Genomic DNA, 115343 nt, shown 5'->3' with positions numbered 1-115343 from the left:
GGACTCCGCGCCGAGCCGCACCGGCAACGTGCCCAGAGCCGCGTCCGCCTCCAACGCGAGCACCGGATCACGCCGGTAGTGGTTGAAGATCCGGCTCAGCAAGGCCGTCACCGTGGACTTCCCCACGCCACCGCGTATGGACGTTACGGCGATCACCCGTCCGGTGGTCACCGGCTGCTGCACCTCCTGCGCCAGCCGGGTGCCCTCCGTGACCTCCCGAGCCACGGAGGTCCCCAGCATGCGCACGGAGCGGCGGGCCCGCCGTGCCATTGAGTCCCCGTGCAGCGGACGCCCCACCGCGCCCGCCAGCCGGGGGTCTACCGTCGGCGCGGACTCCGGCGTCCGTAGAGGCAGTTGCGGATCCCGGGGTTCCCGGCTGTCGGCTGGCCGTGATCCGGGCGCCGGAACCGGGGCATCGGTCCGGGTGGAGTCTGGCCCCGCATGCTCCGGAGGTTCGGACGAAGACGAGAGCGATGCCGAGGCGGGCGGCACCGCCGCGGAACCCCTCTGCACGTTCTCCTCGGCTCGGCTCTGGCCCAGCTCCCGCAACACGTCCTGCTGCCAGTCTCCCTGAGACATGCCGCCACCCCTACGCGAACGTGTCCAACAGGCGCCCGTAGACCCCGAACACCCCGATCAACAGCGGCAGCAACGCACACACCCCGGCCGACTCGGCCAGATCCCCCGCGCGCCGCAGGCGCACTCGAAGATGCTCGGCGGGCTGCACCGCCAAAGCCCCGAGCGAGATGGCCGCGAGCGCGACGAGCACCGCCAGCGGCCCGTAGGCCGAGGAACGCTCCAGCCACACCGAGATCAGTCGCAAGACCGTGACCACACTGGCCAGCAGCACGCCCACGACCTCGACGGTCAACGGGAAAGCCCGGGCGCGCAGCGACACCACCACGGCCACGACCACGGCCAGCAGGACCGTCCACACCGTGGGCGAACGCAGTGCGAGGAACCCGGCCGCGCCTGCCGAGACGGATACCACGAGCGTGGCGAGCGCCAGCCCGCGATGCGTGGCCGTCAACGCCGTAGCCACTTCGTGGCGGCTCACCGACGTTCCACCCGAGCGCCGGTCGTCCAGCGCGGACAAGCCAGACGCCATCATCGCCAGCCGCGGCACCACACTCAGCACCACAACCGACACGACCGCCAGAACAGCTCCTACGCGAGCCTGCTCCACAGCCGTCGCACCACCGCCCTGCAGCGCCAAGGCGACTTCCCAGCCGAGGGCCATGACCGCGACCGCCCCGGCTCCCATCAACCCACCACGCCCCAGCGGCGAAAACCACCCCAGAAGCAACAGCGCGACTGCCACCGCACCCGCCGTCCCGGCGAGCCGCGCCGCACCCGACCACGCCTGCGCGTCAGCCAGCGTCCACGCGCCCAGGACACCGAGCGCGCCCGCCGCGACGATCAACGCCGTGGCCACCCCACGATGCGCCGCACGCCCAGCCAGCGCGCCTGCCGAAGCCAGCACCAGCGCCGCAAGCAGCAAGACGGACATGACGGAGGACGACGTGAACTCGCCACGAGCAACCAGCCCGGCGGTCAGCACCCACACGAGCAGGGCGACCCCCGCCGACACGCGACGTGCAGCCGGGCGCCAGCGCCACGCGCGCAGGCCAAGGTCCTCCGCCACCTCATCGCTGACGTCATGCACCACCGGCGCCGACGGCGCGTCCTCGACACGCACCAGCCGCAACACCGCACCATCCGGCACCCCGGCCGACAGCAGCGTGCTGTCCTGAGCCAACGCCGAGCCGCTGGCGGTCACGAGATGGCGGGACGAGGGCCGCGCCGCAACCTGATCGTCCAGCAGCCGCAGAATTTCCGGCAGCAGCCGACCGATCGGTTCCTGAGAAGGAAGGACGAGATCGATGCGTCGCCGCTCACCGACGAGAGTGACCCGACTCAGTTCCGTACCGCTTGCCGTCCCCGCTGCTACCACGCGTTCGAACCTATCATCGGGCTGAACTCCCCATGGATGGCGCGGTCGACGGCGCCGAAGGCCCATACGGGCTCTGCCCAGCGACCCGGTGCGAAATGAACGACCAGCCCACGCATCCGGCACACAACACCCCGGCAATCACCGTCCCGGCAACGACCTTCCCCAGCCGCTCATCTACCGACCGCCGCTGCCGCTGCGTTCCCAGCAACAAGGCGTCCCGCAACCGCCGACGCCGCACCGACACCGATTCCAGCAATTGACTGTCATAGTCCTGCGCTGCCATGGTCGTTCACTACCTCTTGCAGAGTGTGCGTGCGTCACGTCGGAAATTCGCCCAGCCAGTCGCGCTGGAGCAGATGCTTGGGCAGGTAGTCCGATTCGACCTCAATGGGAAATCCGGCGTCGTAGGCAAGACAGGTGATGGCGAGCGGACCGAGGGCCAGATATCCGGCCGGACTCTCCTCCCTCTCCTCGTTGGCGGTCCAGTACGACTTGTGCAGCTCCAGGGCCTCCTGAAGCGCGTCGTTGAACGCGGTGTGGTCCTTGCGCAGGAAACAGCGGAAGAGGTTAATGGGCTGGTAGAGAATCTTGTTGAGCTGCTCTCGTGTGGCGATCCGCGCCACGCTCGGGTCAGAGTTCTCGATCGCGGCTACCAGCTTATCGACCAAACCCGGCCGCTCCAGCCAGTAGGTCTGCAGGCTGTCCACCCAGTGGTAGATGTACTCGTCGTACTCCGCTCCCGAAGCACGCAACAAGTCGAGGGACAACTCACAGAGCTGGGTCATGCGCTTCTGGTCACGACAGACGATGGCGAACCACAATGCCGTCAGCCAATTGCCAGCGTCGGCGTACGGTTGTGGCCCGGTGGCGGGCAGGGTCCGCATCTCATGGTTGATGCGGCACTGCACGGTGCCCTCAGGAGCGCTCGCTGAGGCGAAGACGCCAGAACCCACCTGCATCGCCGAAACCACGGCTTCCCAGGTCTCGATTTCAGACGCGCTGGGATCCACGGCCAGACGCGCCTGGACATGGAGTACGGCCTTGTCGAGCGCGCCTCCGAACCAACGCGACGATCGCTCCAGCCTCAAGATGGTTTTGGCCAGCCCCTCGCCGAGGTCCTGCGCATAGCCCTCATCATCGGGACCTGGGTTGCCATGCCGAGGCACCGTCGTAGCCACTACGTTCTCCAGTCAGCTTATGTCGAACTTCCGCATGTGGTAACCAGCATACTTGCCGCCACTAACTTTCCCCTTGACAAGGATATAGTCCAGTTTGCCTTGATCGAGGGCATCTTCGAGCTCGTCGGCCAGCCTGAGCTCATTACGGTTCTTCTTTCCGCGTTCACGCATCTCGCGGAGAATGTCATCGAAATATTCCCTGGTGCCCTGCGCTACACGCTTTCCACTCGGCAGATTGCGGGCGCCTAGCTCTGTCCTCACGTTACTCTTCGCTTCTATCACCACGTAACCGCCATCATGGCGCCGCCATACTTGGTCAAACTGGTCGTTGCCATTTGCGGGCCCGTCGAGCACCTCCCTTTGGGCATTGGGGTAGCGCTCCGGGATTACATGATGCTGGGCTATCGCCTCACCGTACTTTTCAGCGGCATCCGACATAGCCTTGTGCAGCGGCCTGTGTGCGGCCTGTGCCGCAGCGAGTGCCTTGCGGTTGGAGAGGGAGTCCTGTGCTGCCAGTGCTTCCTTTGCCTTCTGGAGAGTTTCCTCGGCTGTCTTGTCCGCGCTAATCGCCGAATGTCGCTTCGCAGCCGCTTTGTCGAGGTCCTTCAGGGCCTCAGAGCCTGACAAGGAATCCGCATTCCCCGTCCTGTCGGCTCCGTCAATGTAACGCTCGGGAAGAGGCGGTGGAGCATCGGAAGCGGCGATCCAGCTCTTCGTCCGCGCGTCCCATACCAGCTGCGGGGGCGTGAATCCGCTTTCGTCTACTCTGGAGAGCCTGATACGGTTGCCGTTATTCTTGTAGTACTTCTCGAAATATCCAGGCTCGTTGTTGGCGCGGTCGACTTGCCGACGTAGTATCTTTTCTTGTTCGGTCAAGGCTTTGCCCCGGTCGGCGCCGCCGTTGTGGTCGCCCCGTCCCTCGCCGTGGGCGTCCGAGCCGCCCGGGTGATGTGGGCCAGAGCCGTCGTTCAGGCCGGCATGCGACGACCTCGGAGCATCAAGGCCATCAACTCCGCCTGTGATCCCCCTTCGAGCTGGGATGCCGCCTGATCCATTGCCCCTCGAGGACGGTGGGGCATCGTGCGTGGGGCTGGCGAAGTCTCCGCGGCCGACATGGGATCCGGGTGTCCGCGAGTTCGCACCGATCTCCGCGAGTTCGCGCTGTTTGGGTGCGACCTCGTGTTGGGCAGCCCGCTGGTCTGCCCGTGGCTCCTGGCGCGGCGTGTCATGGACAGGATTGCCGTCGGCATCGAGGCGGATGAACGCGCCGTCCTCGATGCGGACCCTGGAGCCGTCCGACAGCTCAATGTGGCTGTGGAGGCGGTTCGAGGCGGCGACGTTATCGAGGGCCCGGGTGTTGGCCGTGAGCTCAGAGAGCTTGGGCAGAGAACTGGCGGCCTTGCCCCCTACCTTGAAGGTTGCGGAGAGCGGGTCGAGGTACTCGCCGATCTTGGCCGCCCCTTGGGCTGCCGCGCCTGCCTTGCCTCCCTTGATGACGCGGGCGGCCGGGACCGCGCCGAGGGTGAGGCCGTTGAAAACCACCGTCGCCGAGGCACGGGCGGGGTTCTCGCTCCACATGTCCCAGGCGACCAGGGACTTGCCGAAGTCCTTGGCGGCCTGCTTCTGCCGGGCCTCGTCGGGGCTGTCCTGATCCTCCCCGAACGCCCAGTCCATGAACGCGTCGTAGGGCTTGATGGTGTACTGACCGATGCCGCCGACGACGTCTCCGAGATGCCCCCATGCCTTGCCGGCCGCGTCGCCACCGTCGAGTCCGGTGAGGGTTTTGAGGCCCTTGAGTCCGCCCCAGATGTTGTCGACTACCAGGCCGTCCCAGACGAAGCTCTTGAAATGGTGGCCGAAGTCCAGTGCGTCGTAGGTTTGGCTGACCGGACTGCCCCAGGGAAGTTCCTTGGCCTGTTCGAGGCTGTCGAGGTCGTAGCCGTACATCACCTTCTTGCGGTTCTGCGTGTGGCTGCCGTCGTCCGCCAGGAATTTCGGACCGCCCACGAGTCCGGAGATGGTGGTGGAAGCCTTGCGCTCGGCCTCCTGGAAGGCGGCTACGGCAGCGTTCACGCCGTCCCACAGTTGCTGATGACGGTCGACCTTGCCTTCGTCCTCGGTCCAGTCGTCATCGCCCTCGACACTGTCGATGAACGCGAAAGCATCCGCCTTGAGCTGCTTCAGCCGCTTGACGAGCGGGCGGATCTCATAGGCGAACGTGTCCAGCGCGTCAGCCACCTTCTCCAGGTCGCCGGCGAAGGCGTCGGCTTTCACGGCCGCCGGCCATGTGGAGGCGAACAGCTGGCCCGCCTCCGGCGCTGTGTAGAAGCCCTCCAGCATCTGGAAGCGGGAATGCGCGTGCATGCCGCCGTCGCGGATGCTGATCGCGTCACCGCGCAGCCCGGAGACGTCCTTGTCCAGCTGCTCCAGATCGCCGGTGAACTCCGGAATGCTCGCCGGATCGATCATCTTCACTTGTGGCCGCCACCCCGTGTGTCGTCGCCCGGCAAGTCGATCTTCGGTGCCGCGAGGGCCTTGTGCTGCGCGTCGGCAGCCATGTGGTGATTCCCGGCGACGTAGTACGCGGTGGCCTCGCGAGCCCCGTTCGCCGACTGGGCCGCCCGTGCCCCGATGAACAGCGCCTCACGCGTGGTCTTCTCGACGAACAGCGCCAGAGCCGCCCCGACCGGGCCGGTCGTGGCCGCCCCGCACATGGGCTCGCTGATGGTGCCGGCCGAGGTGGCCGCGCTCTCCATGTTCTTCCCGTACGACCTGACGCCTGCGTCGATGTCGTCTATCGCGTCACCCACCAGCGAGGTCACGAACTCGACCCCGGACGGGGTGATGTCCCACTTGGACATTGCCCAATCCCCCCAGTTACCGCCCCATCACCTGCTCACCACGTCTTCAAGGCGCGGATCAACCGATGTTGTCCACGGCGGATTTGGCCTTGGCCAGTGTCGACTGAGCGGTGCCGTCGTTCTTCTCCAGTGTCGATCGCACCAGGCGGATGATCTCCCGCACCTCGGCCGCCGCACGGTTCCAGCGGACCTCCTTGCCGTGGTACTCGTCCGAGACGCCATCAGCGGTGAAGTCGGCCATCGCGGCCTTCACCGCGCGGTCCCGGTCGGCGAGGACCCGCTCAAGTTGGCCGATAATCCCCTGCAGGCTGCCCTGCACCTCCACCGAGGCGCCCACGTCGTAAGAGTTACGGTCCTGGCTCTGCCCCATCGGGAATCCCCCTATCGCCCGGAGAACCGGGCGGCCTCAAAATTGGCACCAGCGATGTGCTGATGGGCGTTGGCCTCCTGCTCCTGATCACCGGTGGCGAACGCGGTATCCATGCCCGACTGCCCGCCCAGGATGGACTGCAGAGAACCGTTCAGCGCGGCCGAGATCTCATCAGCGCGGAGCTTGAACGAGTCGAACGCCACCTTGCCGGCGCCGTTGAATTTCCCCTCCAGTGGCTCCGCGGCGGCGATCAGCAGCCGGATCAGCGCCCCCAGGTCGTCACTGGACCCCGTCGTGCTCTTCCCGAGAGTCGACAGAGTCGTGCTTCCCATGTCGAACTTCATGCATCTTCCCCCGGATGCCTCGCGTGCCGTTTGATAACCGTTTATCGCGATCTGCGCTCGTCGCAGTGATGTCTCCTGCGCCTCGAACATCCTCTCGTGCAACGCGTTTCGCCCGCAACGCGGTTGGGCGTGGCACGATTCGATCCGGCCCCCTTCGCCTGAGTCGGATCGGGACGCGTAGCAGGGCTCTGGGCCAGCACGTACCCGTCCATCCCGTCTCGCGTCATTCCACGGCACAAGATGCTGTACGTGCGGCACGGTCTGCGCAGGATCCAGCGCATGGCGAAGCTCCGACAACAGCAGTTCGCGGCGCTCAGCAGTCCCGGTGACAGTGAGTCAGTTGTCGCGATCCCTCAGGGGACGGCCTCGGAGCGAGGTGAGGACGAGGCGGCCGTAGCGCGTGGTGAGAAGTGCGGCGGTGGCGGCGAGGGCGCCGGTGGCGGCGGCGAGGAGGTGCCAGGGGTTCTGGTCGCCGAGGACTTGGAGTGCGCCCAGGGCGGTGCCCAGGGGCAGACCGAGGATGGTGAGGATGCCAAGGGCGCCGCTGATCTGCTGGTTTTCCTGGGTCTGGATGAGCCGGTTGTGGTCGGCGGCCTCGGCGAGGATTTCGGTGAAGCGGTCAGAGAGACGGTATTGGTGCTGGTAGGCCATGAGGAGGTTATTGGCGGTGCCGTGGGTGGTGAGGTGCTGGCGCCAGTAGGTACTGCGGAAATGGGCGATCCGACGTTCGAGACCGGCGAGGCGGTTGGCTTCGCCGGGGCCGGTGAAGACCTGGGCGAGGTCTTCGGTGAGGTGGTCGATGTGGGTGCGCTGGATCATGCCGAACAGGAGGGCGTCGAGGTAGATGCTGCGCATGTGGAGTTCGGCGTAGCCGTAGAACGGGTCGGCAGGCCCGTGGTCGCGGCGGTGGCCGATGAATGCCGCGCCCTGGCGCAGGACGAGCGCGCTCCAGTCGGCTGAGATGCGCAGGGCACCGGCGGTGAGTTGGGGGACGGTGGCGGGGTCGGGTGGGTAGTCGTCGGTGTTGGTGCGGGAGGCGAGTGCCCAGAGCCATTGCTGGGCCGCGGGCCAGCGGCGGTGGTCCCGGCCGCGGTTAAGACGAGGCAGGGGCCGTCGGCCGGGGGTGAGCAGGGTGACAGTGTAGGGAAGGGCATCGGTCTCGACGGTGGCGTAGCCCTCGAGGAATGTGTTCGGCCTTGTGTGGGCGTGGTCCTGCAAAAGGGCGGTGAGTACGGGACCGGTGATCTGGAAGGGTGGGGTGGTGCCGGGGCGGTGGGCGAGGGAGCGGAGGGTGTCGAGGAGTTCCGGGCCGGTGATGGTCAGGTGGAGTACCGCCAGGGCACGGTCGGGGTCGTCGTCGGTGGGGGTGCGCAGGAGTTCTACGCCGTCGATGGTGGCGGAGCCGTGGGCGTGACGGACCTGCCGGTGCCAGCGGGTGGGGCGGTCAGGGGTGCCGTAGAGGACGCTGGCGGCGGCTGGAGTGAAGTAGGTGCGGCGGGTGTCGGTGGTGGTGGTCCGGGCGCCATGGGTGAAGGGCAAGGGGCCTTCGGGCCAGGGTGGGTCGGCGGGTAGGCGTGCGGGCAGGACGACGGCGATGATCTGGCGTGCGCCGGTGGGGACGGTGCGCGTGCGCCTCACTCGTAGAACGCCTCCGGGGAGGGCTGGTTGAGCCGGATGACGAATTCGGCTCGCCAGGTGTCATGGGCGGCGATGTGGAAGCGGACGCGTTCGCCGGTGTGCAGGGTGCGGAAGCCTTCGGTGACGATGTGGGTGTAGTCGAAGGTGTAGTGGCGGCCGTCTTCGTCGTCCTGGACGATGTAGCTGCTGGCGCGGCCGTGGATGCCGCCGCCGTGGGGGCGGCGGTCGACGACGCGTCCGAATCGTGGAGCCCCGGCGGAGGCGGGCGTCTGTTGGCGGTCTGCCGTCATGACCGTGGGTCCTCCTTCGCGTCGTCGGTGGTGGGAGGCAGCTCGGTGACGCAGCGAAATCCGACGGCGTTGCTGGCTCGGGAGCGGCGGAACAGGCCCTTGGCGCTGGCCTGGACGGCGCGTAGGGGGTTGTCGAACGCGCCGCCGCAGATGACGGCCTCGTCCGGATCGCCCACGCTGGTGGAGGTCCACTCCCAGACGTTGCCGACCATGTCGGCGATTCCGTAAGGCGAACGGTTGGCGGGACGGGCGTCGACCGGGGTGACCCAGGCGTGGCCCAGGCCGCCGCGGTCGAATTCTTCTTTGCATGCCTGGTAGGTGACCAGGGGGCGGCCGGCCCAGGTGTCCGCACAGTTCACCGCGTCGAGGTCGGGGGTATCGCCCCAGAGGAAGAGGCGGCCGTCGGTTCCACGGGCGGCGGCTTCCCATTCCAGGGAGGTGGGCAGGCGCTTGCCTTCGAAAGCGGCGAAGGCGTACGCGGCCCACCAGCTGACGCAGATAGCCGGGTGGTCGTCAAAGCGGGGGTCGTCGTAGTAGTCCGGGACGCGCAGCCGCTCGGTCCAGGGCGCGTGGGTGGTGCCGGGCGGCTGGTCGGGGTGGTCCCACGGTGAGGTTCCGTCGGGGCGCAGGGCCTGGAGGAAGGGGCGGTAGCGGGCGACGGTGACCGGGTAGCGGTCGAATCGGATCGGGTGGTGGACGCGGCGCAGCAGCAGCCGTTCGGCTGGGCCGACGAGGTACACCCCGGGGTGGAGCACGCAGTCCTCGGCTGGTGCGGGGTGTGCGTTGGCGGTGGGGTGTGCGGCGAGGAAGGCGCGGACTTGTTCCGTCAGGTAGGGGGCTCCGGGCAGCTCGGCCGCCTGTTCGCGGCCGTCCGGGGTGCTGAGGTAACGGGCGGCGAGCAGCTCCTGGTAGGCGGAGTGGATGAAGGCCAGTGCCTGGGGGCCGGCGGGGCGGAACAGCGGGATCAGGTGGAAATCCTCGGGAGTGATCCGGCCGCCGTCGAAGGCTTGCGGTCCGAGCGCATTGTGCAGCTCGAGGAGGGGGAAGACGGTGCGGTCTTCCAGGAAGGCCCGGCCGCACGTATCAACGAGGGCCGGGGCGAGGTGGGCCAGTCCGGCGTCGGCGAGGGCGTGGTCGATGTGGGTGCCGATCAGCTCGGCGACCGTTGGGGTCCCCGCGATATCCAGGGCGTTCTGGAGGCGTCGTGCCAGCGGCGTGGACAGGACGGCGGCGCCGGTGTCCGAGGCGGGCTCGCGGTCGGCCGGTGTGTCCGTCAGTCGCAGCATGCTGAAGCGGGGGACGCGCTGCGGATCCACGCCGTTGGCGTACATCTGCTCGACCAGTTGCTCGGATATCGCGCTGGAGCAGTCGAGCAGGCGCCGGATCTGCGGGGAATCGGCCAGGAAGGAGACCCGGGAGCTGAGCACGACGCAGGACTCGGCCGATAGCACCGAGGCCAGGTCCGCGAACAAACGCAGGAACCCCTCGGGGCTGGGCTCGTCCACGGCTTCGTCGACGGCGTCCAGAACACACAGGGCCGAACCGGAGCGGATCAGGTACAGGAACAGGTCGAAGGCACGGGCGCGTTCGCCCGGCACGCAGGGTGCCAGCATGCGGGCCACGTATTCGGCGAAGGCCTCGTCCTTGGGCTTCAGGCTGAGGTCGAAGTAGAAACGGAAACGGCGGGCCGTAGCAGGGGTGTCGTTGACCAGAGCGCGCAGCAGGGTGCTTTTGCCGCTTCCCGGCTTGCCGGTGATCAGAACGTTGGCCGACTCCTGCATGAGCCGGGTCAGGAGTTGTTCGGCGTCTTCCGTCTCGGTGATACGGGATTCGCCGGTGTGTGGGTCGGTGGTGAGCAGGGCACCGGGCAAGGGCTGACGCTCGCGCGGCATCTCCGGCGCGGCCGTGGCGCAGGAGGCCAAGTGGGTCTGAAGGTCGACGACGGTGTCGATGAAGCCTTCGTAGCCCACGATCCGGTAATCGTGCCCCAGCAGAGGGTGGAGCTGCTCCACCGCGTCGTCGAGGATGACGAACCGGGTGAGCTTGGGCAGCCGGGTCTTCAGCAGTTCCCCGCCGGTGGTCTCCAGCACGTTGCGCAGCTCGGCGGCATCCTTGGACAGCAGAAGTTCCACGTATTCCAGACGTACGCCGGATTCGCGGCAGAACAGCTGGTAGACCGTCTCGGTGGAGAGAACGAAGCGCTTGGAGACCCGGTAGCCCAGCGTCAGGTAGAGGCCCGCGAGGAACTCCACCCGGCGCGCGACTTCAGGTTGCATCCGCGGGTCGTTCCCGGTCAGGGCGGGACTGGCAGTGCTGGTGAACCAGGCGAGCACATCGACCAGGCGGCGCACGGCGAGTAGGCCGTCTTCTTCGGCGATCTCGTAGCCGTCGTGGGTCGAGCGGTTGCGCAGGCGCTGGATGTCGGTCAGCGCATCGAGGACTGTGGTGCTGCGGATGTGCGGGCGGCAGCCCTTGATCAGCTCGCTGAGCATGCGGCCGGACGGGTCGCCGGCCACCTCATGGTGGCGCCATAGCTGCTTGAGCAGCTTCTCGGTGATCTTGCCGACCAGGGCGATGGCGTTCTCCGGATAGCCGTCGTCCAGCGACCGTAAGGGACGCTCCAGATCGATCCCGAGGTGCTCCGCGACCCGGGCGTGATCGTCCAGCTCGTGCCGTAACCGGCGCAACCGCTCGTCCACCGGAGCGCTCACCGCGCACCTCCGCCGGACTCAGTGGCGTCAGTGGAGTCGTCGCGGACACCGAGGACGAACGCGAATCGATCGGGGAAGACGAATTCCGGTCCCGGGTAGCGGGCCCGGATCTCCTCGATCCCGGCGTCGAGCTCCTCATCACTGAAGGTCGACAGCACGGACATGTACCGGGACCTGACCATCGACAAGTAGCGCTCCCTGTCCAGGCGCAGCTCATGCTCCACGAAGGTCAGCTCGGCCCGGAGCCCGGCATCGGCAAGGTGCCGGGCGATGACAGCCGGGTCGGGCTGGAGCTCTTCGTACCGCTTGAGGGCCTCGGCGAACAACGGGTAGTCGATCGTGGTCGGCAACATCGCCACCAGCAGCCGACCGCCAGGCGCCAGCAGCCGGGCCAGGCCCGTGAGTGTGGTGGCAGGGTCGGTGACGTGGTGCACCGATTCCTTCAGCCACATCGCGTCCAGCTGTTCATAGGGAAGGGGCACCGTCTGGTCCGCGATCTCCTCGGCCGAGGCGCGGAGCGGTGACAGAGCGGGGGACGAGGGAAGCTGATCGAGCATCGCCGCCGAAGGGTCCACGCACAGCACCGGGTGGTGTGGGCGTAGGGCCTCCGCTATACCGCTGGCGAACAGGCCCGTGCCGCACCCGATGTCGGCCATACGGTCGTTCGCCGACAGCCGCAGAGTCGAGGCGATCTGTCCGGACATCCACTGCACGAAGTCCGGACTATAGGCCCAGTTGTCGTCATACGTGCTGGCGAGATTCTGGTAGTGCTCCCCCATGTCACGCCGCACCGACGCCTCCCAACCCTGATGAATCGCCCTGCCCCGACTTGCCAGACTACCCAAATGAGCACTCTCAGCAACGGGGCATGCGCCGGGCGATGATGCCGTTCCAACAGCCGGTCAGCGAGATCGAGGGCTGTGCGAATGTGCACCGCCCAGCCGGAAGCCGTTCTCTCACGGTCGAAGGCGTCGAACAGAGCTTCTTCGACCAGACCGGCTGGGCCAATCTCACCAGCCACGTCGGTCTGCCCAGCTTGGTCATGCCTTTTGCGCGCAGCGCCGAGGGCTTCCCGATCGGTGTGCAGCTCGTAGGCCCGGCCTATGCGGACCGGAGCTTGCTCGCGCTGGCCGAGCGCCTGGCACCCTGCTCAGAGGGACGGCCGAGGGCGTCATCGCACCATGGACCGGATGGCCTCTACGTCGCCGCTGTAGGTGACGGCGCCTTCTTCGTCAGCAGGCGACCGCCCTGCGGCGCCACGCGTCGGACTGCTCCGCCGTACTGGTCGAAGAGGCGCTCGGCTCGCGCCAGATCCTCCGGGGTGTCTACCGCTACACCGTCGTCCAGGACAGGGACCATCTGCACGGCGTGGCCGTGCTCGACGAAGCGCAGCATCTCCACACCCTCGGCGCGCTCCAGGGGCCCCTGCTGGAGTTGTAGGAAGTGTTGGAGAGCCGAGCTGGTGAAGCCGTACAGACCCAGTTGGCGTAGGTACTTCGGGCTGTCGCCTTTGGGATAGGGGATGGGCTGGCGCGAGAACATCAGAGCCTTGCTTTGGGCCGAGACAACGACCTTGACGACGTTGTGGTCGAGGACGGCGCCCGGGTCGTGCAGCTCGGCATATGCGTTCACGGCGAGCGTGCCCGGCGGCTTGTACTCCAGGGCCTCGGAGATGTCGTCGATGGCGGTCGGCGAGATGAACGGCTCGTCGCCCTGGACATTGATGTACGCCTCGGCCGGCAGGCGCTCGGCGACCTCCGCGACGCGATCGGTGCCGGTGAGGTGCTCTGCGGTACGGATGCACTCGATGCCCAGTTGGCGGCACGCCGCTTCGATGCGTTCGTCGTCGGTCGCCACGACAGCTCCGTCGAGACGTTTGGCCTCCAGGCAGCGCTGGTGGACATGCCAGAGCAGCGGCTTGTCGCCGAGGACGGCCAGTGGTTTGCCGGGGAAGCGCGAAGCACTCCAGCGGCAGGGTATGACGGCGATGTGCCGGCGCGGTTTGGCGCCGGTCGGCTGGGCTGTGGTGGCGGCCACGGCGTCCTCCTGGTGGTCGGGTCGGAGTGGGCACTTCAGGTGAGCAGGGCGAGCTTGGCGCGGACGGTGGGTGAAGGGGCACTCGCGAACGGCCGCCATTCGTAGCCGTCGACCTCCTTTTCTTGGAGCGTCACCGCGTGCTCTGCGCCGAGGTGGAAGGCCCAGCGGAAGTCCACGTGGTGGTGGGTCGGCTCGTCCTTCGAGGGGTTCGCGTCGATGGTGTGCACGTCGATGTCGAGGGGAACGTCCTCGTAGCCGGAGAGGGGGCCGACGGCGCTGGGCGGGATGCCGGCCTCCTCGTGCAGTTCGCGCAGGGCGGCGTCGCGCAGGTGCCGGTCAGCCGGTTCGTTGTGCCCGCCGGGCGCCAGCAGTTTCCCGGACGCCTTGTGCACGATGTGCAGCACGCGCCGGTCGCCGTCGATGAGGATGGCGCTGCAGGTCACGTGGGCGGGGTACGTCTTGCGGCTCGTGGGGGCGTCCGTGCCGGCGAGCGCGGCGAACAGCAGGGTGAGGGAATCGCGTTCCTCCGGGTGGCGGGCGAGGTACGCCTCGGTGACAGAGCGGACGTGGTCGACGGAGGGAGGCACCGGGGTCACCTTTCGAAGTGGCGGAGCCAGGTTCTGGCGATGGTGTTGCGGTCGGCCGCCGTCATCTCGTGCAGTCCGGGCTGGAAGCGGGTGTGGCTGAGTGCGGCGGTGGCGGCGAGTATCTCGGCCTGGACGAGGTGGATGTACGCGCCGACGGCGGCGCCGTGTACGAAGTTGACGGCACCCCCGTCGGCGAGAACGTAGAAGTAGTGGCCGGTGACCTCGTATCGCGTCAACTGGGTGCTGACGGGGCTGCGCTCGTAGAGGTCGTGGAGGCTGCCGAGTTCGAGTTCGTCCTCGGAGGAGGTCACCGAGCCGAGGTACGCGCCGTTGCGCAACGCTGCGAAGTCTCCGTGCCGAAGGGCGAGATTGCCGGTGGCGCACAGGACGAGTTCCGCGTCGCGTACGGCGTCGGCGGTGGAGGTGCTGGTGCGGAAGCCGAGGGAGTGCGCCTGGACTCGCTTGATCGGATCGCTGTCGTACACGGTGACGCGCAGGTCCTGGGCGCGAAGGGTCTGGGCGATGGCGCGGCCGACCTTGCCGAAGCCGATGACGCAGGCGTTGCGGCTGGTCAGGATGTCCCCACGGGCGCGGACGAGGGCGTCGGTGGAGAAGACGATCGACCGGCCGACGAGGTGGTCTTCGCAGTCCTTGAGCGGGGAGCGGGCCACGGACACGACCGGGCACGGCAGGGAGTCGAGGGCCGCGTACCGCTGGTGACCGTTCTCGGTGTCCTCGACGACGCCGAGGACGCGGCCGGAGAACTTGCTCACGAGGGTGTCGAGGCTCGCCGCGAAGTACCCACCGATGTCCACCAGGACGACGTCCCGGCCGCCGGCCGTGTCCTCCAGGTAGTCCAGGGCCTGCGTCTCGTCGGTGAACCGCTCCCGGGTCAGGTCGTGGACCGGGAGGGTGCGACGGACCGCGTCGAGGGTCGGCTGGTGGATCGACCGGGGCTTGGGCAATACGGCGCCGACCGTGGACACCGCTGCCATAGCGCGCAGGAATGCCGGTCTTTCCGGGAGCAGGTGCGTGATGACCAGCGTCGTGATCGTCTCGCCGGCGGGGAACTGCGCGGTGATCTGCCGGAAGAAGGCGTCCAGCCGCGCTCGCTCGGGACTTTCCATTACCACTCCTCTCGGGCTCCGAGCCGCAGGGCTATGCGGCCCGGCTGTAATCCGGAACCTGGGAGGCCAGCGCCTGCATGTGGGCGCGCAGCCCGCGGTGGAGGTCGACTCGCGGCTGCCAGCCGAGGACTTCTCGGGCGCGGCTGGGGTCGGCGCGGGTGAGGAGGACGTCACCGTTGCGCGCGTGGTCCTGATGGAGCTGGATGTCGCGGCCGGTGAGGCTGGTGGCGATGTTGATCACGTCCAGCAGCGATGCGTTCGATCCGCCGCCGACGTTGATGGCACCCTGGGCGGTCGGCACGACGGCGGCGGCGATGGTGGCGGCGACCACGTCGTCGATGTAGGTGAAGTCGCGTCGCTGGTGGCCTTCTCCGTACAGACGCAGCGGCTGTCCGGTCAGGGCGGCCAGCAGGGCGCGGTGGGTGAACATGTCGGCGCGCTGCCGGGGGCCGTAGACGGTGAAGTACCGCAGGGCGACGACGCTGGGGCCGATGGGGCGCTCGGCGTAGGCGAGGCAGAGCTGTTCCTCGGCCAGTTTGGTCACGGCGTAAGGGGAGGCGGGTTTCGGACGGTCGGCCTCGAGGCTCGCTCCGCCGTCGGTCGGACCGTAGACGCTGGAGGAGGAGGCGACGACCAGTCGGGGGAGACCGATGCGGGTGCAGGCTTCCAGGACTCGGTGGGTGGCCAGCACGTTGGACGCGAGGTAGTCGCCGAACTGCGGTCCCCAGGAGGGCCGTACGCCGGGGATTCCGGCGAGGTGGAAGACCGCGTCCGCGTCGATCAGGAGAGGGTCGATCGCGCAGTGGAGGAGGTCGGCCGTGACGTGGTGGTATCCCGGGAGCCCACGCAGCGCGGCGAGGTTGGCGGCGGCCGTGGGGTCGGTGGACGTGTCTCGGCGGTCCACGCCGATCACGGTGGTACCGGCCTGGACGAGGGCGTGTGCGAGGTGGGAGCCGATGAATCCGGCGGAGCCGGTCACCACGACCCGACGGGGGGCAGCGGTGATCGGGGGCTGCTCGTGCTGCGGCACGGGGATCTCCAGAGAGGTGTCGTCGAAGAGGAAGGTCAGGTGAGCCGGGACAGGACGGTTCTGCCGTGCTCGCTGAGGGTGGGGTCGTTCTCCTGATGGCCCTTGACCAGGGCCGTGGCCGCCTCGATGGCGCCGAAGGACTCCAGGAGGCGACGCTCGGTGTCGTTCAGCGGACGCCCGTAGCCGTCGAAGAAAGCCGTACGGAGGTGGGGTGCGGCTTGCCAGCGTCGGAATTCGAGCCGTGCGAAGTCGCGGACACGGGCGTCGTGTCGCATGTGCTCGAAGTCGCAGACACCGAAGGTGTCGCCTATCAGCCAGTTGTGCGGCTGGTAGTCGAGATGGCAGACCGCGCTGTCCATGCGGCTGTTTCCCAGGATGGCCGCGTGGTGCTTCAGCAGGTTCTCCTCGGCCGTGTCGATCAGGTCGGCGTGGACGGCCCGGTCGATCCAGCTCTGGAGGCGCTCGGCGAGCGCTGCACCGACGGCGCCGCCCTGGGGCATGGCGGTGGCCCGGTGGAGCTTGCCGAGGACGTGGCCGGCCTCGTGATGGGCCAGTTCCTCCTCGGGTGATCCCGGGGCCGCGGTGTCCGCCCGATCGCCTGTGAGCGCGGTCAGCAGCAGGGTGCGGGTGGCGTCGTCACGGCCGACCAGCTTCGGCGCGTGGCCGGTCAGGTGGGTGCCCCATGCCCCGTAGGCGCGGAGTTCCCCGACGTACCGGTCGCGCTCTGCGTGCTGCTTGGCAACGAAGTGACCCCCGTCGCTGGCCACCACACGCACGACCCGGGGCGGAAGCACGGGGTCGGGTGCGATCTCGACTGCGCCGAGGAAGTGGTGCGCCAGTCGGATCCGGGGGTCGTCCGATGTCGCGATCACGGAGTCGGCTCCGGCGTGAGGAGACTGAGGTGCTCGGTGTCGTTGTGCCGGTCGAGCATCCAGCGCGTCTGGCCCAGGCGGTTGCGGTGGTGCTGCCAGCGGGTGATGGAAGCGTGGTTGTGGGTGAAGCCCGCCGGCGAGCCGATCGGGATGCCGAGGAGCAGAGTGTGTGCGGTGATAACCGTCTCCCCGTGGGCCGCGAACACGATGCGCTTCCCCTGGTTCTCCCCGATGAGCTGACTCAGGTTCCTGCTGGCACGCTCCAGGAACCCGTTCCAGGTGTCGGAGCCAGCGGCCCAGGGAGTGTCGGGATGCGCGTGCGGTCCGCCGTTGGCGGCCGTCTTCACCGCATCCCAGGGTTTGCCGTCGGCATCGCCGTGGACGGGGCCGTCGAGACGGTCGTCGTGGTGCAGTGGGATCTGGAGCGTCTGGGCGATGATCTCGCCGGTCTGGACGAGACGGATCCGCGGGCCCGCAAAGACCACGTCGAAGGGCTTCATCAGGTGTTCGGTAGCCAGGCGGCGTGCGGCCTGTTCAGCCTGCGCGTACCCGAGGTTGGTCAGGCCGGTGCAGGTGCGCGGGCCCCCGACAATGCCGTCGGCGTTGCACTGGGCCTGGCCGTGCCGTACGAAGACGAGTTCAGTGGTGATCATGAGGCTCCTCGGAGATGGGAGCGGACCGGCCAGCTGTAGCGGTAATCGTTGCGCCCGACGTAGGGCGCGTTCAGGACGGCGTGCAGGGCCAGGAAGTCGCCGAGTCGTTGGCGGTCTGTGGTGCCGAGCCGGGCGTTGTGCCTTCCGGCCGCCGCGTTGTACGCGAGCAGGGCAGCGCTGACGGCTTGGTCCGTGAGCGGTCCGTACGTCAGGTGGAGCGTCGCGATGAGCTTGGCGAGGTCGTATCCCATCGGGGCGAGGGACAAGTCGTCGGTGTCGACGGTGACGATGTCCTGCGTGCTGGTGATGATGAAGTTCCGCGGGTTGCTGTCCTTGTAGAAAGCGAACGGCCCCTGGGCGGTCTCTTCCAGCAGGCCGAGCATCGCGTACAAGGCCACCTTGTTCGGCAGATAGCCCTGCTCGTGGCGACGCCAGAGCGCGATCTCCCGGAGGTCGAGGTAGCCGCCAAACGCCGTGCCGTCCTGGAAGCGGTGCGGGGTGCCCAGCGACGCGGACCGCAGGTCGCTGGCCCAGGCGGCACCGTGGGCGTGGCCCAGCAGTTCCGCCATGCGCGGGAGATCCGCGGGACGTACGGAGCGGCCCTCGATCCGTTCGAACGTCAGGCTGTCGGGTCCGATGGCGTGGAGTGCCGGCTGCCGCAGCGGCTTTGCGTGCTCGTTGATCCACCGGTAGTGGCGCACAGCCCTCGCCGCGCGCTCCGGTGTCGGGTAGTGCTTGGTGAACGGCGTGAGGCTCATGCCGGCCGCCCTTCGTTCGGCTGGGCGACGACGAAGGTGATGCGGGACCGGGTGGTGAGCGGCCGGTCGGGAAGGAATTCGTGCAGGGTCGCGGCCAAGGCCCCGGGGTTGCCGTACAGACCGGGCGCGAGGTCGTACTTGGGGTTGGTGGCCAGGTACTGCGCTGTGTGATCGTGGCCGTCGAAGGTGAAGGCGTGCTCCTCGTCCAGGACGGCGATCACGTCGAGCGAGGAGGCGGCCAGGTCGGCGAGGTTGCCACTGTGGGCTGCGGTGTAGAGGCTCTCGTGCTGGTCGGCCCGCAGGTCGAGGCCGGCGGAGGCGACCAGCTGGTCCATCTCCCGGTAGCTGTCGAGGCCCTTGGTGACGAGCACGGCCAGGCCCCCGGGAGCGAGGACCCTGGCGATCTGCGCGATGACGTCCCTGGGATGCGGCGAGTGGTAGAGGCAGAACGCGGCGACGGCGACGTCGCACGACCCGGCGGGCAGCGGGAGGTCGTGGAAGTCGCCCTCGACGAAGTCCACCGGGATGTCGTGCAGCTCCTTGGCGCGCTCGCGGGCCTGGGCGAGCAGAGAGGGGGCGGCGTCCAGGCCGACGACACGCTGCGGCCGGAGCTGCCCGGCGATGACCAGGCTGCTCGTGCCGCGACCGCAGCCGATGTCGAGCACCACGCCGAGCCGGTCCGGCCGCGCGTGGTGGGTCTGCACCAGACTGACGATCGTCTCGGGCACGGGGTGGCCGGAGATCTTCGCCCGCATCAGGGCACTGGTCCGCACCGCCAGCCGCGAGGCACGCCCGTACAGCTCCTGCTGCCGGACGGGGTCCAGGAACGGGTTGGGCTCGTTCACGCCGCACCCCCTGCCCGGGGGCGCGGGCCGTTCAGGACTGCTCGGCGGCCACCTTCTGCAGCCAGCGGCGCGTCTGGCGCCGATTGGCCAGCAGCACCACATCGGCGCCGGAGCCGAACTCCTCGATCTTCGCCAACACGCGGGGCCGCATCTTGCGCCGGTACGTGGCGACGTACTTGATCACGCCCCAGTGGATGCGGTTGTGCACCCCGTTGCCCTTGTGCCCGGCCCCGTGCCGGATCTGCCGGGAGAAGATCCCGTACAGCGCCGATACCGTCGACACGTCCATCAGGACCACCGTGTCGCAGGCTTCGAGCCGCACCTGCAGCGTCGAGTTGTAGTTGCCGTCGATCACCCACCGCGGCTGCGCGACCAGCTCGCGCTGCACGTCGGTGAACTTGTCCATGGGCAGCGCGTTCCACTCGTCGTCGTAGAACGCGGCGTCCAGATGCGTCACCGGGGCGTCGAGGATCGTGCCCAGTTCGCGGGCCACGTGGGATTTGCCGCTGCCTCCGCAGCCGACGATGGCGACCTTCTTCATGGTGCTCCAGCGTAGAGAGGTTCGGGTGTCCGGCGGCCCCATCCTCGGGGACACGATCGGATGGTCCAGGTGTTTTGGTGAGTCGGGCGGTCTGCATCAGGCAGCTCCCCGCTCGGTCGCGGTGGTCCCGACGAGTCCGTGCAGGACGGATTCCAGGGTGTTGACCTGCTTGTTCAGGCCGAACAGGCGCAGGCGGTCCACGCACGCGGCGATCAGGTCGGCGTGCGGTTGGGTGCCGGCGATCTCGCGGAGGTAGGAGAGGCGTTCGAGCACGTCTTGGTCGGAGCGCACGACCAGCTCCTGCGGGACGAACCGGTCGGCGAAGTGGATGTCTGCCGGGGCCAGCGGCAGGCACCCGGCGAGCACGGCCTCGAAGATGCGCTGGGTCATCTGTCCGACGGCGGCGTACCGCTCGGGCAGCATGAGCACTGTGGCCAGGGACCGGCCGTAGACGCCGGCGGCGGCCTCGAATGGGATCCGGCCCACGAAGCGGACGTGCGGCCAGCGGTCGGTCTTCGTCCATTTTCCGGCGACCAGGTGATCGACGCGGGCGGCAGCCGGGGCGAAGAAGCGTGCGAAGGGCTCGTCGCGGTCGTACTGGTTGCCCACGTAGCCGAGCACGAGGTCCCGCCGCTGTGCCGCGAGGGCCACGGGGTCCGCCTGGGCGATGAGGTGCTCGGCTACGGGGAAGAGTAGGGAGCGTGCGCCGTGGGTCGGGGCGAGCGCGGCCTCGCAGACGAGGGTGTGGGCCGAACGTCGCCACACGCTCTCGGCCCGCAGTGTGCGGTCCTTGTCCCAGATCACGGTAGGCGTACGGTGCCGCACCGTGTAGTGGTTGATGAGCTGGGCCTGACGGTGGAGGTCGCATGTGTGCCCCTCGGTCCCACAGACCGTGGTGTTGCGGCCGGGGATCGCCCAGCGCCATTCCAGGAACAGGACGTCGATCCCGGGGGTGCCGTCGTCGAAGGTGTACGCGTTGCCGAGGTCGTCGCCGGCTTCGAGGCGGTCGCGGTCGGCCTGGAGGAAGACGATGTTGTGCCCGCGGGCGCTGAGGGCGTCGATGAAGGGGCGGCGGTGGCTGCGGCCCCCGTCCGGGGTGTCGGTGACCCCGTTGCCGAGGAAGCCCCAGAAGCTGTATCCGATCTTCACTTGGTGATCCACCGCCCTTCGAGGAGCAGGGCGTCGAGTCCGGAGTTGGCCAGGCAATCCAGTGCCATCTCGGGTGTCCCGCAGATCGGCCTCCCCTTGACGTTGAGGGAAGTGTTGATCAGCACGGGCACGCCGGTCCGACGGCCGAAGGCGGTCAGGACCGCGTGCATGAACGGGTTCTGCGACCTGGTGACGGTCTGCAGGCGGGAGGTGCCATTGGCGTGCACGATGGCTGGCACACGTTCGCGCGTCTTGTCCGTCACCCCGGAGGCCATGGACATGTACGGTGCCTGCTGGCCGAGGGTGAAGAACTCGTCGGCGCGCTCGGCTGGGACCATGGGGGCGAAGGGCCGGAACGGTTCGCGGAACTTCACGGTGGCGTTCAGGCGCTCGACGACGCCGGGCTCCAGCGGGGAGGCGAGGATCGAGCGATTGCCCAGGGCGCGCGGCCCGGCTTCGACGGCACCCTGGAACAGTCCGGCGATCGTGCCGTGGGCCAGCTGGTCGGCGAGGAACTCGGCGGTCTCGATGCCCAGGGTATTTTGGCGGAGGCCGGGCCAGGGGGTGAGGTCGAGGGGCTGGTCCTCGTAGGAGGGGCCGAGGTAGCACGTGCGGGCGACGCCGGCGACCGGGCGAGGGTTGCGCCGATCGGCGTGCACGGCGAGGGCGGCGCCGATCGCGGTACCGGCGTCACCTGGTGCCGGCGGTACGAATACCTCGTCGAAGATGCCGGACTCGATGATCTTCCCGATGCTCACGCAGTTCGTGGCGACACCGCCTCCCACGCACAGGCGTCGGGAGCCGCTGAGCACACGGGCGCGGCGGGCGAGGTGCACCATCACCTGCTCGGTCCGCTCCTGGAGGGCAGCCGCCAGGTCTCGGTGGAGGTCCGTGAGCGGTTCGCTCGGGTGCCGCTCGGGGCAGGTCTCGGTGACGAACCGCCGCGATGTCCTCTGGTATCCCGATCTGAGGGTGCGTGTGGGGAAGTAGCCGGGGTCGATGTGGAAGCCCGTTGCCGTGGTACGGACGGCCCTCGCGAACAGGTGGCGGAAGCGGGCGGGGTCGCCGAGGGCGGCCAGCGCCATGACGGTGCCTTCCTCGTCGCCCCGGCGCCAGCCCAGGTGCTCGGTGACAGCGCCGTACACGTACCCCAGGGAGGCCGGGTCGTTGATCGCTTCCAGCGTCTGGGACCGGGGGTGACGGGTGCCGTGGCCCCGAGCGATGGTGGTGGTCTGCCGCTCGCCGAGGCTGTCGACCACGAGCACGGCGGCTTCGTCCCAGCCCGAGGCGGCGAAGGCGGTGAGCTGATGGGCGCGGTGGTGCAGGACCGGGGTGACGTGGGCAGAGGGGAACTGGCTGCCGAGGACACGCAGCCGCTGCCGGGTACGCACGGCCACCTTGGCAAACCCGTGAGCACGCGCCAGACTCCGGTCGCGCGTCGCCGGCGAGAGCGCCAGGCCCAGGGCGGCGGGCGACTCGGCGAGGTAGCGGGAGGGCTGGAAGTTGTAGGCGACGGCGTCCACATCGTCGGCGCTCAGCTTGGCCTGGCCGAGCAGCCACCCGATGGCGCGGGCCGGGTAAAGCTTGGTGTGCTTCTGCTCGGAGAGGCGCTCCTCCTCGACGAAGCCGACGAGTTCACCGTCCACGAGAAGGGCGGCCGACGAGTCGTGGGTGTACGAGCACAGGCCGAGGACGACGGAAGGTGTGCGCTTCATGGCGGCGGTCACCTTGCCCCGGCCGTCGCGGCGCGCTTGGTCGAGCGCCGCTTCAGCTCTCCGTACCAGGCGGTGAGGGCCTGGCCGAGGGGCCCGTCGATCCTGTCGGCCGCCCGCCCCGCCTGCTCGCGCTTGCCGTCCTTCCACAGCCGGTAACTGCGCAGCGTCTCGGCCATCGCATCCCAGCCGGGGTGGCCGGTCACGTCGCCGGCCTCGACCTGGTCGAGCAGACCGGCGAAGCCTGTCCAGGGCGTTCGCAGGTCAGGCATGTGCGGGCTCGCCGCCAGCGAGGTCAGTAGCTCGGCCTGCTCGACGTGTTCGTCGTAGATGTGCAGCGAGCCGACGTGCAGGTGGAACTCGCCCAGCTCCGCGTCGAGCCACCCGGCGACCAGCTCGTGCAGCACGGTGTAGAAGAACACGTCGTACGGCATGCCGATCCACACGTCCTGGCCGCGCATCATGGTCGCCATGTGCAGGCGGCCAGCGCGAAGATGGAACCGGAAACCGAGGGTGCAGGGCACGTCCTTGTGCCCGGCGGCGTCCTGGGCCGGGTCGTAGAGCTGGATCAGGGCTCGCCGGGAGTCGGGGTCCTCCCTGAGGATCTCCACGACGCGGGCCAGTTGGTCCACCTTGCCGGCCCAGTTCCGCATCCTGGGTCCGTACGCACCGAGGAGGACGCCGTCGTCGGCGTACTGCCGCAGCCGTTCGTTGTAGTCGAAGATCCACGAGGCGTCGGATCCGGACAGGTGCCAAACTGTCTCGGCGACCGCGAAGGCCGGGTTCACGATTCGGGCCGGCGGTGCGTAGAGCAGACGGGCGCGCGGCTGGGCGAGCAGCAGGTGGACGTCACGGACTTCGCGGGTAGCCATGCCCCGTGGGCTGGCCTTCTCGCCGGATTTGGCCAGCGTGACAGCGCCGGAGAACAGCTCGGCCATGCTGTCGGCGGTGAGGATTGTCATCGGACGGATACTCCTTCGTCCTGGGGCGACGCAGAGGCGCCCGCATCTTGGTGGATGGAATTGCACGACCCTTTGGCGGATGCGGCGCGGTCGGTGATGAGGCGAGCGATCCGAGCCGCGCTGTCGCCACGCCACCGGCACACCGCGTCCAGGGCCGTCTGCGGGATGGGCGTACGCGGTTCACGCAGCGCGGAAAGCGCTTCGGCGACGCCACCGGCGTCAAGGCAGCGGGTCGCGAGACCGTGACCGGCCAGGTCCAGCGTGCGTTCACCCGGCGGGCCGATTTCGAGGACCGGGACCCCCAGCAGCGCGGCTTCGATCCCGCACGTCGAGTACGCGCTCGCCAGGGCGTCAGCGCCGGCGAGGCAGCCTCGCGCACCGACCCGGGGATCGGCCACGGCAACGAGCGGCCCGCCATCCCGCTTCAAAAGAGAGGTGAAGGCATCGGCACCCTGCGCCGGGTGTGGAGCTATGACGAGACCCCAGCCGCCGTCCGCCTCACCAAGGCCATCCAGGAGAAAGTCCGCATGGGACTTGAGGTGATCCGGGCTGAACGGCTGGCAGGCCCACACCGCGATCCGGGCGGGCACGCTGCGGCCACCCAGAGCCAGCAGCTTCTCCAGGTACCGTCGCTGTGCCTCGCGGCCCAGACCGGCGAGTACATCGAAGCGGGGCTGTCCGAGTACGTGCACCTCAGCATCGGGGTGGCGCACCCACGCTCGTCCCAGAGCGAGGTCTCGTTCGCCCATGACGATGATGTCGCGGCTGTGCAGGGCCGGCCAGGCTGCCGATTCCGCCGTCCACGCCCCGTGCTGGACGTGCACCGAATTCGCGCCGTGTCGTTCGGCGACGTGCGCGGCCAGCACGCCGAGGGGGCTGGTGTCGTTACTCAGGAGGACGGTGTGCGGCCGGGCTGTCGACAGCATGTCGTCGAGCCAGCTCTCCGCCCGCACCAGGGTCCGCCACGACGGCTGTGTGCAGCCACCGCTGGTTTCGAGCAGAACTGACAAGAGCCGCACCAGCCGCGCGAGTTGAACATCGTGGCCTTCCACGTGGACTACGTGCTCGTCGTCAGACAGGCGTAGGCCCTCGGCGGTGCCGGAGAGGGTGAAGAGGTCACTCGGCGCCGAGCGCAGTTCGATGCCTGTGACCGATGCCGCGGAGCACCGCTCTGTGGCATCGGTGGCGAGATCGAGCAGAAGACTCGGCTGTCCGTCGCGCGCCAGTTCGGCGAGAACCGGCATCAGCGTGGCAGCGTGCCGGGAGGTCCAGGACAGCGCCAAGACGTCCTGCCTTCGCACGTCCGCGGGGAGTGGGCTCGGCTCCGTATTCGCCGCCCCTACCCGGGCGCGGTTGCGTAGCTGGGCGGAGTGGGTCGGGTTGTGCGGTGCCGCGGCCCCGAGCAGGTACGCGATGCCGGACCAGGTCACGGTGTAGGCCAGGTACTCCCGCGAGCTGCTCGAACGCAGTCCCACGAGTCCCTCGTACGGGGCCAGAGCGAGGGGCCCCGGCGCCGAAGCGAACGGCTCCCAGGCGTTCAGCGCCAGGAGCTTGCGCACGATCTCGGCAACGAAGCGCCGCACGGGAACATGCTGGACGTGGAGCCACCCGGCTCCGCCAGGAGTGGAGGCGAGCGAGGCGCCATAGCGATCCAGGGAAGCCATGACGTCCTCGACGCAAGCGCGCAGCACCTGCCGGTCGACGGCCGTGGCTTCCAGTTCCGCAGTGTGGATGTGGTCGGTTCTTGCGTGCGCCAGCGCGCCGCTACCGACGAGAGCCCACGTTGGCTTCCTGGCGAAGGCGGAGCGGACCAGGCCCAGACCACCAGTCGTGGGGACACTCACACCATGCTCCCCTCGACGAGCCGCTCGGCGGGGCGGAGAAGGCGCAGCAGTTCCTTGGGCGAAGCGGCAGTCTCGGGTGCGGGTGAGGCGGGCTGCCCGTATCCCCATCCAGCGTGGATGTAGGCGACCCCGGCGCGGGCGGCCGATTCCTGGTCTACCGCCATGTCACCCACGTACACGGCTGCGGCGGGATCGACTCCGAGGTCGACCAGGGCGAGGAGGAGCGGGTCTGGGGCCGGCTTCGTCCGGCCCGCCCCCGCGGGGGTACGGATGGTCGCGAAGGGACATCCGAGGCGCGCGAGGAGCGGTGCCGCGCGATCGACGTGCTTCGACGTCACCACACCCAGCCGCCAGTCGGCGGCCACGAAGGCGTGGAGCATCTCGACGATGCCAGTGAATTCCTGCGCGAGGTGTGCGGCGCCGACGGATTCCGTTTCGTACGTCCGGCGGACTGCCTCGGCGTCGGTCACACCCAGTCGCTGCATGATGTCGCCGAATTCGCGCCCCAGGTGGCGCTCGTAGTCGTGAAACGGAAGGGTGATGCGGTGAAGCTCTTGGACCTTCCGCCACGCCTTCCGCATCACCGGACGGGTGTCGAGCAGGACGCCGTCGAGGTCGAGAAGAAGTGCGCACGACGTGCTGTCGCTGGCTGTGATGCTGGGTGTGGGCGGAGCCGGGGGTGATTCCGGAGCGGGAACGGTCATGATCGTCCTTCTCGTCAGGGGTGGCAGTCGCGCCTCAGAGGGCCGAACCCGGTTCGAGTTCGCACTCGGGGTACTGATCCGGGCCGCCGACCTCCTCGAACGCGGCATTGAACAGCGCCACGTGCATGCGGTCGCGCCGGCCTCGGGGCTGCAGAGCACGTCCGTGGCGGGACAGGGCCCACGCCTAGCGGGCCGTAGGCCCCTTCATGAAGTTCTTCGCGTTCTGCCGCAGCACGGCCGGTGTGAACACCCGGCGGGTGCGCTGCTGACGGCGGTGGCCCCGCCGTCATTCCTCTCAGGTCGGGGCGACGATGCTGCCCAGTGCGTGGTCATGTGCCCATCGCACCGCGGCCTCGCCATCCGTAACAGGGGAAACCTGAGGGGGGAAATCTTTGTCAAGGGGGAAATCAGAGGGGAGTTGGAGAGAGAGGATTGGCTTTCCCCCACCGATAGAGGTCAGACTCATGGCAGCAGATCCGTTCGCCGAGCTACTCCGTCAGCTGCGCCGTAACGCGGACCGATCGCAGGACGAGCAGGCGGATGCGATCAACGCGGCGTCCGGCCGGGCGACGGTGACCCGCCGGGAGGTAAGTCGGTATGAGAATGGTGAAAACGTCCCTACGAACCACACACGATGGCGAACCGGGTGCGGTGCTTGGCCCAGGCAGGGCCTGCCGGCGGCTCACCCACTGCGGCGGCGACCGGCTGAGGAAGACCGGAAGGGAACCCAGCGGGCTGTGGGGATATCCGCCACGCACGGACGGCGCGGACTACGATCGTCCCGATCCCATTGAGCGCGGGAGTGGTCGGCCGCGTCATCAAACCTTCGCCCCCGTCAATTCCTCCCCGGCGAAGGTGAAGCACCACGGACTGCGGTAGTTCTGCCACCACTGTGGACGCAGCCCTGTAGGAGCGAAGAGCTCTTCCAGGCATTGGCGCACGGTCAGGTGCCACTCGATCGTCTCCGACCCGGGCGTGCGGTACATGTCCATGAACGCGTTGTGGGCCTGGTAGGTCTGGAACCGGGGGAAGGTGGTGGTGACCGGCACGAAGTCCTTGAGGTGCCTGATGGCGTCCTCGATCGGGTCCAGGCCGACGATGTAGGTGAAGTCTGTGGTGATACCCCGCTGCTTCGCGCGGCCCAGAGCGTCGGTCATCTCGGCCGGAGTGAGCTTGGCCTTGGACTCCTTGAGGATCTGCCGTCGTTCGGTGAAGCACTCGGCGGTCAGCGTGAGGTGGAACGGTCCCAGGTCGGCGGCAGAGTCCATGCCTTTCTCGCTGGTCAGAACGGAGGACAGGAAGTGCAGGGTGCCGGTGCATCCGTTCATGCCCATCGCCGTACGGACCTCGGCCAGGTGGTCGAGCGCGAGGTGCTCATGGAGAAAGCAGCCCGTGCACACCGTGACTGTCTGTACTGACGACAGATCCTCCATGTCGGAGTTCGCGGCCAGCGCACCGAGGTAGCCGGACAGGTCCAAGGCCTTGATCTTCGGGTCGGACGCGCCTTCGAGAGTGTTGGGGCAGAACACGCAGCCGGTGCACTGGCTACGGGCATTGGAATTGAGGGTGAGCATCTTCGTGCCGTTACGCCAGTAACCCAGCACCGCGTCGTCGTCCTCGATGCTGTCGACTTCGCCGACCTTCTCGCCGTTCAGACGCAGTTCGTGCTCATCCAGTTCGAACGGTGACTCCTGGCGGCCGAGCGAGAGGATCAGGAACAGCGGGGAATCGGGACGGGAGTCCAACCGCAGTCGAAAGCGCATGCGGGGCTTGGTCAGCGGGGAACGGGCGCCGGACGCGTTCAGCGCGATCAGCAGTACGTCTTCGGCGTTGATGTTCCACTCGCGGGCCACCCGATCAAGGTGGCGGACAGATTCGAGCATGGGCTGTCCCTTTCACGTGGGGAGAGATGGTGTTCGGCAGCGTCGCTGTGGGCGCTTTCTGACGCGGGTGCCGTGCGGTGGATCAGGTGGCAACGGGAGCCAGGGGAAGGTGAATGACGATCCGTTTGCCGCCTGTGCCGGTGTCCGAGAGGACCTCGGCTCGGCCATGGACCTCCCTCACCAGAGCGTTGACCATGAACAGACCGCGACCGCCGACGCTGTGGGGAGCTAGCAGGGGCTTCGGCTTGAGTGGATGGGCGTCCGCGACGCTCAGTACCATCGCCGCATCATCCACGGCCAGGGTGACCGTGGCAGTCGGCGAGAGCACAGCCGCATGCCTCACCACATTCGTCACCAGCTCGCTGATGATCAGACAGGCGGTGTCCACGACCCTTTTGGATATGCCCCACTCAGCAAGAACCTTGGCGGTCTCGTGGCGGGCCGGCCGTACGTGCTCGGCCGTGGAGATCACCTGGAACTCGTGGTGCATCACAGTGCTGGACATCGTGGGGCTCACCCTCTCTCCGGGCGGCAGCCACCCGGACCGTCACCGAAGGTAAGGGTTCGAGCACAAAGAGGTGTTCACGACGGTGAACTCACGACTTCCGAGCCATGGATCAGGGGGTTCACCGCTACGAAACGTCCGCCAGGAAGCGGGAAGCACGCACGCCCGCGTGCCCGGTGGCGTACGAGACCTGTACAGACGTCGAGTACGGGGCAATGTTCTCGCTGGCTCTGACGTCGTCATTCGGCCCCGCCCGGACGGCTAGAGCTGGCCCCGATTCGTGAAGATCCGTGACGGCTTCAAGTGGCTCCTCCTGGTGACCGCCGCCTGGTCAAGGCCAGGCCCGAATGGGGCCGTTTCAAGCCGTCACTTCAACTTATGGGGCCGGCTGGGACGTTTTGGTGGGGCCGCTGAACAACGTCGAAGCCAGGTGAGGTGATCGAGCCTGGTGCTGACGGCGGCCGCGCGTGGGTCGCCGATGTCCGTCAGGACGCAAGGCCCGCCGCAGACAGGACTGCGCCGCGGTGGGCCGCAAGCCTCAAGCGTTAGGCGTACGTAGGCGCAGCGCTGCCACAAGGCCCAGCGTGCCCGATCGTGGTACGCACCGCCGACCACCGGCACAATTCAAGATTCGCCCCAGGTTCTCCCACACCCGTTCCAGCACGCTGCCACCACAGCAACCGGACCCACACGAAAGCAGGCACACATGCGCAAGACACGCACCGCCCTCACCGTCCTCGCCCTCTCGGCCGCTGCGCTGACAGGCACGACCACCGGCGCCGCCGCCACCGACAGCTTCTCAACCAGCCGTGCGGCCGCGGCTCCGTGCGCCGTGCCCGACGCGTTCTGCGCCACCAGCGGCAGCGGCGACCAGCTCGTCCTGCACTGTGGCGAGTCCGCATTGGTGCCTTGGAGCGGCGTCGGATACTGGGACAACCGCCTTCCCGGAGGCGGCATAGTCAAGATGTTCGACTACTACGGCTCCGTGAACCATGTCGCGCCCGCTGACTCCGGTCCCACCGAGATCAATTGGAGTCTCGTCTGGGGGCTGCGCGCCTACTGCTGACACCTGCTCGACGCGCGGCGCGTGCGAGAGCACTGCGAAGTCAGCAGGAGCTGCGTCAGAACCCTGCGGCATGGGCCGGAGGCGGCGCCGAAGCCTTCGAAACGCAGGGCGCCGCCTCACGGCGCGAGCCCGGTGGCTTCGACGTTGTCCAGCGGCCCCACCAAAACGTCCCAGCCGGCCCCATAAGTTCAAGTGACGGCTTGAAACGGCCCCATTCGGGCCTGGCCTTGACCAGGCGGCGGTCACCAGGAGGAGCCACTTGAAGCCGTCACGGATCTTCACGAATCGGGGCCAGCTCTAGCCGTCCGGGCGGGGCCGAATGACGACGTCAGAGCCAGTTCTCGCCCACGTCCGGCCTATACACTCAGGCGCGGGCGCATGCATACAGTCTCGGCAGAGGATGCTGCTAGTGGCTCAGTTACATTGATCGGTCCGGAAATTGATCGGCTGCTGAGCCGGGCTCACTCGGGGTGCTGGTCGTCCTGCGAGTCATGCAAGGAGGGGGCGTAGGAGATCCCGACGATCAGGCCGTCCGTCGTGAGAAGTCTGGTCACCGTCTGGCCCCACGGTTCGGTGCGGGCCTGGTGCACCAGGTCGAAGCCCGCGCGCTGTAGTTCGGCACCGGCGGCTGTGACGGCCTCCGTGTTCGCCACCTCGAACTCAATCGACGCCTGCGGGACCGCCCGGTCGGCGGGCCACTGGGCAGTGCCGAAGCATGCCTCGGCTGCCTGCGAGAGCGGCCACAGGCCGAAATGCTTGCTGCCGGGGACGCGCCCGCTGGAGTAGTAACCGTTGCCTTCCCCCTCCAGGGGGAGGCCAAGAGCCTCGATGAACAGCTTGCGGCTCAGGGGCGGGTCGGCGACGACCACCGCCACGCTCGTGATGAAGAGAACGTCCATGCCGGTGGTGGCACTCCCTGCTGCGACTGGACTGCGGGGCCGGGGATTCGGCCTCGTCAGCACCGCTTTCAGCGACCGGATCCCGCTCAACCTATCCGCCCGCTCCCCAAAGGGCCGAGACACCCGCGCCATCACCAGCGTTGAGTCACCCGATCGGGCCGACTCACATTCGCACTGCCGATCACGTCTGCGCCGTCATGCCACCGGTCCCCGGGCGGCCAACCGGGCGCGTTCTGGCGGCACCGCGAATAAGCGCACCCGCCGCCGCGGCATTTCCCGGGTCACTTGATCGAGCAGGCCACTAGTCAGAGCGACAGGCCGATACGGTGCGCCAGACCTCGCAGGTCCCGGGCGGCGCCGGTGGGCAACTGCCGATCAGCGAGATATTCGACGGTGTTTCGCACGGGCGCGTTGGCGTGGATGCGTTGCGGGGCGATCTGTTCGGCGGTCAGCAGGGCGGCGACCGCCTCGGCTTCCCGGCCCCGCAAATGTGTCAACGACCGGCCCAGATCGGCATGGAACGCGGCCTGCCGCCCAGGAGCCTCCGCAAGGGTCTCGGGACGCACCCCGTCCTTCGCTTGTACGGCCTCGCCGTGCAGGCCAAGGTCGGTGTTGAGGCTGACGTGGTGGATTCCGACGTTGGTGGGGCCGAAGTTCAGGTGCCAGGCCCGTGTCTCCCCCGTACGGTCGGCGAGGTCGGCAGCTTCGGTGAGATGGTCGCGGACCTCTTCCGCACGGGTCTTTCCAGACCTCTTTCTGTCCTGAGTCAGGCAGGTGGCGGAGATCAAGTGGAGCTCGCCGAGCAGTGCATAGGCGTCCGGAGTCGTCAGGTGGGCTTGGAGCGTGTTGGCGGCGGCGGTGGCCTGGGCCAGGGCTTCGGCGGGGCTGCCCACCGCCATGAGCACATGGGTGTGGAAGAAGGCGGACAGCGCGGAGTAGACCGGGTCATCCAATTCGGCGATCGCCTCAGCGGCGCGGGTGACGGCGATGAACGCCAAGTCGGTGTAGCCGAGGTTCTTCAGGAGCAAGGTGCAGCCCGGATGGTAGGCATCCGCCAGCAGTCTCAGTAGCTCATGCCGTGCGACGACGCCATCGGCTGTCTCGGCAGCCGCGTGCAGGTCGGCCAACAGCGCCGGTAGATTGGCGGCAAGGGTGCCATATTCCGCCGCGTGATAGAGGCGATTGGCCCGCTCGACGCGCTCGGCCAGCACCGCCACCGGAACCTCTGGTGGGCGGCGGTCCGGCGGGGCGGCCATGGTCACGCCCATCAGCGCCAGCCGCAAAGCGGGGATCGCCTCGTGAGCCTCACTGGAGCGCGGGTCCGCCGGGGCGAAGGGCTGGCCGGTCAGTTCGGACGGGGCGATCTGCAGCGCCTCGGCGAAAGCGGTGATGAGACTGGAGCGGTCCAGCAGCCGTCGGCCGTTCTCCACCATCGACAGGTAGCCGACAGACACCCCAGCCAGGCCCGCTAAGGTGCGCAGGCTCATCCCGCGCTGGCGGCGGGCCGAGCGCAGTCGGTCACCGATCCTCCGGGCCTGCTCTTCGTCCATAGCCCCCGCCTCAGCTTCCGTGCGTCAGCCCTAGCGTAGGGCGAACTCCCGCCATCAGGGAACTTTCCGCCGAGTCGGGCGGTATCACCGCAGTCCGGCTCGCTCGGCCAGGTCCCGTATGGCTTCGGCCTGGGTGGTGGTGCGGTTGGTGAGTGCGACGATCAGGTCCCGTGCGAAGGGGGCGAGCCGCAGCCGCAGCGGTGACTCCGCGTCGGCTTCGACGAGATGGATTGCTGCCTGATCGCTGCGGCCCTGACGAGCTTCGGCCGCCGCGGCTGTTATCAGCAGGCTGGAGCGGTGGGCGCCGCCGAGCCCGGCCTGATCTGCCGCACGGGCATGATCGGCGGCCTCGGCGGAATCGCCGAACTCGACGGCGACGGTGGCGCGGGCCGCGAACACCAATGCCGACTCCTGTGTGTCGGCGGCCCGCGCAGTCGCTGTGGCGAGGAACTCCTCCGCTTCCAAGCGGCGTCCGGCCATTGCCTGAGCAACGGCGCCCAAAGCGGACAGCTCCCATCCGGTGTCGGCGTCCCCAGCCCGTGCGGCGCGAGTCAGCGCATGCTCCGGCAAGCCAAGGTCGATCAGCAGCCGCACCTCCTCGACCAGCACCGGTAGCGTTTCGCGGGTGTCAGGGCGAGCTCTTTGCAGCAACACCCAAGCCAGGTCCTTGTAGCCCAGGCGCCGCAACAGCCCGGAGCCCAGCAGATGCGCCTGCACGCGCAGCCGGTTCGCCGCCTCCCGCTCTGATACAGAAGAGGCGATGAGGACCGCGCGGTCCGTCGATTCGATGAGCTCCGGCAGCACGAGCGCGAGTCGGCACTCATCGCCAGCGGCATCCGCCTGTGCGGCGGCGCGGGATCGTTCCGCCAGGTCCTCCAGCACCGTCCTGGGCGCCGTGTCCGGGTAGTGGCGGTGCAGGCGGTGCCGTAGGTGGAAGGCGGTCGCTCGAACCGCCGCGTGGTCCTCTCCACGCGGCGTGTAGGGCTGGCCCGTGAGATCCGCGATGTCCAGTCGCAAGGCGGCAGCGAGGGCGGCCAGCCGACCGCGCCGGTCCATCCATTCCCGGCCCGCCTCCAGCTCGGTGACGTAATCGAGCTCCAGGCCCGTGCGGGAGGCAAGCTCATCCGGGGTGAGTCCTCGGTGACGGCGCCAAGTGGCCAAGCGGGCTCCGATGGGGCCGCCGCCGGTCGGCTCGTCCAGCTCACGCATCACCAGTTCGCTCTCATGCCCACTCACCCAGGCTTGCCCTCTGCCAGGACAAAGGCCCGCTCAACTCATCCATGGGAAGATCAGTTTCCCCATGGCAGGTCGCGTATGCGTGTCACGCGACACATTAGTCACACCGCTGAAGGCAACGCCCACCGGCATGGCAGTAGCCGTTCGAGGCCAGGCGTTCCGCATCTTTGGCCCAGCGGTGCGCGAAGTCACGACCTGGACTTGCTTTGGCATAGGTACCCGGGAAGTCCTACGACTCACGGATGCCCGGGGCGTGCTTGATAACCATTTGTGGGTCGCCCTGCCATGTACGCGAGAAGTGCCTCAGTAAAAATAAATTACCCCCGTAGTCGGCGAGCGAAGGCGTCGATCTCTGCGCCAGAGAAAGGTTTTGATGTCGTAAGTCAGCGACATGCAAAGTTCACCCCACGGGGTTATTCCGCTCTAGGACTGGTCCGCGGTGTCGTAGTTGCGCTCCATTCGCGAACCAATCGGAGGAATCCGCATGGCCGCAATCCTTTTCGTCGCCACACCATTCCTGTCGAGCGATACGAGCGCCATACAACCTGCGTCCAAAAACGCCACCCACAGACCGTCGCTGCGGGCACCCCGAAACACGCAAGGGATGCGGTCATGACGCAGATGAAAGACGGCGGTCAGGCTCTGATTTGGCGCTGGACCGATAGAACCCGCCATGTCGCTTCACAAATCCGCGTTGCGCTGCGGTGCGCACTTCATGAGCTAGGAATCCCCGATGAGACGGTCGGGGACGCAGTGATGGCGGCATGGGAGCTCACGGCCAACGCTCTGGAACACGCGCACGGTCCATACGAGATGCGCCTCCTTCGCAAGGGCTCCTCGTTCGTCTTCGAGATCGAAGACAGCGATCCGCTTCTACCGGCGATGCCCTCATCGCGTAACAGCGGAGTGAGAGCCGATACGGAGCTACCGGAACGAGGGCGGGGTTTGCAGATCGTGGAGGCGTTTGCTCGTGGACGATGGGGATTCCGCCTGTCGGAGAGCGAGACGAAGGTCGCCTGGATGGCAATCTCTAGCGCATCTGAGGATTAAAGCCCCTCGCCAGCGAAAGAGGGCCCCTCACAATCTGATCCAACGACAGGCGCGGTCGCACGCGTTCATGAGAAGAACTTGGTCGTGGAGACCAAAGCTCTGCGTGCGCCCGCGCCCACGTATTACCTGAGCGTGAACCACAAACCGTAAGTGCGTCCGCAATATCACCTCAGGCGTCAATGCGATTGTCTTAGTTGCGCAGCGGCGGGGTCCAGTGTCCGCCGGGATTGATGTCGCGTCGGTACGGGAATCTGCGAAGCCTGGAGCAATCGGCCTGCTAGTCTCTGCTTCGCTGTTGAATGGAAGGTGGGGGGTTGTGCGGAATCTTGAACATATGACAAGGCGCTGGATTCTTCCCGTAGCCATCGCGGTTGCCAACCTATGTGCGATCGGTTGTTCGGGAACGGACTCGGATGGCGCACCATCAGCCAAGCATGAGCCCTCAGTCTCGACCTCGAACAGTTCCTTGCACATCGCTCATGGGCCCGAGGGTGATGCCCGAGCGGCCTACCGTGCGATGTGGCGGGACCTGGCCGCCGCATCGACCACATCCGACGCAGGCTCCCCACTGTTGGATGACCACGCGACAGGCGGAGCCCTGGAGCTGATGAAGTACGGCTTGAAGAAGGCCAAGGCAGAGAAAGTCGTCGTCAAGGGAACGTTGCACGTTGATCCTGAGGTCGTCACGGCTGCCGCTCAGCAGGTGAAACTGCGAGACTGTGTGGATGGCACCGATTGGCTTCAGTACAGGCTTGACGGAAAGCTGAAGAACGATGTTCCGGGCAGCCACTTCAGGGCTGACGCTACGGTGCTGCGTAAGGGATCTGTGTGGAAGGTCTCGTATCTCTACATGCATGACGCCGGAACATGTTGACCGCGCGACGCGTTGGCGTTTGGACCATCGCCTCACTGCTTGGCGTCTTGGACGTCATGGTGACGGGGCCGTTCGCGCAAGCTGATGACGGACGAGGCATCTTTGGCGGGGTGAGTTGCGCGGCCGGCGGGTGCAAAGTGCGTGCCGAAAGTCGTGGCAGACGTACGGTTGGCGTGAGCAGGGAGGGCATGGCCCATTCCCGAAGCAGTCCCTTGCAGCATAGGCGGAGTACTTCCTCCAAGTCGCCGACGGTAACGTCGGACGGGTGGGAGTACGGACTCGGTGATGGCTTGGGGATCTTGCCACGCTTTGACGGTGGAAAGCCGAAAAGACTCAAGCGCAAGCATCACCAGAAAGTGCCGGTAGCGGTTGTCGCTCGACGAGCTGTGGAAAGTTTGCAACTGCCGAAGCCTGCGATCCGGACGAGTCCGGATGAGGATTTCGTGCAAGTGGTGGGCGTGCCCACGTGGATGTGGGTGGAGCACGGTACGTGGGGGCCGGTGACGGAGACCGCTGTGGTGCCAGGTCTGAGGGTGACGGCGACGGCTCGGCCGCGTCAGGCGACGTGGTCGATGGGTGAGGGTGGCAGTGTCACGTGCACCGGACCTGGGACGGAGTACTCGGGGAAGTTCCGGCCGGATCGGCCGTCGCCTGATTGTGGTTATACCTACCGAAGATCGTCTTCAGACGAGCCGAGCCGGGCGTTCAAGGTATCGGTCCGGGTGTTGTGGGATGTCGAGTGGCATGGCGGCGGACAGACGGGGCGGGTGCCAGGGCTGGTGATAGCCACCGAGAGGCCACTTGCGGTCGATGAGGTACAGGCTGTCGTCGTGCGCTGATGCCACGGCGGTACATGGGGTCTGTCGGGATGCATGCCGATGCCAATCAGTTCGTCTTCTTTCTCTTCCGGAGTGATTTGTGGGTGCCTCTATGTCACCTTCGCGCCCCCGAGGCGCGGGTAGTGGTCTGCCGGGTGCGCGCCGGTCTGATCCGCAGCAGCGGCCGGTTGCGGCGACCGGCGGGGTGCGGCGCAGACCGGGATGGGTGTGGGCAGGCGTGGGGACGGTGGTTGTCTCTGCGGTTGGTTTCGTGATGGTCGCTTCAGCGGTTGGGGGGCGGGGGAAGGTGTTGGTGCTGGCGCGGGATGTGCCGGTTGGGCACGTTCTCGCCGCGGATGATCTGCGTCAGGCGGAGGTGGCATCCGGGACTGGCGTGGTGTTGGCGGCGGACCGGGCGAGGGTGCTGGGGCAGCGGGCCAAAGTGCCTCTGGTGGCCGGGTCGTTGTTGGCACCGGGACAGTTCGGAGGCGCCCGGGACTTTCCGCCACGAGGGCAGTCGGAGGTGGCCTTCGCCATCGAGGTGGGCAATGCGTCGCCCGAGGTGGTGCGAGGTGACCGAGTGGCGGTGCTGGAGGGCCCGGGCGGGTCTGCCACCGGGGGCGGTGAGGAGAAGGAGGAGGTCGCTCCTGTCGTGGGGACGGTGACCGCCGCGAAGACGGCTGACTCTCCAGGTGGTCCGCGAGTGGTGACGGTCCTGGTGGAGACGGGGGCGGTACGGCGGGCCGCTGGGTTGGAGCACCCGCGTGTGGTGGTGCTCCCCGCCGAGGGGCGGGAGGCGCCGTGAGGCGCCTGATCACGGTGGGGTCGGTCAAGGGCGCGCCGGGGGTGACGACGACCGTTCTGGCGCTGGCGGCTGTGTGGCCGGACCGGGCGGATCACGGGGTGCGGCCGGTGGTGGTCGAGGCTGACGTTTCGGGCGGGGATCTCGCGGTCCGGTTCGGGTGTCCGCACACGCCGGGGCTGTTGGACGTGGCCACCTCCGCCCGCCAGGAGCAGCCGGGTTCGCTCCTGGCCGCGGCTACGGACCTGCCGTTCGGGGTCCGTGTGGTGGCTTCACCGGCGGGTGGCGGGGCGTGTGGGGAGGCGGTGCGTTTGGTGGCCGGCCCGGGGCAGCGTGTGCTGCGAGGAGATGAGAGCGACCGGGGAACAGTTCTGCTGGATATGGGCCGCATCGGCGACGACGCCTCGGGTGTGGTGGGGGCAGCTGAGGCAGTGGTGTTGGTGTCCCGGGGAGGGGCGGACGCGTTGGCGCATGCATACGCTCACTTTTCGGAAGCCGGGCCGCGCGTGGAGCGGTACGTGCTGGCTGTGGTGGGTCCGTGCCCGTACGCGGCAGGGGAGATCACCGCGACGCTCGGTGTGGGCCGCGTGATCTTCCTGCCCTGGGACCCCAAGGCGGCTGACGTTCTGGCCGGGCGCGCTCGTTCGGCGCTGCGGGCCAGGGGGTGGAGGGCATCGCCGTTGATGGCGGCTGCGGGGGCTGCCGCACGGCAGCTGAGCGGCACCGACGAGGTGGTGACGAAGGGGCTGAGTGGTGATCTCGCGGGGCTGGGCGCCGTGCCACCCCCCGGCGGGCACCTCCGTCGAGCGGCGGGCCTGGCGCCGAAGGAGTCCGCATCATGAACAACACACTGGTCCGGCAGAGCCGCGGCGAGGAGCACGAGCTGGCCGCAGAGGTACGCCAGCGCGTAGTAGCCCGCCTGGCCCACTACGCCGATGAGCGAGAAGCCGCGGGGCTGCCGCCGGAGACCGAGACCCAGCGCCGCGCGACGGTGGGGCGCTTGGTGGACGAGGAGCTCGCGTCACTGGCCCGCGTCGCCCTCGCCCGGGGCAGTGGTGCAATGGGCCACGCGGCGGAGCAACGTATCGCCCAGGCTGTGATGGATGCGCTGTTCGGCAGCGGCACGCTGGAGCGGCTGCTGGCAGATGAGACGATCGAGAACATCTGTGTCAACGGGTGTGATGCGGTGTGGATCCGCCGTGCGGACGGCACCTGGCAGTCAGGTTCCCCGGTGGCCGCTTCGGACACCGAACTGATCGAACTGGTACGCACTCTGGCCGCGAGCGTGGACGGCGAGGAACGCCGCTTCGACCGCGGCGTACCCCGGCTGAACCTCCAGCTCCCCGACGGGTCTCGGCTGTTCGCGGTGATGGCAGTGACCGGCCGCGTTTCGCTGTCAGTACGCCGCCATCGGTTCCCTGCCGCGTCCATGGACGACCTGGTGCGCCTTGGGGCGTGCGATGAGGCCATGGCCGGTTTTCTCTCGGCGCTTGTGCGGGCTCGGAGGAATATCATCATCGGCGGCGGCACCAACGTCGGGAAGACCACCGTGCTCAGGGCCTTCGCCTCGCAGATCCCGCCGACCGAGCGGCTGATCACCATCGAGGACACTTTCGAGCTCGGCCTCAACACCGATACGGCCGCTCATCCCAACGTTGTGGCCATGCAGGCCCGGGAACCCAACGTTGAGGGCCAAGGCGCCATCGACCAGGCGGAACTGGTGCGGTGGGGACTGCGGATGTCACCGGACCGTGTGATCGTCGGCGAGATTCGCGGCAACGAGGTCATCCCGATGTGCAACGCCATGAGCCAGGGCAACGACGGCTCGCTGTCCACCATCCACGCCTCGACCTCCCGAGGGGTGTTCACCAAGCTCGCCGCGTACGCCGCCCAGGCTCCCGAGAGGCTGTCGCTGGAGGCCACCAACCTGTTGGTGGCCTCCGCCGTCCACTTCGTCGTGCATCTGGGATGGGACGCGACGGGGAAACGCGTGATCGGTTCCGTGCGCGAGGTCGTCGACGCCGACGGGGCGCAACTGGTCTCGAACGAAATCTACCGACCCGGCCCCGACGGCCGCGCTGTCCGGGCGACACCTTTGCGGGCTGAGACGCTCCAGGACCTGATCGATGCCGGACTGGACACTGAAGCGGCGGGCTTCACCTGGTGGGGAGCCGAACAATGACTCCAACGAGGCTGGGCGACACAGCAGGTGCCATCGCCGCCGTTCTCGGCGTCGCCTTCGGTACCGGTCTCCTCCTGATCATCTGTGGTGTGCTTCGTCGGCCTGCCTCCGAAGGATCGGGGGCAGGGTGGGGGCGGCGTTTGGCCCGTCGACTTCCCGCGGGGTGGAACCAGCGCCGCCTTACCGCCGCCGTGGTGGCGGGGGTGATGGCTGGAGCCCTGACGAGATGGCCCGTGGCAGCGGTACTGACCACCGCGGCGCTTCTGACCCTCCCCGGTCTGCTCGGCCCCGATCGGGCAGCGGTTGCGCGGACGGAGCGGCTGGAAGCACTCGCGCTGTGGACGGAGATGCTGCGCGACACCCTCTCCGCGGCGGCAGGGCTGGAGCAGGCTGTCCTGGCCACAGCCGACATCGCGCCCACCGCTCTGCGGCGAGAGCTGAGCGCCTTGGCCGTATCGGTCCGCTCCGGCCAGCCGTTGCCCGCTGCCTTGCGGACCTTCGCTGACGACGCGGACGACCCGCTCGCCGATGTCGTGGTCGCCGCCCTGGTGATGGCCGCCGAACGGCAGGCCAGCCAGCTCGCCGCCCTGCTGGGCGAGCTGGCCGACTCGGTGCGCGAACAGGTGGCCATGCGCCAGCGCATCGACGCGGGCCGCGCCAGCATCCGCACCGGCGTCCGCGTCACGGTTGCCGTCACCCTCGGCATGGCTGTTGGGTTGACCGTCTTCGCCCGACCCTATCTGGACCCCTTCAACACCCTGACGGGCCAGCTGGTCCTGGCCATCGTCGGTGCCCTGTTCGCGGCCTCCTTCACCTGGCTATCCGCCATCGGCCGTGTACACGAACCCGTTCGCCTCATCGGCCACCACCCCGCCGAAGCCACGAACGACACGGGGAGAACACGATGATCACCGTCGTGCTGGGGAGTGTGTTCGGCGCCGGACTGGTCGCACTCGCCTACGGCCTGCGCCCACCGCGGCCCGCGCTTGCGGACGTGATGGCCGCTCTCGACGCGACATCCCCGAAGCGGGCCGATGCGATCGCGCCGGACGGGGAAACGGAGTGGGCAACACATCTCGGTCGTAGGGCCGTACCGCTGGTGCGGGCGCTGGGCTTCCCCACCGCTTCTCTACGCGCCGATCTTGCCACCTGCGGGCGGGATGTGGACAAGCACCTGGCGGGCAAGGCGACCTGCGCCGCCGCTGGTCTGGCCACACCGTGGATCGCGGTCGCCCTGGCCCGCGTCGGCACCGGTGCCGACGCGGGCTGGTGGATGCCGCTGGCCGGATCACTCGTGTTCGCGGGAGTGCTGTTCTTCCTCCCGGACATCACGGTGCGCAAGGCGGCAGCCGAACGCCGCCGCCAGATGAGGCACACTCTCACCCTGATCCTGGACCTGACGGTGATCTCCCTGGCCGGCGGAGCCGGCGTGCAGCAGGCCCTGACCGACGCCGTCCAGGCACCCCACGGCTGGGCCGCATCCAAACTGCGTCATGCCCTGCACGTCGCCCAGCTCACCCGGACCAGCCCCTGGCAGCACCTGGGCGACCTCGGACAACACCTACAGGTCAGTGATCTGACGGAACTCGCCGCCACACTCAGTCTGGCCGGCACCGAGGGCGCCAAGGTCCGTGCTTCCCTGGCCGCGAAAGCGCGCGCCATGCGACGACGCCGACTCTCAGAAGCCGACGGTGCGGCCCAGGCGGCCACCGAGCAGATGTCCCTGCCCGTCGTGCTTCTCTTCGCCGCGTTTCTGCTCCTCATCGGCTATCCCGCCCTCGTGCACGTCCTCGCGGTGAGCTGACGAGCATGCCCTCAATCACCCCGCTGTACGCCTTCGGACGTTTTGGAGAACGATCTTGATGCTCCACCCACGCCTGCAAGCAATTGCCGCCACACTGCGCAACCACACCGCCCTGGTTCGCCGCCATGCCCGCGGTGACGCGGGCTACACCACCGAAACCATCGTGGTCACCGCGCTGCTGACCGTCCTCGCCCTCACCGTGGTCGGCATCATCGTCGCCAAGGTCCTCGCCAAGGCCCACTCCATCGACCTGGGATAAGCCGGTGAACCATCTGTTGCGCGTACCGCGCGGATTCCGGGGCGACCGCGGCGCCGTGACCACCCAGCTGGTGGTCGTCGTTCCGGCGTTGCTGATGCTCGCGTTGCTGATCGTCCAGTTCGCGCTGGCCTGGCACGCCAGGCACATCGCCCAGTACGCGGCCGAACGCGCCCTGGCCGCCGCACGGGTACAGCACGGCAGCGCGGCAGATGGCCACGCGCGAGGCGTCCGCAGCCTGACCCAGCTCGGCAGCCGTGTCCTCACCGCCCCGTCGGTAACGGTCCGCCGTACCGCCACGCAAGCTGTGGTGCGTGTGCAGGGGAGGGTGATGCCGGTTCTGCCGGGCTTGCATCTGACGGCCAGCGGCACGGCCTCGGGTGCGGTCGAGCGCATCACCACCCCCGCAGGAGGGCACGCGTGAACGAGGGAACGAGCGCTGCCCCGTCCTCGGCGGATCGCGGTTCGGCTGCCGTGGAACTCGTCCTGGTCACCCCGCTGCTCCTGCTCGTTCTTATGACGGTCGTCGCTTTGGGGCGTCTGGCCGACGCCCGACTCGTCGTGGCGGACACCGCTCACCAGGCCGCCCGGGCAGCCTCCCTCGCCCGCACCGAGTCCGACGCCCGCACCGGCGCCCGGCGCACCGCGCAGACCGCGCTCCATCACGCGGGGGCCGGATGCGAGCACCCCACGGTCGCGCTCATCACCAGCGGACTCCAGCCGGGGGGCATCGTCACCGCGAAGGTCACCTGTACTGTCGCACTTCACCACCTCACCCACACCGGCATGCCGGGCCGGGTGAGGGTGAGCGGCACCGCCTCCTCCCCGGTGGACGTGCACCGGAGCGCACCGTGAAACCCTCAGCGTCCTCGAGAGTTGTCCGCGAGACGGTGGCGACGAATAGAGACCGGGGTCAGGTCACCGCGTTTGTGATCGGCGTGGTGGCGGCGCTGTGGCTGTTCGCCGGGATCGTCGTTGACGGTGGGTTGGCTCTGGCCAGCAAGGCCCGCGCGCTGGACGTGGCGCAGGAGGCGGCCCGGACCGGTGCCCAGCAACTCGATGTCGGCCGACTCCGCAGCGCGGATGACATCCGGCTTTCGAATGGCAAGGCCACCCGGGCCGCCACTTCGTACGTCGCCGCCACCGGCGACACCGGCAGGGCCTCGGTTCACGGCGATGAAGTCACCGTGTGGGTCACCCACCACCAGCGCGCCCAGATCCTGCGGGTGATCGGCGTACGCACGCTGACCGTCACGGCCCGTGCCACCGTGCGTGCCGAACACGCCAATCGGTAGCGCACTTGTGAAGCTGAAGAGGGGCGAATCCGCGTATGGCCTACCGATCCTCGTGGCGGGCGCGGCTGCGCGCCGCCGTCACGGCCACCGGCACCAGCGCCGTCATCCTCGCCCTCCTGGGCGGCATGCCGTACATCCTCTGGCAGGCGGCCGAAGTGCCGTGGCCGGACCGTATCGGCTCGTGGCGGAGCCTGGGCGACCGGCTGACGCAGCCCGTCACCGATCTCGTGATGGTCGACCTGCTGGCGATGGTGGGCTGGGTGTGCTGGGCCGCCTTCGCTTACTCCATCCTGAAGGAAACCGCCTGGTACGCGGCTCACCTGCCGAGGCTGCTGCGCGACCAAACGGCCCATGCGACGCATGTGGACACTCTGCCTCTGCGACGCGCGTTCGCCGCAGTGTGCGTGGGCACACTCGTACTCGCCCTGATCAGCCTCTGGCAGCCCTCCGCCGCGCATGCTCACCAACACACCCCGGCTGGGGGCTTGCGTGCCGATGTCGCCTCGACGGCTCCTGCCCATCCGGGCCCGGCGAAGGACGGACGCCCGCGAACGCGAGTAGTAGGCAGCGCCCAGCCCCGCTGTGTGGAGTACACCGTGGTGGAAGGCGACACCCTGTGGGACATCGCTGAAACCCACCTCGGGGATCCGCTGAAGTGGCCGCGGATCTACGCCTTGAACAAGACCCGCGTCCAGGCCGACGGTACGCGACTGACCGACCCCGATGTGATCACGCCCGGCTGGCAACTCGCCATCCCCATCACCGCTTCTGCCTCACCACCACGTCCTCCCACCCAGCCCATGCCCCCGCAAGTCAAGCCTTCCGCCCCGAGTAAGCCTGTCACCCCCACCACGGGGCCGACGCCGGACCTGGGTATGGAGCATGACACCGACGGCCGAGCCACCAGCGAGCACACCACGAGCCACGCGCGGCCAGGACCGGCCGCGGTGAGCATCGGCGCGGCGGGAGCCATCGGCATCACCACTGCGGTCGGCCTCCTTGCCGCCCTGCGCTTCTTCCGCTTCTACCAGAGCAGATCCCGTCGTCTCGGTCTCGATGCGGAGGCTCCGCCGTTGAGCCCCGTGGTCGAGCAAGCGGTTCTGGCCGCCCGCGAGGCCGCCTTGCCCCGAACCCCCGCTGCCGATCCGGACAGCTTGATCACACGCCGCACCCCGCCTCGTCCGGCCCAGCCTCCCTCCACGGTGACTATCGGCACCGCCGGTCACGTTGAAGTCCCACTGGACGCCCTCGCGGAAGCCGGAGGATGCGCGTGGAATGGGCCCGGTGCTGAGGCAGCCGCCCGCGCGCTGGTGGTCGGCATCCTCACCGCGGCCGAACGCCAACGTCCTGGCACACCACGCGTTACAGGGCTCCTTGCCCACGACCTCGCCGACCGGCTCCTGCCAGGTCTCCCGCCCGACTTCAGTGCCCTGACCACGGCCGAGGACCTGGACCACGCCATCCGCCGTGGAGAAGAGCACTTCCTCGCGCACGCCCGCCACCAGCACGATGCGCAAGAAGCCGGAGGCGAACCGCCCCTGGCGACCCCCGAGGGCAAGGACGAGAAGCCCAGCCCAGGCACCTTGGTCTTCCTCGCCGAGCCGGATGCCGCGCACACTGGCCGCCTCACCGCACTGGCCGCCCGGGCCACGCATGGCAACCTCGTCGTCCTCACCCTGAGCGATCTGCCCGGCGCTGCCTCCTGGCATGTCGCGGCAGACGGCACCGTCAGCCGGGATAAGGAGAGCGGTGATCGGAGCAGTGGCCTGCGGTTGTTCCACCTCACCCCGCAGGCCGGCCGCGACGTCCTGGACGTCCTCCTCACCGCGCACGATGAGCGACCGTGCCCGCGCATGGTCCCCGGCGCCCGAGCCCCCGCACACCTGCCGCAAGACGCGGACAGCGAGGATGCCGAGCAGGAGCCGGAAGACGATCCACCGGCTGTCCGGTCGGAGCCCGTAGGGCCCGTAAAACCACGAGAGCCAGGACCAGCCAAGCCAGTCCGCCTGAACGTTCTGGGACCGGTGACGCTCTACGCTCACCCGAACCCCGAGCCCGTCGGGCTGGGGCTGCGCGATGAAGTACGAGAATTGCTCGCCCTCCTCGCTGCCCATCCCGCCGGGCTGATCGCCGACGACATCGCGCGTCACCTCCGCCTCAGCGAGGATTCCGACCAGTCTGCGAAGGAACTCAAGAACCTTCGCCGGGCCGTCAGGCGCGCGCTCCGCTCAGCCACCGGGCACAGCAAAGCGGAATTCATCCAGCTTCATGGAGAATTGCATAAACTCCATCTTGGCTTGATCGAAACCGACCTCGCTGCCTTCACCCAAACCCTCCAGCGCGCCGCGACCGCCACCGACGAAGCCGGGCGCCTGTCCGCCCTACGGCTCGCGGCGGACCTGTATCACGGCCCCTTTGCCCACGGCGGCGACTACCCCTGGTGTGACAGCATTCGCGAATCACTGGCGAGCAAGGCCGCCGACGCTGTCGCCCACATCGCCCACCACGCCGAGCACACCGGCACCCGGCAGGACGCCGATTCCGCACTCGCCCTGCTGGAGAAGGCCATCAGCCTCAGCCCCACCCATGAACTGCTCTACCAGCACGCCATCCGTCTGCACCAAGCCGCCGGACGCCACGACACCGCCCGCCACACCTTCACCCTCCTCACACGCCACCTCAACGAACTCGGCCTCGAACCAGGCCCCGCCACCCGCTCCCTGCTCACAGCACGCAGCCGCTTCGTCCACTCGGCATAGTCCAACTCTTCCCTGGATGCCCCGCGAATCCCGAGGCATCCATGCAGCAGCGGATGGACCAGCGAAGTGCCCGCATGGCTCGCTGGCGTTTCCCCCGTCGTTTCCGTAGTCGTTCCGGGGGCCGTTTCCGGGGCCGCCCTTGGATGCGACGCCCCCGCACACCGCATCACCGCAGTACAGGCCGTATACGAGCCGGGCGCCGGCGAGGGCGACTGTATATCGGTGCAGAAACACATCCCGATCTACCTGAACCCGGCGGCCCCGGCCACCGCAACTCACCCTGCAACGGCTGCCCGCTCACCTGTCCGCAAGGCGTGCCCCGTCCTCAGCCACCTTCCATTTCCTTCACCCCACACGCTCCTCGCCGGCCGGCACGTTGCAGTCGGCCGACGCCTCGAGGTGAGGCGCGGCCACCCAGGCGTAGCCGAGGGTGGCCGCGCCGGGTGGCCGCGCCGGGTGGCCGCGCCGGGTGGCCGCGCCGGGTGGCCGCGCCGGGTGGCCGCGCCGGGTGGCCGCGCCGGGTGGCCGCGCCGGGTGGCCGGCGTGGCCGCGCCGGGTGGCCGCGCCGGGTGGCCGCGCCGGGTGGCCGCGCCGGGTGGCCGCGCCGGGTGGCCGCGCCGGGTGGCCGCGCCGGGTGGCCGCGCCGGGTGGCCGCGCCGGGTGGCCGCGCCGGGTGGCCGGCGGGGCGCGGGTGGCCGCGCCGGGTGGCCGCGCCGGGTGGCCGCGCCGGGTGGCCGCGCCGGGTGGCCGCGCCGGGTGGCCGCGCCGGGTGGCCGCGCCGGGTGGCCGCGCCGGGTGGCCGCGCCGGGTGGCCGCGCCGGGTGGCCGCGCCGGGTGGCCGCGCCGGGTGGCCGCGCCGGGTGGCCTGGGGAAGCGTCGTCCACCCCGCCGTGCACGACGCAAAGCGTCGTGCCCCCGCGAATTGCCATAAATTCCTGTCGTGAATTCGCGAGAATTCCAGCAATTTCAAGCCCGAATTCTCGTCGAAACGAGCCGCGAGTCGAGCTATATTGGTCGTGTTCCCGGGAATTCCGGGAAAGAAATCCAGGCCAACAGGGTCCGCCTGAATACGGATTGCAGGTGGAGTATGCCCGAAAGGCTCCGGGGCTGCGAAAAGGAATGACCGCGATGACCAGTGCCGCTCAGTTGTCTCCGACGCCCAACTCGGCCACACCGACCCCTCCGGCAGGTCCGTCGGCCTCCACGGCCCCGGTGAATGGGAAGGCCCGTCCGGGCGAGTTGCGGGCCCGTATCGCGAAGGCCCTGGTCGGAGGCGCGCCGGGGGCGCAGTTCAGTGTCACGGAGCTGGTCAACGTGCTGGGGCATTCCGGCGGTGCGATCGGTAACGCGTGTGAAACCCTCGTGCGCCGAGGGGAGGCGGTGCGAGTCGGTTTCAACCCCCGTATGTACCGGGCAACAGCGACCACCGCCGCAGCCGCCGCACACGCCACGGCACCCGGGCCACCCGGCCCGGCCCATACGCCACCGGCCCCGCCATCCACGGCTCGGCCGACGCCCGCCGTTGGCCCGCCGGGTGGGCGGCCCGGGCCGGTGACCCGCCCGAACGGGCAGCAGTATCACCCCCGGGCGCTGGCCAACCTCCCCGATGTCGAAGCGTTGCGGCGGCTGCGCGAGGCGGGTGTGCCGGTGTTGCTCTACGGTCCTCCGGGGACGGGCAAGACCTCGCTGATCGAGGCCGCCTTTCCGGACCTGATCACGGTTGCCGGGGACGGTGACACGACAGTCGGTGACCTGATCGGGGAGTACACCCAGGATCAGCACGGTGGTTATGAGTTCATCTATGGGCCGTTGGTGACGGCTATGCAGGAGGGGCGGGCCCTTCTGCTGGACGATGCGACCCTGATCTCCCCGAAGGTGCTGGCAGCGCTGTATCCGGCGATGGACGGGCGGCGCCAGATTCAGGTCAAGGCGCACAAGGGTGAGACGATCACCGCCGCCGAGGGCTTCTATGTCATCGCGGGCCACAACCCCGGGGTTCACGGAGCGGTGCTGACTGAGGCCCTGGCCAGCCGGTTCTCGGTACAGGTCCAGGTGGGGTCGGACTACGACCTGGCGACCGCCTTGAAGATCAACAGGACGGCGGTGCGGATCGCGAGGAACCTCGCCACCTGCCAGCAGGCCGGTGAGGTCGGCTGGGCGCCACAGCTACGTGAGCTGATCGCGTTTCAGAAGATCGCTGATGTCCTGGGTGCCGAGGCGGCGTTCGCCAATCTGGTCGGCATCGCCCCGCTCGAAGACCGCGACACCGTCGCGGAAGTCGTCACCAAAGCCCTGGGTAAGCCGGTGAGCGCCCTGTCCCTGGGCCGCCAGCTCTGACCCGCGTCTCCGGCCCACAGGTCACCGCCCCATGCACCCCCGACGCCCGCAGAAAGGGACCGATCCGTCATGCCCGCGCAGACCACGGCCCACGTACAGCACCAGCCGCCCGCACTGTCTGAGGCCGAATGGGCCCAGGCGAGGTGGGAGGACGACGGCGGCCCGCTGTTCGAACCCCGCCCGGCCGCGCAGGCCGGGCAATGGGGCCGGATCGCCGCAGCCCTGACCGGACGGCTCCCCGAACTCGCGGACCGCAAGGACGTGATCGTCACTTGCCAGCACGGCACCCGCTCCGGCGCCCCGGGCGCCTTCTACCCCGCCACGGCCGAGCTGGAGATCGATGCCGCCCTCTTCGCCCCGCTGCCACCGGCCACCATCAGCCCCGAACGGCGCGGTGATGAGGAACGCTACCCGGTCGACTGGGGAGTCCTTGTCCACGAGGCCGCGCACGCCGCGCACAGTATCTGGACCACCCCGCCCAACCTGCGCGGGACTGCGCTGGACAGGGCGGCCCTGCTGTTGGAGGAGTCCCGCGTCGAACACGCTCATCTCACCCGCCGCCCCGCCGACCGCACGTTCCTGCGATCGGCCGTCAACACCCTCATCCTCGCCGATATCACCGGCCAGACCCCCAGCAACCGCTGGCAGGCCGCCCGGGCCGCCGGTCTGATCCTCGCCCGCAGGGATGCCGGAATCCTCGACCCGGACGAAACCGAACCCCTCGAACAGGCCGTGACCAGCATCCTCGGTCCCGACCTGCTGGACACCCTCACCCAGATCTGGACGGCGGCCCACGCCACCGCCGACGACGACGCGCCCGGCATGCTGGATCACGCGCATGCCTGGTGCCAAGCCCTCGGCACACCAGCCACCGCACCCGAACCCACCGGCGGCGGACCACTGGGTGAACTCGCCGAAGCTATCGGGAAGGTGACGGTACGGGTGCAGGCGAACGAGGCCGCGCAGGCTGCCGCACAGGCGCGGGTCGCCGCCGCCCGGGCCGCCCGGGCCGAGGCGAAAGCCGCGCAGTCCGCCCACGAACGGCAAGCGGCCAAAACGGCGGAACGGGTCTTCGCGCCGGGAGCGCGACCGTTCACACCCGGCAAACCCCGTAAGGGCAACACCGTGTCACCGGTGACCGGCACCCGGCTGCCGACCGCAGGTGAGAAGGCCGCCGCTGGACAGCTCGCCAGTGCCCTGCGGGCCGCCGCCTACCGCGAACGCACCACCACTATCGCCGCCTCGGCCGCCCCGCCCGGTCGCCTCAACATGCGCCAAGCACTCGCCCGGGAAGCCCAGAAGGCGGCCGGAGCCACCCCCACGGCCACACCCTGGACCCGGACCCTGCGCCGCCCCAACCCCACACCGCCACTGCGCGTGGGGATCGCGGTCGACGTGTCCGGATCCATGAACGCCGCAGCAGACCCGATCGCCTCGGCCGCCTGGATCCTGGCCAAAGCCACCGCACTGACCGACCCCGACTCACGCACCGCGACCGTGGCCTACGACCGGGCCCTGACCGCCATCACCGCGCCCGGCCGCGCCCCCACCAGGGTCACCCGCTTCGAGGCCAGGGGGCTCGGACACCGCCTCGCCGAGGCCATCGACGCCCTCTGCGCCGGGCTCGCCCTCACCCAGCCCGGAACGGGCCGCCTGCTGGTCATCGCCTCCGACGGCTACTACCACCCCGACGAAGCGGCCCGCGCCGCCCAACGCATCACCACCCTGAAGAACGCCGGATGCGCGGTGCTATGGCTCGCCTTCGCGCCCGACCCGTGCCCGCTGCCGGGCGCCACGCCGCTGGAACTTACCCACCCCGCCCAGGCCATCACCGCGATCGCCAAAGCCGCGACCACCGCCCTCACCACCACCCGATAACCGCCCCCACCGCACCACCCGCGCACCGGACCCCACACGCCCCCGGCCCACCCGGGCCGGGGCGCCGACCCCACCCGGACCCTCGCGCCCGTTGCCTGACCGGTCGAACCCGGCACCCGCCAGACGCACACCCGACGACACTATGCGTCACCCAGCCATGGAATACCCCTCCGATACGGTCGCGAATTCGCGATAATTCCAGCAATTCGCAGCCGCCAGCAATGCCGACCGATCCCCAATATCGAGCTACATTGGCCGCATTCCCGGCAATAACCGGAATCGGAAATCTGCAGAGAATTAACTCGAAGAAGCCGCTACGGGAGACATGTGCCCATGAGGCTGGGCGGTAGGAGGTGCGGCCGAATGCGGATTCAGAGGCCGTATCAAAGGAAGCCGCAAGCTAGGCGTCACCTGACGTGCCCAGCAGCCCTGGCACAGGTCCCAGCCGAAGGCCTGCTGCTCCGCCCCGACGACCGGATGACAACACGCCGCCCCCGATTTCCCTATTCCATTCACAAGGAGCGACAGCTCATGTCACATCACCAGCACGCCACATACCGCGACGCATTCACAAGTCGACGCCACCAGCGATCGGCACAGAACAGTGCCATTCCGGTGACCGGAGCGGCGGGACCCCGAATACCTCACAGCCCGAAACGACGCCGACACCACGGATCCCCCACCCGATACGCGAGGAGTTCATCATGCAGGACCGAAATCGCCCCAGCACACCGCACTATCTGATCTCGCCCCGTTACCTCGCAGGGCCCGACCCCGCCGCCGTGACCACAGCTGACGACGTGCTCCTGGCAGCCGGATGGAAGGCCACCCACGAGCCGTGCCACACCGACTACCGCGACCCCAGCGGCCAGCGCCACGCACGCCACCTCCACAGCCGTTCCGAGCACCCCGGGAAGCCTTTGATGGCCTGGGAGTTCACGGCCAGTGCCTACTCCGCCGCACGTGTGACCTGGACAGCGTGGTTCTCCCACGACACCCCACCCGAAATCACCGCCGCATTCGCCGCCGCCGTGGCCGACGATACCCCCGGGCCCACCCCCGAAGACGGGCCGCACTACCTCCTGCCGCCGCAATCCCCCCACAAGGCCACCGAGGCACTCGCCACAGCCGGATGGATCCGCGACATCGGCCGCCAAGACAACTCCTGGTACGCCCCCAACGAGCAGGCCGTCGTCATCACCGCCACCGTCCCCAGCACCACCGGGAAGGGCGGAGCGAACTGGCTGTGCGCCGCCCGCCGCGCCGCCGACGCCATGGTGCTGTGGGTCGCCCTAGCCTCCCCGGCCACCCCAACCCACCTGATGGCCGCCCTATGCCGCGCCCTCACCGACCCCGCCCCGGTCCCGCGCCACGCCCTCCCCGATCCCGAGATCGGCGCACTGACCATCACCCGGTACCCCTGAACACCACCCTGCTCAAGCCCTGTTCCCCATACGCACGAGGAGCGATCGGTGCCCAGACCACCACCAAAAGGCCTGCGCCAGGGAACGCACCCGCATCCGCCCAGCCTGACCGCCATCCACCTGAGCCGCCTCCCGGCAACTCACCAAGCCGCCACCGACAGCACCGGCCACAAGGAGAACACCGCCCATGGCCTCCATCGCCGAACAAGCCCAGGCAGCCTCCGCCTTCATCCAGCAGACCGCCGCCGCCAGCGAATACGGACCCCACCGCGGCCTCGACCACGCCCGCACCGCCGTACGCCTCGCCAGCACCCTCGGCCTCAGCCTCCAGCACATCACCATCACCCCGGACAGCAAGCGCCGCACCACACCCGGCGAACCCCTCCTGGCCATCGCCACCTGCCCGACCACCCGTACCCAATACACCTTCCTCGCCCGCTACCCCCTCTACGAGGACGACGCCTTCGAACTCCTCGGCCCTTGTCCCGTGTGCGCCGCGCCCGTACCGCTGGCCGCCGTCCGCCACCTCGCCGACCTCGGCACCCACCTGGCCACCGGACCAGCCCCACTCAGCAACGGCCCAACCCCCGCCACCTACCCCGACAACTTCGACACCGACGAAGGACACGCCCCGACCTGCCGCTACGGCGCGGCGTAAGCCCTCAAGCGAAAGGGCACCCCCATGGACAGCCCCCTCAGCAGCCCACGGCCTCATACAAGCCCATCCACCTACACCGTTCCTGGCGAGACCGCCCTGCGCACCGCCCTGGGCAATGACGGCTACGCAACGCTACGCCGCCACCGCCGCCTCACCGACACCGCGCTGGGGCCCCTGGCCGAACTGCTCTGGACCACCGCACAAGAAGCCGACCGCCTCCACACCGAACTGCGCTACTACGCCAGGAACACCCGCGACCACCTACGCCACGTCCCAGCCCACGCGAACCAGACCGACGCCGTCCCGCTCGGCTTCCTGCAACACACCAGCCGCGCCATCGACGTGAACGCCACGCGCTACGTACAACAGATGAACCAGCTCAACCTGGTCATCGAGGCCTACAAACTCGCCCTCCTCGTCGCATAATCGGCATCTGCCCAGCACTCTCCGCCTCCGGCAGGGCACCGCTGTACCCCGAGCCGCCACGGCCCACGAACACTCCGCCGGGCACCCGCGCCCAGACGCGACTGCTGGGGCCATCTGTGCCAATCCGCAGCTCGCATCCCCGTACCACCGCCATGTGCTGCCGCGCGCACGCGCCGGACAGCACCAGATACCAGGTGAAAGGAACCGCCCTCATGGCGACGCCCGACCTCCACCACCACCGCGCCCTGGTCCACAAGATCCTCACCCAGAGCCAACGTCTCCTCATGCGCGACGCCGTCAGCGCACGATCCGCGCTCTCGAGCGTGCTGAACACCGCGACCGAACACGTCTGCAACAAGCACGCCACCCGCGTCTCTCCCCACCACGCCGCATGGCTCGAAGCAGAAGCCGCCTCCCACCTGATCAACGCCGCCGGATGGCAGCTCACCGGACTGACCGACCCCACCCTCCCGCACTACCTGACCCGCCTCGACCAACGCCCCCACCCGGCACGGCTGCGCCTGCTGGACACCGCAGCCCACCGCGCCAACCCCGACCGCCCCACCACACCGCCCACCGTCTCCCTGCCCCAGCAGCGCACCGACGCCCCCACCGCAAGCCGCAGACGGGTAAACCCCTGCCCGTGCACGTGCAACAGCGGCGGCTCCTGCGGCGGCTGCGGACACGCCGGATGCGGTGGCCGGTAACGCGATCACATGAGGAACTCTGTCAGCGGCTTGCACGACGGCCGCTGACAGGGCCTCTTCCATGCATGCCATTGGGAGAGTCAACGAGTCGGGCCTTGCCGTGGATGATCTCGACGAACTGTTCCAGGATTTCTGCGGCGCGCCCAGCGGTCTCGGGGTCTTCCACGGCAGATGCGGCGTGGGCGGCGGCCCGGCTGACCGAGGCGTTTGGAGCCCGTTGCCGGGTTGCAAGCCGTTAGCCTGTCGGTATGTCAGAGCGTGTCATGCCCGGTCGCACGGACGGCCTGATCACCCTGGGTGCCGCGGACGCTCTGTGGGTCGATTTGACGGCCGACAGTGCTGTGCCGACGGCTTCTGGGGCATTTACCTGCTCTCCTGCCCATGCCCGGGTGGGGTACGTCCTGCTCGGCGGCCATGTGGTGGCGACGGTGAGGGCGAGCGGCGGTCAGTGGAGTGTTCCGGAGGCTGAGGTGCGCCGTGCGGCCGTGAAACTGAACGCGGTGGGGATGGATCGGCAGGACCTGGTCCGCATCGGTCCGTTTCGTGGGGCGCCGAGGCAGGAGTGCGACGAGGATACGCAGCTGCGTTGGCGTCGGCGCATCACGAGGGGACTGCAGGAGCCGGGCGGTCCCGAGCGGGCAGCACGAGGTGAAGTCGGTCGGCCGTCCCATCTGGCGGGGATCGACTGGCGGCAGATACTCGTGGAGCGGACCCGCGTCGGGACGCAGCGGACGTGGTGGCTGCCGCGCGCCGTGGTCAGGCTGCTGGACGCGGCCGAGCACGCCGAAGCGCAGTGGGTGCAAGCCGCGCGGACCCGCCAGGCAAGCGCAGCCGCCATCGAGCCGCCCTCCCACCCCCGGCAGGCACGGGACACCGACGGTCGGCAGACGGCGAGCCCCGAGGGCCCCACCGCCTCACTGCGTCTGTACAACGGAGAGCTGGAAGGCCAGTTGTACTCGGTGCTCAGCAGGAAGCCCGGTACCTCCCGCAGGGTGGCCGGGTGGGGGTGCGCTGTCTGCCGCACCGCGCCCGCCGCAGTCCTCGACCACTGCCACGAACACGGCTACGTCCGCGCCCCTGTCTGCCAGTCCTGCAACACACAGGAACGCCCCGACCATCTGTACAGCAACGACATCCGCGTGGCGAACCGCTACACACGCCTCTTCCACACCGACACCGACGACTGGCTCCGCCACTGGCACCGCTGCCCCGGCTGCCGCGCACGCACCACCCTGCCCCTGCCGCACCTCGCCGCATGGACCGCCCACATAGCCTGCCGATCGCTGCGCCCGACCCACCCCGCCTCCCGCGGGCGCGAGCCCTGCGGTGTCCTGCGCGTGTCCTGGACGGGCAGTCAGAACGAGCCCCGTTCCTGCCTGCTCACTGTCGCAGTCGATTTCTGCCCCTCCGGCGAGCACTGTGTCCTGGCGCGAGTCCCCTACCGCGAAGCCGCCGAGCGGTTTCGTCTCTGGTTGGCCGAGACGGCTCCTGCAGTGGCCGCCGCGGCCGGTCCTGACCGTTTGGACGGACTCCCTGCCCAGGTCCGGCCAGTCGTCGCGGACACCAGCGGCGAGGGCCTGGCACTGTTCTGAGCGGGCACCAGGAGACCTGACACCCCAACGTCACCTCGCAGTTGTCGGCTCGGCACGGTCACCCCGCGCCCCGGCAAAATTGCGCAGCAGAGTGAGTAACGGCAGGCGATGCGCCCCAGGAACTGGCCTGTTCGATGCGTCAGAACGCACTCGTGGCAGTCGGGCCCGCGCAGCCTCACATCCGGGATCTCAGCACGTCGACCTCACAGCCCGAGGCGGTCGGGTCGGTGCTCCTCGTGTCCGAGTGTCAAGGTGGCGAGGTCGATCAGGGCATCACCCCGGCCCGCCTCGGATCAGTCGATGATGCCAGTGATCTCGTTGCCGTCGACGAACAGGTGAGGGATCTGCAGGTCGCCGTGCGTGAACGCCGGAGTCCACGGCCGGAGCGCGGCCTTGGCGACCTGGCGGTTGCGGGTGACCAGGTCGGCGGGCAAGGCGCCGTTCGTCACGAGCCGCTCGCACTCGCCGTCGAGATCCGCTACCAACTCGTCGAGGCCCCGGCCGGGCGAGGGCGGCAACGGCGCGTCGTGCAACTTCCGGATGGCGGCACCCGCCGCGGCCCACGCCGCCGACGACGTGGTCGAGCGCCGACCCCGGGACCGCGGCGATCGCGAGCACGGGCTGCTTGCGCCACATGACCTCCGAGGTCGGGCCCGGCGCCAGGGCCATCGCCTCGACGTCGGTGCGCGCCTGATCGGCGTCCACCTTCAGGAACATGTCACGGGCGCGCAGGGTCGCGCGCTCGGAATGGGAGACGACGACCTTGACCTCATCCATGGCGGCCAGTATCCCGGGATGACCGTCGACGTCGCCGGGTTTATCGCGGCGCGTTCCGCACTGGTTCCTGATGACTCCAAGCTGAGCGGCCGGGGACCGTCCCAACTGAGGGGCGGTACCCGGCCGCTGGTCCGTTTGTGCCGGTCTATGCCTGGCCGCTCCTGGTTGCTGCCGTGGTGATGCGGTAGGTGCGTGGGCGTTCGGTGACCTGTTCGGTGATGCCCTGCTTGGTCAGGGTGACCAGGGCGTTGGCGATGGCGCCGGAACTTTTCTCGATGATCCGGCTGATGCGTGTGGCGGTGAATGCTTCGTCGGGGTGGGCGGTGAGGTGGCCGATGACCATCTGGCGCAGGGCGCCAGGGGCGAGGCGGGTCCGGTGGCCGCTCTGGTTGACGGTCGGCTGGGTTTCTTCCGTCTTTGTGTCCTCCGAGGCCGCCTCGCTTGTCGGATGCTCCGACGCGGGCGTCGGCGCCGGCGCATCGTCGTTTTCTACTCCCTGTGAGGGTTCGCTCGCAGAACCCCGCTCCCCGTCTTCGTCAGCGTCGTCGTGTTCTGATGCGTCGTCCTCGGATGCGTGGGACTCTGCAGTGGGCGCGGGGTGGTCGTGGTGCTCGGTGGGTTGCTCGTGGCTGTCGTTGTCAGCGGTCGGCGGCTCGTCCGTCGTGTCCGGTGAGGTGCTGGTGTCAGGGTCGGGTGTGGGTGTGGGTGTGGGTGTGGGTGTGGGGTACCAGTAGTTGACGGGGCGGCCGCTGCCGTCGGGGGCGGCGCTCTCTCGGTGGGCGAGGCCGGTCTGTTCGAGGTGGCGGAGGGCCTTGGTCGTGGTGGACCGGCCGGTACCGGCGGTCTGGGCGAGGGTGGTGCTGGTGGTGCCGGGCTGGTTGTTCAGTGCGGCCCATACGGCGGCGGTGGCGCCGGATAGCTGAGCGGGGTCGGGTTGGTTGGTTGTGGTGTTGTCGGTGTTGGTGGTGGTTGGCATGGTGGGGTCTCCCGCGTGGGTGGTGGGTGGTTGTGGAGAGAGCCCCGGCCGGGGTGCTCGCGGCGCGTGGCCTACGCGGTGGTCCGCGGCGACGACTATGAACGCTCTGCGGTGGCCGACTAGTCAAGCCGCTCCCGTCCCCCGGGCGGGTGCCTCTTGGAGCGGCCCGCCGGGTGCGGGGTGAGGTGCGGGTGCTCCCGGGGTGCGCTCGGCGTCGAGTCGGGTGCGGAGCTCTCGGGCGCGGTGTTGGCCCAGGTGCAGGTGGCGGCGGAGCTGGCGGATGCTGATCGGCTGACCGGTGTGCTGGCGGGCCGCCAGATCCAGTGCGAGAGCCCGCGCGTACACATCAGCGTCTGCGCGGCTGTGTCCATCGGGCTGGTCCACGGGTCCATCGGGGGTGGGTTCGTGGCTGTCGTGGCGTGTGGTGGCCACTGTCGGGCGCCCGTCGTCCTCATCGGTGCGCTCGGACGGTGGTGGAGCGGGGGGTGCGGGTGCTCCCGGCGTGTTCCTGGGGTGCTCCTCATGGTGGTCGTCGTGGGGTGCGGTGGTGGGGTGCGGGTGTGTCTGGGAGGTGCAGCGGCGGTAGGCGGCGACGGTTTCGGTCAGGCCGATGAGGAGCAGGGGTGGCACTGCGTGGAGGAGCACTCCGGCGGGGTCGGCGTGGCGGGGCCAGCCGATGTGGTCGTCGGGCCAGAGGGAGGTCCAGGTGTTCATGACGGTGGCGGCCAGGCCGGTGGACCAGCGCAGGGTGGTGGACCAGCGTGGTGGGGGGATGTTCCAGGCGGCGAGTCGTGCGTCGGCGTAGAGGACGCTGGTGAGGGTGAGGGCGACCATCGGGTCGAGGAGGACGGCGATCGGCCAGGGGATGTGGTGATCGACTGCGAAGAGGGTGACGTTGACGGCGGTGAAGATGAGGGCGAGGGCGGCGACGCCGGCCAGGATGCGGACGAGCGTGCGCATCAAGGTGTCGATCTCGGCGGGGGTGGGGTGCGTGCTCACTGCGTACCGCGCGGGCTCGGACGGGTTGCTCCCTGGTAGGTGCGGCCGGTCAGCTGGACGCGGGTTTCTCTGACCACGGCGCCGGGGTGGGGTGCGTCGATCATGTGATGGTGGCCGCTGTAGATACCGACGTGCGTGACAGCCCGCGGACTGGTGCCGAAGAACAGCAGGTCGCCTGGTAGGAGGCGTGCTCCGGCGGGGAGACGGGGGCCGGCGTCGTACTGGGCCTGTGCCACGCGCGGGAGGCTGATGTCGATGGTGGCGTAGGCGGCTTTGGTGAGGCCGGAGCAGTCGAAGCCGCCTTCGGCGGGGCCGTCGCCGCCCCAGACGTAGGGGGTGCCGAGCTGGCGGCGGGCGAAGGCCACCACCTCCCGGCCGGCAGCGGAGGTCGTGGGGAGGACGGCGGCGTAGCGGCGTGCGATGCGTAGAACGTTTGCGACGTAGGTGTGGGAGGGGTTGTAGGCGTAGATCGCCCGCTCGATGTTCTTGTTGTGTCGGGCGCCGTGTGTGCACAGCAGGCGGGCTGCGGCGAACACTGCGTCGACCGGGTCCCACGGTGTCGGGGGTCTGCGTCCACCTGCCGGTACTGGATGTGCGTAGAGCTTGAAGGTGGACGGCAGGAATTGCATGGGGCCCACGGCTCCTGCGGAGGATCGCATGGTGGGGTGGCGTCCGTGGTCGGTCTCGGCCTTGCCGATGGCGGCGAGGATCGTCCAGGACAGGCCCGGGCACTCGGGGGCGGCGCGCTGGTACAGCGCCAGCATGCTCGCAGGGATGTCCTGCAGGGCGTTCCTGCCCGGGGCGGTGGTGGTGCCGCTGGTGCCGGGGATGAGGGAGCTGAGGAGTGCGGCGATCGCGATGGCGCCGAGGAGGGGAAGGGCGATGAGGGCGCAGCCGATCCCGGTGGTGGTTTTGGTGAGCAGGCTCATCGGCCGTCCGGCGTTGTGGGTGGCCGGGGTGGGATGGGGAGGGTGAGGGTGGTGTCGGCGTCGGTGGGGTCGATGCTGGCCGGGGTGAGGTGGGGCCAGTGGGTGGTGAGGCCGGTGAGGGTGGTGCGGCGGGCTGTGGGGTGGAGGGGTGTCCACCAGGGGCCCCAGGGGGTGTGGGTGGTGAAGTCCGCGGAGGAGGTCGCGACGTGCAGGCCGAGGTCGCGGGCGGGTTGGGTGAGGCGGTGGCGGAGGGCGCGGTCGCGGGAGGCGGTGCGGGTGTGGATGAGGAGGGCGGGGCGGGTGTTGGTGGAGGTGGTGAAGGCGGCGTAGCCGGCGAGTTTGGCTTCGACGCGGGGCAGGGGCTGGGAGCCGGTGTCGTATTCGAGGAAGAACGGCAGCAGGACCGGGGTGTCCGCGTCGGTTGTGATGGGGTCGGGGTGGTGCCAGTGGGCGTAGGCGTCGGGGCGGATCATGTCGTCCCAGCGTCTGGCGCAGGAGCGTTCGGACAGCCACAGCGTCAGGCGGCCGTGGGTGGCGTTGGGGGTGGGGGCGGCGAGGTGGGTGAGGAGTTCGTTGACGCCGATGTCGTGGCCGAGGGATGGGGAATAGGCGATGCGGCCGGTGGTGGTGGGGCGCCAGCCGAGGGCCGCGGGTTCGCATCCGGCGTAGGCGGCGATCACGCTGACGCCGGTGGGGCCGAGGGTGTAGTGCTCGGGGGCGGAGCCGTGCTGGGTCAGGGGGCGGAAGGAGTCCAGGACGGCGTGGTGGTGGAGGACGCGCAGGCGCCGTTGGGCGGAGCGTTGGCTGGTGAAGGCGATGCGGGCGATCTGTGTGGTGGTCAGGACGCGGTGTTCGTGGACCATGGCGGTGATCCACAGGTCGCGGGCGGTGAGGCTGCGGGTGAGGGCGGCGGGGTCCGTGCGGTGCCGTGCTGGTGTGGGGCGGGGCCGGGTGAGTGCGGCGCGCGCGGTGTAACGCGAGCCGGGGCCGGAGGCGGGGCGAGGCAGAGCGGGCATGACGGATCACCACCAAGGCATCGGTCGGAAAAGGCCAGGTGAGCGGAAAGGGGACGCGTGGGGGGGCGGATTCGGTGGTCAGGGGCGGGTGGTCCGGGTGTGGGCGCGGGCCGCTGCGACGGTGCGGAGATCGGATGCGCGGCCGGGGGCGGGGGGTGGGAGGGGCCGGGTGGTGAGGGTGAAGGCCGGGGATTCGGCGCCGGCGGTGAGCAGGTGTGCGGCGGCTTGGTAGGGGCCGAGGTGAGCGAGGTCGTGTGCGGCGAGGGTGGGGAGGGTGTGGCGTTCCAGGGCGGTGGCGTCTTCCGGGGATGCGTTGAAGAAGATCTTGTTGCGGGCGTTGGCGGAGATGCCCTCGCGCAGGTCGCGTGGGAGTTGGGCGAGGTGCTGGTGGGCCAGTGCCATGGACAGCCGGTAGCCGCGGGCTTCGGCGAGCATGTCCTCCAGCGGGTAGGGCAGGGTAAGGAAGTTGTGCGCCTCGTCCACGTACAGGGACGCGTCGATGCGCTGGCGTTCGGGGGTGCGGGCGCGCGCGGAGGCCGCTTGCCAGGTGCCGGCGACGATAAAGGAGCCCAGCAGCCGCGCGGTCTCCTCACCGAGCGCGCCCTTGGGGAGGCGTGCGAGGAGGATGCCGCCGTCGAGGACCTGGGCGAGGTCGAAGGTGGAGGGGCCGGCGGAGATGGCGCGGCGGGCGAAGTCACGCAGCAGGAAGGCGCGCAGCTTGTTCATCACCGGGCCGACCACGGCCGCGCGGGAGGGCTCGGACATGGACTCGTACCAGGCCCAGAACCCGCGGAGGACGGGGTCTTTGATGGTGGGGATCAGGCGCAGGCGGTAGGCAGGCTCGCCCAGGAGCCGGGGAACGTCGGCAAGGGTGACGAGCTGGCCGCTGTGGGCCCGGTGTTTGAGCAGGGTCAGGCAGGCGGCACGCATGACGTCGTCGGTCCTCGGGCCCCAGAAGGCGGTGAAAATGCGGCGGAAGATGCCGGTGAGGTTGTCGACGACCACGTCGATGTCGGCCCCGTCCAGCACGTTCAGGCACGGTGGGGCGTGAGAGTCGTCCGGGTCGATGAGGACCAGGCGGTCGGCGCAGGTGTCGGGCAAGCGGTGCAGGAGGTCGATGACAAGATCACCCTTGGGATCGATGACGATCGCGCCCCGATGATTGCGGACATCGTCGAGAACGAGGTGAGCGACCAAGGTGGACTTGCCGGAACCAGTGGCGCCCATCAGATGAATGTGGTGGCGGGCGTCCGCGACCGCGAGACCCACCGGGCGACGGGCGCCCGTGTCGGAGCGGCCCAGCGGCTTGACCCCGGCACCAGGGGTGGGCTCCGGGACCGTGGGTGGTGGGAGGACCGAACGTGCCCCCGCACGCCGCACCCCCGGGGCGTCCGCGTCGAGGGGCAGATGGGCCAGGGCCGCCAGTTCCGGAACCGACAGCAGCGCCGCACGCTGCGGGAAGACCCGCCCCTCCAGCCATCGTTCGGGGCGGGCGAGCCGGGTGCGGGCGAGCCAGTTGAGTTCCGCGTACAGGCCGAACGCGGAGGCCAGCGCGTGCGCACGCCCCCGCACCACATCCCGCGCACGCTCCTCCTCACGTGTGCAGGTGGCGGCGTACGTGATGGCTGCCTGCCATTGGGGGCCGGTGAGTTTGGCGGCGGACTGACGGACCGCGGCACCGTGCTCGACATCCTGGCGCCGGGCCAGTACCGGCTGCGGCCGGTGCAGCAGGAGCGCGCCGAGCGCGGGCAGCCGAGGGGCCGAGCCTCCCGCCTTCAACCGCCGCGCGGAGCGGCGGGCCCGCCGCACAGCGGCGCCGGTTGCCGGGCGGACGAGGATCTGCACAAGCGCGGTCTCACCCTCGCTCATACCGGTCGCTGCCTGCAACAGCGCCCGGAGCGGGTCAGCCGCGTGCTCGGTGCGCAGCGGCAGCACCTGTGGCCGGGCCGGACGCAGCCGCCCCGCCGTCACCACATGGCCAGGCGGGATGAGCTCCGGTGGTTCCTGGACGCGGGTGTGGGCTCCGGGCCAGGCCGCCTCCACCGCCCGCCGCACCAGCCCCAGCGGCACTGTCCCCGGCACCCACAACCGGATCCCCAGTCCCGTCGGCGACCACGCGTACTCGAACCCCAGATGCGGCTGGCCATCGGCCAGGCGTCGCCACCACGGCCGCAGCAAACCCGCCAGCTGCGCCCACAACACGTCACCCCCCTTGGCGGGGATCTGGGGCGGAGCGAGGATTTCGACGCAGCGTGCCTCGTCGGCGAAGCGCCGCTGGCGACGCCGCCGCATCCGGCCGCAGGCAGTGGTGACACACACGACGGCCGCCGTCGCGACCGGCACGAGCACGGGCATGTACGGGACGGCCCAGCCGAGAACGGTTCGGGCGATGGAGGTCCAGAAGGCAGCGGGGTCGGTCAGGAAGTCCACCACCGGACCACGGGGTACCGGGCCGGTGACGAGCGCGGTGACGGTCACTGGTTCCACGTCTCTTCGCCGAGATCGTGGACGACAGCGAGGTCGGGATCGGTGTCCTCGGCCCACTGCTGGGCTGCGAGTTCCCCGGGGTTGGTGGTAATGATCTCGTGCTCCCCCGGGGCGGCCACGGAGATCAGCGCGACCTTGCGGCGTTCCCCGGCCAGCAGCAACGCCTCGCCCCTCCCGGCGGACAGCAGGAACTCCCGCTCACCATGGGAGAGCCGGAACGAGGCGCTGATGGTGTCGATCGCCTGTGGGGCCTGCCGGAGCAGAATCTGGGTCGCAGCATTCGCGACCACCGCTCTCCCCAGCGGCGAGCCGAGGACGTCATCTGCGTCCTGAGTGATGACGGCCAGCCCCGTCCAGTTTTTGCGAGCGGCCTTGGCCATCCGGAACAAAAAGCGCGCCCCCGCCTCGTCACGCATCAGCAGCCACGCCTCGTCCACGATCACCAGATGCTTGCCGCCCCGGCCCGCATCGGTGACCTGGCGCCAGATCGCATCCAGCGCCAGCAGCATCGCCGGAGCCTTCACCTCCTCCGGCAACTGCCGCAGCGCGAAGACCACCAGATGACCCGCGGTGCTCGCCGTGCTGTGGCCGTTGAAGACGCACGCATGCGAACCGGTGACATACGGCGCCAGCCGCTCCACCAGCCCCGCAGCCACCTCACTCCCGTCCTCGTCCAGAACCTCGGCGAGGTCGGCGAGTACCGGCGGGGTCCGGCTCCAGGTCCGGGCATCCGCCGTGATCCCCGCCCGGGCGTAGGTGGCCAGGAGCGCCCGGTCGAGCACCGCTTCCTCCGCGCCCTTCACCTCGGCGCCGAAGAGCACAGCCAGGAAGCGGTGCAGGAACAGCACACGTCGCGTCAGGACATCCTCACCGCCGGCCTCGCCATGACAGGTGAGGTCGAAGGGGTTGAGGCGCACGCCGTCGGCACCGAGCGCGACCACGGTGCCGCCGACAGTCTCGGCCAGGCGTACGTACTCGTTCTCCGGGTCGACGACGGAGGCGGTGACCCCGGTGAACAGCAGCCGCAACAGCTCCAGCTTGGCCAGGTACGACTTGCCGGCCCCGGAACGGGCGAGGGTGACCGAGTTGTAGTTGTCGCATCCGAAGCGGTCCCACAACACCGGCGCGCCAGAGACAGCGTTCAGCCCGTACAGCACCTGCGACCCCGCTCCGGCCCCGGCTCCAGCAGCATCGGCGGGAGCGGGTAGCTCGGGGCTGGCGAAGGGGTAGCAGGCGGCGAGCGCCGCGGTGTCGAAGGTTCGGCGGATCTTCAGCGTGTCGATGCCCAAGGGCAGGGTGGCCAGCCAGCCGGGCAACGCCCGGTAGGTCGTTGGTGCGACCGTCATCAGCAGTGACTCCGCGACCGCTTTGACGGCGGCGACCTGCTCGGCCAAGGTCTCCTCGTCCGCGGCGTGGACAGTCATGTACAGGCCCACGTGGAAAAGCTTTCCCTCACCACGGGCGATCCGGTAGGCGAGATCGGCCGCATCCGCGGCGGCAGCCTCGACCTCCGGATTGTCCAAGTGCCCCTTGTCGAATGCGCCCCGCCGGCCGGATTCCAGCCGGGCACGCTGCTTCTTCAGACCGGCCGCCGCCACGAGATTGGGGACCGGTTCGATGTGGAGCGCGATGTCTAAGTGCCCGGGGAAGGCGAGGAGGGGCGCCAGCCAGCCGGGGCTGACCTCAGCCGGGTAGCCGGTCACGGCCATAGTGGAGGCCAGGTGGCCCCCGATCGCGAGGGTGCGGGCATGCACCTCAAGCGCCTCCGGGCCCGCAGGCTGCAACAGCTCTCCGGCACGGACGACCTCATGGTCCGCCCGGCGCCGGTTTCGGGGACATCGGATCACGTCTCGTCTCCTTGCGCTTCCGTATCGAGCGGCGGTGTAGGGGCATCGGGGTTGCAGGCGGTGGTGATCAGCGCGGTGGTCTGCTCTTGGTCGAGTGGGGTGACGCTGATACCGGCGGGAGCGAGCCCGCGAGTCGCTTCCTGGAGGCGCTGGATGGCTCGTCCGCTGCAGGCAGAAGGCCGGGCTCGGCGCGGCGGTGTCTCTTCCCGTGCGACAAGGACGATCTGGCGGGTCAGCAGGTCCATGGTCCCGGCGAGATGGGCAAGGTAGTCGGCGTGCGCGCGGGCCGCCCGCTCCAGCGCCGGGTGCGGCAAGGCCGGGGCACTGTGGTGGAGCTGGTCCACCAGAGGCGCGAGGTCGGTGCGGTGACAGCGGAGCAGGAGCTGGGTCGGGCCGGTCAGGGAGTTGAGCCAGCCTCCGAACCCCGCGACCAGGCCCTGCTGCTCGGCACCGCTGTGCAGGTCGAAGTTGACCGGCGAGCAGACCCCCAGCGCCGCCTGTCCCTGCTCGGCCAGATCCACTGCGCCCACCGGGCCGACACCGCGATATGGCATCCGCACCGGCACTGGCATCGGTCCTGCTGCCTTGCCCATTTCCTTGTTCACGACCTCAGGCAGGGCGGGTACGCCTTCCGGAGCATGCACCCGCCGCTTGGGGACACGGATGTGAGCGAGGGCGGCCAGAAGAAACCGGTCCAGGCCGATGCCTTCTCGGCCGCCCACCGCGACCGCGGTGACAGCTCCGGCCACGGGCACCACCATCACCAGATACGTCAGCGGCGGCATGAACGGCCGCGCGAGCCAGTACCCGCCGTACAACACCAGTACGCACCCGGCCAGGATGGCGGTCTGCCGCGCGGTGAGCGGGCCCAGCACGCGGTCCGGGCGCGCGATATCCGCCGGAATCCGGGTCGTAGCGACACCATCGTCGTACACATCTGTCATGAACACTCACCTCCGGGGCGGTTCGAGAGGAAGCCGCAACTGCACCGGGCGTGCGGGCCGGGCACGCACCCGCTCGGCCGGAATCCGCAGCACCATCTGCCGCGAGGCCATACGCGGAACGGGCCGGCTGGCCGACGGTCGTGCGGACGAGGGGGAGGCCGAGCCGCTGGCCGCGGTGTGCGGTCGCGGGACGCGTTCGGCCCGGATCGGCAACCAGGTCTGGACCGGCCGCGGCGTACGGGAGGAGACGCGCTGCGCGGCCACGGGCAACGTCAGCTGCCGCTTGCGGCGTGCCTGTGCGGGATGGACCACGGTGTGGGGACCCTTCTGCTCAGAAGTACCAGGTGAGGCCACTCGCGAGCCGGTACTCAGACGGCCCGCCGGCCCCCTCGGGAGCGTGGGCGCCGTTGCCGAGCCGACCGCTGGGGCTCGGGCCGTGCCCGTGCCCACAGGCCCGAAGGGCTGCCGGGCGTAGGAGAGCCAGTGGCTGTTCCGGGCCCCGAACCGGGCGCTCTGCCCGCCGCCGCAGCCGAGCCAGTGCCGAGCCACCCGCGGCCCAGTGGCGAGCCTGGCTGTGGCCCCGGTCGTGGTGGACGTCCGCCGCCACGGCCGGGATGTCCGCCCCCGCTACCGGGCCGGCCACCTCCGCCAGGGCCGCGGCGCAGCAGGGATGTGCCGGGGAGGTAGCGGTCCATGAGCCGGTACAGGGCCAGGGTCCGCAGGAGGCGTACGGCGGTGGGGGCGTGGGGGTTGTGGATCGGCGTGGCGCGGAAGACGACCTGCATCGTCCAGCCCGGGATCTTGAACAGCACCCAGAACAAGGCGAGCCCGGCCAGCATCGTGCCCAGCTGGTCCGAGTACGGAATCCCCAGTGCGGTTGCGCCGGGTGCGAAGAACAGCTTGAGCGCGACGATGAACGTCATCGACTGCGCGATCTGAATGACTAGGCACCCGGCGAGCCCGCGCCACCACAGCCGGGCTACCGGGTCGGTGAGCGGGTGGGCATGACAGGCCAGTGCCAAGGGGCCGGAGACGGCGAGCAGAGCCATGACGGCGACCCGTACGACGAAGCCGATCAGCACAGCCAGGATCAGCACGATCATGACGATCGACGCGATCAGCAGGTAGATCTTGAGCCCGGGAGCGCCGAACAGGGAGAAGGGCAGAGCTCGTTCGACCAAGCCTTGCCCGGCGTCGGCCATGTCGATGCCCAGGATCGCGTGGGAGAGCGCATTACCCAGGGCGATGGCCTTGCCCATCACGGTCAGCGAGGTCGCCGAGGCGATCATCCCGATCAGCAGGCGCGGGGCGATCTGTTTGAGCGCATACCGGGTCTGGACGGTCTCGTATCCCATCACCGTGATCCCGCCCGCGGTCACGAACAGCACATAGATCCCGGCTGTGATGCCCATCGACCCGGTCCATAGCCGTTTCAGGTCGGCGTGCCGGGTGACGTCGGGCGTGGCGAGGAGGGTGTCGGCGAGCAGTTCCCGCAGTGGCTTCATGATCTGCTCGACGATCATTCCCAGGAACGAGGTGATCGCGTTCACGATCATCCCCGGGACGTCGAGGAAACCGCCCAGGCCCCAGCCCGCCGGGGAGCAGTCACCGCTGGTGACCTCGCAGGCAGGAGGCGTCAGCCCGGGAGCCGGCTCCAGCCTCGGCCGCTGTGAGGGCTTATGAGACGGACCGCCAGGAGCCGGACTCGGCCCGGGCGTGGCCTCAGGCCGAGTAGGACCCGCTCGAGGCTCGGGAGCGCTTGTCGCGGGTCCGGGCTGAGGACGCGGTTCTGGATCGACCGGTACAGCACGTTCCGGGAAGACCGCAGTGGGGAGCGCGACTGCCTGCGCGGGCGACCCGGTGAACGGCCCAGCGCCGACGAGGAGGGCAGCGGGTGCCAGGAGCAGGACAGAGAGAAAACGGCGGCGGGTGCTGGTCATTGCCCGCCGCCGTCGTCCACGCCCACGATCTGCTTCAACAAGGCCACCAGCACCGGGGCGAGGATCGCCAGCCCGTAGCCGATCGCCGCGGCCTTCAGCGCCCGCTTGGACGCTTCAATCTCTCCCGGGTCACCCCCGGCCATGAGGTAGCGCAGGCCACCGAAGGTGAGGAAGAGCGTGGCAAGCCCGGCAAGCAGGCCGACAACCTCATCCCGCAGATTGGAAATGACCTCCGGGATCGTGGCCACCGCCCACACCACGGGCGGATCCGCCAACAGCAAAACAGCGGTCACAGGGGTGGTGAACACCAGCCGGAGCCCACAGCGCACCAACTGACGTGCGGCGGCCGATCGCAGACGGAAGCGGCTGAGCATGACAGGGCACCTCCATCAGGCACGAGAACAGACAGACAGAAAACGCACGGACGACAGGCATGGGCGGGGTGAGCCGGATCCTTCGCCCGGGGCCGGCCTCCTTCGGCGGCTACCGGATGGCTCTCGGGGTGTCAGCACGAGACGGAGCGCCCACCCCACCCAACACACGGCCCGACAGCGCAGAAGCGATACACAAACAGCTCCCGCCAGGCCCGAGGGCTCCTGCCGATCCAGGAGAATCAGAAGAAGCCCTCGTCTGCCCATCGATAGAGAATCCGGGGCCCGAGCGTTGACGCCCCGGCCCCGGACGTCCCCCGCATGGCTCCCTACCGGGCCCGATGACGCAGGTGAGAAGCCAGGCGCTGTTCGGCGGCGGTGCGATGCCGGTACATCTGACGCATACTCACCCCACGCTCACAGGCAAGCGCCCCCATCGACTCGCCCTGCAGCCGCGTGCGGGCGATCAGCTGCGCCTCGGCCACGTCCACCACCCGGGCCCGCACCGCACGAGCCAACACCTGGTACTCATCCGACACCGTCAAGCCCTCCAGGTCCTCGACGGTTGCGCGGGCACGCAGGCGACCCAGATGGACCATCGGCTCACCCGCCTCCCGCTCCCCGCGGCGACGAGCCGCGTAGACCAGGCGGTGAACCGCGCGGTCCGCAGCCGCGAACAGCTCCCGGTCCACCCCCGGATCACCCGCATCCACCCCCGCAAGGGCGACAGCTACCGCGGCGAGAGCTTCCTGCTCGACTTCCTGACGCTCCAGATGAGCTGGGCGGGCCAGGCGGGACAGCATCCGGCGCAGCACCGGAACCGTCATGGCCACGGCCACCACCGGCCACGGCTCGCCGAGCTCGTGCGCGCGACGCACGACCTCATTCCACGTGCGTGCCCGCAGCTCGGGCCGGGTGCTGGGGTGCGCCAGCCGGATACGAATCCGGTCGACCGGCCACACATCCTCCGACGGGTCGTCACACACCAGGTGTGCGGGCATGGTCAGTGGCGTGGCGGTACGGGCGAGCGCGAGGAAGGACTGCTCCAGCTCCTCCAGCGGCGAGAGCCGGGCAGTGTGCGGGCGGTGTACGGGGCGGTGATGCATGGCGCGACTCCTGCGAGAAGAGGTTCGGACAACTTCCGCCGCCAGCCCTTTCACCCCACCGCGCCACCACCGCCCCACCCGCGCACCACCACCGGACAACACACCGCCCCATGGACCGCCATGTGCGATGGCCCACCTCCGGCTCGGCGGCAGTGAACAGGACCAAAGCCCGCACAGAGCCGACAGGAATCGAACATGAAGAATCTTGAATTGGCGTCCGCACTCGGGATCTGCAGGCACATGACCGCTTGCGGTGGATCAGCGATCTTTGAGGAGAAGATGCAGCAGCGTCACCACGCCCACTCCGACCAAGAGGGCCGTACCGAACGAAGGATGCTCAAAGGCGACGTACACAGTGACGCTGCCCGTCAGCAGCAACAGCGCCATGCGCTGATCCATCTGACCGTGCATGAGTAGAGGCCCCTCCCGAGGTGACGGCACGCCCGCGCTTCCGACGGCGCTTGGTGACGAGAGAGAAGCCGCAGGACCGGAGCCATTACGCGGGTTCACAACAGGACCCGTGTGTTCTGCGTCACACCTGACACGCGGAAGTGGTCCGAGTCCTGGCCACACATGGGCACAAAGGGTGGTCGGCCGTCGCCAGCATGCGCTCAAACTTCAGCAGCGACCCTCCATGCGCGGGCCCGCCCATGATGGCCCGCTCATGGCTCGCGACCGGCTCGCACCCGCGCCCACCTGCGAATTCAGACGGACCATTCGGCCACGGCGCGTTCGATCCCTTCGGAACGGCCGGGGCGCATGACAGAAGCTGAACCGCAGACAGTGGCAAAGGCCCGCAGCCTGAATCTCTATTGATCACGTCAGCACCAGACGGCCGGATCCCCGTTCCCGGGCGCCACCAGCCGATGACGAAGTCCGACCACCACCGCACCACCACCAGCCGCCCCGGCGCATCCCGCCCTCTGCCGACCACCGTGTGGGCCCCTGACTCGAACAACCCGAGCGGGATCTCTACCCCCGGCGAGGTGCTGCCCGGCTGGGCGTTGGACAAGATCCGCGCCGAGTTCACGCACCGACCCGGCCGCCCACCCGCGCGCCTGATCAAGATCCACATTCGCGACACCGAACCGGGCATGGACGCCCGCGCCCGCGTCACCTACCTGGCTCCCCACGAAGACGGGAGAAGCGCCCGCACGGCCCCGGTAGTGCTCGCGGAACTGCACCCCGACACCCTCCCCGCCCCCGATGACGAACCGGTCCCCGCCTGTGACCAGATGCCGGGCGCGATGGAGAACGGCTGGTCCGGTTTCTTCCACCGAGCCCATCGCCTCCTCTTCCGTAACGGCGTCTTGCTCCTCGCCACCAGACAGCGCCGCGACGCCGGACGCCTGACCGACCCGCTCGGATCCCTCATCGCCTCCGCCCGAACCGCCGGCTTTCGCTACCTCCAGCACATCGTCATCATCCACGGACACCCCGACGGCGACCGCATCACGCCCACCACGCCCGAGGGCGCACCGCCCGGACTCATCCACTCCGATCTCCTCGTGCTGTCCGCGATCAACAGCGCATGACCGAAGGGCACGACGCCATGTCCGACCGCGAATCGGTGTGGAACACCGCACCCACATCCGCCCCCGCCCAGCGCGCCGACCGCTACGTGTCCGGCTCGAACGCGCACCCCGCCAAGATGCTGCCCGCGATCGCCGCCCACGCCATCCGCACCTACACCAAGCCAGGTGAGCTGGTTTTGGACCCGATGTGCGGCATCGGCACCACCCTGGTCGAGGCCATCCGCCACCACCGCCACGCCCTCGGGGTCGAGTACGAGTCCCGCTGGGCCCGGATCGCCCGGGCCAACGTCGCCCACAGCATCCGGCACGTTGAACAGTGCAGCGGCCGGGTGGTGTGCGGCGACGCCCGACAACTCACCCAGTTGGTCGACGCCGACCTTCACGGCAAGGTCGCGCTGGTGGTCACCTCACCGCCATACGGACGATCAGCCCATGGCCGGGTCCACTGCACGAGCGAAACCGGCGAGCGCGGCGTGGTCAAAACGGACTACCGATACGGCCGCGACCCGCACAACCTCGCCCACGTCTCCACCGACCAACTCCTGGACGGCTTCTCCAAAATCCTCACCCAATGCCGAGCCGTACTGCGCCCGGGCGGTACCGTCGTCGTCACCACCCGGCCCTGGCGCACCCACGGCGAACTCATCGATCTACCCTCCGCCGTCCTGGCCACCGGACAAGCCGCCGGGCTCATCCCAGCGGAGCGCTGTGTCGCTCTCCTCGCCGGCATCCGCGACGGCCGGCTGATTGCCCGTCCCTCGTTCTTCCAGCTGAAGAACGTCCGCGACGCCCGCCGCCAAGGAATCCCCCTCCACCTCGTACGACACGAAGACGTCCTCATCTTCACCCGCCCCGAGAAGCCCTCAGCCGCCTCCCGGCCGCTGTGCGCCCGCCGCGAGCGGCAAGCCGGGACCGAACGCTGCCGCTACCCCCGATCCCATCGGAAGACAAGGCTGTGAACGCGCGCACACGAAGCGGGCATGCCATGACACCAGCCGCTACCGCCCCAAGCTCCCCAGCAGCAGTGCGCCAGGCCCAGGAAGCGGATGAGTCGCCCGAGGTGACCGTGATCCTCCCGCCCGGTCCTGTGCCGCTCACCCAGCATGCCGCCAAAGCGCTGCTGGCCTTCATCCAGGACGAGTACCAACACCGCCGCACCGTTCATCACAGCGGCTGACCACCCACGACCGGGCGAAGACACGGTGGACGGCTGGCCCTCCGGGCCGAGCCAGAGGTACGACGGACGACCACCGTCCACCGTGCACACCAAGCGATCCCAAGGAAGACGGCCCATGCCCCGTTTCGCCTTCGCCGGACGCTGCTCCACCGAGGACCTCCAGGACCCGGAGACCTCCCGCAACTGGCAGCTCACCCGCGCCCGCGCCCTCATCGAACCCGCCGGAGGCGAAATCGTCGCCGAATACTTCGACGCCGGACACTCCCGTGCGCTGCCGTGGAAACGCCGCCCCCAGGCCGCGGCCCTCCTGACAGCCCTGCGTGACCCCCATCGCGGCTTCGACGCGGTCGTGATCGGCGAACCCCAGCGCACCTTTTACGGCAACCAGTTCGGCAACACCTTCCCCCTGTTCACCCACTTCAACGTCCCCTTGTGGGTCCCCGAAATCGGCGGGCCGATCGACCCCGACAACGAAGCCCACGACCTCGTCATGTCCGTCTTCGGCGGCATGAGCAAAGGCGAACGCAATCGCGTCAAGATCCGTGTTCGCACCGCCATGGGCTCTCAAGCCAAGATCGAGGGCCGATTCCTCGGCGGCAGACCCCCATACGGCTACCGGCTCACCGACGCCGGCCCACACCCCAACCCGGCCAAGGCCGCAGACGGCAAACGCCTCCACCGTCTCGAACCCGACCCCCAAACCGCGCCCATCGTGGTCCGCATCTTCACCGAGTACCTTCGCGGAACCGGCCTATACGCCCTCGCCGAAGGCTTGACCCGCGACAACATCCCCTGCCCCTCGGCCCACGACCGCGCCCGCAATCCGCACCGCGACGGCCGCGCCTGGTCCAAGAATGCCGTCCGCGCCATCCTCACCAACCCCCGCTACACCGGCCACGAAGTATGGAACAAACAACGCAAGCAGGAAGTCCTCCTCGACATCGACGATGTCACTCTGGGGCACCGCACCCAACAGACCTGGAACACCCCCGACCAGTGGATCTGGTCTACCCAACCCGTCCACGAACCCCTTGTCAGCAAGACCACCTTCACCCGCGCTCAAGCCAGGAGACACGACCGCCGCCAGCACCACCCCGCAGAACGCAGCCCCCGCACCACACCACGCACCTACGCCCTGCGCGGACTCATCCGCTGCTCCCTGTGCGACCGCAAGATGCAGGGCACCTTCAACCACGGCCACCCCCACTACCGCTGCCGCTACCCGTACGAATACGCCAAGAGCAGCCCCCTCGACCACCCGCTCACCGTCTACATCCGGGAAGCCGTCATCCTCCCGGAACTCGACCGGTGGATCGCACAGGTCTTCGCCCCCGGACAGCTGAAGACCGCGCTACAGGCCATGCAGCGATCCCAGCGGACAGCAGCCACCCCCTTGCCCGGCCTCGAGGCAGCCCGCCGCACCATCACCGACTGCGACCGGCGACTGAACCAATACCGCGCCGCACTCGACGCCGGAGCCAGCCCCGCAACCGTCGCCAACTGGATCGGCCAGGCCGAGGCCGACAAAGCCGCCGCACAGCAACAGCTCATCACCGCCGGCGCAGCCCGGCGCACCGTCCTCACCGACGAACAGATCCACGGCATGATCAGAGACCTCGGTGACCTCACCGACCGGCTTGTCACCGCCCCCGCCGACCGCAAAGCCCCTCTCTACCAGGCTTTCGGCCTCACGCTCACCTACAACATGAAGAAGCGGGTCGTGACCGTTGAGTCACAACCCGCATCATCCGTGTACGTAAGAACGTGTCCGAGGGGGGACTTGAACCCCCACGCCCGATAAAGGGCACTAGCACCTCAAGCTAGCGCGTCTGCCATTCCGCCACCCGGACCAGGTGTGTCTCCGCGGTCGGCCGCGGCGACATGGACCACGATACCAAGGTTTCGGAGTGCGTTTCACCTGCGTATGCCGGGCGCCCACCCCCGCGCCGACCTGGAGGGACACCGGGGGTGACCACGGAGGGTGACTTGTTGGGCATCAGGTGGTAGTCGGGGAAGTTGCCGGGGAGGCTCTCGGGGTGTGGGCCCTCGGTGACGGCGCGGATCAGGAGGTCGCCGACGACGAAGGCGCCGCGCCAGGAGGCGCCGAAGCCGCCGAAGAGTTCGTCGCGGTCGCCGCGGGAGCGGGGCGTGCCGTGGCCGGTCTCGAAGGCGCGGATCTGGGGGCCAGCCGGGCGTAGGTGGCGGGGTCGTCGCAGGAGAGGGTGGCGACGAGGTCGCCGTGGTGGAGGGGGACGGCGCCGCGGTCGATGGCCTCGGCGACCTGGTCGGCCGGCTCCTTGGCCTTGGCCGCGTTGCTCAGGGGGCCGAAGTCGAGGTCGGGGAGCTGGTCGGAAGGGTGCTCCACGGCCAGGGGGTGGGCCCATGCGGATGGCGCGTACCGCCGGGAGGTAGAGGGAGAGGCGGTCCGTACGGACACCCGTCACGTACGTGTCGTGGCTGTGCGTGGCGGGTGGCCGTTCGGAGAGGAAGGCGGCGGTACGGAGCGTGACGGTGACCGGTTCGCGGATCGGGTACGGCTCAGCTCACGCGGCGCTGCCGGGTGATTCGGCCAGCAGGGCCACCACCAGCCCGGCGGTCTCCGTGGGGGTCGCTCCTACGCGCACGCCCGCCGCCTCCAGCGCCGCCTTCTTGGCCGCGGCGGTACCCGAGGAGCCGGAGACGATGGCGCCCGCGTGGCCCATGGTGCGGCCCTCGGGGGCGGTGAATCCGGCGATATAGCCGACGACCGGCTTGGTGACATGGTCGGCGATGTACCGCGCGGCGCGCTCCTCCGCGTCGCCGCCGATCTCCCCGATCATCACGATGAGGTCGGTGTCGGGGTCGGCCTCGAAGGCGGCCAGGGCGTCGATGTGGGTGGTGCCGATGACCGGGTCGCCGCCGATGCCCACGCAGGTGGAGAAGCCGATGTCGCGCAGCTCGTACATCAGTTGGTAGGTGAGGGTGCCGGACTTGGAGACCAGCCCGATCCGGCCCGGTTTGGTGATGTCGGCGGGGATGATGCCGGCGTTGGACTGGCCCGGGGAGATCAGCCCGGGGCAGTTGGGGCCGATGATCCTGGTGGCGCGGGCCCGGGCGTACGCCTGGAAGGCGACCGCGTCATGGACCGGGATGCCCTCGGTGATGACGACGGCGAGCGGGATCCGGGCGTCGGCGGCCTCGGTGACGGCGGCCTTGGCATGGGGCGGCGGGACGAACAGGACGCTCACATCGGCGCCGGTGACGTCCATGGCCTCGCGTACGGAGCCGAAGACGGGCACCGTACGGCCGTCGATGTCGACCCGGGTCCCGGCCTTGCGCGGATTGACGCCGCCGACCACGTCGGTGCCGGCGGCGAGCATCCGCAGGGTGTGCTTCACGCCTTCCGCGCCCGTCATGCCCTGGACGATGACCTTGCTGTCCTTGGTGAGGAAGATGGCCATGATGTGCGCCCCCTACGCGGCGAGTTCGGCGGCGCGTGCGGCGGCGCCGTCCATGGTGTCGGCCTGGTGGACGAGTGGATGAGCCAATTGGCCAAGGATGGCCCGGCCACGTGCGGCGTTGTTGCCGTCGAGCCGGACGACCAGCGGTTTGGTGAGGGGGACGGTGTCCAGGGCGCGCACGATGCCGTCGGCCACCGCGTCGCAGGCGGTGATGCCGCCGAAGACGTTGACCAGGACGGAGCGCACCTCCGGGTCGTCGAGGACGAGGGACAGCCCGTCGGCCATCACCTGCGCCGAGGCGCCGCCGCCGATGTCGAGGAAGTCGGCGGGGCGGGCGCCGCAGCCCGCGACGACGTCCAGGGTGGACATCACCAGGCCCGCGCCGTTGCCGATGACGCCCACCTGGCCGTCCAGTTTGACGTAGCCGAGCCCAGCGGCCTCGGCGCGGGCCTCCAGCGGGTCCCGGGCGCGGTCGCCGGAGTCGTCCCATGACGGCTGCCGGAAGCGGGCGTTGTCGTCCAGGGTGACCTTTCCGTCCAGGGCCACGATCGCGCCGTCCCGGGTCACCACCAGCGGGTTGACCTCGACCAGGAGGGCGTCGTGCGCGGTCAGGACGGTCCACAGCCGGCGGATGGTCCCGGCCGTCTCCCGTGGCAGTCCCCCGGCGACGGAGATCTCGGCGGCCTTCGCCTCGGTCACCCCCTCGGCCGGATCGATCGCGATCCGGGCCACCGCCTCGGGGCGGCGCGCCGCGACCTCCTCGATCTCCATACCGCCCTCGGCGGAGGCGATGGCCGCAAAGCGGCCCGCGGCCCGGTCCAGGGTGAAGCCGAGGTACATCTCCCGTTCCACCTCGACCGGTTCGGCGACCATCACCCGGTGGACGGTGTGGCCCTTGATGTCCATGCCGAGGATCCGGCGTGCGGTCTGCTCGGCCGCCGCCGGGTCGTCGGCGAGCTTCACCCCGCCCGCCTTGCCCCGGCCGCCGGTTTTCACCTGGGCCTTGATGACGACGCGGCCGCCGAGCCGCTCGGCGGCGGCGCGGGCGGCTTCGGCCGTGTCCACGACCTCGGCTCGCGGCACCAATACGCCGTTCTCTTGGAGGAGTTCCCGTGCCTGGTGTTCGTACAGGTCCATTGCCAGCTCCCCTGATGACCGGTCAACAGCGCTTGATCCAGCGCTGGATCGAACGAGTGGCGCACGCCCCCTGGACATCGCTCGGCCGATGATGGGATAACAAAGTTCATACAGGATAACGTCGACTGTATGCAATCCACGGATCCATCCGCGAGGCACGCACCGACCCCTACGAAGGGACGCGATTCGCCATGCCCGACGACAGCCAGGACGTCATCTCCGGCGGGCACTTGGTCGCCAAAGCACTCAAGGCAGAGGGCGTCGAGGTCATCTACACCCTCTGCGGCGGCCACATCATCGACATCTACGACGGCTGCGTCGACGAGGGCATCGACGTCATCGACGTACGCCATGAACAGGTCGCCGCCCACGCCGCCGACGGCTACGCCCGGATCACCGGCAAGCCCGGCTGCGCCGTCGTCACCGCCGGTCCCGGCACCACCGACGCGGTCACCGGCGTCGCCAACGCCTTCCGCGCCGAGTCACCCATGCTGCTCATCGGCGGCCAGGGCGCCCACAACCAGCACAAGATGGGATCCCTCCAGGACCTTCCGCACGTCGACATGATGGCGCCGATCACCAAGTTCGCCGCCACCGTTCCGGACACCGCCCGCGCCGCCGACATGGTCTCCATGGCCTTCCGCGAGTGCTTCCACGGCGCCCCCGGGCCCTCCTTCCTGGAGATCCCGCGCGATGTGCTGGACGCCAAGGTGCCGGTGGACAAGGCTCGCGTCCCCCAGGCCGGGCACTACCGCGCATCCACCCGCAGCGCCGGCGACCCCGAGGCCGTCCAGAAGCTGGCCGATCTGCTGGTCCAGGCCGAGAAGCCCGCGATCCTGCTGGGCAGCCAGGTGTGGACCACCCGCGCCACCGACTCGGCCATCGAGCTGGTACGCACGCTCAATGTGCCCGCGTACATGAACGGCGCGGGGCGCGGCACACTGCCGCCCGGCGATCCGCACCACTTCCAGCTCTCCCGCCGCTACGCCTTCTCCAACGCAGACCTCATCGTCATCGTCGGCACGCCCTTCGACTTCCGGATGGGCTACGGCAAGCGGCTCTCCCCCGACGCCACCGTGGTCCAGATCGACCTCGACTACCGCACGGTGGGCAAGAACCGGGACATCGACCTCGGCATCGTGGGCGACGCGGGGCTGGTGCTCTCGGCCGTCACCCAGGCCGCTTCCGGCCAAGGGGGGTTTGGGGGGCTTCCCCCCATAAGGCACAGCAATGGGGGCGCGGGCAAGCGCAAGGAGTGGCTGGACGAGCTGCGCGCCGCCGAGCAGAAGGCGATCGAGAAGCGGCTGCCCAACCTCCGGTCCGACGCCTCCCCCATCCATCCCTACCGCCTGGTCAGCGAGATCAACGACTTCCTCACCGAGGACTCGATCTACATCGGCGACGGCGGCGACATCGTCACCTTCTCCGGTCAGGTCGTCCAGCCCAAGTCACCCGGTCACTGGATGGACCCGGGGCCGCTGGGGACGCTCGGCGTCGGCGTGCCGTTCGTGATGGCCGCCAAGCAGGCCCGCCCCGACAAGGAGGTGGTGGCGCTCTTCGGCGACGGCGCGTTCTCCCTGACCGGCTGGGACTTCGAGACGCTGGTCCGCTTCGACCTGCCGTTCGTCGGCATCGTCGGCAACAACTCCTCGATGAACCAGATCCGTTACGGCCAGAAGGCCAAGTACGGCGAGGAGCGCGAGCGGATCGGCAACACCCTCGGCGATGTGCCCTACGACCAGTTCGCGCGGATGCTCGGCGGCCACGGCGAGGAGGTCCGCGACCCGGCGGACATCGGCCCGGCGCTGCGGCGCGCCCGGGAGTCCGGCAAGCCGTCGCTGATCAACGTCTGGGTGGACCCGGACGCGTACGCCCCCGGAACCATGAACCAGACCATGTACAAGTAGGGAGCCGCCACCATGTCCCAGGCTCTTGAGGCCAATCAAGCTCTGACGGGCATCCGCGTCCTCGACATGACGCATGTGCAGTCCGGTCCCTCCGCCACCCAGCTGCTCGCCTGGCTCGGCGCGGATGTGATCAAGCTGGAGAACACCACCGGGGACATCACCCGCAAGCAGTTGCGGGACCTCCCCGATGTGGACTCGCTCTACTTCACGATGCTCAACTGCAACAAGCGGAGCATCACCCTCAACACCAAGTCCGAGCGCGGCAAGGAGATCCTGACCGAGCTGATCCGCCGCAGCGATGTGCTGGTGGAGAACTTCGGTCCGGGCGCCGTGGACCGCATGGGGTTCTCCTGGGAGCGCATCCAGGAGATCAATCCGCGGCTGGTCTATGCCTCGATCAAGGGGTTCGGCGAGGGCCCGTACACCAAGTTCAAGGCGTACGAGGTGGTCGCGCAGGCCATGGGCGGGTCGATGTCCACGACCGGCTTCGAGGACGGCCCACCGCTGGCCACCGGCGCCCAGATCGGCGACTCCGGCACCGGGGTGCACTGCGTGGCGGGCATCCTCGCCGCGCTCTACCAGCGCACCCACACCGGGCGCGGCCAGCGGGTCAATGTGGCGATGCAGCACGCGGTGCTCAACCTGTGCCGGGTCAAGCTGCGCGACCAGCAGCGGCTGACGCACGGACCGCTCGCCGAGTACCCGAATGAGGACTTCGGCGACGAGGTGCCGCGCAGCGGCAACGCCAGCGGTGGCGGCCAGCCCGGCTGGGCGGTCAAATGCGCGCCCGGCGGGCCCAACGACTACGTCTACGTCATCGTGCAGCCGGTCGGCTGGGAGCCCATCACCCGGCTCATCGGCCGCCCCGAGCTGGCCGAGGACCCGGAGTGGGCCTCGCCCGAGTCGCGGCTGCCGAAGCTGGCCAAGATGTTCCAGCTGATCGAGGAGTGGTCCAGCACCCTGCCCAAGTGGGAGGTGCTGGAGCAGCTCACGGCCCACAACATCCCGTGCGGGCCGATCCTGTCCACCAAGGAGATCGTCGAGGACGCCTCGCTCGCGGCCAACGAGATGATCGTCGAGGTCGACCACCCCGAGCGCGGCCCCTTCACCACGGTCGGCTCCCCGCTGAAGCTCTCCGACTCCCCGGTCCAGGTCGAGCGCTCCCCGCTGCTGGGTGAGCACAACGAAGAGGTGTACGTCGGGGAGCTGGGACTCGGCGACGAGGAAGTGCGGCTGCTCAAAACGGACGGAGTGATCTGACGGTGACGTATGACAACGATGCCGTGCGCGCGGTGCTGGACGCCGCCCGCGCCGAGGGGCGCACGGCGCTGACCGCTCCCGAAGGGAAGCGGATCACCGACGCCTATGGCATCCCGACCCCGGCCGAGGGGCTGGCGGAGACCGTCGACGAGGCGGTGTCGCTGGCCGACCGGATCGGCTTCCCGGTCGTCCTCAAGATCGTGTCCCCGGACATCCTGCACAAGACCGACGCGGGCGGGGTCCGGGTGGGGCTGGCCTCCTGCGCCGAGGTGCGGGGCGCATTCACCGCGATCGTCGACAACGCCCGCTCCTACGACCCCAAGGCCCGGATCCAGGGCGTCCAGGTGCAGCAGATGGTCCCGGACGGCGGGCAGGAGGTCATCGTCGGCGCGGTCACCGATCCCACCTTCGGCAAGGTCGTGGCGTTCGGCCTCGGCGGGGTGCTGGTGGAGGTGCTCAAGGACATCACCTTCCGGCTGGCCCCGGCGACCGAGGACGAGGCGCTGTCGATGCTGGACGGGATCCGCGCCGCCGAGGTGCTGCGCGGGGTGCGCGGCGGCCAGGCGGTGGACCGCGGGGCGCTCGCCGATCTGATCGTGCGGGTCTCCCGGCTGGTGGCGGACTTCCCGGAGATCACGGAGGTCGATCTCAACCCGGTGTTCGCCACCGCGAGCGGGGTGCTCGCCGCCGATGTGCGGCTGCTGATCGGGGACCCCGCCCCGCAGGAGCGCCGCCGCTACTCGCGCGAGGAGATCCTGAGCGCGATGCGCCGGCTGATGCAGCCGCGCTCGGTGGCGGTGGTGGGCGCCTCCAACGAGCAGGGCAAGATCGGCAATTCGGTGATGCGCAACCTCATCGACGGCGGCTTCCCCGGGGAGATCCACCCGGTGAACCCCAAGGCCGACGACATCCTGGGCCGCAAGGCGTACAAGAGCGTCACGGACGTCCCCGGCGAGGTGGATGTGGCGGTCTTCGCGATCCCCGCGAAGTTCGTGCCCGCCGCGCTGGAGGAGGTCGGCCGCAAGGGCATCCCGAACGCCGTGCTGATCCCGTCCGGCTTCGCCGAGACCGGTGAACACGAGTTGCAGCGGCGGATCGTGGAGATCGCCGAGGAGTACGGGGTGCGGGTGCTGGGGCCCAACATCTACGGCTACTACTCCACCTGGCAGGACCTGTGCGCCACCTTCTGCACCCCGTACGACGTCAAGGGGCCGGTGGCGCTCACCTCGCAGTCCGGTGGCATCGGGATGGCGATCCTCGGCTTCGCCCGGACGACCAAGACCGGGGTCTCGGCGATCGTCGGGCTCGGCAACAAGTCGGACGTGGACGAGGACGACCTCCTCACCTGGTTCGGTGAGGACGACCGTACCCAGTGCATCGCGATGCATCTGGAGGACCTCAAGGACGGCCGGGCCTTCGTCGAGGCGGCGCGGGCCACGGTGCCCAGGAAGCCCGTGGTGGTGCTCAAGGCGGGCCGTACGGCGGCCGGCGCCAGGGCGGCCGGCTCCCACACCGGCGCGCTGGCCGGGGACGACGCGGTCTACGACGACATCCTGCGGCAGGCCGGGGTGATCCGGGCGCCGGGCCTGAACGAGATGCTGGAGTACGCGCGGGCGCTGCCCGTGCTGCCCACACCACAGGGTGACAACGTCGTCATCATCACCGGCGCCGGGGGCTCGGGGGTGCTGCTGTCGGACGCGATCGTCGACAACGGGCTGTCGCTGATGGAGATCCCGGACGACCTGGACGCCGCGTTCCGCCGCTTCATCCCGCCGTTCGGCGCGGCCGGGAACCCGGTGGACATCACCGGCGGCGAACCGCCGTCCACCTACGAGGCGACCATCCGGCTGGGCCTGGAGGATCCGCGGATCCACTCGCTGGTCCTGGGCTACTGGCACACCATCGTCACCCCGCCGATGGTGTTCGCCGAGCTGACCGCGCGGGTCGTCGAGGAGTTCCGCGCCCGGGGCATCGCCAAACCGGTGGTGGCCTCGCTCGCGGGCGACACCGAGGTCGAGGAGGCGTGCGCCTACCTCTTCGAGCACGGGGTCGTGGCTTATCCGTACACCACCGAGAAGCCGGTGGCCGTCCTGGGTGCCAAGTACCGCTGGGCCAGGTCAGCGGGGCTGCTCACCTGAGCCACCACGATTCCCGGAGCACGAAGAGTTTGGACAGGGGGCGCTGGCCGGGTTCCTTCGAAGCCAAGGGGACGACATGAGCACAGCAGAACGACCGGAGGGGGCCCTCCCCTTCCGTGAAGTGCAGGACAGCAAGGGACGCACGTATCGCATCGGTGAGACGGACCGCGACATCCTGGGCCACAGCCGGAAGCTGATGGTCTATCTGCCGTGGATCGCGATGATGGCCATCAGCGTGTCCGAGTACGCGTACGGCTCGGCCGAGGACACGCTCTCGGAGGCGCACGGCTGGACCCAGAGCAACACCTTCTGGATCCTGAGCGTCTGGGTGTTCTTCCAGGCGGGGATCGCCTTCCCGGCCGGGTGGCTGCGGGAGAAGGGGATCCTGACCGCCCGCGCGGCGATGTTCCTGGGGTCGGGGCTGTGTCTGATCGGGTTCGTGGCCCTCGCCCACCTGGACAACGTTTTCGCCGCCATCGTCGGATTCGGCGTCATCGGCGGGCTCGGCTCCGGATTCGTCTACGCCACCTGCATCAATATGGTGGGCAAGTGGTTCCCGGAGCGGCGCGGGGCGAAGACGGGGTTCGTCAACGGAGGGTTCGCCTACGGCGCGCTGCCGTTCATCTTCATCTTCAACTACTGGTTCGACACGGGTAACTTCGACGAGGTCCTGGACCTCATCGGGGTCTATGTGCTGATCGCCGTGGCGATCTGCGCCTGGTTCTTCAAGGATCCGCCGAAGAACTGGTGGCCCGCCGACATCGACCCGCTGAGCTACGGCGGCAACGCCAAGAGCGCGGCGAGTCTGGCGAAGAACCCGCCGGCATCGCGGCAGTACACGCCCAAGGAGGCCATCAGGACCGGGATGCTGCCGCTGATGTGGGTGTCCCTGGTGCTCACCGCCGGGGTGTCCATCTTCGGCATCTCCTTCCAGGTCGACTACGCCAAGGAGGTGGGCTTCGGCCCACTGGTGGCGGCCTCGTCCATGGGCATCATGTCCGTCATCAACGGTGTCGGACGCGGGGTGGTCGGCTGGCTCTCGGACCTGTGGGGACGCAAGTCGACCCTGGTGTTCGTCATCGTGGTGCTGGGCCTCGCCCAGTTCGGGGTGATCTGGGCCGGCAACATCCACAACGAGGTGCTGTTCCTCTTCTTCGCCTTCCTCTCCGGATTCGGCGGCGGCGCCTTCTACCCGATGTTCGCGGCGCTGACCCCGGACTACTTCGGGGAGAACTACAACGCCACCAACTACGGCCTGGTGTACAGCGGAAAGCTGATCAGCGGGCTGTTCGGCGGCGGCCTGGGTTCGATGGTGGTGGACTCCTGGGGCTACGACGGGGCGTACGCGCTGGCCGGAGGCATCTCCATGCTGGCGGCCGCGGTGGCCCTGCTGCTGCGGCAACCAGGTCGGCCACGGGTCCGGGGCATCGCCCCGAACCCGCAGCCGATCAGCCGAGAGGCCGTCTAGCTCCGCCCCGAGGGGCCCTCGCTCAGCCCCGTCCGCCGCACCGCAGTGACCGCAGATAGCGGGCGGAGCGGCGGGCGGTGGTGAGCGAATCGGCGGGCTGGTCGTGCTCCACGATCCAGTGGTGGTCGCGACGGCCGCCATGGGTCCTGCCGACCGCGGTCAGGAAGCGGCGGTAGTCGATGTCACCGTCACCGACGTCCACCATCCGGTAGCCGTCGGTGGCGGTTTCGTCGTGTTCCCCGTCCTTGACGTGGAAGAGCGGATAGCGGTGCGGGGCCCGCAGGACGTAGTCGAGCGGCTCGAAGGGCGCCGGGGAGCCGTCCGCCTTCTTGCCGAAGCGGTACTGGGCCACATACGCCCAGTAGATGTCCATCTCCAGATGGACCAGCTCGGGGTCGGTCTCGGCGAGCAGCACGTCGTAGAGGCGGACGTCCGGCCGGTCGGTGGCGAAGGAGAACTCCTCGGCGTGGTTGTGCTGGTAGAACTTCATTCCGCGCGCCTTGGCCGCCGCGCCGTAGGTGTTGAACTCCTCCGCACAGCGCTTCCAGCCGTCGACCGTGGAGCCGTAGCGCCAGGGCCCGGAGGCGGTGCCCACATGCTGCAGGCCCAGCGCCTCGGCGTCATCCAGCACCTGGGTGAGGTTGGTGGCGAAGCTGTACGCCTTCGGGTCGTCGGAGTAGTAGCCGACGTGGCTGCCGATACCGCGCAGCCCGTGGTCCCGCATCAGCCGCGTGAGCTGCTTGAGGGTGATGTCGCCCGTGCCCTGGGTGTATCCGGCGAACTCCACCTGGTCGTAGCCGTACCGGGCCAGCTCCTTGAAGACCTGGGCGAAGCCGATGGACTGCACCTGGTCGCGGAGGGTGTAGAGCTGGATGCCGAGGTGGCCGCGGGGCACCAGCGGGCCGCCCCGGCCCCTCTGGGCCGAGGTGTCGCTCTGGGCCGAGGTGCCGCTCTGGGCGGCGGTGGCGGTGGCCGTTCCGACCAGGGTGGCGGCCGTGGCACCCGCGGCGACGCCGAGGAATCTGCGGCGGCGGAGCGTCTCGGCGAGTTCGGGGTGTTCCTGAGCCCTCTTCACGGGGTGTCTCCTTCAGTTGCGTTCATCAGGCCGGCGAGGCGGAGGAGCAGGGTTTTGACGTCGGTGGCGGCCACCTGGCCGTCCACGACGCCCGGCTGGGAGCAGAGGAGGACGGGCCCGTCCTCCTCGCGGTCCGGCAGGCGGCCATGGCTGCCGCGCACCGGGGACGGATCAAGCGGGACGACGGCCATGCGGTAGCGCATCCCGGTCTTCTTGCGGGCCAGCGCGGTGGCGGCCCGCACCCGCACATAGGGGTCCTTGGGGTCCATGAACAGCTCGGCCGGGTCATAGCCGGGCTTGCGGTGGATCTCCACGAGCTGGGCGAAGTCGGGGGCGCGGGCGTCGTCGAGCCAGTAGTAGTACGTGAACCAGGCGTCCGGCGCGGCCACCGCGACCAGCTCCCCGGAGCGGGGATGGTCCAGGCCGTGGGCCTTCTTCCCCTCGTCGTCGAGGAGTTCGGCGATCCCGGGCAGACCGGCCAGGGCGGCGCGGGTGGCGTCCAGGTCCTCGGCGCGGCGCACATACACATGGGCGAGCTGGTGGTCGGCGACCGCGAAGGCCCTGGAGGCGCCGGGGTCCAGATACTCCATGCCGTCCTGGGTGTGCACCTCCAGCAGCCCGGCGCGGCGCAGCGCCCGGTTGATGTCCACGGGCCGCGAGACCCGGGTGATGCCGTACTCGGACAGCGCCACGACGGTACGGCCGCGGGCGGTGGCATCGTCGAGCAGCGGGCCGAGGGCGGTGTCGAGTTCGGTGGCGGCGGTGTGGGAGCGGGGATCGTCGGGGCCGTACCGCTGAAGGTCGTAGTCCAGATGCGGAAGGTAGGTCAGCACCAGATCGGTGGGGCTGGTCCGCAGGATGTGGCGGGTGGCGTCGATGATCCACCGCGAGGAGACCAGATCGGCGCCCGGCCCCCAGAAGTGGAAGAGTGGGAAGGTGCCCAGCTCCGCGGTGAGTTCGTCGTGCAGCGCGGGGGGCCGGGTGTAGCAGTCCGGCTCCTTGCGGCCGTCGGCGTAGTAGACGGGGCGCGGGGTGACGGTGATGTCGGTGTCCGAGCCCATCGCGTACCACCAGCAGATGTTGGCCACCGTGTAGCCGGGGTGGGCGCGGCGGGCGGCGTCCCACAGCTTGTCGCCGCCTACTAGGCCGTTGTGCTGCCGCCACAGCAGCACCTCGCCCATCTCGCGGAAGTACCAGCCGTTGCCGACGATGCCGTGTTCGGCGGGGGTGGTGCCGGTGAGGAACGTCGACTGGGCGGCGCAGGTGACGGCGGGCAGCACGGTGCCCAGCGCGGCGCGGGAGCCGGAGTGGGCCAGGGCCTTGAGGCGCGGCATATGGTCCAGCAGCCGTGGGGTGAGGCCGACGACGTCGAGGACGAGGAGGGGGGTCGGGCCGCCGGTCCCGGCGCTCGTGTCGCGCACGTCGCTCATGGCAGCTCCTTGAGGCCGAGGTCGGTCAACAGGTCTCGCGCGAGGGCGAGTTCGGCGGCGATGCCGTCGGCGAGCCGGTCGCGGGTGCGGGGGCGCAGCTCGGGCGGGAGCGCCTGCCAGGTGTAGGTCTCCACTTCGAGGTGGCGGGTCAGCGGGGCGGGCCCGCCGACGAGCCGGGCGAGCGCGTCGGCCAGCACCGGGAGGGTGGAGGTGAGCGGGGGCTCGGGCGGGGCGTGCAGCGGCACATGGAAATGGGACCGCCAGGGCGCGGTGTCGCCGAGCCCGCCCGCGAGCGCTTCGTCGAGGTCGTCGGTGCCGTGGACGCCGCCCTCGGGGGCCCGGGTGCGGGTCTGGTGGAGGAAGCGGGGCTCGGCGAAGGCCGCGAGGGCCTCCCGCACCCCGGGCTGCCCCGGTTCCTCGGCGTGCAGCGCGGCGGAGAGCTGCGCCTTGACGACCGGGACCCCGGCGGCGGTGAGCGCGTCGACGGCCGCGTGCGGGTCCTCGAACTGCGTCGCCAGATGGCAGGTGTCCAGGCAGACGCCGATACGGTCCAGGGGCGGGCCGCCGGGCGCGGTGAGCGCCTCGATGGCCTGCGCGGTCGTCTCGACGGTGCAGCCGGGCTCGGGCTCCAGGCCGATGCGGACGGAGCGGCCGGTGAGCTCCTGGATGGCGTCGAGCCGCTGGGCGAGGGTGGTGAGGTGGCGGCGGGCGGCGCGGGCCCGTTCGGCGTCGAAGGGGGTGCGCCAGGCCAGCGGCAGGGTGGAGACGGAGCCGTCGGCGATGTCGTCGGGGAGCAGCGCGGCCAGCAGCCGGGCCAGATGGGTGGTGTGCTCCAGCCGCTCCGGATCGGTCCAGTCGGGCTTGTAGACGCGGTACTTGACCTCTTGGGCGCCGAACCCCTCGTACGGGAAGCCGTTGAGGGTGACCACTTCCAGGCCGCGGGTGTCCAGCGCGGTGCGCAGCTTGCGGAGTTCCGCGGGGTCGGCGCTCAGGGTGCGGGCGGCGTCGCGGGCCAGCCACAGGCCGATGCCGAGCCGGTCGCGGCCCAGGCGGCGGCGTACCGGTTCGCAGTACAGCCGGAGCTGCTCCACGACGCCGTCGAGGTCTTCGGCGGGGTGGACGTTGGTGCAGTAGGCGAGGTGGACGGTGGAGCCGTCGGGGTGGCGGAAGCGCATGGTGTCCTCCTCACCGTTCCGTCGGCGCGGCGGCCGGGGCGCCGCCGCCGCGCAGGATGGAGTTGCCCTCGTGGGTGGCGGTGACCTCGGTCTCCTCGCTGTCGAGGTCGAGGTCCAGGCGGCCGCTGAGCCCGTAGAACGCGACCGGGTTGCGCCACAGCACCTGGTCGACGTCGTCCGCGCCGAAGCCCTCGGCGCGCATCAGGTCACCGACCTTGCGGGTCTTGAGCGGATCGCTCCTCCCCCAGTCGGCGGCGGAGTTGACCAGGACCTGCTCGGGCCCGTACTCGCGCAGGATCGCGACCATCCGCTCCTCGTCCATCTTGGTGTCGGGATAGACCGAGAAGCCCAGCCAGCAGCCGCTGTCCTTGGCCTCCTTGACGGTGGTCTCGTTGAGGTGGTCGACCAGGACACGGTCCATGGGCAGCGCGGACTCACCTACGACGTCGAGGGTGCGGCGCAGTCCGGCCAGCTTGTCGCGGTGCGGGGTGTGCACGAGGGCGGGCAGGCCGTGGTCGGCGGCGAGCTGAAGCTGGGCGGCGAGGGCGGTGTCCTCGGCGGGGGTCATCGAGTCGTAGCCGATCTCGCCCACGGCCACGACGCCGTCCTTGACGAGATAACGCGGCAGCTCGTCCAGGACGGGGGCGCAGCGCGGGTCGTTGGCCTCCTTGGGGTTGAGCGCGAGGGTGCAGTGGTGGGCGATGCCGTGCTGGGCGGCCCGGAACGGCTCCCAGCCGAGGAGGGAGTCGAAGTAGTCGTAGAAGCTGGCGGGCGAGGTGCGCGGCTGTCCGAGCCAGAAGGACGGCTCGACGACGGCGCGCACCCCCGCGGCGTACATGGCCTCGTAGTCGTCGGTGGTGCGGGAGGTCATATGGATGTGCGGGTCGAAGATGCGCATCAGGACTCCTCGCGGGTCAGGGCGCGGGTGGGGGCCGTCGCGGCTGTCGGGGACGTCGCGGCTGTTGGGGCCGTCGCGGCTGTTTGGCACGTCAGGGCCAGTACGCGGTCGAGATCGGCGGGCACGGGGCGGCCGGCGGCGGTGCGCTCGCGGGCGTAGTCGGTGAGCATGCGGGCCAGCTCGGCGTCCCCGCGCGCCCGGCGCTCCCATTCGGCGACGGCGGTGAGCGGAACGCCGGTGAACAGGCACTTGAGCACGGCCTGCCGCCAACTGTGCGGCGAGAGGTGGCGGGCGGCGTACGGGCCGACGGCGGCGGCCACGAGCCGGGTGTCGTTGGTCCGCAGGGCGTCCTCGACGAGCGGGACGGCGTCCGAGGCGTCGAGCCGGAGATGCGGCAGCGCGAGAAGCACGGCGCGGCGCTCGGCACCGGTGCCCCGCGCGTACAGCCTCGCGGCGGTCGGCGCGTCCGCGTCGGCGGCGTGGAGGATCAGGATGCGGGCGGCGTCGGGGAGGTCGTGGGGGGTGGGGTCGCCGGGGGCGGTCAGCCTACGGCGGTCGGCCGAGCCGCCGGTGGGGACGACGGGCGCCTCGTGTCCCGGGGCCGGAGGGCCGGCATGCTCGGCTCTCCGAGCGTCGTCCTGGGCCCCCGGGCCTTCCGGACGTGCCGGCGCCTCGCCGGCGTCTCGGGCTTCCTGGGTGCCCGCGGCCTCGCGGGTACCGGGGACCTCGCGGGTGCCCGACACCTCGCGGGCCTCACGCGCGTCCCGGGTGCCTCCGGGGTGCCGTGTTCTCCCGGTCGCCCCGGCATCGGTGGACCGGGCGTGGCGGCCCGCGGAGGCGAAGTCCAGCTCCCAGCGGGCGGGGCCGGAATCGCCCGTCTGGGGCCCGGCCTTCGCCGCCTCCGTCAGGGCCCGGTCCAGCCAGGCGCGCCCTGCCTCGTCCAGCCGCCGCTCCACGGCGGCGCGCAGCTCGGTCGGGGTCAGCATCGGACGCCTCCCTCGATCGCGGCCCGTTCGGCGTCCTGGAGGAAGCGCAGGGAGGTGCGGGCCAGTTCGGGTCCGGCGTGGGAGTGGCGGGGCAGCTCGACGCCGACGAGCCCCCGGTACCCCGTGGCGCGCAGCGCCTCCAGGACCGGCGGGAAGTCGATCTCCCCCTCGCCGAACGGCAGATGCTCGTGCACCCCGCGCCGCATGTCCTCGATCTGCACATGCCGCACCCAGGGCGCCGCCGCACGCACGCACTCGGCGGGCGGGTCGGCCTCCAGGCACTGGCAGTGGCCGATGTCGAGGGTGAGGCCGAGCGCGGCCGGATCGCCGAGCGCCGTACGCAGCCGGTGGAATCCGGCGAGGTCGGCGAGGAGATGCCCCGGCTCCGGCTCGATCGCGAGGCCCACCCCTGCCGCCTCGGCGGCGACGACCACCGGCCCGAGGGCGTCCGCGAACCGCCGCCACGCCGTCTCTTCGGACTCGCCGGGCGGCAGCACCCCACTGAAGCAGTGCACGGCCGGCGCCCCGAGGTCGGCCGCCACCCGCACCGCCCGCAGCAGCAGATCGACACGGGCGCCACGGGCCTCGGGGTCCGGGTCGAGCAGGGTGGGGTGGTGCTTGCGCCGGGCGTCGAGAACGTACCGGGCGCCGGTCTCGATCGCGACGCCGAGGCCGAGCCGCTCGAGGTCGCGGGCGACGCGGCGGGTGCGGGAGGCGAGGTCGGGGGCGAGCGGGTCGAGATGCATATGGTCGAGGGTCAGCGAGACGCCGTCGTAGCCGAGGTCGGCGAGCAGGGCGAGGGCGTCGGTCAGGCGGAGGTCGGTCAGACCGTTGGTGCCGTAGGCGAAGCGCAGGGATTCCGGGCGGGGGCGGCTCATGTCGCGCTGACCTTTCTCGACAGCCGTCGGGCGACGGGCATCAGCGCGAGCAACCCCGCCGCCGTCCGGTGCGCCCCGGCACGGGAGGCGAGCACGGCCTGAAGCGGGATCATCGCGCGGATGCCGCTGCCGACGGCACGCTGGAGGAAGTACGGGGAGGGGTTGAGCGCGGCATGCGCCAACGGCCGGGCGACCGTGGCCACATAGCCCCCGGCGAGCACGACCCCGGCGACGGCCGCGAAGCGGCTGCCCGGACGCTCACGATGGGCCGCCGCCCCGGCCACGGCGATGCTCCGGGGCAACCCTGCCCCGGCACGCGGCCCGCCCGGCGGACCGCCACCGGTGGCCGCCGTAACGAGCCGCCTCGCCGGACTGCCGCGCCCTGCCCGCGCGCCCTTGCCCCGCGCGAACTCGTGGGTAACGGCGGCCGTGGTTCCCTGGACGACGGCCGCCGGGCTGGGCACGGCGGTCCTGGCCGAGGCGGCCGCCCGGACCATGGCCGCCGCGCTCCGGCTCCACCCGTGGGCCGGGCCCCGGCCCACGGCGCCACCGACCACCGGACCGGGCCCCGAGGTGGTCCGACCGCCGAGCGCCGCGCCCACGGCAGGGACTCGGCCCGCCTGTGCCACGGCGCGCCAAGGGACCCACCGCCGACCAGGGCGGTTGCCCTGGCCCGAAGAAGCCGGGGCGGCCAGGGCCCCGGCGAGTCGCCGAGCCGGACCACCGCGGCGTAGGCCCGCGCGGGAGAGCTCCCTCGCGAGGGCCGCAGCGGCGCCACCGGTGGCCGGGTCACCTGCCGGAGTGCCGCGGCGGCTCGGCATGGTGGCGCCATTCGCGGCCGCGAGCGGCACACGGTGGCCCGCTTCGGCGGGCTTGGCCACCGCGGGGCTGCCCGTTTCGAGGCCGCGACCCGGTGTCCGACCGGTCGCGGTGGCGGGGCGGGTCGGGCGTCTGGTGGCGGCCCAGGCTATTGCCATGCCCGCCGCGAGGGCCCCGAGAGGGGCCGCCGAGGAGCCGCCGACGGCCTCCCGGCGGGAGACCGTGGTCACCGCGAGGGTGTGGGCGCCCAGGAGGGCGGCCGGGGGCAGGGCGGAGCGCAGGGCGGCGGGGGCGGAGGCGGTGGCGCCGAGGAGGAGGTCCAGCGCGCGGGCGGCGGCCATGGCGGGCGGGCCCGCGGGGGTGTTCTTCAGCCCCAGGTCGTATGCCCACACCGTGCCCGCCAGGGCCGTCGCCGTGGCGAGGGCCGGGCGGCCCGCGGCGGCGGCGCAGAGCAGCCCGGCGGCGGTCAGCCCGGTCGCGGCGGTCAGCGCGGCGCCCGGGGCGATACGGCCCGACGGCAGCGGGCGGCCGGGGCGTTCCACGGCGTCGATGTCCCGGTCCGCCCAGTCGTTGAGCGCCATGCCCGCCTCGTACAGGCACAGCGACGCGCAGACCGCGAGCGCCGTGCCCCGGTTGGGGCCGCACCGGGCCGCGGCCGCGCCCGCCAGGGCGTCACCGGGCACGGTGAACAGGGCCGAGACCCGGAGCAGTTCGGCCCAGTCGCCCCAGTTCCCCCAGTCCCCACGCTCCCCCGCCGCCCGCGTCATGAGCGGCCCCGCAGCCGCCCGGCGAGGCCGAGCAGCGCCGCGTACTGGTCGGCGAGGGCGGCCGGGCCGCCGTCCGGGTCCTTGAAGTAGAAGCCGAGTTCGGGGAGCGGCCCGGCGAGGCCCACCTCATGGACGCGGGCGGTCAGCCGGGCCAGGTCGAGGACGAGCGGTGCGGCGAGGGCCGAGTCGCAGCCCTGCCAGATGGTCTGCAGAACCATCCGGGAGCCGAGAAAGCCCTCGAAGGCGACGTGGTCCCAAGCGGTCTTCCAGTCGCCGAGCGCGGGCACGTTGTCGATGTGCAGCTCACCGTCGGGGAGTTCGCCGAGGGTGTCGGAGAGGACCCGCGCCTTCCCGGCGTTCTTGGCCGCCGCTGCGCCCGGGTCGGCGAGGGCGGCGCCGTCGCCGCCGCCGAGGAGGTTCGTACCGGACCAGCTCCGTACGGCCAGCGCCCGCTGGGCGAACATCGGCGCGAGAACGGACCGCAGCAGCGTCTGCCCGGTCTTGCCGTCGCGCCCCGCGTACGGCAGTCCGGAGCGCTCGGCGCGCTCGCGCAACCGGGGGTGGTGAATGCCGGTGGAGGGGGTGAAGTTGACGTATGGGCATCCGGCGCGCAGCGCGGCGGCGGCGTAGAGGGAGCTGGGCGGCAGGGTCCCGGTGTCCTCCGGAGCCGCTTCGGTGGAGGCGACGTTGACGACGACGGCGCGGGCCAGCCCGTGCGTACGGAGGAAGTCGGTGAGGTCGGCCGCGAAGGCCGCGATCAGTTCCTCCTCACCGCGGCCGTCGCCGGGCTGTGGCCCGCCGGGGCGGACGGCCGCGTCGGCGGCGGCGAGTTCGGCGCGTACGGCAGCGGGCAGCCCGTGCGGCAGCACCCCGTCGGCGGCCAGCGCCTCGGCCCGCTTGGGCAGTGGGGTGATGGCGGTGTCATGGCCGCCGAAGACGAGGTCGGCGAGTGCGGGAAGGCCGGTGTCCGCGAACGGCGCGGTCTCGGTGACCATTCCGGTCGCCGGCTGCAACCCTCCGGCGACGGCGGCACAGCCCGCCACGGCGGTGGTGGCGACGGAGCCGCGAGCGCCGATGAGCCAGACCCCCGTACGGGGTGCGTCGCGGGGTGGGGTGATGTCGTCGGGGCGGGTGGTCACTGGCTGCCTCCCGGGTGGGCGTGGGTTGCGCATGTGGTTCGGGTGCCGCGAATCCGCGTTCGCGGCGGCGGTACGTGGGCGGCGCCGGTTCGCTCGTGTCGTACGGGTGTCGGGGTCGGGTGGGTCGGGGCGCGGAGCCCCTCGTGCGGTCGGGAACTCCCCGCGAAGTCCCGGGTCCGCCCGGGCCCCGGGGCGGCCGGGAACGGGACGGGCCCCGGGACAGACGCCGGCCCGAGAGCCGGAGCCGGGGCGGGTGGGCCCCGGAGCCTGCCCCCGGGTGGGTGGTTGAGGTGGCGGCGGGAAGGAGGCGGCGTACTCCTGCCCGCCGCCACGCCGCCCCCACGGCTCCCCTCGGGCCGTCGGGACGGCGAACCGGGGGCGGCTAGCCGTCGTGGTGGTGCTGCTGGTGGCCGCCGCCCTTCGCCGGCAGGTCCTTGATCCGGATGTCGCGGAAGGCGACCTCGTCCCCCTCCCCGTGGTTCTGGATGCCGACGTAGCCCTGCCGCAGGCTGCGCGCCGGGTCCTGGTTGGTGAAGTCGTTGATCTTCATCCCGTTGAGCCAGATCCGCAGCCGCTCGCCCTGCACACGGATCTCGTACGTGTTCCACTCCCCCGGCGGGTTCAGCGCCGCGTCCCGCTTGGCGAGATCCGCGGACTGGAAGCCGTAGACCGAGCCGGTGGTGTGATCGGGGGTGTCCGTGGCGTCGATCTGCACCTCGTAGCCGTTGTTGACCGCCGACCAGGGGTCGTCGGAGGCCGGGAAGCCGACGAAGACGCCGGAGTTGTCGTCGCCCGCCATCTTCCAGTCCAGCTTGAGCGAGTACCCGTGCAGCTCGCGCGCCTGGTACCAGAGCATGCCCATGCCGCCCGTGGAGGTGAGGGTCCCGGACACGGTGTCGAGGGTGAAGCCGCCGGGGCCCGCCTGCTTCCAGCCGTCCGTCGAGGTGCCGTCGAAGAGCGGGCGGTAGCCCTGCTCGGGGCGGCAGTCGGCGTGGGCGGCGCCGGTGGCGTAGCGGATGCCGCCGAGCAGGTGCTGCCGGAAGGCGGGGTCGGCGTAGGACTCCTTGGTGTGGCCGAAGCCGGTGTAGAAGGCGCGTCCGCCCCGGTACTCCTGGCACCACGAGATGGGGTGGTCCTCGCCCATCGCGCCGCCCTGGTACGAGGATTCGTCGAGGGTGGCGAGGACCCGCACCCGTTCCCTCGGGTTGGTGCGGTAGTTGTACCACTCATCCGTCCGCTCCCACGTCGGCGCGAGATGCGCGGTCGCGGGGTTGGCCCGGTCCTCGACGTTCACGGTGGCCTGCTGGATCGCGGGGTGGGACTGGAAGTACGCCCCGGCCAGGCCCTCGTAGAAGGGCCAGTCGTATTCGGTGTCGGCGGCCGCGTGGACGCCGGCGTAGCCGCCGCCCGCCCGCACATAGCCCTCGAACGCGGACTGCTGGGCGGCGTCCAGGACGTCGCCGGTCGTGGAGAGGAAGACGACGGCGTCGTAGCGGGCGAGGTTGTCGGGGGTGAAGGCGGCGCCGTCCTCGGTGGCGTCCACGGCGAAGCCGCTTTGCGCGCCGAGTTCCTTGATGGCGGCGACCCCGTCGGGGATCGAGTCATGGCGGAAGCCGGCCGTCTTGGAGAAGACCAGGACCCGGTCGTCGGCGGCGGCCGAGGTGGCGGCCCCGGACGCGGCGGCGGGCAGGGCCGTCAGGGCGAGCAGCAGCGCGGCCCCGACGGCGGCGAGGCGCGCCCCTCGCCGGGATCCGGAGCGGCGCCCGGATGCGGGCTCGGCGCCCCGCCCGAAGGCGGGCTCGGGCCCGGGCCCGGAAGGGGCCCCCGAGCCGGAGTCGGGTCTGGAGTGCGGAGAAGAGTGCGGGTGCATAACCGTCGTGCTCCTTCCTCCGGGCCGGGGGCGGCCGCGCACGGCCGCCCCCGGCCCCGGTCGTCAGCGCGTCAGCGCCTCGCTCGTCAGCCGGTGCCGATCGTGAAGTCGTCCACGTCGAAGAGCGCTCCCGCACCGCCCTTGAAGACGAGGGACAGCGTGGTGGTACCGGTCGGGGGTTTCTTCAGCGTCGTCTTGACGTCCTGGAAGGTCTCCCAGTCGCCGGTCACCGGCACGGTGACGGTGCCGAGCAGCCGTCCGGTCGGGGAGCCGCTGTGGATCTCCAGCGTGCCACCGGCGCCCGCCGAGGAGACCCGTGCGGTGAAGTCCTTGGCGTTGCCCAGCACATACGGGGTGAAGGAGATCCAGTCCCCGTTCTCGATGTTGCCGACCGTCCTGCCGCCGTTGGCCGGGGTGTGGTTGATCACCGAGACGCCCTGGCTGTCGTCGTAGTGCTCGGCCTGCCGGTGCTTGGGCTGGACGATGGACTGGTCATGGGTGGTCAGCGGCGGCTGGCCGCCCCCGCCGCCGTCGGTGTACTCGGCGTCGAAGACCCCGAAGATGTTGGCGTTGGGGTCGTGCTCCCCGTCCGCGTTGGTCTTGATGGTGCCGGAGCAACCGTTGGCCGTGGTGACGGGGTGGCCGTGGCTGTCATGGCCGAGGATGTAGGTGACCTTGACCTTGGCGCAGTCGACGGTCCCGTCCTCCGGGTCGGTCACCTTGACCTTGAACGGGACCTCGTCGCCGAAGCTGAAGAGCTGGCCGTCGGCGGGCAGTTGCAGCGTCACCTTGGGCGCGGTGTTGCCCACCGTGAGGTGGACATTGGCGCTGGCGGTGCGACCGGTGGGGTCCTTGACGGTGAGGGTCGCGGTGAAGGTGCCGTTCTTCTTGTAGGTGTGGGTTGGGTTGGTGGCGGCGGACGTCGTGCCGTCGCCGAAGTCCCAGTTGTAGGCGAGGGTGTCGCCGTCGGCGTCCGAAGTGCCCGCCGAGGAGAAGGCGACCTTCATGGGCGCCTTGCCGGAGGTGCGGTCGGCGCTCGCCTCGGCGATGGGCGAGTGGCCGTCGGTGGCGTTCTCGATCCGGTAGAGCGCGGAGTGCTCGTCCCCGTTGAAGTAGCCGAGGCCGTAGTCGAGGACGTACAGCGCGCCGTCCGGCCCGAAGGCCGAGTCCATGACCTGGGTGCCGGACCACGGGAAGTCGTTGATCTTCTGCACGGCCCCGTCGGCGCCCTGCTCGATTCGCTTGATCCACTGGCGGCCGAACTCCCCCGCGAAGAAGTTCCCGTTGTACGACTCGGGGAACTTCACCGGGGAGTCGAGCGAGGCGTCATAGCGGTAGACCGGCCCGGCCATCGGCGATTCGGAGCCGGAGCCGAACTCGGGCACGGAGTCGTTGTCGTACGGGATCCAGGCGGGCTGGGCGGGCGGCAGATCGGTGAGCCCGGTGTTGTACCGCGAGGTGTTCTTGGGCGCGGCGCAGTCGAAGGCCGGTCCGGAGGTGCCGGTGGCGAAGTCGTAGTCACGGTACGGCTTGTTGTCGGCGATGCAGTACGGCCAGCCGTAGTTGCCGGGCTTGGTCACCCGGGCGAACTCGACGGCGCCGCCGGGTCCGCGCTCGGGGTTGGCGGCGCCGGCGTCCGGTCCGTAGTCACCGACGTAGACCGTGCCGGTCGGCTTGTCGACACTGATCCGGAAGGGGTTGCGGAAGCCCATCGCGTAGATCTCGGGCCGGGTCTTCTCGGTGCCGGGCGCGAAGAGGTTGCCATCCGGAATGGTGTACGAGCCGTCGTCGGCCACCTTGATGCGGAGGACCTTGCCGCGCAGATCGTTGCTGTTGCCCGCGGAGCGCCGGGCGTCGAAGGCGGGATTGCGGTTGTCCCGCTCGTCGATGGGGGTGAAGCCGTCGGACTCGAAGGGGTTGGTGTCGTCGCCGGTGGACAGGTACAGGTTGCCGTCGGCGTCGAAGTCGATGTCCCCGCCGACGTGGCAGCAGATGCCACGGTTCGCGGGCACGTCGAGGACCTTCTTCTCACTGCCGGTGTTCAGGGTCCCGTCGGCGTTGAGAGTGAAGCGGGAGAGCCGGTTGACGCCATCGAACTTGGCGAAGTCGGCGGCCGTGCCCTGGGTGGGCGCGTCACCGGCGGGGGTGTCGAGCGGGGGCGCGAAGTAGAGGTAGATGGCGCGGTTGTCGGCGAAGCCGGGGTCGATGCCGACGCCCTGGAGCCCTTCTTCGTCGTGCGAGTAGACCGGCAGCTTGCCGGACACCTTGGTCTCGCCCGTGGCATCGGTCAGCCACAGGGTGCCATCGCGCGAGGTGTGCAGCACGGAGCGGTCGGGGAGCACGGCGAGCGTCATGGGCTCGCCGGTCTCCTCCACGCCCTTGGCGAGGGTGACATGCTGGAACTCCGCGGCGGCCGGGGCCGGTTGATCCGCGCCCGCCGGCGGAGCGGTGAGCGCGAGCCCCGCGCCGACGAGCAGTGCGCTCGTGACGAGCGCGAGGGGCCCGCGCAGTCGAAGCCTTTTCCTGTGCACGCTGATCCTCCGTGGAAAGAGGGGGGTGTACGGGCGGGCCGTCAGGCCGCCGTGACTGGCACAGGCGCGCGCCGTCGCGCCGGGATGACCGGTCCGGGGCGAGGGGCCCCTATGTGACCGGTACATCTCAAGGACCGTAGCGGTGTTTGTCCGGTCCGGAAACCCCTTTGACACAAAGTAGCCCCTGCTTCATCCACGGGCAGGACAAAGCTGGGTGGGGGCACGGTGTGCGGGCCCCCACCCAGGGGCCCTTGGGGCGGGTCCTCGATCGCCGGACGGACCGGGCTACTTCTCCCCGCCTCCGAAGGCCGCGTCGAACGACGCCGTCGGCGGGTCGAAGTCGAAGTGCTTCAGCCGGGCCAGCGCCTCCGGGGCGCCGGTCAGCCGGTCCATCCCGGCGTCCTCCCACTCGACCGACACCGGACCGTCGTATCCGATCGAGCGCAGCATCCGGAACACGTCCTCCCACGGCACATCGCCATGGCCCGCCGACACGAAGTCCCAGCCGCGGCGGGGATCGCCCCAGGGCAGATGGGAGCCGAGGCGGCCGTTGCGGCCGTCCAGCCGCTTCCGGGCCTCCTTGCAGTCGACGTGGTAGATCCGGTCCCGGAAGTCCCACAGGAAGCCGACGGGGTCCAGGTCCTGCCAGACGAAGTGGCTGGGGTCGAAGTTGAGCCCGAAGGCGGGGCGGTGGCCGAGCGCCTCCAGGGCCTGGTGGGTGGTCCAGTAGTCGTAGGCGATCTCGCTGGGGTGCACCTCGTGGGCGAAGCGCACGCCCTCGGCGTCGAAGACGTCGAGGATCGGGTTCCAGCGCTCGGCGAAGTCCTCGTAGCCCCGCTCGATCATCCCCGGCACCACCGGCGGGAACATCGCCACCAGATGCCAGATGGAGGAGCCGGTGAAGCCGATGACGGTGCGGACCCCGAAGGCGGCCGCGGCGCGGGCGGTGTCGGCCATCTCCGCGGCGGCCCGCTGCCGGACGCCCTCGGCCTCGCCATCACCCCAGATCCGGGCGGGCAGGATGGCCTTGTGGCGCTCGTCGATGGGCGAGTCGCACACCGCCTGGCCGACCAGATGGTTGGAGACGGCGAAGCACTTCAGGCCGTACTTCTCCAGCAGACTGTGGCGCCCGTCCAGATAGCCGGGCTCACCGAGCGCCCGGTCCACCTCGAAGTGGTCGCCCCAGCAGGCGAGTTCCAGGCCGTCGTAGCCGAAGTCGCGGGCCAGCCGGCAGACCTCCTCCAGGGGAAGGTCGGCCCACTGGCCGGTGAAGAGCGTGAAGGGTCTGGGCATTCCGGCCTCCTGTCTCAGACGGGTACGGTGGTGTAGACGCAGTTCTTCTCCGCGCTCTCCTCGACGGCCGCGAGCACCCGCTGCACCTGCAGCCCGTCCTCGAAGGACGGCTCGGGTCCGGTCCCCTCGGCGACCGCGAGCACCATGTCCCGCGCCTGGTGGACGAAGGTGTGCTCGTAGCCGAGGGCGTGACCCGGCGGCCACCACGCGTCCAGGTAGGGGTGCTCGGGCTCGGTCACCAGGATCCGGCGGAAGCCGGAGTCGGCGGCGGGCTCGGTGTGATCGTGGAAGGACAGCTCATTGAGCCGTTCCAGATCGAAGGCGAGCGAACCGTGATCGCCGTTGAGCTCGATCCTGAGCGAGTTCTTACGGCCCGCGGCGAAGCGGCTGGCCTCGAACGACGCCACCGCACCGGAGCCGAACCGCCCGGTGAACAGCGCCGCGTCATCGACCGTGACCGGTCCGCGCGCCGCCCCGCCCGCCCCGGAGCCGCCGAGCCCCGCCACCGCACCGGCGGGCAGCGGCCGCTCCCGGATGAACGTCTCGGTGAGCGCCGAGACGCCGATCAGCCGCTCCCCCGCCAGATACTGCGCCAGGTCGACGATGTGCGAGCCCAGGTCGCCGAGCGCGCCGGAGCCCGCGTACTCCCGCCGCAGCCGCCACACCAGAGGGAACTCCGGGTCGACGATCCAGTCCTGCAGATAGGTGACCCGTACGTGCCGCAGCACGCCGAGCCGCCCCTGCGCCACCATCCGGCGGGCGTAGGCGATCGCGGGCGCGCGGCGGTAGTTGAAGCCCACCATCGCCACCTGTCCGCGCTCCCGCGCCCGCCGCGCCGCCTCCACCATGGCCTGCGCCTCGGTCACGGAGTTGGCGAGCGGCTTCTCGCACAGCACGTGCTTGCCCGCCTCCAGGGCCGCGATGGCGATCTCGGCATGGCTGTCGCCGGGGGTGCAGACGTCGACGAGCTGCACATCGTCCCGGGCGATCATCGACCGCCAGTCGGTCTCGGCCGCGGCCCAGCCATGCCGGTCCGCGGCCGTCCTTACGGCGTCCGCGTCGCGCCCGCAGATGGCGGACATCACGGGGCGCGCGGGCAGGTCGAAGACACGGCCGACGGTACGCCAGCCCTGTGAGTGCGCGGCACCCATGAAGGCGTAACCGACCATGCCGACGCCGAGCGTCTTCGCTTCAGGACTTTCCATGGGACTCCTTCTGACGATCGCAAACCGACGCGAGGTGGGGGGTCTGGCCCTCTATCGGGCTCAGCTGAATCCCGTGGGGAGGTATTCGTCCACGTTGTCCTTGGTGACGACGGCGGAGTAGAGGGTGAGGGAGGCCGGGATCTCCAGCTCCGCGAGGCCGCCGACGCCCTTGCCCTGGCCGAGCGCGCGGGCGAGGTCGATGGCGGAGGCGGCCATGGTCGGCGGGTAGAGCACGGTGGCCTTCAGCACGGTGTTGCCGGCCTTGATGGCGTCCATGGCGTGCTTGGCGCCCGCGCCGCCCACCATGAGGAAGTCATCGCGCCCGGCCTGCTTGATGGCGCGCTCGGCGCCGACGCCCTGGTCGTCGTCGTGGTTCCACAGGGCGTCGAAGTCGGAGTGGGCCTGGAGCAGTTGGGCCATCTTCGACTGGCCCGACTCGACCGTGAACTCCGCGGACTGGCGGCCGACCTTCTTGATGTTCGGGTAGTTCTTCAGGGCGTCGTTGAAGCCCTCGGTACGCTGCCGGGTCAGCTCCAGGTTGTCGATCCCGGCCAACTCGATGACCTTGGCGTTCTTCTTGCCCTTGAGCTGCTCGCCGATGTACTGCCCGGCGTTGAAGCCCATGCCGTAGTTGTCGCCGCCGATCCAGCAGCGGTACGCCTGCGGGGAGGCGAAGACGCGGTCGAGGTTGACGACCGGGATGCCCGCCCGCATCGCCTTGAGCCCGACCTGGGTCAGCGCCTTGCCGTCGGCGGGCAGGATGACCAGGACGTCGACCTTCTTGTTGATGAGCGTCTCGATCTGCCCGATCTGCTGGGCGGTGTCGTTGGAGCCCTCGGTGATCTCCAGCGTGACGTCCTTGTACTCCTTGGCGCGCCGCTTGGCCTGCTCGTTGATGGCGTTGAGCCAGCCATGGTCGGCCTGGGGCCCGGCGAAGCCGATGGTGACCGCCTTACCGGGCTTGTCATTGGCGGTGTTCGCGGCCTGTTTGCTGTTCTCGTCGCTGTCGTTGTTCTCGTTGCTGGTGCACCCGGCGGCGAACAGCGCGCCCGCCGCGGCGGTGCCCAGGAGCAGGCTTCTGCGACTGGTGGGGGAGGAGCTCTGTGGGAACCTCATGGCGTCGAACGACCCTTCTGTACCAGGACGGCGGCGACGATGATCGCGCCCTTGGCGATCTGCTGGACATCGCTCTGAAGGTTGTTCAGGGCGAACAGATTGGTGATGGTGGTGAAGACGAGGACGCCGAGGACGGAGCCGGTGATGGTGCCGCGGCCGCCGCTGAGCAGCGTGCCGCCGATGATCGCGGCGGCGATGGCGTCGAGTTCGTACAGGTTGCCGTTGGTGCTCTGGCCGGAGCCGGTGAGGACGACCAGCATGAAGGCGGCGACACCGCAGCACAGCCCGGAGAGCAGATACAGCGTCAGCCGCTGCCGTTTGACGTCGATGCCCGCGAGCCGGGCCGCCTCCGCGTTGCCGCCGATGGCGACGGTGCGCCGGCCGAACGTCGTGCGGTTGAGCACCAGCCAGCCGAGGACCGTGACGGCGGCGAAGATGATCACCAGCGGCGGTATGCCGAGGACGTAGGAGTCCGGGAGCCCGAGGTCCAGGACCGGGTCGACGGTGACGACCTGGGTCCTGCCGTCGCTGATCTGCACGGCGAGCCCGCGGGCCGAGGCGAGCATCGCGAGGGTGGCGATGAACGGCACCATCCCGCCGTACGCGATGAGCACCCCGTTGACCAGTCCGCAGCCGAGCCCCACCAGGACCGCGCACAGCAGGATGCCGCCGAGTCCGTAGTCCTGGGTGGCGAGCGTGGTGGCCCACACCGAGGCGAGGGCGACCATCGCGCCGACCGACAGATCGATGCCGCCGCTGATGATGACGAAGGTCATGCCGACGGTGACGACGCCGATGACGGACGCCTGGGTGAGCACGAGCTGGAGGTTGTCGGTGCTGAGGAACTCGTCGGGCTTGGTGAAGCCGCCGACGGCGATCAGCACCGCCAGCACCCCGACGAGCGAGAGGTTGCGCAGGTCGGCCAGGCGCCGCAGCCTGCTCAGCGGATCGGTGCCGGTGCGGCCGGCCGGCGGTTTGCCGACCGGACCGGCCGTCAGCGTGGCGCCCGCGCCCGGTACCGGGGCGGGGTCGGCCGGGGGGCTGGACGCCGGCCTGCTCCCGGGTGAGTTCACGACGGGCTCCCTTCCATGACGAGATCGAGGACGCGGTGCTCGTCCAGCTCCCGCGCGGGCGCCGTATGGACGACGCGGCCCTCGCGGAGCACCAGCACCCGGTCGGCGAGGCCCAGGACTTCGGGCAGTTCGCTGGAGACGAGAAGGACGGCCATGCCGTCGTCGGCGAGTCGGCGGATCACGGCGTACAGCTCGGCGCGGGCGCCGACGTCCACCCCGCGCGTCGGCTCGTCCAGCAGCAGCACCCGGCAGCCGCGCAGCAGCCAGCGGGCCAGCACGGCCTTTTGCTGATTGCCGCCGGACAGGGTCCGCACCGGCCGCTCCGGATCGTCGGGGTGCAGCGAGAGGTCGCGTACGCACCTACGGGCCGCCGCCCGCTCCGCGCCGCGGTCCACCCACCCGGCGCGGGAGAAGCGGGGCAGCGAGGAGACCGAGACATTGCGGGTGACGGACTCCAGCATCAGCAGCGCCTGCGCCTTGCGCTCCTCGGGGGCGAGCCCGAGCCCGGCGCGCACGGCGGCGGACACGCTGCCGGGGCGCAGCGCGCGCCCGTCCACCAGGACCCGGCCCGAGGTGGGACGGCGGGCGCCGTAGACGGTCTCCAGGATCTCGGACCGTCCGGAGCCGACGAGTCCGGCGAGCCCGACGATCTCGCCGGGCGCCACTTCGAGGTCGATCGGCTCGAACTCCCCCGCCCTGCCGAGGTTCTCCAGCCGCAGCACGGGCGCGGCGCTGGCGGCCGGAGGTGCCGTGGTGCGGCGCGGGAACGCGTACTCCACGTCCCGGCCCGTCATCAGGGCCACGACCTCGCGGGTCGGGGTGGTGCGGGCGTCCAGCCCGCGGGCGGCGGCGCGGCCGTCCTTGAGCACGGTGACGCGGTCGCCGATCCGGCGGATCTCCTCCAGCCGGTGCGAGATGTAGACGACGGCGACCCCGGCGGCGGTGAGATCGCCGACGATGCGGAAGAGGTTGTCGACCTCGTCCGGGTCGAGGGCCGCGGACGGCTCGTCCATCACGATGAGCTGGACGTCGTGGGAGAGCGCGCGGGCCATCGAGACGATCTGCTGCCCGGCCGCGGACAGCTCCCCCACCAGCCGCCCCGGGTCGATCTCGGGGTGGCCGAGCCGGGTCAGGAGAGCGGCGGTGGCGGTGCGGGCCGCTCGGGAGCGGACGAAACCGGCGGTGGCCATCTCATGGCCGAGGAAGACGTTCTCGGCGACGGACAGCCCCTCCACCAGGTCGAGTTCCTGGTAGATGGTGGCGATCCCCAGGCGCATGGCGGCGATGGGCGACTTGAGGGTGACCGGTGCGCCCTGCCAGAGGATCTCGCCGCTGTCGGGCTGATGCGCCCCGGCGACCACCTTGATGAGGGTGGACTTGCCGGCGCCGTTCTGGCCGAGCAGACAGTGCACCTCGCCCGCTTCGACATCGAGGTCGACGCCGTCCAGGGCCCGTACGCCGGGGAAGGACTTGGTGATCGCGGACATGGTGAGGAGCGGGCGCGGGTCGGGTGGTGCCGGTGCCATGGCTGGCCTCCTCGGCGGGTTCGCTCGATGCGGTGCGGGTCGCTGGGCGTGCCGGAGCCGCTGCGGGCGCGCGGCGGGGCTGGGGATAGGGCTGGCTGGGGCTGGGTGGAGCGGTGATGTCGTGCCGTGGTGAGGTGCGGGGCGTGCCGGGGTACGGCGCGCCGCCACGGTGGTGCCGGGTGGTGCGGCTCGGTGGTGCCCGGGTGGTGCGGCTCAGTGGTGCCCGGGTGGTGCGGCTCAGTGGTGCCCGGGTGGTGCGGCTCAGTGGTGCCGGTCGTGCGGCTCGTGCCTCGACGTGGCGTACGCCGAGGGCGGTGCGGATGCCGTGCTGCTGCGCTGTGCCGAGGTACGGACCGGCCGTGGCCGGGCGGGATCAGGCCGTCAAGCCTTCAAGCCGTCAAGCCGTCAGGCCGTCAGGCCGGGGAGAAGAGGTGGTCGCTGATCAGGCGGGCCGCGCCGGTGACCCCGGCGGCCGGGCCGAGTTCGCCCAGCACGATGGGGAGGTTGCCGGTGGCCAGGGGCAGGGACTGGCGGTAGACCTGGGTCCGTATGGCGGCGAGCAGCGTATGGCCGAGCCCGGTGACACCGCCGCCGATGACCACCAGACCGGGGTTGAAGAAGCTGACGAGCCCGGCGATGACCTGGCCCGTACGGGTGCCGCCCTCCCTGATGAGGTCGAGGGCGGTCGCGTCGCCCGCCGACGCCGCCGCGGCGACGTCCGTGGCGGCGAGGCCGCCCACCTCCTCCAGCCGGGCGGCGAGTTCGGCGGACCGGCCGTCGCGGGCGGCCGCCTCGGCGTCGCGGGCCAGTGCCGCGCCGCCGAAGTACGCCTCCAGGCAGCCGCGGTTGCCGCAGGCGCAGGGGCGGCCGTCGGGTTCGGCCTGGATGTGGCCGATGTCGCCCGCGCTGCCCGTCGTACCGCGGTAGACCTCACCGCCGACGACGATCCCGCAGCCGATACCGGTGCCGATCTTCACACAGAGGAAGTCCTTGACGGAGCGGGCGACTCCGGCGTGCTGCTCCCCCATCGCCATGAGGTTCACATCGTTGTCGACCATCACCGGGCAGCCCAGCTCCTGGCTGAGCGCCTCCCGTACGGGGAAGCCGTCCCACCCCGGCATGATCGGCGGCGCCACCGGCACACCCTCGGGGAACCGCACGGGGCCGGGCACACCTATGCCCGCCCCGTCGAACCCCTCGGCCACCCCGGAGGCCCGGAGCTTCGCGGCCATGTCCAGCACCTGCTCGAAGACCGCGACGGGTCCCTCGCGCACATCCATGGGCTGGTTGAGATGGCCGAGAATCTCCAGTTCGGCATTGGTCACCGCGACGTCCACGGAGGTGGCGCCGATGTCGACGCCGAGCAGCCGCAGCCCCGGCGCGAGCCGGATGTTGTGCGAGCGCCGGCCACCGCGCGAGGCCGCGAGCCCGTCCGCGGCCACCAGCCCGGTCTCCAGCAGCCGGTCGATCTCCACGGCGAGCTTCGAACGCGAGAGATCGATCTGATCGCCCAGCTGAGCACGGGAGTTGGGACCGCCGTCGCGCAGCAGACGGAGCAGTCGTGCCTGATGCGCGTTCGCCGGTCGTGCCGTCATGCGCCTCACGCTGCCCCTCCCGCCGTCATCGGCATCCACGTCACCGGGCTTTCACGGGGAACGTAGCAGCGGTTGTCGGGGGTGGGAAGAACTTGCGCCGCAATTGGCTACGACTTTCTCCTGTCGCAGGACAAAGCCGAGTTGATTTCGCGACAGCACGAGGAGGCACCGGTTCGGGAGCGCGGGCCCGGCAAAAGGGTTCGGCCACTCCGGCCACTACGATCGGCGATCATGGAGATAGCGACGTACATCTTGATCATGGCCCTCGTTCTGCAGTATCCGCTGCTGGAGTCGAGGATCAAGAAGATCCAGCGCAGGGCGGACCGGATCGAGCACAAGCTGGACCTGATCCTCGACCACCTGGACATCGAGGTGGTCGGGCCCGACCTGAGGCGAGTGACCGCCCTGCTGCGGGAGGGCAAGAAGTTCGAGGCCATCAAGGCCTACCGGCAGCTCACCGACGCCGACTTGAAGGAGGCCAAGGAGGCTGTCGAGCGCATCGACGCCACTCGGGGATGACGCCACCCGGCAACGGCCGGTCCGGCGGAGGGGTCAGGACCGCTCGCGGTCGTGGTACGTGCGGCGGGTGTGTTCGGTGTGGGTGCGCATGGCGGCCGTGGCCCCGTGTTCGTCACCGGCGGTGATGGCGGCGATCAGCTCGCGGTGCTCGATCCAGGACTGCTTGCCGCGCTGACGGGCGACCGGGGTGTAGTACCAGCGGACCCTGCGGTCCACCTGGGCGGCCAGCTCGGACAGAACCGCGTTTCCGGCCAACTCCATCACCTTGGCGTGGAATTCGGCGTTCGCCGCGACCGCGCCGTCCACATCGTCGTCCAGCACCGCGCGCTCGCCCTTCGCGCACAGGTCCTCCAGCGCGGCGATCCCGGCCGCGTCGATCCCCGCGGCGGCCAGCCGGGCGGCCTCGGCCTCCAGGAGCGTGCGCACCGTAAGGAGCTGATCGGCCTCCTCCTCGGTGGGCTCGTGGACGAACGCGCCCTGCGCGGGCCGCAGATCGACCCAGCCTTCGGTGTTGAGCCGCTGGAGGGCCTCGCGCACCGGCTGGCGGGAGACCCCGAGCTGCCCGGCGAGCTCGCTCTCCACGAGGTGCTGACCGGGGCGGAGGGCGCGGGTGGTGATGAGTTCGAGCAGCGCCTCGTAGACGCGCTCGCGGAGTGGACCGGGCCGCTCCAGCTTCGGTACCGCGCCGTGCGGCAGTCCTCTGGACAGCATCGCGCCCCCTCTGACTCGCCGTTCACCGGATGCCCGGATTGGTTATTGTCTACAGTTTACCCACCCCGTCCACGCGGCCGACACATCCCAGGCGCTTTTACGTCTAGTCATTGACTCGTTGAATCCTTAAAGTCCGGGCACATGCTCACCAATGATCGACTCGGCCCGTTGCATCGCTCGCGCACCCTGGCCCCACCGGGCTGGAGCCGCTGGCTGGTGCCACCGGCCGCCCTAGCCGTCCACCTCTCCATCGGCCAGGCGTACGCCTGGAGCGTGTTCAAGCCGCCCCTGGAGTCCTCCATGGACCTCTCGGGCACGGCCAGCGCACTCCCGTTCCAGCTGGGCATCGTGATGCTCGGCCTGTCCGCCGCCTTCGGCGGGACGCTCGTCGAGCGCAACGGCCCGCGCTGGGCGATGTTCGTCTCCCTCGTCTGCTTCTCCTCCGGCTTCCTCGTCGCCTCGCTCGGCGCCGCCACCAGCCAGTACTGGCTGGTCGTCCTCGGCTACGGCTTCATCGGCGGGATCGGTCTCGGCATCGGATACATCTCCCCCGTCTCCACGCTCATGAAGTGGTTCCCCGACCGGCCCGGCATGGCCACCGGCATCGCCATCATGGGCTTCGGCGGCGGCGCGCTGATCGCCTCGCCCTGGTCGAGCTGGCTGATGGAGCGCTTCGGCACCGACAACAGCGGCATCGCCGCCACCTTCCTGGTGCACGGTCTGACCTACGCGGTCTTCATGACCCTCGGCGTGCTGCTGGTGCGGGTACCGGCCGACGGCTGGCGGCCCGCCGGCTGGGAGCCGCCGCAGGAGCAGGGGCACATGGTCAGCGCGGCCGACGTCTCCGCGCGCAACGCCCTGCGCACCCCGCAGTTCTGGTGTCTGTGGGTGGTGCTGTGCATGAACGTGACGGCGGGCATCGGCATCCTGGAGAAGGCCGCGCCCATGATCGGCGACTACTTCAAGGACACCGACACCCCCGTGACCGCCACCGCGGCGGCCGGTTTCGTCGCCCTGCTGTCGGCGGCCAACATGACCGGGCGGCTGGTCTGGTCGTCCACGTCCGACCTCATCGGGCGCAAGAACATGTACCGGATCTATCTGGGCGTGGGCGCGCTGATGTATCTGGCCATCGCGCAAATCGGGGACTCCTCCAAGCCCCTGTTCGTGGTGTGCGCGCTGGTGATCCTCTCCTTCTACGGGGGCGGGTTCGCGACCGTTCCGGCGTATCTCAAGGACCTCTTCGGCACCTATCAGGTGGGCGCGATCCACGGCCGGCTGCTCACCGCGTGGTCGGTGGCCGGAGTCCTCGGCCCGTACATCGTCAACAAGGTGGCCGACCACCAGGAGGAGGCGGGGAAGAGCGGCCCCGGGCTGTACTCGCTCTCCCTCACCATCATGATCGCGCTGCTGATCGTCGGCTTCATCGCCAACGAGCTGGTACGGCCGGTCCATCCGCGCTTCCACGAACCGGCCACCGCGGCGGCCGAGGCCGAGGGAAAGGCGGCGCCCGCCGAGGCTGAGGAAAAGGCGGCGCCCGCCGAGAAGGGAGCGGACCGATGACCGAACCCACCACGAACCGCACCGCGCTGACCGTGGCCGTCTGGGCCTGGGTCGCGCTGCCCTTCGCGTACGGGGTCTACGAGCTCATCCGCAAGGCCACACAGCTCTTCACGGGCTGAACTCGCCTTACCGCCTTCACCGGCTGAACTCGCCTTACCGCCTTCACCGGCTGAACTCGCTTTACCGGCTTCACTGGCCGAACTCGCTGTACCGGCCGAGCTCGCTTCCCCTGTGAGCTCTCTTCACCAGCCGACGTCCCATCACCGCCCGGGTCCCATCACCGGCGGACGGGAGGGGGGTTGAGGTGTCGTTCGACTCCTTGACCCCCTCCTCGGGCATACTGTATCCAATATTCTGTCGACGATACTCGGACGTTCGGTTCCCTCACGTCGCACCGCGGCGTGACCGCCGTAAGGAGCCCGTCGTGGCCCGTAACCGCCAGCGCAACCGACAGCAGAAGCAGTACCCGAGGCTGACCCACCCCCTGGTGCGGGATTCGGTCAGCGGTGAACTCCGCCGCGCCTCCTGGGACGAGGCGCTCAGCCGGGCCACCGCCGGGTTCCGGGCCGTGACGGCGGCCCACGGGCCCGACGCGTTCGGCATGTTCTCCTGCGCCCGCGCCACCAACGAGATGAACTACGTGGCCCAGAAGTTCGCCCGGGTGGTGATGGGCACCAACAACGTCGACTCCTGCAACCGCACCTGCCACGCGCCCAGCGTCGCGGGGCTGTCCGCCGTCTTCGGCTCCGGCGGCGGCACGTCGTCGTACGCGGAGGTCGAGGACACCGATCTCATCGTGATGTGGGGCTCCAACGCCCGCTTCGCGCACCCGATCTTCTTCCAGCACGTCCTCAAGGGCATCCACAACGGCGCCCGGATGTACGCCGTCGATCCGCGCCGCACCTCGACCGCCGAATGGGCCGAGAGCTGGCTGGGGCTCAACGTCGGCACCGACATCCCGCTCGCCCACGCCGTGGGCCGCGAGATCATCCACGCGGGGCTCGCCAACCGCTCCTTCATCGAGCGCGCCACCAGTGGCTTCGAGGAGTACGCGGCCCATGTGGAGCCCTGGACCCTGAGCGTCGCGGAGAAGGTCACGGGCGTCCCCGCGGACGCCATCCGCGATCTCGCGCACGCCTACGCCACCGCCGAGCGCGCCCAGCTCTGCTGGACGCTCGGCATCACCGAGCACCACAACGGCACCGACAACGTCCGGGCGCTGATCAATCTGTCCCTGCTGACCGGCCATGTCGGCCGGTACGGCTGCGGACTGCAGCCGCTGCGCGGCCAGAACAACGTCCAGGGCGGCGGCGACATGGGCGCCATCCCCAACCGGCTGCCCGGCTTCCAGGACATCCTGGACCCGCCCACCCGGTCCAAGTTCGAGCGCGCCTGGGACGTGGTCATCCAGCCGCGCTACGGGCTGAACCTCACCGAGATGTTCGAGGCCATGGAGGCGGGCGAACTGCGCGCCGTCTACTGCATCGGCGAGAACCCGGCCCAGTCCGAGGCCGACACCGAACAGGCCGTCCGGCGGCTGGAGTCGCTGGAACACCTGGTGGTCCAGGACATCTTCCTCACCAGGACCGCCGAGCTGGCCGATGTGGTGCTCCCGGCGACCGCGGGCTGGTGCGAGACGGAGGGCACCACCACCAACAGCGAGCGCCGCGTCCAGCGAGTGCGCAAGGCCGTGGAGCCGCCGGGCGAGGCGCGCGAGGATATCGACATCATCTGTGAGCTGGCGCGACGGCTCGGCCACGACTGGAAGTTCGAGGGCGCGGAGGAGGTGTGGAACGAGCTGCGCGCCGTCTCCCCCGACCACTTCGGCATGACCTACGAGCGGCTGGAGGAGCACCAGGGCATCCAGTGGCCCTGCCCCAGCACCGACCGCCTCGAGCCCACCTATCTGCACGGCCGGCTGTGGGAGAGCGATCCGGCGCGGCGCGGCGCCCTCGCCCCCTTCGGCCCGGTGATGCACGATCCGCCGGTCGATCTGACCGATGACGCCTACCCGATCCGGCTCACCACGGGACGCCGCCTGGACTCGTACAACACCGGCGTGCAGAGCGGGGGGTTCGCCTCTCCGCTGCGGCGCGGCGAGTACATCGAGCTGTGCCCGGAGGACGCGGCCCGCTACCGGGTGGAGACCGAGGAGCGGGTGCGGGTCACCTCGCGGCGCGGCTCTGTGGTGGCGCCGGTGTGGATCGATCCCGGGCTGCGGCCGGGGCTCGCCTTCATGACCATGCACTTCCCCGACGAGGTGGACACCAACTCCCTCACGATCGAGGCGAACTGCCCCATCGCGGGGACGGCGGAGTTCAAGGCGTCGGCCATAAGGATCGAGAAGATTCCCGTGACCGCCGTAAGGAGCTGACCGTGGATCTGCGCTTCGGTGCCGGCAACCCCACGGACGAGGAGCGGGCGGCGGTCGACGCCCTGCTCGGCCCGCCCGAATCCGCCTGGGAGGGCGCGGACGACCGCAACGAGACCGATCTGCGCTGGGCGCGCGGCGGTCGCGAGGCACGTGAGCGGCGCGAACTGCTGTTGCCGGGGCTGCATGCCCTCAACGACCGGGTGGGCTGGATCAGCGAGGGCGGACTGGACTATCTGTGCCGCCGGCTGACGGTCCCTCCGGCGGAGGGCTACGGGGTCGCGACCTTCTACGCGATGTTCGCGGTGAAACCCCGTCCGGCGACCGTCGTCCACGTCTGCACCGACCTGGCGTGCGCGACCCGGGGCTCCGCGCGGGTGTGCGCGGAGCTCGAACGGGACCTGGGCCCGGCGGGCTCGGCCGGGTCCGGAGCCGCCTGGCAGCCCAGCCCGTGCCTGGGCCTGTGCGAACGCGCCCCGGCGGCCCTGGCGATCCGCGCGGGCGAGACCCCGCAGGCCGCGGTCGTCGCCCCCGCCACCGCCGAGGCGGTGGCCGACGCGGCATCGGCGCCGCACGACGCGCCGGCCGAACCCCCCGCGGCGACCGCGGTCCCCCAGACCGGCGCCGACGGCCCCTGCTCCCCGCCCGCCACGCGGGCGGGGACCGACGACGACGCGGCCGTGCCCGACCCGGGCCCCGACGCCGGGCAGCGGCCGGAGAACTCCGCACATACGGAGCCGCACGCCGACCCCTGTGCGCGGCCCGAGTGTTCCGCGCGGCGGGACACATCCGTGCCCCTGGCCGGAGGCAACGGCCTGGTGCTGCTGCGCCGGATCGGAGTCGTGGACCCCGGGTCGCTCGACGACTACCGCACCCACGGCGGATACGCCGCCCTGCGGCGCGCGTTCGCGCTCGGGCCCGCCGGGGTGATCCGGGAGGTCACCGAGGCGGGGCTGGTCGGGCGGGGCGGGGCCGCGTTCCCCACCGGGCGGAAGTGGGCGGCCACCGCCCAGCAGCCCGACCATCCGCACTATCTGGTCTGCAACGCCGACGAGAGCGAACCGGGCACCTTCAAGGACCGGGTCCTGATGGAGGGCGATCCCTACGCCCTGATCGAGGCCATGACCATCGCGGGCTATGCGACCGGGGCCCACCGCGGCTATCTGTATCTGCGCGGCGAGTACCCCCGTGCGCTGCGCCGGCTGCGCACCGCCATCGACCGGGCCCGGGCCCGGGGCTTCCTCGGCGAGGACGTCATGGGGCAGGGGTTCGCGTTCGACATCGAGATCCGGCGCGGCGCGGGCGCGTACATCTGCGGTGAGGAGACCGCGATCTTCAACTCGATCGAGGGGCGGCGCGGTGAACCGCGCAGCAAGCCACCGTTCCCGGTCGAGAAGGGGCTGTTCGGCAAGCCGACCGCGGTCAACAACGTGGAGACGCTGGTCAATGTGTTGCCGATTCTGATCGAGGGTGCGCAGGCGTATGCCCGCACCGGTACCGGCACCTCCACCGGCACCAAGCTGTTCTGCGTCTCCGGCACGGTCGCCCGGCCCGGCGTCTACGAGCTGCCGTTCGGGGCGTCGCTGGGCGAGCTGCTGGAGCTCGCGGGGCCGCCCGAGACGCTGCGCGCGGTACTGCTCGGCGGCGCGGCGGGCGGTTTCGTACGCCCCGACGAGCTGGACGTCCCGCTGACCTTCGAGGGCACGCGCGCCGCGGGCACCACCCTCGGCTCCGGGGTGGTGCTGGTCCTGGACGACAGCGTCGACCTGCCCCGCGTCCTGCTGCGCATCGCGGAGTTCTTCCGTGACGAGTCCTGCGGCCAGTGCGTCCCCTGCCGGGTGGGCACCGTACGGCAGGAGGAGGCGCTGCACCGGATCAAAGACCTTACGGGCGCCGCCGCGGCCGGGGACATCGCGCTGCTGCGCGAGGTCGGTCGGGCCATGCGGGACGCCTCGATCTGCGGTCTGGGCCAGACCGCCTGGAACGCCGTGGAGTCCGCCATCGACCGCCTGGGAGCCTTCAAGTGACCGCGATACCGCTGCGACCCCCGCGCCGTCTGGTCGACCTCACCCTGGACGGCGAGCTGGTCCGCGCCCCGGAGGACAGCACGCTGCTGGACACGTGCCGCGCCGCGGGCAAGGACGTCCCGACCCTGTGCCAGGGCGACACGCTCACCCCGAAGAACGCCTGCCGGGTGTGCGTGGTGGAGGTGGAGGACGCCCGCACCCTCGCCCCGGCCTGTTCCCGCCGGGTGGAGCAGGGCATGGAGGTGCGCACGGACACCGAGCGGGCCCGCCACAGCCGTAAGGTCGTCCTGGAGCTGCTGGCCTCCTCCACCGATCTGTCGACGACCCCGCGCGCGGCCGAGTGGATCGAGGAGTACGGAGCCGAGCCGGACCGCTTCGGCGCGGACGCCGCCCGGGTGGACGAGGAGCCGAAGGTCGACAACGACCTGTACGTCCGCGACTACGACAAATGCATCCTCTGCTACAAGTGCGTGGACGCCTGCGGCGAGCAGTGGCAGAACACCTTCGCGATCGCGGTCGCGGGCCGCGGTTTCGACGCCCGGATCTCCACCGAGCACGACGCGCCCCTTACCGACTCCGCGTGTGTCTACTGCGGCAACTGCATCGAGGTGTGCCCGACCGGCGCGCTGAGCTTCAAGACGGAGTTCGACATGCGGACGGCCGGGGCGTGGGACGAGTCGGCGCAGACGGAGACGACGACGGTATGCGCCTACTGTGGTGTGGGGTGCAATCTCACCCTCCATGTGCAGGACAATGAGATCGTGAAGGTCACCTCGCCGCACGACAATCCCGTCACGCACGGGAACCTGTGCATCAAGGGCCGTTTCGGCTACCAGCACGTACAGAACCACGCACAGAACCGGGACTGATCGACATGGGACGGGTCACCGAGCGACGCCGCGTCATCCGCATCCGGGACGGGGCGGTCAGCACCCGGCCGGACACCCTGGTGGCGGAGGAGCCGCTGGAGATCCGGCTGAACGGCAAACCGCTGGCGATCACCATGCGCACACCGGGCGACGACTTCGCCCTCGCCGCCGGGTTCCTGGTGAGCGAGGGCGTCCTCGGGCGCGCGGACGAGCTGGCGAACATCGTCTACTGCGCGGGCGCCACCGAGGACGGCTCCAACACCTACAACGTGGTGGATGTGACGCTCGCACCGGGTGTGCCGGTCCCGGACATCACCCTGGAGCGCAATGTCTATACGACGTCCTCCTGCGGGCTGTGCGGCAAAGCCAGCCTGGACGCGGTGCGGACGACGGCGCGCTGGGCACTCGCGGACGGCCTCGGCGACGGGACGGACGGCGGGGCTGACGGCGGGAGCCCTCCCGTCCGGATCGAGCCGGAGACGCTCTCCGTGCTCCCCGACCGGCTCCGCGCGGCGCAGCGCGTCTTCGACCGGACCGGCGGGCTGCACGCGGCGGGGCTGTTCACGCCGGACGGCGAGCTGCTGGACCTGCGGGAGGACGTGGGCCGGCACAACGCGGTGGACAAGCTGGTGGGGCGGGCGCTCCAGCAGGGTCTGCTGCCGCTGTCGGGGTCGGTGCTGATGGTCTCGGGCCGCGCCTCCTTCGAGCTGGCGCAGAAGGCGGTGATGGCGGGGATCCCGGTGCTGGCGGCGGTGTCGGCGCCCTCCTCGCTGGCGGTGGATCTGGCGGCGGAGACGGGGCTGACCCTGGTCGGCTTCCTCCGCGGCACTTCGATGAACGTGTACGCGGGTGAGCAGCGACTCGCCCTGCGGACAGCGGTCGGCGGGACCTGAGAAGCGGTCCGCCCGCTGCACGGGTTGGCGGGCCGGCCGGCGGGGAGCGCCCCCTGCGCCGGCCGGTCCCTACCGGGGCGTGTACGCGCGTCACCGGGTCCCGTACCTGCGTTCCACATCCGGGCCTTCACTCGAAAGTGTTCTTGACCGTTCGTTCTGGTTAGGTGCTACGATTGGCTCATGGCCAGAACGAAGGAATTCGACCCGGAGGCCGCCCTGCAGTCGGCTCTCGAGCTGTTCTGGCAGCGCGGCTATGAAGCGACCTCGATGGCGGACCTCGTCGACCATCTCGGCATCGGCCGCGCCAGTATCTACGCGACCTTCGGCAGCAAGCACGAGCTGTATCTGAAGGCCATGGACCGCTATGCGGAGACGCGCGACCCGTCGTTGCTGACCGAGCTGTCCCAGCCGGGCCCGGCGCTGCCCGCGGTGCGGGCGGTGGTGCGCCGCTTCGCCGAGGAGGCCGCCTCCCCGGAGATGCGGCTGGCCGGCTGCCTGGTGACCAACACAGCGGCCGAGCTGGCTCCGCACGACCCGGCGGCCGCCCGCCGGGTGGAGCTGAGCTGGGATCACGTGGAGACACCACTGTGCTCCGCGCTGATACGGGCCCAGGCCCAGGGAGAGCTTCCCGAGGACCGCGCCCCCCGTGCGCTGGCGCGGATGCTGTTCGTGCTGATGCAGGGGCTGCGGGTGGTCGGCAAGGCGTCGGACGACCCGGCCCGGGTGCGGGACGCCGCGGAGCAGGCGCTGGCACTGCTGGACTGACCTGCTTGGCCTGACGCCTTCGACCCGACCTCTGCGGCCTGACGTACCGGCCTGCCCCGGCTCGGAGCCGCACCACACCACGATCACAGGAGTGAGACAGAGCCCATTCGCATGCCCGCATATTAAAACGATCGGTCAAATATTGGGGGAGAGATGACCGTCACCGACACCCCGCGCGGCACCGGCACCACCACCACGACGCCCCATCGCCACGCCTTCGCCCTGCTCGGCTCCGTCCAGATCACCCTGATCTTCACGCTCGCGGCGATCGCCGTGCCGCTGCCCGAGATCGGCCGCGCCTTCGGCCTGGAGCGGGCCGATCTGATCCTGCTCAGTGCCGCCTATGGGCTCACCTTCGCCGGGCTGCTGCTCTTCGGCGCGCGCCTCTCCGACCGCTACGGCGGGCGGCGCGCCCTCACCGCCGGGCTCATCGTCTTCGCCGCCGCCTCGGCCGCCGCCCCGTTCTCCCCCGGCATCGGGACACTGCTCATGGCCCGGTTCGCCCAGGGCGCGGGGGCGGCCCTGATCGCGCCCGCCGCCATGGCCGTGCTGCGCGCCGTCTTCCCCACCCCCGCGGCCTATGGCAGAGCGATGGCCGCCTGGGGCGGGCTCTCGGTGCTCGGCGCGACCGCGGGCAATCTGGTCTCCGGCGTCATAGCCGAATGGCTGTCCTGGCGCTGGAGCTTCGCCGTACCCCTCGCGGTGGCCGCGGCCGCCCTCGCCCTCGCGCCCCGGCTACTGCCGGACACCGCGCCGAGCCGGGGCCGGACGCTCGATCTGCCGGGCGCGCTGCTGGCCACGGCCGGGATCACGCTGGCCAGTTACGGGCTCGTGGTCACCGACGCCCTGCCCTGGTCGTCGGCCGGGGCGCTGGCGCCCCTGCTCATCGGGGCCGCGCTGCTCGTCGCGTTCTGGTTCGCCGAGCGCCGGGCCGGCGATCCACTGCTGCCGCCCCGCTTCCTGCTGAACCGGCGGCGGGCCCTCGCCCTCGCGGCCATCGCGCTCAGCGCCTGCGCGACCGCGATGACCTTTGTGACCCTCTCGCTCCATCTCCAGCAGGACCGTGACTGGTCACCGCTGGGGACCTCGGCCGCCTTTGTGCCGTTCGCCATCGCCCTGCTCGCCTCGGGGCGGGCGGCCGGGCCGCTGATAGCCCGCTTCGGCCCTCGCGTCGTCACCGCCGCCGGGCTGGCCACGGCCGCGGCCGGGCTGGTCCTGCTCGCCCTCACCGGGCTCGACCCGCACACCCCGTACGCCTCCGCGCTGTTGCCGGGGCTGGTACTGCTGCCGGCCGGCGCCGCCGCCTCCTTCGCCGGGGCCGCCGTGCTCACCACCCATGGGGTGTCGCCCGAGCGGACCGGACTCGCGGGCGGGGTGCTGAACACGGCGATGGAGCTCGGCCCGACCGTCGTCTTCGCCATCGTGCTCACCTTCGGCAGCGATGCCTTCTCCCTCGCCGCGACGGGGGCCGCGCTCGCCCTCGTCGCCGCTCTGAACCTCCGCGTCCAGCGGACCCGTCCATCCCGTCCATCCTCTCTTCCTCAAGGAGCCATGCAGTGAACCGCTTCACCGGAAAGACCGCCCTCGTCACCGGAGCGGGCACCGGCCTCGGCCGTGCCATCGCGCTCGCCTTCGCCGCCGAAGGCGCCTCCGTGGTGGCCGCGGGGCGCACCGAATCCACCCTGGCCGAGACGGTCCGCCTCATCGAGGCCGCCGATGGCCGGGCCACCGCCGTGACCGCCGATGTCACCGACTCCGGGCAGCTGCGGGAGCTGGTGCACACGGCCGTCACCCGCTTCGGCGGACTGGACATCGCCGTCAACAACGCCGGGATACTGCGCGGCAAGGGGCCCGTCGGGGAGGTCAGCGAGGAGGACTGGGAGGCGGTGCTGCGCACCAATGTCACCGGTGTCTGGCTGGCCATGAAGCACCAGATCGCGCACATGAAGGACCACGGCGGCGGGGCGATCGTCAATGTCTCCTCCAACCTCGGCGCCCACCTCCGGGTGCCGGGCCTCGGCGCGTACAGCACCTCCAAGGCGGCGGTCGCCACGCTGACCCGGGTCGCCGCGCTCGACCATGTCCACCAGGGAATCCGGATCAACGCGGTCAGCCCCGGCGTCTCCGACGGCCCCATGTCACTGCTGCCCGGTGAGACCGAGGCCGACCGCGCCGAGCGGGTGAAGGCCGAGAATCCGCTGGGCCGGGTCGCGGAGGCGGATGAGATCGCGGCGGCCGTGCTCTATCTGGTCTCACCGGCGGCGGGCTCCGTGGTCGGCACGGATCTGGTGGTGGACAGCGGCTCGTCGGCCTGACCGGCCCCGAGCGCCCGACCGCGCCGAGCGATCGACCGGCCGGAGCAGCCCGGCCATGGAGCTCTTACCACGGAGCTCCTGCCACGGGCCTCCGGCCATGGGGCAGCCCCCACTCTTACGCGGGGGCTTGCCGCATGGCCGGGGCGCCGCCGCACCCGGAGGCTGGTGAGACATGAACGCACTCACGAAGCGCCCTCGTTTACGCCTCGTCATGGCCGCCGCCGTCACCGCCACTCTCCTCGCCGGTGCGGCCGCGGTCCCGGCCGCCGCCACCACCACCGCCGCCCCCGGAGCCCCCACAGCACCCCAAGC

At 70.0% G+C, this 115343-nt stretch carries 101 protein-coding genes, 1 tRNA gene and 3 pseudogenes (2 of these 105 cut by a window edge); 40 read left to right on the top strand and 65 right to left on the bottom strand.

The window, feature by feature from the left end; translation table 11 throughout:
- The 12 genes from CGL27_RS37140 to CGL27_RS37085 all read right to left on the bottom strand — a co-directional run.
- Positions 1-240 carry the start of a type VII secretion protein gene (locus CGL27_RS37140; protein WP_346345755.1) on the bottom strand. It extends 576 nt beyond the left edge of the window, so 240 of the gene's 816 nt are visible here — the first part of the coding sequence; the start codon lies at positions 238-240; its stop codon lies off the left edge, out of view.
- 349 nt (positions 241-589) lie between these two features.
- Positions 590-1954 (bottom strand): type VII secretion integral membrane protein EccD, encoded by a 1365-nt coding sequence (gene eccD, locus CGL27_RS37135; RefSeq protein WP_119992082.1) that lies wholly within the window; start codon positions 1952-1954, stop codon positions 590-592.
- Between the two features lie 13 nt (positions 1955-1967).
- The gene (locus CGL27_RS52485) at positions 1968-2237 is read right to left on the bottom strand and encodes a hypothetical protein (RefSeq protein WP_119992081.1); all 270 of its coding nucleotides are present in this window, start codon (positions 2235-2237) and stop codon (positions 1968-1970) included.
- A gap of 34 nt (positions 2238-2271) precedes the next feature.
- Complete coding sequence (locus CGL27_RS37125) at positions 2272-3132, bottom strand: immunity 49 family protein (RefSeq protein WP_119992080.1); 861 nt, start codon at positions 3130-3132, stop codon at positions 2272-2274.
- Positions 3133-3144: 12 nt separating this feature from the next.
- The gene (locus CGL27_RS37120) at positions 3145-5607 is read right to left on the bottom strand and encodes a hypothetical protein (protein ID WP_162953143.1); all 2463 of its coding nucleotides are present in this window, start codon (positions 5605-5607) and stop codon (positions 3145-3147) included.
- Positions 5604-5993 (bottom strand): DUF6507 family protein, encoded by a 390-nt coding sequence (locus tag CGL27_RS37115; protein ID WP_014055918.1) that lies wholly within the window; start codon positions 5991-5993, stop codon positions 5604-5606. The genes CGL27_RS37120 and CGL27_RS37115 overlap by 4 nt, the downstream gene beginning before the upstream one ends.
- A 58-nt stretch (positions 5994-6051) precedes the next feature.
- Positions 6052-6363 carry a pore-forming ESAT-6 family protein gene (locus CGL27_RS37110; RefSeq protein WP_014055917.1) on the bottom strand — a complete coding sequence of 104 codons (312 nt, stop codon included), beginning with the start codon at positions 6361-6363 and terminating at the stop codon, positions 6052-6054.
- 11 nt (positions 6364-6374) lie between these two features.
- Complete coding sequence (locus CGL27_RS37105; protein ID WP_119992078.1) at positions 6375-6707, bottom strand: hypothetical protein; 333 nt, start codon at positions 6705-6707, stop codon at positions 6375-6377.
- Between the two features lie 336 nt (positions 6708-7043).
- Positions 7044-8345: a hypothetical protein gene (locus CGL27_RS37100; protein WP_119992077.1), complete on the bottom strand. Its 1302-nt coding sequence runs from the start codon at positions 8343-8345 to the stop codon at positions 7044-7046.
- On the bottom strand, positions 8342-8635 hold the full coding sequence (locus tag CGL27_RS37095) for a hypothetical protein (protein WP_014055914.1): 294 nt from the start codon (positions 8633-8635) through the stop codon (positions 8342-8344). The genes CGL27_RS37100 and CGL27_RS37095 overlap by 4 nt, the downstream gene beginning before the upstream one ends.
- On the bottom strand, positions 8632-11346 hold the full coding sequence (locus CGL27_RS37090; protein WP_119992076.1) for an SUMF1/EgtB/PvdO family nonheme iron enzyme: 2715 nt from the start codon (positions 11344-11346) through the stop codon (positions 8632-8634). The genes CGL27_RS37095 and CGL27_RS37090 overlap by 4 nt, the downstream gene beginning before the upstream one ends.
- Positions 11343-12137, bottom strand: a complete 795-nt coding sequence (locus CGL27_RS37085) for a class I SAM-dependent methyltransferase (RefSeq protein WP_205587810.1) — start codon at positions 12135-12137, stop codon at positions 11343-11345. Before CGL27_RS37085 ends, CGL27_RS37090 begins: the two co-directional genes overlap by 4 nt.
- Positions 12138-12214: 77 nt before the next feature.
- Here CGL27_RS37085 and CGL27_RS52480 point away from each other — a divergent pair.
- Positions 12215-12409: pseudogene (locus CGL27_RS52480) on the top strand (hypothetical protein); the annotation flags it as partial.
- A gap of 134 nt (positions 12410-12543) precedes the next feature.
- Here the strand turns inward: CGL27_RS52480 and CGL27_RS37075 are convergent.
- The 14 genes from CGL27_RS37075 to CGL27_RS37010 all read right to left on the bottom strand — a co-directional run bounded on the left by CGL27_RS37075 (position 12544) and on the right by CGL27_RS37010 (position 26167).
- The gene (locus CGL27_RS37075) at positions 12544-13383 is read right to left on the bottom strand and encodes a 3-deoxy-manno-octulosonate cytidylyltransferase (RefSeq protein WP_119992074.1); all 840 of its coding nucleotides are present in this window, start codon (positions 13381-13383) and stop codon (positions 12544-12546) included.
- A gap of 35 nt (positions 13384-13418) precedes the next feature.
- Positions 13419-13970 carry an NUDIX domain-containing protein gene (locus tag CGL27_RS37070; RefSeq protein WP_240450766.1) on the bottom strand — a complete coding sequence of 184 codons (552 nt, stop codon included), beginning with the start codon at positions 13968-13970 and terminating at the stop codon, positions 13419-13421.
- 5 nt (positions 13971-13975) lie between these two features.
- The gene (locus CGL27_RS37065) at positions 13976-15097 is read right to left on the bottom strand and encodes an adenosylhomocysteinase (RefSeq protein WP_119992072.1); all 1122 of its coding nucleotides are present in this window, start codon (positions 15095-15097) and stop codon (positions 13976-13978) included.
- A 31-nt stretch (positions 15098-15128) separates the two neighbouring features.
- The gene (locus CGL27_RS37060; protein WP_240450765.1) at positions 15129-16127 is read right to left on the bottom strand and encodes an NAD-dependent epimerase/dehydratase family protein; all 999 of its coding nucleotides are present in this window, start codon (positions 16125-16127) and stop codon (positions 15129-15131) included.
- A gap of 35 nt (positions 16128-16162) precedes the next feature.
- Entirely contained in the window at positions 16163-16999 is an 837-nt protein-coding gene (locus CGL27_RS37055; RefSeq protein ID WP_119992071.1) for an aminoglycoside phosphotransferase, read from the bottom strand.
- Complete coding sequence (locus tag CGL27_RS37050; RefSeq protein ID WP_119992070.1) at positions 16996-17652, bottom strand: histidine phosphatase family protein; 657 nt, start codon at positions 17650-17652, stop codon at positions 16996-16998. The genes CGL27_RS37055 and CGL27_RS37050 overlap by 4 nt, the downstream gene beginning before the upstream one ends.
- Positions 17649-18410, bottom strand: coding sequence for a phosphotransferase (locus CGL27_RS37045; RefSeq protein ID WP_119992069.1), 762 nt, complete (start codon positions 18408-18410; stop codon positions 17649-17651). Before CGL27_RS37045 ends, CGL27_RS37050 begins: the two co-directional genes overlap by 4 nt.
- A complete protein-coding gene (locus tag CGL27_RS37040) occupies positions 18407-19255 on the bottom strand; it encodes a class I SAM-dependent methyltransferase (protein WP_119992068.1) in 849 nt (282 codons plus the stop codon). Before CGL27_RS37040 ends, CGL27_RS37045 begins: the two co-directional genes overlap by 4 nt.
- Before the next feature lie 31 nt (positions 19256-19286).
- The gene (locus tag CGL27_RS37035) at positions 19287-19796 is read right to left on the bottom strand and encodes a topology modulation protein (RefSeq protein ID WP_119992067.1); all 510 of its coding nucleotides are present in this window, start codon (positions 19794-19796) and stop codon (positions 19287-19289) included.
- 96 nt (positions 19797-19892) lie between these two features.
- Positions 19893-20945 carry a hypothetical protein gene (locus CGL27_RS37030; protein WP_240450764.1) on the bottom strand — a complete coding sequence of 351 codons (1053 nt, stop codon included), beginning with the start codon at positions 20943-20945 and terminating at the stop codon, positions 19893-19895.
- On the bottom strand, positions 20942-22660 hold the full coding sequence (locus CGL27_RS37025; RefSeq protein ID WP_119992065.1) for a carbamoyltransferase C-terminal domain-containing protein: 1719 nt from the start codon (positions 22658-22660) through the stop codon (positions 20942-20944). The genes CGL27_RS37030 and CGL27_RS37025 overlap by 4 nt, the downstream gene beginning before the upstream one ends.
- 8 nt (positions 22661-22668) lie before the next feature.
- Complete coding sequence (locus CGL27_RS37020) at positions 22669-23619, bottom strand: thymidylate synthase (protein ID WP_119992064.1); 951 nt, start codon at positions 23617-23619, stop codon at positions 22669-22671.
- Complete coding sequence (locus CGL27_RS37015) at positions 23616-25463, bottom strand: hypothetical protein (protein ID WP_119992063.1); 1848 nt, start codon at positions 25461-25463, stop codon at positions 23616-23618. Before CGL27_RS37015 ends, CGL27_RS37020 begins: the two co-directional genes overlap by 4 nt.
- Complete coding sequence (locus CGL27_RS37010) at positions 25460-26167, bottom strand: HAD-IA family hydrolase (RefSeq protein ID WP_119992062.1); 708 nt, start codon at positions 26165-26167, stop codon at positions 25460-25462. The genes CGL27_RS37015 and CGL27_RS37010 overlap by 4 nt, the downstream gene beginning before the upstream one ends.
- A 464-nt stretch (positions 26168-26631) precedes the next feature.
- Here CGL27_RS37010 and CGL27_RS52475 point away from each other — a divergent pair, with 464 nt between their 5' ends.
- Positions 26632-26961: a helix-turn-helix transcriptional regulator gene (locus CGL27_RS52475; protein ID WP_240450763.1), complete on the top strand. Its 330-nt coding sequence runs from the start codon at positions 26632-26634 to the stop codon at positions 26959-26961.
- Positions 26962-26985: 24 nt separating this feature from the next.
- On the opposite strand, the gene CGL27_RS37000 is transcribed toward CGL27_RS52475, so the two are convergent.
- Both CGL27_RS37000 and CGL27_RS36995 read right to left on the bottom strand, forming a co-directional pair.
- A complete protein-coding gene (locus CGL27_RS37000) occupies positions 26986-28050 on the bottom strand; it encodes a radical SAM protein (RefSeq protein ID WP_119992061.1) in 1065 nt (354 codons plus the stop codon).
- Between the two features lie 82 nt (positions 28051-28132).
- The gene (locus tag CGL27_RS36995) at positions 28133-28567 is read right to left on the bottom strand and encodes an ATP-binding protein (protein ID WP_240450762.1); all 435 of its coding nucleotides are present in this window, start codon (positions 28565-28567) and stop codon (positions 28133-28135) included.
- A gap of 694 nt (positions 28568-29261) precedes the next feature.
- On the opposite strand from CGL27_RS36995, the gene CGL27_RS36990 reads away from it, so the two are divergent.
- Positions 29262-29621 (top strand): hypothetical protein, encoded by a 360-nt coding sequence (locus tag CGL27_RS36990; protein WP_119992060.1) that lies wholly within the window; start codon positions 29262-29264, stop codon positions 29619-29621.
- A 461-nt stretch (positions 29622-30082) separates the two neighbouring features.
- Here the strand turns inward: CGL27_RS36990 and CGL27_RS36985 are convergent, their stop codons facing one another.
- The 3 genes from CGL27_RS36985 to CGL27_RS36975 form a co-directional block, all read right to left on the bottom strand.
- The gene (locus tag CGL27_RS36985; protein ID WP_119992059.1) at positions 30083-30520 is read right to left on the bottom strand and encodes a VOC family protein; all 438 of its coding nucleotides are present in this window, start codon (positions 30518-30520) and stop codon (positions 30083-30085) included.
- Positions 30521-30825: 305 nt separating this feature from the next.
- On the bottom strand, positions 30826-32070 hold the full coding sequence (locus CGL27_RS36980; RefSeq protein ID WP_014055891.1) for a helix-turn-helix domain-containing protein: 1245 nt from the start codon (positions 32068-32070) through the stop codon (positions 30826-30828).
- Positions 32071-32154: 84 nt separating this feature from the next.
- Positions 32155-33306: a helix-turn-helix domain-containing protein gene (locus CGL27_RS36975; RefSeq protein ID WP_119992058.1), complete on the bottom strand. Its 1152-nt coding sequence runs from the start codon at positions 33304-33306 to the stop codon at positions 32155-32157.
- 612 nt (positions 33307-33918) lie between these two features.
- Between CGL27_RS36975 and CGL27_RS36970 the strand changes: the two genes are divergently transcribed.
- The 12 genes from CGL27_RS36970 (at position 33919) to CGL27_RS36910 (ending at position 45146) form a co-directional block, all read left to right on the top strand.
- A complete protein-coding gene (locus CGL27_RS36970) occupies positions 33919-34356 on the top strand; it encodes an ATP-binding protein (RefSeq protein ID WP_119992057.1) in 438 nt (145 codons plus the stop codon).
- A 571-nt stretch (positions 34357-34927) separates the two neighbouring features.
- On the top strand, positions 34928-35230 hold the full coding sequence (locus CGL27_RS36965) for a hypothetical protein (RefSeq protein WP_240450761.1): 303 nt from the start codon (positions 34928-34930) through the stop codon (positions 35228-35230).
- Positions 35231-36160: 930 nt separating this feature from the next.
- The gene (locus CGL27_RS36955; protein ID WP_119992054.1) at positions 36161-36853 is read left to right on the top strand and encodes an SAF domain-containing protein; all 693 of its coding nucleotides are present in this window, start codon (positions 36161-36163) and stop codon (positions 36851-36853) included.
- Positions 36850-37692, top strand: coding sequence for a hypothetical protein (locus CGL27_RS36950; protein WP_119992053.1), 843 nt, complete (start codon positions 36850-36852; stop codon positions 37690-37692). Before CGL27_RS36955 ends, CGL27_RS36950 begins: the two co-directional genes overlap by 4 nt.
- Entirely contained in the window at positions 37689-39032 is a 1344-nt protein-coding gene (locus tag CGL27_RS36945; protein ID WP_119992052.1) for an ATPase, T2SS/T4P/T4SS family, read from the top strand. Before CGL27_RS36950 ends, CGL27_RS36945 begins: the two co-directional genes overlap by 4 nt.
- A 233-nt stretch (positions 39033-39265) precedes the next feature.
- Positions 39266-39940: a type II secretion system F family protein gene (locus CGL27_RS36940; protein ID WP_240450760.1), complete on the top strand. Its 675-nt coding sequence runs from the start codon at positions 39266-39268 to the stop codon at positions 39938-39940.
- Positions 39937-40836: a type II secretion system F family protein gene (locus CGL27_RS36935; protein ID WP_119992050.1), complete on the top strand. Its 900-nt coding sequence runs from the start codon at positions 39937-39939 to the stop codon at positions 40834-40836. Before CGL27_RS36940 ends, CGL27_RS36935 begins: the two co-directional genes overlap by 4 nt.
- Positions 40837-40894: 58 nt before the next feature.
- Positions 40895-41095 carry a hypothetical protein gene (locus CGL27_RS36930; RefSeq protein WP_014055881.1) on the top strand — a complete coding sequence of 67 codons (201 nt, stop codon included), beginning with the start codon at positions 40895-40897 and terminating at the stop codon, positions 41093-41095.
- 4 nt (positions 41096-41099) lie between these two features.
- Positions 41100-41516, top strand: a complete 417-nt coding sequence (locus tag CGL27_RS36925) for a TadE family protein (protein ID WP_014055880.1) — start codon at positions 41100-41102, stop codon at positions 41514-41516.
- The gene (locus tag CGL27_RS36920) at positions 41513-41947 is read left to right on the top strand and encodes a TadE/TadG family type IV pilus assembly protein (RefSeq protein ID WP_119992049.1); all 435 of its coding nucleotides are present in this window, start codon (positions 41513-41515) and stop codon (positions 41945-41947) included. The genes CGL27_RS36925 and CGL27_RS36920 overlap by 4 nt, the downstream gene beginning before the upstream one ends.
- Before the next feature lie 35 nt (positions 41948-41982).
- Positions 41983-42387 carry a pilus assembly protein TadG-related protein gene (locus CGL27_RS36915; protein ID WP_240450759.1) on the top strand — a complete coding sequence of 135 codons (405 nt, stop codon included), beginning with the start codon at positions 41983-41985 and terminating at the stop codon, positions 42385-42387.
- Positions 42388-42422: 35 nt separating this feature from the next.
- A complete protein-coding gene (locus CGL27_RS36910; RefSeq protein WP_119992047.1) occupies positions 42423-45146 on the top strand; it encodes a BTAD domain-containing putative transcriptional regulator in 2724 nt (907 codons plus the stop codon).
- Positions 45147-45491: 345 nt separating this feature from the next.
- Here CGL27_RS36910 and CGL27_RS36905 read toward each other — a convergent pair whose 3' ends face one another.
- Positions 45492-46049 carry a hypothetical protein gene (locus tag CGL27_RS36905; RefSeq protein WP_119992046.1) on the bottom strand — a complete coding sequence of 186 codons (558 nt, stop codon included), beginning with the start codon at positions 46047-46049 and terminating at the stop codon, positions 45492-45494.
- A gap of 348 nt (positions 46050-46397) precedes the next feature.
- Here CGL27_RS36905 and CGL27_RS36900 point away from each other — a divergent pair, with 348 nt between their 5' ends.
- The 7 genes from CGL27_RS36900 to CGL27_RS36870 all read left to right on the top strand — a co-directional run bounded on the left by CGL27_RS36900 (position 46398) and on the right by CGL27_RS36870 (position 54168).
- Positions 46398-47483: an AAA family ATPase gene (locus tag CGL27_RS36900; protein WP_205587959.1), complete on the top strand. Its 1086-nt coding sequence runs from the start codon at positions 46398-46400 to the stop codon at positions 47481-47483.
- Positions 47484-47552: 69 nt separating this feature from the next.
- Positions 47553-49361 (top strand): VWA domain-containing protein, encoded by a 1809-nt coding sequence (locus CGL27_RS36895; protein WP_119992044.1) that lies wholly within the window; start codon positions 47553-47555, stop codon positions 49359-49361.
- Between the two features lie 704 nt (positions 49362-50065).
- Positions 50066-50785, top strand: a complete 720-nt coding sequence (locus tag CGL27_RS36890) for a DUF317 domain-containing protein (protein WP_119992043.1) — start codon at positions 50066-50068, stop codon at positions 50783-50785.
- Between the two features lie 187 nt (positions 50786-50972).
- Complete coding sequence (locus tag CGL27_RS36885) at positions 50973-51443, top strand: hypothetical protein (RefSeq protein ID WP_119992042.1); 471 nt, start codon at positions 50973-50975, stop codon at positions 51441-51443.
- Positions 51444-51467: 24 nt separating this feature from the next.
- Positions 51468-51869 (top strand): hypothetical protein, encoded by a 402-nt coding sequence (locus tag CGL27_RS36880; protein WP_119992041.1) that lies wholly within the window; start codon positions 51468-51470, stop codon positions 51867-51869.
- 212 nt (positions 51870-52081) lie between these two features.
- A complete protein-coding gene (locus CGL27_RS36875; protein WP_119992040.1) occupies positions 52082-52576 on the top strand; it encodes a hypothetical protein in 495 nt (164 codons plus the stop codon).
- A 248-nt stretch (positions 52577-52824) separates the two neighbouring features.
- Positions 52825-54168 carry an endonuclease domain-containing protein gene (locus CGL27_RS36870; protein WP_119992039.1) on the top strand — a complete coding sequence of 448 codons (1344 nt, stop codon included), beginning with the start codon at positions 52825-52827 and terminating at the stop codon, positions 54166-54168.
- Positions 54169-54343: 175 nt separating this feature from the next.
- Here the strand turns inward: CGL27_RS36870 and CGL27_RS36865 are convergent.
- From CGL27_RS36865 to CGL27_RS50385, 12 genes and pseudogenes are all read right to left on the bottom strand, one after another.
- Positions 54344-54945, bottom strand: a pseudogene (locus CGL27_RS36865) (phosphotransferase).
- Between the two features lie 145 nt (positions 54946-55090).
- Positions 55091-55921: a hypothetical protein gene (locus CGL27_RS50390; protein ID WP_162953142.1), complete on the bottom strand. Its 831-nt coding sequence runs from the start codon at positions 55919-55921 to the stop codon at positions 55091-55093.
- A 123-nt stretch (positions 55922-56044) separates the two neighbouring features.
- Complete coding sequence (locus CGL27_RS36855; RefSeq protein ID WP_205587809.1) at positions 56045-56920, bottom strand: hypothetical protein; 876 nt, start codon at positions 56918-56920, stop codon at positions 56045-56047.
- On the bottom strand, positions 56917-57849 hold the full coding sequence (locus CGL27_RS36850) for an NlpC/P60 family protein (RefSeq protein ID WP_119992038.1): 933 nt from the start codon (positions 57847-57849) through the stop codon (positions 56917-56919). The genes CGL27_RS36855 and CGL27_RS36850 overlap by 4 nt, the downstream gene beginning before the upstream one ends.
- Positions 57846-58865 (bottom strand): replication-relaxation family protein, encoded by a 1020-nt coding sequence (locus CGL27_RS36845; protein ID WP_119992037.1) that lies wholly within the window; start codon positions 58863-58865, stop codon positions 57846-57848. Before CGL27_RS36845 ends, CGL27_RS36850 begins: the two co-directional genes overlap by 4 nt.
- 78 nt (positions 58866-58943) lie before the next feature.
- Positions 58944-61352: a type IV secretion system DNA-binding domain-containing protein gene (locus tag CGL27_RS36840; protein WP_119992036.1), complete on the bottom strand. Its 2409-nt coding sequence runs from the start codon at positions 61350-61352 to the stop codon at positions 58944-58946.
- Positions 61340-63139: an ATP-binding protein gene (locus CGL27_RS36835; protein ID WP_240451041.1), complete on the bottom strand. Its 1800-nt coding sequence runs from the start codon at positions 63137-63139 to the stop codon at positions 61340-61342. Before CGL27_RS36835 ends, CGL27_RS36840 begins: the two co-directional genes overlap by 13 nt.
- Positions 63140-63195: 56 nt before the next feature.
- Positions 63196-64143, bottom strand: coding sequence for a PrgI family protein (locus CGL27_RS36830; RefSeq protein WP_119994741.1), 948 nt, complete (start codon positions 64141-64143; stop codon positions 63196-63198).
- A 368-nt stretch (positions 64144-64511) separates the two neighbouring features.
- Positions 64512-65693 (bottom strand): hypothetical protein, encoded by a 1182-nt coding sequence (locus CGL27_RS36825; protein WP_240450758.1) that lies wholly within the window; start codon positions 65691-65693, stop codon positions 64512-64514.
- Between the two features lie 386 nt (positions 65694-66079).
- Positions 66080-66457: a pilin gene (locus CGL27_RS36820; protein WP_119992034.1), complete on the bottom strand. Its 378-nt coding sequence runs from the start codon at positions 66455-66457 to the stop codon at positions 66080-66082.
- Between the two features lie 326 nt (positions 66458-66783).
- The gene (locus CGL27_RS36815; protein ID WP_119992033.1) at positions 66784-67560 is read right to left on the bottom strand and encodes a hypothetical protein; all 777 of its coding nucleotides are present in this window, start codon (positions 67558-67560) and stop codon (positions 66784-66786) included.
- Between the two features lie 258 nt (positions 67561-67818).
- Positions 67819-67959, bottom strand: a complete 141-nt coding sequence (locus tag CGL27_RS50385) for a hypothetical protein (RefSeq protein ID WP_162502100.1) — start codon at positions 67957-67959, stop codon at positions 67819-67821.
- Positions 67960-68426: 467 nt separating this feature from the next.
- Here CGL27_RS50385 and CGL27_RS36810 point away from each other — a divergent pair, with 467 nt between their 5' ends.
- The 3 genes from CGL27_RS36810 (at position 68427) to CGL27_RS36800 (ending at position 72073) form a co-directional block, all read left to right on the top strand.
- The gene (locus tag CGL27_RS36810) at positions 68427-69095 is read left to right on the top strand and encodes a hypothetical protein (RefSeq protein WP_119992032.1); all 669 of its coding nucleotides are present in this window, start codon (positions 68427-68429) and stop codon (positions 69093-69095) included.
- Positions 69096-69112: 17 nt separating this feature from the next.
- Entirely contained in the window at positions 69113-70054 is a 942-nt protein-coding gene (locus CGL27_RS36805; protein WP_119994740.1) for a DNA methyltransferase, read from the top strand.
- A 333-nt stretch (positions 70055-70387) separates the two neighbouring features.
- Positions 70388-72073: a recombinase family protein gene (locus tag CGL27_RS36800; protein WP_119992031.1), complete on the top strand. Its 1686-nt coding sequence runs from the start codon at positions 70388-70390 to the stop codon at positions 72071-72073.
- On the opposite strand, the gene CGL27_RS36795 is transcribed toward CGL27_RS36800, so the two are convergent.
- From CGL27_RS36795 to sucC, 4 genes and pseudogenes are all read right to left on the bottom strand, one after another.
- Positions 72038-72122: transfer RNA gene (locus tag CGL27_RS36795), tRNA-Leu, on the bottom strand. The two genes, CGL27_RS36800 and CGL27_RS36795, sit on opposite strands and share 36 nt — an antisense overlap.
- 141 nt (positions 72123-72263) lie before the next feature.
- Positions 72264-72698 (bottom strand): annotated as a pseudogene (locus tag CGL27_RS36790) (aldehyde dehydrogenase); the annotation flags it as partial.
- Positions 72699-72815: 117 nt separating this feature from the next.
- A complete protein-coding gene (sucD, locus tag CGL27_RS36785) occupies positions 72816-73712 on the bottom strand; it encodes a succinate--CoA ligase subunit alpha (protein WP_119992030.1) in 897 nt (298 codons plus the stop codon).
- Positions 73713-73724: 12 nt separating this feature from the next.
- Positions 73725-74849 (bottom strand): ADP-forming succinate--CoA ligase subunit beta, encoded by a 1125-nt coding sequence (gene sucC, locus CGL27_RS36780; RefSeq protein WP_119992029.1) that lies wholly within the window; start codon positions 74847-74849, stop codon positions 73725-73727.
- Positions 74850-75040: 191 nt separating this feature from the next.
- On the opposite strand from sucC, the gene CGL27_RS36775 reads away from it, so the two are divergent.
- The 4 genes from CGL27_RS36775 (at position 75041) to CGL27_RS36760 (ending at position 81622) form a co-directional block, all read left to right on the top strand.
- A complete protein-coding gene (locus CGL27_RS36775) occupies positions 75041-76756 on the top strand; it encodes a thiamine pyrophosphate-binding protein (RefSeq protein ID WP_119992028.1) in 1716 nt (571 codons plus the stop codon).
- A gap of 12 nt (positions 76757-76768) precedes the next feature.
- On the top strand, positions 76769-78016 hold the full coding sequence (gene frc, locus CGL27_RS36770) for a formyl-CoA transferase (protein WP_119992027.1): 1248 nt from the start codon (positions 76769-76771) through the stop codon (positions 78014-78016).
- A gap of 2 nt (positions 78017-78018) precedes the next feature.
- Entirely contained in the window at positions 78019-80154 is a 2136-nt protein-coding gene (locus CGL27_RS36765; protein ID WP_078640183.1) for an acetate--CoA ligase family protein, read from the top strand.
- A 76-nt stretch (positions 80155-80230) separates the two neighbouring features.
- A complete protein-coding gene (locus CGL27_RS36760; protein ID WP_119992026.1) occupies positions 80231-81622 on the top strand; it encodes an OFA family MFS transporter in 1392 nt (463 codons plus the stop codon).
- A gap of 22 nt (positions 81623-81644) precedes the next feature.
- On the opposite strand, the gene CGL27_RS36755 is transcribed toward CGL27_RS36760, so the two are convergent.
- From CGL27_RS36755 to CGL27_RS36680, 16 genes are all read right to left on the bottom strand, one after another.
- The gene (locus CGL27_RS36755; RefSeq protein WP_119992025.1) at positions 81645-82697 is read right to left on the bottom strand and encodes a sugar phosphate isomerase/epimerase; all 1053 of its coding nucleotides are present in this window, start codon (positions 82695-82697) and stop codon (positions 81645-81647) included.
- Positions 82694-84127, bottom strand: a complete 1434-nt coding sequence (locus CGL27_RS36750) for a nucleotide pyrophosphatase/phosphodiesterase family protein (RefSeq protein ID WP_119992024.1) — start codon at positions 84125-84127, stop codon at positions 82694-82696. Before CGL27_RS36750 ends, CGL27_RS36755 begins: the two co-directional genes overlap by 4 nt.
- Complete coding sequence (gene eboE / locus CGL27_RS36745; protein ID WP_119992023.1) at positions 84124-85302, bottom strand: metabolite traffic protein EboE; 1179 nt, start codon at positions 85300-85302, stop codon at positions 84124-84126. Before eboE ends, CGL27_RS36750 begins: the two co-directional genes overlap by 4 nt.
- Positions 85303-85312: 10 nt before the next feature.
- Positions 85313-86200: a TatD family hydrolase gene (locus tag CGL27_RS36740; protein WP_119992022.1), complete on the bottom strand. Its 888-nt coding sequence runs from the start codon at positions 86198-86200 to the stop codon at positions 85313-85315.
- The gene (locus tag CGL27_RS36735) at positions 86200-86943 is read right to left on the bottom strand and encodes an EboA domain-containing protein (RefSeq protein WP_205587957.1); all 744 of its coding nucleotides are present in this window, start codon (positions 86941-86943) and stop codon (positions 86200-86202) included. The genes CGL27_RS36740 and CGL27_RS36735 overlap by 1 nt, the downstream gene beginning before the upstream one ends.
- A gap of 236 nt (positions 86944-87179) precedes the next feature.
- Positions 87180-88064 (bottom strand): sugar phosphate isomerase/epimerase family protein, encoded by an 885-nt coding sequence (locus CGL27_RS36730; RefSeq protein ID WP_119992021.1) that lies wholly within the window; start codon positions 88062-88064, stop codon positions 87180-87182.
- Positions 88061-89650 (bottom strand): SCO3242 family prenyltransferase, encoded by a 1590-nt coding sequence (locus tag CGL27_RS36725; RefSeq protein WP_119992020.1) that lies wholly within the window; start codon positions 89648-89650, stop codon positions 88061-88063. The genes CGL27_RS36730 and CGL27_RS36725 overlap by 4 nt, the downstream gene beginning before the upstream one ends.
- Positions 89647-90789: an inositol-3-phosphate synthase gene (locus CGL27_RS36720; RefSeq protein ID WP_119992019.1), complete on the bottom strand. Its 1143-nt coding sequence runs from the start codon at positions 90787-90789 to the stop codon at positions 89647-89649. Before CGL27_RS36720 ends, CGL27_RS36725 begins: the two co-directional genes overlap by 4 nt.
- A gap of 382 nt (positions 90790-91171) precedes the next feature.
- Positions 91172-92659, bottom strand: a complete 1488-nt coding sequence (locus CGL27_RS36715; RefSeq protein WP_205587808.1) for a ThuA domain-containing protein — start codon at positions 92657-92659, stop codon at positions 91172-91174.
- Between the two features lie 86 nt (positions 92660-92745).
- Entirely contained in the window at positions 92746-95190 is a 2445-nt protein-coding gene (locus CGL27_RS36710) for a carbohydrate-binding protein (protein ID WP_240450757.1), read from the bottom strand.
- 285 nt (positions 95191-95475) lie between these two features.
- Positions 95476-96483 carry a sugar phosphate isomerase/epimerase family protein gene (locus CGL27_RS36705; RefSeq protein ID WP_078640202.1) on the bottom strand — a complete coding sequence of 336 codons (1008 nt, stop codon included), beginning with the start codon at positions 96481-96483 and terminating at the stop codon, positions 95476-95478.
- A gap of 14 nt (positions 96484-96497) precedes the next feature.
- Positions 96498-97688, bottom strand: coding sequence for a Gfo/Idh/MocA family oxidoreductase (locus tag CGL27_RS36700; RefSeq protein ID WP_119992017.1), 1191 nt, complete (start codon positions 97686-97688; stop codon positions 96498-96500).
- Between the two features lie 60 nt (positions 97689-97748).
- A complete protein-coding gene (locus CGL27_RS36695) occupies positions 97749-98804 on the bottom strand; it encodes a substrate-binding domain-containing protein (protein ID WP_078640204.1) in 1056 nt (351 codons plus the stop codon).
- Positions 98801-99877, bottom strand: a complete 1077-nt coding sequence (locus CGL27_RS36690) for an ABC transporter permease (RefSeq protein ID WP_107439015.1) — start codon at positions 99875-99877, stop codon at positions 98801-98803. Before CGL27_RS36690 ends, CGL27_RS36695 begins: the two co-directional genes overlap by 4 nt.
- Positions 99874-101403: a sugar ABC transporter ATP-binding protein gene (locus CGL27_RS36685; protein WP_119992016.1), complete on the bottom strand. Its 1530-nt coding sequence runs from the start codon at positions 101401-101403 to the stop codon at positions 99874-99876. The genes CGL27_RS36690 and CGL27_RS36685 overlap by 4 nt, the downstream gene beginning before the upstream one ends.
- A 413-nt stretch (positions 101404-101816) precedes the next feature.
- Entirely contained in the window at positions 101817-102998 is a 1182-nt protein-coding gene (locus CGL27_RS36680; RefSeq protein WP_078640206.1) for an ROK family transcriptional regulator, read from the bottom strand.
- A 231-nt stretch (positions 102999-103229) separates the two neighbouring features.
- Between CGL27_RS36680 and CGL27_RS36675 the strand changes: the two genes are divergently transcribed.
- Positions 103230-103517, top strand: coding sequence for a hypothetical protein (locus CGL27_RS36675; protein ID WP_078640207.1), 288 nt, complete (start codon positions 103230-103232; stop codon positions 103515-103517).
- A gap of 33 nt (positions 103518-103550) precedes the next feature.
- Here the strand turns inward: CGL27_RS36675 and CGL27_RS36670 are convergent, their stop codons facing one another.
- Complete coding sequence (locus CGL27_RS36670) at positions 103551-104228, bottom strand: GntR family transcriptional regulator (protein ID WP_078640208.1); 678 nt, start codon at positions 104226-104228, stop codon at positions 103551-103553.
- Positions 104229-104369: 141 nt separating this feature from the next.
- Between CGL27_RS36670 and CGL27_RS36665 the strand changes: the two genes are divergently transcribed.
- The 10 genes from CGL27_RS36665 to CGL27_RS36625 all read left to right on the top strand — a co-directional run.
- Positions 104370-105791, top strand: a complete 1422-nt coding sequence (locus tag CGL27_RS36665; RefSeq protein ID WP_119992015.1) for an OFA family MFS transporter — start codon at positions 104370-104372, stop codon at positions 105789-105791.
- Entirely contained in the window at positions 105788-105910 is a 123-nt protein-coding gene (locus tag CGL27_RS53265) for a hypothetical protein (RefSeq protein ID WP_014055836.1), read from the top strand. The genes CGL27_RS36665 and CGL27_RS53265 overlap by 4 nt, the downstream gene beginning before the upstream one ends.
- 305 nt (positions 105911-106215) lie before the next feature.
- A complete protein-coding gene (locus CGL27_RS36660) occupies positions 106216-108165 on the top strand; it encodes a molybdopterin-dependent oxidoreductase (RefSeq protein ID WP_119992014.1) in 1950 nt (649 codons plus the stop codon).
- Between the two features lie 2 nt (positions 108166-108167).
- Complete coding sequence (locus CGL27_RS36655) at positions 108168-110189, top strand: NADH-ubiquinone oxidoreductase-F iron-sulfur binding region domain-containing protein (protein WP_119992013.1); 2022 nt, start codon at positions 108168-108170, stop codon at positions 110187-110189.
- On the top strand, positions 110186-111058 hold the full coding sequence (locus tag CGL27_RS36650; protein WP_119992012.1) for a 2Fe-2S iron-sulfur cluster-binding protein: 873 nt from the start codon (positions 110186-110188) through the stop codon (positions 111056-111058). Before CGL27_RS36655 ends, CGL27_RS36650 begins: the two co-directional genes overlap by 4 nt.
- 5 nt (positions 111059-111063) lie before the next feature.
- Positions 111064-111951 carry a formate dehydrogenase accessory sulfurtransferase FdhD gene (fdhD, locus tag CGL27_RS36645; protein WP_119992011.1) on the top strand — a complete coding sequence of 296 codons (888 nt, stop codon included), beginning with the start codon at positions 111064-111066 and terminating at the stop codon, positions 111949-111951.
- A 180-nt stretch (positions 111952-112131) separates the two neighbouring features.
- Positions 112132-112716 (top strand): TetR/AcrR family transcriptional regulator, encoded by a 585-nt coding sequence (locus CGL27_RS36640; protein ID WP_119992010.1) that lies wholly within the window; start codon positions 112132-112134, stop codon positions 112714-112716.
- A 153-nt stretch (positions 112717-112869) separates the two neighbouring features.
- Positions 112870-114276: an MFS transporter gene (locus tag CGL27_RS36635; RefSeq protein WP_119992009.1), complete on the top strand. Its 1407-nt coding sequence runs from the start codon at positions 112870-112872 to the stop codon at positions 114274-114276.
- Positions 114273-115031 carry a glucose 1-dehydrogenase gene (locus tag CGL27_RS36630; protein WP_119992008.1) on the top strand — a complete coding sequence of 253 codons (759 nt, stop codon included), beginning with the start codon at positions 114273-114275 and terminating at the stop codon, positions 115029-115031. The genes CGL27_RS36635 and CGL27_RS36630 overlap by 4 nt, the downstream gene beginning before the upstream one ends.
- 172 nt (positions 115032-115203) lie before the next feature.
- Positions 115204-115343, top strand: the 5' end (the start) of a protein-coding gene (locus tag CGL27_RS36625) for a serine hydrolase domain-containing protein (RefSeq protein WP_119992007.1). It continues 1150 nt past the right edge of the window; 140 of the gene's 1290 nt are visible here — the first part of the coding sequence; it begins with the start codon at positions 115204-115206; its stop codon lies off the right edge, out of view.

It is taken from the genome of Streptomyces sp. 11-1-2 (assembly GCF_003595545.1).
Taxonomy (GTDB): domain Bacteria; phylum Actinomycetota; class Actinomycetes; order Streptomycetales; family Streptomycetaceae; genus Streptomyces; species Streptomyces hygroscopicus_B.
This window is presented reverse-complemented; position numbering and strand designations above follow the sequence as displayed.

What these genes read in the sequence shown, in the direction of transcription:
- CGL27_RS36880 (WP_119992041.1), top strand. Translation starts at nt 51,468, where the DNA reads ATGGACAGCCCCCTCAGCAGCCCACGGCCTCATACAAGCCCATCCACC.
- CGL27_RS36725 (WP_119992020.1), bottom strand. Translation starts at nt 89,650, where the DNA reads ATGACGCGGGCGGCGGGGGAGCGTGGGGACTGGGGGAACTGGGGCGAC.
- CGL27_RS36640 (WP_119992010.1), top strand. Translation starts at nt 112,132, where the DNA reads ATGGCCAGAACGAAGGAATTCGACCCGGAGGCCGCCCTGCAGTCGGCT.
- CGL27_RS37105 (WP_119992078.1), bottom strand. Translation starts at nt 6,707, where the DNA reads ATGAAGTTCGACATGGGAAGCACGACTCTGTCGACTCTCGGGAAGAGC.
- CGL27_RS36830 (WP_119994741.1), bottom strand. Translation starts at nt 64,143, where the DNA reads ATGACAGATGTGTACGACGATGGTGTCGCTACGACCCGGATTCCGGCG.
- CGL27_RS36760 (WP_119992026.1), top strand. Translation starts at nt 80,231, where the DNA reads ATGAGCACAGCAGAACGACCGGAGGGGGCCCTCCCCTTCCGTGAAGTG.
- CGL27_RS36685 (WP_119992016.1), bottom strand. Translation starts at nt 101,403, where the DNA reads ATGGCACCGGCACCACCCGACCCGCGCCCGCTCCTCACCATGTCCGCG.
- CGL27_RS37020 (WP_119992064.1), bottom strand. Translation starts at nt 23,619, where the DNA reads ATGACAATCCTCACCGCCGACAGCATGGCCGAGCTGTTCTCCGGCGCT.
- CGL27_RS37095 (WP_014055914.1), bottom strand. Translation starts at nt 8,635, where the DNA reads ATGACGGCAGACCGCCAACAGACGCCCGCCTCCGCCGGGGCTCCACGA.
- CGL27_RS36800 (WP_119992031.1), top strand. Translation starts at nt 70,388, where the DNA reads ATGCCCCGTTTCGCCTTCGCCGGACGCTGCTCCACCGAGGACCTCCAG.
- CGL27_RS52475 (WP_240450763.1), top strand. Translation starts at nt 26,632, where the DNA reads ATGGCAGCAGATCCGTTCGCCGAGCTACTCCGTCAGCTGCGCCGTAAC.
- CGL27_RS36895 (WP_119992044.1), top strand. Translation starts at nt 47,553, where the DNA reads ATGCCCGCGCAGACCACGGCCCACGTACAGCACCAGCCGCCCGCACTG.
- CGL27_RS50385 (WP_162502100.1), bottom strand. Translation starts at nt 67,959, where the DNA reads ATGGATCAGCGCATGGCGCTGTTGCTGCTGACGGGCAGCGTCACTGTG.
- CGL27_RS36715 (WP_205587808.1), bottom strand. Translation starts at nt 92,659, where the DNA reads ATGCACCCGCACTCTTCTCCGCACTCCAGACCCGACTCCGGCTCGGGG.
- CGL27_RS37000 (WP_119992061.1), bottom strand. Translation starts at nt 28,050, where the DNA reads ATGCTCGAATCTGTCCGCCACCTTGATCGGGTGGCCCGCGAGTGGAAC.
- CGL27_RS36980 (WP_014055891.1), bottom strand. Translation starts at nt 32,070, where the DNA reads ATGGACGAAGAGCAGGCCCGGAGGATCGGTGACCGACTGCGCTCGGCC.
- eboE (WP_119992023.1), bottom strand. Translation starts at nt 85,302, where the DNA reads ATGCGCTTCCGCCACCCCGACGGCTCCACCGTCCACCTCGCCTACTGC.
- CGL27_RS37110 (WP_014055917.1), bottom strand. Translation starts at nt 6,363, where the DNA reads ATGGGGCAGAGCCAGGACCGTAACTCTTACGACGTGGGCGCCTCGGTG.
- CGL27_RS36890 (WP_119992043.1), top strand. Translation starts at nt 50,066, where the DNA reads ATGCAGGACCGAAATCGCCCCAGCACACCGCACTATCTGATCTCGCCC.
- CGL27_RS36955 (WP_119992054.1), top strand. Translation starts at nt 36,161, where the DNA reads ATGTCACCTTCGCGCCCCCGAGGCGCGGGTAGTGGTCTGCCGGGTGCG.
- sucC (WP_119992029.1), bottom strand. Translation starts at nt 74,849, where the DNA reads ATGGACCTGTACGAACACCAGGCACGGGAACTCCTCCAAGAGAACGGC.
- CGL27_RS36930 (WP_014055881.1), top strand. Translation starts at nt 40,895, where the DNA reads ATGCTCCACCCACGCCTGCAAGCAATTGCCGCCACACTGCGCAACCAC.
- CGL27_RS36820 (WP_119992034.1), bottom strand. Translation starts at nt 66,457, where the DNA reads ATGCTCAGCCGCTTCCGTCTGCGATCGGCCGCCGCACGTCAGTTGGTG.
- CGL27_RS37025 (WP_119992065.1), bottom strand. Translation starts at nt 22,660, where the DNA reads ATGAAGCGCACACCTTCCGTCGTCCTCGGCCTGTGCTCGTACACCCAC.
- CGL27_RS36910 (WP_119992047.1), top strand. Translation starts at nt 42,423, where the DNA reads ATGGCCTACCGATCCTCGTGGCGGGCGCGGCTGCGCGCCGCCGTCACG.
- CGL27_RS36870 (WP_119992039.1), top strand. Translation starts at nt 52,825, where the DNA reads ATGTCAGAGCGTGTCATGCCCGGTCGCACGGACGGCCTGATCACCCTG.
- CGL27_RS37035 (WP_119992067.1), bottom strand. Translation starts at nt 19,796, where the DNA reads ATGAAGAAGGTCGCCATCGTCGGCTGCGGAGGCAGCGGCAAATCCCAC.
- CGL27_RS36670 (WP_078640208.1), bottom strand. Translation starts at nt 104,228, where the DNA reads ATGCTGTCCAGAGGACTGCCGCACGGCGCGGTACCGAAGCTGGAGCGG.
- CGL27_RS36680 (WP_078640206.1), bottom strand. Translation starts at nt 102,998, where the DNA reads ATGACGGCACGACCGGCGAACGCGCATCAGGCACGACTGCTCCGTCTG.
- CGL27_RS36700 (WP_119992017.1), bottom strand. Translation starts at nt 97,688, where the DNA reads ATGGAAAGTCCTGAAGCGAAGACGCTCGGCGTCGGCATGGTCGGTTAC.
- CGL27_RS37065 (WP_119992072.1), bottom strand. Translation starts at nt 15,097, where the DNA reads ATGGAAAGTCCCGAGCGAGCGCGGCTGGACGCCTTCTTCCGGCAGATC.
- CGL27_RS36705 (WP_078640202.1), bottom strand. Translation starts at nt 96,483, where the DNA reads ATGCCCAGACCCTTCACGCTCTTCACCGGCCAGTGGGCCGACCTTCCC.
- CGL27_RS36845 (WP_119992037.1), bottom strand. Translation starts at nt 58,865, where the DNA reads ATGCCCGCTCTGCCTCGCCCCGCCTCCGGCCCCGGCTCGCGTTACACC.
- CGL27_RS36775 (WP_119992028.1), top strand. Translation starts at nt 75,041, where the DNA reads ATGCCCGACGACAGCCAGGACGTCATCTCCGGCGGGCACTTGGTCGCC.
- CGL27_RS36695 (WP_078640204.1), bottom strand. Translation starts at nt 98,804, where the DNA reads ATGAGGTTCCCACAGAGCTCCTCCCCCACCAGTCGCAGAAGCCTGCTC.
- CGL27_RS36635 (WP_119992009.1), top strand. Translation starts at nt 112,870, where the DNA reads ATGACCGTCACCGACACCCCGCGCGGCACCGGCACCACCACCACGACG.
- CGL27_RS36985 (WP_119992059.1), bottom strand. Translation starts at nt 30,520, where the DNA reads ATGGACGTTCTCTTCATCACGAGCGTGGCGGTGGTCGTCGCCGACCCG.
- CGL27_RS52485 (WP_119992081.1), bottom strand. Translation starts at nt 2,237, where the DNA reads ATGGCAGCGCAGGACTATGACAGTCAATTGCTGGAATCGGTGTCGGTG.
- CGL27_RS36675 (WP_078640207.1), top strand. Translation starts at nt 103,230, where the DNA reads ATGGAGATAGCGACGTACATCTTGATCATGGCCCTCGTTCTGCAGTAT.
- CGL27_RS37045 (WP_119992069.1), bottom strand. Translation starts at nt 18,410, where the DNA reads ATGAGCCTCACGCCGTTCACCAAGCACTACCCGACACCGGAGCGCGCG.
- CGL27_RS36935 (WP_119992050.1), top strand. Translation starts at nt 39,937, where the DNA reads ATGATCACCGTCGTGCTGGGGAGTGTGTTCGGCGCCGGACTGGTCGCA.
- frc (WP_119992027.1), top strand. Translation starts at nt 76,769, where the DNA reads ATGTCCCAGGCTCTTGAGGCCAATCAAGCTCTGACGGGCATCCGCGTC.
- CGL27_RS36750 (WP_119992024.1), bottom strand. Translation starts at nt 84,127, where the DNA reads ATGAGCGACGTGCGCGACACGAGCGCCGGGACCGGCGGCCCGACCCCC.
- CGL27_RS36970 (WP_119992057.1), top strand. Translation starts at nt 33,919, where the DNA reads ATGACGCAGATGAAAGACGGCGGTCAGGCTCTGATTTGGCGCTGGACC.
- CGL27_RS36815 (WP_119992033.1), bottom strand. Translation starts at nt 67,560, where the DNA reads ATGCATCACCGCCCCGTACACCGCCCGCACACTGCCCGGCTCTCGCCG.
- sucD (WP_119992030.1), bottom strand. Translation starts at nt 73,712, where the DNA reads ATGGCCATCTTCCTCACCAAGGACAGCAAGGTCATCGTCCAGGGCATG.
- CGL27_RS37010 (WP_119992062.1), bottom strand. Translation starts at nt 26,167, where the DNA reads ATGACCGTTCCCGCTCCGGAATCACCCCCGGCTCCGCCCACACCCAGC.
- CGL27_RS37050 (WP_119992070.1), bottom strand. Translation starts at nt 17,652, where the DNA reads ATGATCACCACTGAACTCGTCTTCGTACGGCACGGCCAGGCCCAGTGC.
- CGL27_RS36740 (WP_119992022.1), bottom strand. Translation starts at nt 86,200, where the DNA reads ATGCGCATCTTCGACCCGCACATCCATATGACCTCCCGCACCACCGAC.
- CGL27_RS37115 (WP_014055918.1), bottom strand. Translation starts at nt 5,993, where the DNA reads ATGTCCAAGTGGGACATCACCCCGTCCGGGGTCGAGTTCGTGACCTCG.
- CGL27_RS36810 (WP_119992032.1), top strand. Translation starts at nt 68,427, where the DNA reads ATGACGAAGTCCGACCACCACCGCACCACCACCAGCCGCCCCGGCGCA.
- CGL27_RS36850 (WP_119992038.1), bottom strand. Translation starts at nt 57,849, where the DNA reads ATGAGCCTGCTCACCAAAACCACCACCGGGATCGGCTGCGCCCTCATC.
- CGL27_RS36990 (WP_119992060.1), top strand. Translation starts at nt 29,262, where the DNA reads ATGCGCAAGACACGCACCGCCCTCACCGTCCTCGCCCTCTCGGCCGCT.
- CGL27_RS50390 (WP_162953142.1), bottom strand. Translation starts at nt 55,921, where the DNA reads ATGCCAACCACCACCAACACCGACAACACCACAACCAACCAACCCGAC.
- CGL27_RS53265 (WP_014055836.1), top strand. Translation starts at nt 105,788, where the DNA reads ATGACCGAACCCACCACGAACCGCACCGCGCTGACCGTGGCCGTCTGG.
- CGL27_RS36730 (WP_119992021.1), bottom strand. Translation starts at nt 88,064, where the DNA reads ATGAGCCGCCCCCGCCCGGAATCCCTGCGCTTCGCCTACGGCACCAAC.
- CGL27_RS36875 (WP_119992040.1), top strand. Translation starts at nt 52,082, where the DNA reads ATGGCGACGCCCGACCTCCACCACCACCGCGCCCTGGTCCACAAGATC.
- CGL27_RS36885 (WP_119992042.1), top strand. Translation starts at nt 50,973, where the DNA reads ATGGCCTCCATCGCCGAACAAGCCCAGGCAGCCTCCGCCTTCATCCAG.
- CGL27_RS36805 (WP_119994740.1), top strand. Translation starts at nt 69,113, where the DNA reads ATGTCCGACCGCGAATCGGTGTGGAACACCGCACCCACATCCGCCCCC.
- fdhD (WP_119992011.1), top strand. Translation starts at nt 111,064, where the DNA reads ATGGGACGGGTCACCGAGCGACGCCGCGTCATCCGCATCCGGGACGGG.
- CGL27_RS36665 (WP_119992015.1), top strand. Translation starts at nt 104,370, where the DNA reads ATGCTCACCAATGATCGACTCGGCCCGTTGCATCGCTCGCGCACCCTG.
- CGL27_RS36945 (WP_119992052.1), top strand. Translation starts at nt 37,689, where the DNA reads ATGAACAACACACTGGTCCGGCAGAGCCGCGGCGAGGAGCACGAGCTG.